General features: G+C 36.5%; 102 protein-coding genes and 18 tRNA genes (1 of these 120 running past the window's edge). 38 read left to right on the top strand and 82 right to left on the bottom strand.

The features are described 5' to 3' along the window. Positions 1-1,148: the 5' portion of a DUF4270 family protein gene (locus DRF61_RS17070; RefSeq protein ID WP_111959198.1), read on the bottom strand. The gene continues 460 nt to the left of window position 1, outside the view; the window shows 1,148 of its 1,608 coding nt (coding positions 1-1,148); its start codon is at positions 1,146-1,148; the stop codon falls past the left edge of the window. A gap of 12 nt (positions 1,149-1,160) precedes the next feature. Further along, a complete protein-coding gene (locus DRF61_RS17065; protein WP_111959196.1) occupies positions 1,161-1,931 on the bottom strand; it encodes a glycogen/starch synthase in 771 nt (256 codons plus the stop codon). Positions 1,932-2,102: 171 nt separating this feature from the next. On the opposite strand from DRF61_RS17065, the gene panC reads away from it, so the two are divergent. Continuing rightward, on the top strand, positions 2,103-2,951 hold the full coding sequence (gene panC, locus DRF61_RS17060; protein ID WP_111959194.1) for a pantoate--beta-alanine ligase: 849 nt from the start codon (positions 2,103-2,105) through the stop codon (positions 2,949-2,951). 185 nt (positions 2,952-3,136) lie between these two features. Here panC and DRF61_RS17055 read toward each other — a convergent pair. From DRF61_RS17055 to DRF61_RS17040, 4 genes are all read right to left on the bottom strand, one after another. Then, a tRNA-Lys gene (locus DRF61_RS17055) sits at positions 3,137-3,209 on the bottom strand. A 177-nt stretch (positions 3,210-3,386) separates the two neighbouring features. Further along, a tRNA-Lys gene (locus tag DRF61_RS17050) sits at positions 3,387-3,459 on the bottom strand. 74 nt (positions 3,460-3,533) lie between these two features. Beyond that, a tRNA-Leu gene (locus DRF61_RS17045) sits at positions 3,534-3,616 on the bottom strand. Between the two features lie 37 nt (positions 3,617-3,653). Continuing rightward, positions 3,654-3,726, bottom strand: a tRNA-Lys gene (locus DRF61_RS17040). Positions 3,727-3,840: 114 nt separating this feature from the next. On the opposite strand from DRF61_RS17040, the gene DRF61_RS17035 reads away from it, so the two are divergent. Then, the gene (locus DRF61_RS17035) at positions 3,841-4,356 is read left to right on the top strand and encodes a shikimate kinase (protein WP_111959192.1); all 516 of its coding nucleotides are present in this window, start codon (positions 3,841-3,843) and stop codon (positions 4,354-4,356) included. Between the two features lie 12 nt (positions 4,357-4,368). On the opposite strand, the gene DRF61_RS17030 is transcribed toward DRF61_RS17035, so the two are convergent. Continuing rightward, on the bottom strand, positions 4,369-4,809 hold the full coding sequence (locus DRF61_RS17030; protein ID WP_111959190.1) for an RNA-binding S4 domain-containing protein: 441 nt from the start codon (positions 4,807-4,809) through the stop codon (positions 4,369-4,371). A gap of 55 nt (positions 4,810-4,864) precedes the next feature. On the opposite strand from DRF61_RS17030, the gene DRF61_RS17025 reads away from it, so the two are divergent. Continuing rightward, positions 4,865-5,608: a hypothetical protein gene (locus DRF61_RS17025; RefSeq protein WP_111959188.1), complete on the top strand. Its 744-nt coding sequence runs from the start codon at positions 4,865-4,867 to the stop codon at positions 5,606-5,608. Positions 5,609-5,680: 72 nt separating this feature from the next. Here DRF61_RS17025 and DRF61_RS17020 read toward each other — a convergent pair whose 3' ends face one another. The 5 genes from DRF61_RS17020 to DRF61_RS17000 form a co-directional block, all read right to left on the bottom strand. Further along, positions 5,681-7,198, bottom strand: coding sequence for an FMN-binding glutamate synthase family protein (locus DRF61_RS17020; RefSeq protein ID WP_111959186.1), 1,518 nt, complete (start codon positions 7,196-7,198; stop codon positions 5,681-5,683). Between the two features lie 52 nt (positions 7,199-7,250). After that, positions 7,251-8,597 carry a tRNA (N(6)-L-threonylcarbamoyladenosine(37)-C(2))-methylthiotransferase MtaB gene (mtaB, locus tag DRF61_RS17015; RefSeq protein ID WP_111959184.1) on the bottom strand — a complete coding sequence of 449 codons (1,347 nt, stop codon included), beginning with the start codon at positions 8,595-8,597 and terminating at the stop codon, positions 7,251-7,253. A gap of 70 nt (positions 8,598-8,667) precedes the next feature. Beyond that, on the bottom strand, positions 8,668-9,255 hold the full coding sequence (locus DRF61_RS17010; protein ID WP_111959182.1) for a DUF1572 family protein: 588 nt from the start codon (positions 9,253-9,255) through the stop codon (positions 8,668-8,670). 96 nt (positions 9,256-9,351) lie between these two features. Then, positions 9,352-11,460: a T9SS type B sorting domain-containing protein gene (locus DRF61_RS17005; RefSeq protein ID WP_111959180.1), complete on the bottom strand. Its 2,109-nt coding sequence runs from the start codon at positions 11,458-11,460 to the stop codon at positions 9,352-9,354. A gap of 168 nt (positions 11,461-11,628) precedes the next feature. Continuing rightward, positions 11,629-12,426, bottom strand: a complete 798-nt coding sequence (locus DRF61_RS17000; RefSeq protein ID WP_111959311.1) for a hypothetical protein — start codon at positions 12,424-12,426, stop codon at positions 11,629-11,631. Between the two features lie 202 nt (positions 12,427-12,628). Here DRF61_RS17000 and glgP point away from each other — a divergent pair, with 202 nt between their 5' ends. Continuing rightward, on the top strand, positions 12,629-14,284 hold the full coding sequence (gene glgP / locus DRF61_RS16995; protein WP_111959178.1) for an alpha-glucan family phosphorylase: 1,656 nt from the start codon (positions 12,629-12,631) through the stop codon (positions 14,282-14,284). 78 nt (positions 14,285-14,362) lie between these two features. Here glgP and DRF61_RS16990 read toward each other — a convergent pair whose 3' ends face one another. Both DRF61_RS16990 and DRF61_RS16985 read right to left on the bottom strand, forming a co-directional pair. Beyond that, complete coding sequence (locus DRF61_RS16990) at positions 14,363-14,548, bottom strand: DUF6496 domain-containing protein (RefSeq protein ID WP_111959176.1); 186 nt, start codon at positions 14,546-14,548, stop codon at positions 14,363-14,365. A 12-nt stretch (positions 14,549-14,560) separates the two neighbouring features. Further along, entirely contained in the window at positions 14,561-15,034 is a 474-nt protein-coding gene (locus DRF61_RS16985; RefSeq protein ID WP_111959174.1) for a hypothetical protein, read from the bottom strand. A gap of 121 nt (positions 15,035-15,155) precedes the next feature. Here DRF61_RS16985 and DRF61_RS16980 point away from each other — a divergent pair, with 121 nt between their 5' ends. Next, positions 15,156-17,285: a S9 family peptidase gene (locus DRF61_RS16980; RefSeq protein WP_111959172.1), complete on the top strand. Its 2,130-nt coding sequence runs from the start codon at positions 15,156-15,158 to the stop codon at positions 17,283-17,285. 82 nt (positions 17,286-17,367) lie between these two features. Here the strand turns inward: DRF61_RS16980 and DRF61_RS16975 are convergent, their stop codons facing one another. Both DRF61_RS16975 and DRF61_RS16970 read right to left on the bottom strand, forming a co-directional pair. Then, entirely contained in the window at positions 17,368-18,495 is a 1,128-nt protein-coding gene (locus tag DRF61_RS16975; RefSeq protein ID WP_111959170.1) for a TlpA family protein disulfide reductase, read from the bottom strand. A gap of 72 nt (positions 18,496-18,567) precedes the next feature. Further along, positions 18,568-18,762 (bottom strand): bacteriocin-like protein, encoded by a 195-nt coding sequence (locus DRF61_RS16970; RefSeq protein ID WP_111959168.1) that lies wholly within the window; start codon positions 18,760-18,762, stop codon positions 18,568-18,570. A gap of 150 nt (positions 18,763-18,912) precedes the next feature. Between DRF61_RS16970 and DRF61_RS16965 the strand changes: the two genes are divergently transcribed. The 7 genes from DRF61_RS16965 to recG all read left to right on the top strand — a co-directional run bounded on the left by DRF61_RS16965 (position 18,913) and on the right by recG (position 28,324). Further along, a complete protein-coding gene (locus DRF61_RS16965) occupies positions 18,913-19,278 on the top strand; it encodes a helix-turn-helix domain-containing protein (RefSeq protein WP_307724889.1) in 366 nt (121 codons plus the stop codon). Between the two features lie 139 nt (positions 19,279-19,417). Further along, a complete protein-coding gene (locus tag DRF61_RS16960; RefSeq protein WP_111959166.1) occupies positions 19,418-21,073 on the top strand; it encodes a peptide MFS transporter in 1,656 nt (551 codons plus the stop codon). Positions 21,074-21,205: 132 nt separating this feature from the next. Beyond that, positions 21,206-22,960 carry a peptide MFS transporter gene (locus DRF61_RS16955; RefSeq protein WP_111959164.1) on the top strand — a complete coding sequence of 585 codons (1,755 nt, stop codon included), beginning with the start codon at positions 21,206-21,208 and terminating at the stop codon, positions 22,958-22,960. A gap of 58 nt (positions 22,961-23,018) precedes the next feature. Further along, positions 23,019-24,014: a PDDEXK nuclease domain-containing protein gene (locus DRF61_RS16950; RefSeq protein ID WP_111959162.1), complete on the top strand. Its 996-nt coding sequence runs from the start codon at positions 23,019-23,021 to the stop codon at positions 24,012-24,014. A gap of 21 nt (positions 24,015-24,035) precedes the next feature. Beyond that, a complete protein-coding gene (locus tag DRF61_RS16945) occupies positions 24,036-25,547 on the top strand; it encodes a peptide MFS transporter (protein ID WP_111959160.1) in 1,512 nt (503 codons plus the stop codon). A gap of 41 nt (positions 25,548-25,588) precedes the next feature. Continuing rightward, the gene (locus DRF61_RS16940; RefSeq protein ID WP_111959158.1) at positions 25,589-26,122 is read left to right on the top strand and encodes a thioredoxin family protein; all 534 of its coding nucleotides are present in this window, start codon (positions 25,589-25,591) and stop codon (positions 26,120-26,122) included. Between the two features lie 117 nt (positions 26,123-26,239). Next, positions 26,240-28,324 (top strand): ATP-dependent DNA helicase RecG, encoded by a 2,085-nt coding sequence (recG, locus tag DRF61_RS16935; RefSeq protein WP_111959156.1) that lies wholly within the window; start codon positions 26,240-26,242, stop codon positions 28,322-28,324. A gap of 594 nt (positions 28,325-28,918) precedes the next feature. Here the strand turns inward: recG and DRF61_RS16930 are convergent. The 4 genes from DRF61_RS16930 to dapA all read right to left on the bottom strand — a co-directional run bounded on the left by DRF61_RS16930 (position 28,919) and on the right by dapA (position 31,759). Next, on the bottom strand, positions 28,919-29,365 hold the full coding sequence (locus DRF61_RS16930; RefSeq protein ID WP_111959154.1) for a response regulator: 447 nt from the start codon (positions 29,363-29,365) through the stop codon (positions 28,919-28,921). Beyond that, complete coding sequence (locus DRF61_RS16925; protein WP_111959152.1) at positions 29,358-29,939, bottom strand: helix-turn-helix domain-containing protein; 582 nt, start codon at positions 29,937-29,939, stop codon at positions 29,358-29,360. The genes DRF61_RS16930 and DRF61_RS16925 overlap by 8 nt, the downstream gene beginning before the upstream one ends. A 293-nt stretch (positions 29,940-30,232) precedes the next feature. Beyond that, entirely contained in the window at positions 30,233-30,736 is a 504-nt protein-coding gene (locus DRF61_RS16920; RefSeq protein WP_111959150.1) for a GNAT family N-acetyltransferase, read from the bottom strand. A gap of 150 nt (positions 30,737-30,886) precedes the next feature. Further along, positions 30,887-31,759 carry a 4-hydroxy-tetrahydrodipicolinate synthase gene (gene dapA / locus DRF61_RS16915; protein ID WP_111959147.1) on the bottom strand — a complete coding sequence of 291 codons (873 nt, stop codon included), beginning with the start codon at positions 31,757-31,759 and terminating at the stop codon, positions 30,887-30,889. 193 nt (positions 31,760-31,952) lie between these two features. On the opposite strand from dapA, the gene DRF61_RS16910 reads away from it, so the two are divergent. From DRF61_RS16910 to recO, 4 genes are read left to right on the top strand one after another with little or no spacing between them, the layout of a single operon-like run. After that, positions 31,953-32,711, top strand: a complete 759-nt coding sequence (locus DRF61_RS16910) for a 5'-nucleotidase C-terminal domain-containing protein (RefSeq protein ID WP_111959307.1) — start codon at positions 31,953-31,955, stop codon at positions 32,709-32,711. Beyond that, positions 32,711-33,661: a bifunctional metallophosphatase/5'-nucleotidase gene (locus tag DRF61_RS16905; protein WP_111959145.1), complete on the top strand. Its 951-nt coding sequence runs from the start codon at positions 32,711-32,713 to the stop codon at positions 33,659-33,661. The genes DRF61_RS16910 and DRF61_RS16905 overlap by 1 nt, the downstream gene beginning before the upstream one ends. Position 33,662: 1 nt before the next feature. After that, positions 33,663-35,921, top strand: a complete 2,259-nt coding sequence (gene porZ / locus DRF61_RS16900; RefSeq protein WP_174772334.1) for a type IX secretion system anionic LPS delivery protein PorZ — start codon at positions 33,663-33,665, stop codon at positions 35,919-35,921. Beyond that, entirely contained in the window at positions 35,921-36,607 is a 687-nt protein-coding gene (recO, locus tag DRF61_RS16895) for a DNA repair protein RecO (protein ID WP_111959143.1), read from the top strand. The genes porZ and recO overlap by 1 nt, the downstream gene beginning before the upstream one ends. A 32-nt stretch (positions 36,608-36,639) precedes the next feature. On the opposite strand, the gene DRF61_RS16890 is transcribed toward recO, so the two are convergent. The 4 genes from DRF61_RS16890 to DRF61_RS16875 all read right to left on the bottom strand — a co-directional run bounded on the left by DRF61_RS16890 (position 36,640) and on the right by DRF61_RS16875 (position 41,468). Continuing rightward, entirely contained in the window at positions 36,640-39,297 is a 2,658-nt protein-coding gene (locus tag DRF61_RS16890; RefSeq protein WP_111959141.1) for an MGH1-like glycoside hydrolase domain-containing protein, read from the bottom strand. Between the two features lie 192 nt (positions 39,298-39,489). Next, positions 39,490-40,299, bottom strand: coding sequence for a glucose 1-dehydrogenase (locus DRF61_RS16885; RefSeq protein WP_111959139.1), 810 nt, complete (start codon positions 40,297-40,299; stop codon positions 39,490-39,492). A 73-nt stretch (positions 40,300-40,372) separates the two neighbouring features. After that, positions 40,373-40,846 carry a GNAT family N-acetyltransferase gene (locus DRF61_RS16880; protein WP_111959137.1) on the bottom strand — a complete coding sequence of 158 codons (474 nt, stop codon included), beginning with the start codon at positions 40,844-40,846 and terminating at the stop codon, positions 40,373-40,375. Between the two features lie 4 nt (positions 40,847-40,850). Next, positions 40,851-41,468 (bottom strand): DUF1684 domain-containing protein, encoded by a 618-nt coding sequence (locus DRF61_RS16875; protein WP_111959135.1) that lies wholly within the window; start codon positions 41,466-41,468, stop codon positions 40,851-40,853. Between the two features lie 138 nt (positions 41,469-41,606). On the opposite strand from DRF61_RS16875, the gene DRF61_RS16870 reads away from it, so the two are divergent. Further along, a complete protein-coding gene (locus DRF61_RS16870) occupies positions 41,607-43,190 on the top strand; it encodes a GMC family oxidoreductase N-terminal domain-containing protein (RefSeq protein WP_111959133.1) in 1,584 nt (527 codons plus the stop codon). 2 nt (positions 43,191-43,192) lie between these two features. Here the strand turns inward: DRF61_RS16870 and DRF61_RS16865 are convergent, their stop codons facing one another. The 3 genes from DRF61_RS16865 to mqo form a co-directional block, all read right to left on the bottom strand. Then, complete coding sequence (locus DRF61_RS16865; protein WP_111959130.1) at positions 43,193-44,059, bottom strand: AadS family aminoglycoside 6-adenylyltransferase; 867 nt, start codon at positions 44,057-44,059, stop codon at positions 43,193-43,195. Positions 44,060-44,067: 8 nt separating this feature from the next. Continuing rightward, on the bottom strand, positions 44,068-44,493 hold the full coding sequence (locus DRF61_RS16860) for a hypothetical protein (RefSeq protein ID WP_223558398.1): 426 nt from the start codon (positions 44,491-44,493) through the stop codon (positions 44,068-44,070). A 67-nt stretch (positions 44,494-44,560) separates the two neighbouring features. Then, entirely contained in the window at positions 44,561-46,066 is a 1,506-nt protein-coding gene (mqo, locus tag DRF61_RS16855) for a malate dehydrogenase (quinone) (RefSeq protein WP_111959126.1), read from the bottom strand. 259 nt (positions 46,067-46,325) lie between these two features. On the opposite strand from mqo, the gene DRF61_RS16850 reads away from it, so the two are divergent. After that, positions 46,326-47,723: an aminopeptidase P family protein gene (locus DRF61_RS16850; protein ID WP_111959124.1), complete on the top strand. Its 1,398-nt coding sequence runs from the start codon at positions 46,326-46,328 to the stop codon at positions 47,721-47,723. Between the two features lie 230 nt (positions 47,724-47,953). Here the strand turns inward: DRF61_RS16850 and DRF61_RS16845 are convergent, their stop codons facing one another. Then, entirely contained in the window at positions 47,954-48,994 is a 1,041-nt protein-coding gene (locus DRF61_RS16845) for an NAD(P)H-dependent glycerol-3-phosphate dehydrogenase (protein ID WP_111959122.1), read from the bottom strand. 226 nt (positions 48,995-49,220) lie between these two features. Here DRF61_RS16845 and DRF61_RS16840 point away from each other — a divergent pair, with 226 nt between their 5' ends. Beyond that, positions 49,221-50,249, top strand: a complete 1,029-nt coding sequence (locus tag DRF61_RS16840) for a M23 family metallopeptidase (RefSeq protein WP_111959120.1) — start codon at positions 49,221-49,223, stop codon at positions 50,247-50,249. 117 nt (positions 50,250-50,366) lie between these two features. On the opposite strand, the gene DRF61_RS16835 is transcribed toward DRF61_RS16840, so the two are convergent. The 5 genes from DRF61_RS16835 to DRF61_RS16815 form a co-directional block, all read right to left on the bottom strand. Beyond that, positions 50,367-51,542 (bottom strand): MBL fold metallo-hydrolase, encoded by a 1,176-nt coding sequence (locus tag DRF61_RS16835; RefSeq protein WP_111959118.1) that lies wholly within the window; start codon positions 51,540-51,542, stop codon positions 50,367-50,369. An 18-nt stretch (positions 51,543-51,560) separates the two neighbouring features. Then, entirely contained in the window at positions 51,561-52,214 is a 654-nt protein-coding gene (locus DRF61_RS16830) for an NAD(P)-dependent oxidoreductase (RefSeq protein WP_111959117.1), read from the bottom strand. 60 nt (positions 52,215-52,274) lie between these two features. Next, a complete protein-coding gene (locus DRF61_RS16825; RefSeq protein ID WP_111959116.1) occupies positions 52,275-52,685 on the bottom strand; it encodes an Rrf2 family transcriptional regulator in 411 nt (136 codons plus the stop codon). Between the two features lie 66 nt (positions 52,686-52,751). Next, positions 52,752-53,702 (bottom strand): hypothetical protein, encoded by a 951-nt coding sequence (locus tag DRF61_RS16820; protein WP_111959115.1) that lies wholly within the window; start codon positions 53,700-53,702, stop codon positions 52,752-52,754. Positions 53,703-53,968: 266 nt separating this feature from the next. Beyond that, the gene (locus DRF61_RS16815) at positions 53,969-54,403 is read right to left on the bottom strand and encodes an FKBP-type peptidyl-prolyl cis-trans isomerase (protein ID WP_111959114.1); all 435 of its coding nucleotides are present in this window, start codon (positions 54,401-54,403) and stop codon (positions 53,969-53,971) included. A gap of 350 nt (positions 54,404-54,753) precedes the next feature. Here DRF61_RS16815 and DRF61_RS16810 point away from each other — a divergent pair, with 350 nt between their 5' ends. Continuing rightward, complete coding sequence (locus DRF61_RS16810; RefSeq protein WP_111959113.1) at positions 54,754-55,758, top strand: catalase family protein; 1,005 nt, start codon at positions 54,754-54,756, stop codon at positions 55,756-55,758. Positions 55,759-55,830: 72 nt separating this feature from the next. Here the strand turns inward: DRF61_RS16810 and DRF61_RS16805 are convergent, their stop codons facing one another. The 10 genes from DRF61_RS16805 to DRF61_RS16760 all read right to left on the bottom strand — a co-directional run bounded on the left by DRF61_RS16805 (position 55,831) and on the right by DRF61_RS16760 (position 65,192). After that, positions 55,831-56,244, bottom strand: coding sequence for a nuclear transport factor 2 family protein (locus DRF61_RS16805; protein ID WP_111959112.1), 414 nt, complete (start codon positions 56,242-56,244; stop codon positions 55,831-55,833). Between the two features lie 4 nt (positions 56,245-56,248). Beyond that, a complete protein-coding gene (locus tag DRF61_RS16800; RefSeq protein ID WP_111959111.1) occupies positions 56,249-56,776 on the bottom strand; it encodes a TetR/AcrR family transcriptional regulator in 528 nt (175 codons plus the stop codon). Positions 56,777-56,944: 168 nt separating this feature from the next. Further along, positions 56,945-57,988 (bottom strand): TerC/Alx family metal homeostasis membrane protein, encoded by a 1,044-nt coding sequence (locus DRF61_RS16795; protein WP_111959110.1) that lies wholly within the window; start codon positions 57,986-57,988, stop codon positions 56,945-56,947. A 163-nt stretch (positions 57,989-58,151) separates the two neighbouring features. Then, positions 58,152-58,760: a TerD family protein gene (locus DRF61_RS16790; RefSeq protein WP_111959109.1), complete on the bottom strand. Its 609-nt coding sequence runs from the start codon at positions 58,758-58,760 to the stop codon at positions 58,152-58,154. Positions 58,761-58,819: 59 nt separating this feature from the next. Beyond that, positions 58,820-59,743, bottom strand: a complete 924-nt coding sequence (locus DRF61_RS16785; protein WP_146897188.1) for a hypothetical protein — start codon at positions 59,741-59,743, stop codon at positions 58,820-58,822. Between the two features lie 39 nt (positions 59,744-59,782). Further along, complete coding sequence (locus DRF61_RS16780) at positions 59,783-60,952, bottom strand: toxic anion resistance protein (RefSeq protein WP_174772335.1); 1,170 nt, start codon at positions 60,950-60,952, stop codon at positions 59,783-59,785. Between the two features lie 2 nt (positions 60,953-60,954). Beyond that, entirely contained in the window at positions 60,955-61,512 is a 558-nt protein-coding gene (locus tag DRF61_RS16775; protein WP_111959107.1) for a TerD family protein, read from the bottom strand. Next, positions 61,502-62,326: a phosphoribosyltransferase family protein gene (locus DRF61_RS16770; RefSeq protein WP_111959106.1), complete on the bottom strand. Its 825-nt coding sequence runs from the start codon at positions 62,324-62,326 to the stop codon at positions 61,502-61,504. The genes DRF61_RS16775 and DRF61_RS16770 overlap by 11 nt, the downstream gene beginning before the upstream one ends. 6 nt (positions 62,327-62,332) lie before the next feature. Beyond that, the gene (locus tag DRF61_RS16765; protein ID WP_111959105.1) at positions 62,333-63,001 is read right to left on the bottom strand and encodes an HAD family hydrolase; all 669 of its coding nucleotides are present in this window, start codon (positions 62,999-63,001) and stop codon (positions 62,333-62,335) included. A 655-nt stretch (positions 63,002-63,656) separates the two neighbouring features. After that, positions 63,657-65,192: a SulP family inorganic anion transporter gene (locus tag DRF61_RS16760; RefSeq protein WP_111959103.1), complete on the bottom strand. Its 1,536-nt coding sequence runs from the start codon at positions 65,190-65,192 to the stop codon at positions 63,657-63,659. Between the two features lie 585 nt (positions 65,193-65,777). Here DRF61_RS16760 and DRF61_RS16755 point away from each other — a divergent pair. The 8 genes from DRF61_RS16755 (at position 65,778) to DRF61_RS16720 (ending at position 70,690) form a co-directional block, all read left to right on the top strand. Then, complete coding sequence (locus DRF61_RS16755; RefSeq protein WP_111959102.1) at positions 65,778-66,209, top strand: transposase; 432 nt, start codon at positions 65,778-65,780, stop codon at positions 66,207-66,209. Next, complete coding sequence (locus DRF61_RS16750; RefSeq protein WP_223558383.1) at positions 66,190-66,570, top strand: helix-turn-helix domain-containing protein; 381 nt, start codon at positions 66,190-66,192, stop codon at positions 66,568-66,570. The genes DRF61_RS16755 and DRF61_RS16750 overlap by 20 nt, the downstream gene beginning before the upstream one ends. Before the next feature lie 209 nt (positions 66,571-66,779). Next, the gene (locus tag DRF61_RS16745; RefSeq protein ID WP_111959101.1) at positions 66,780-67,358 is read left to right on the top strand and encodes a Crp/Fnr family transcriptional regulator; all 579 of its coding nucleotides are present in this window, start codon (positions 66,780-66,782) and stop codon (positions 67,356-67,358) included. 61 nt (positions 67,359-67,419) lie between these two features. Then, positions 67,420-68,199 carry a hypothetical protein gene (locus tag DRF61_RS16740; protein WP_228452709.1) on the top strand — a complete coding sequence of 260 codons (780 nt, stop codon included), beginning with the start codon at positions 67,420-67,422 and terminating at the stop codon, positions 68,197-68,199. A gap of 14 nt (positions 68,200-68,213) precedes the next feature. After that, the gene (locus tag DRF61_RS16735) at positions 68,214-69,002 is read left to right on the top strand and encodes a hypothetical protein (RefSeq protein ID WP_111959297.1); all 789 of its coding nucleotides are present in this window, start codon (positions 68,214-68,216) and stop codon (positions 69,000-69,002) included. Between the two features lie 58 nt (positions 69,003-69,060). Continuing rightward, positions 69,061-69,495 carry a recombinase family protein gene (locus DRF61_RS16730; protein WP_111959100.1) on the top strand — a complete coding sequence of 145 codons (435 nt, stop codon included), beginning with the start codon at positions 69,061-69,063 and terminating at the stop codon, positions 69,493-69,495. Beyond that, a complete protein-coding gene (locus DRF61_RS16725; protein ID WP_307724890.1) occupies positions 69,383-69,784 on the top strand; it encodes a helix-turn-helix domain-containing protein in 402 nt (133 codons plus the stop codon). The genes DRF61_RS16730 and DRF61_RS16725 overlap by 113 nt, the downstream gene beginning before the upstream one ends. A gap of 456 nt (positions 69,785-70,240) precedes the next feature. Further along, positions 70,241-70,690 carry a VOC family protein gene (locus DRF61_RS16720; protein WP_111959098.1) on the top strand — a complete coding sequence of 150 codons (450 nt, stop codon included), beginning with the start codon at positions 70,241-70,243 and terminating at the stop codon, positions 70,688-70,690. A gap of 36 nt (positions 70,691-70,726) precedes the next feature. On the opposite strand, the gene DRF61_RS16715 is transcribed toward DRF61_RS16720, so the two are convergent. From DRF61_RS16715 to DRF61_RS16600, 25 genes are all read right to left on the bottom strand, one after another. Further along, positions 70,727-72,070 carry an SWIM zinc finger family protein gene (locus DRF61_RS16715; RefSeq protein ID WP_111959097.1) on the bottom strand — a complete coding sequence of 448 codons (1,344 nt, stop codon included), beginning with the start codon at positions 72,068-72,070 and terminating at the stop codon, positions 70,727-70,729. 4 nt (positions 72,071-72,074) lie between these two features. Beyond that, complete coding sequence (locus tag DRF61_RS16710) at positions 72,075-74,771, bottom strand: DUF6493 family protein (RefSeq protein ID WP_111959096.1); 2,697 nt, start codon at positions 74,769-74,771, stop codon at positions 72,075-72,077. 578 nt (positions 74,772-75,349) lie between these two features. Further along, entirely contained in the window at positions 75,350-75,721 is a 372-nt protein-coding gene (locus DRF61_RS16705; RefSeq protein WP_111959095.1) for a cyclic-phosphate processing receiver domain-containing protein, read from the bottom strand. Positions 75,722-75,740: 19 nt separating this feature from the next. Then, positions 75,741-76,226, bottom strand: a complete 486-nt coding sequence (locus tag DRF61_RS16700; protein ID WP_111959094.1) for a ribonuclease H-like YkuK family protein — start codon at positions 76,224-76,226, stop codon at positions 75,741-75,743. Between the two features lie 133 nt (positions 76,227-76,359). After that, positions 76,360-76,430 (bottom strand) — tRNA-Trp (locus tag DRF61_RS16695). Between the two features lie 8 nt (positions 76,431-76,438). Beyond that, positions 76,439-76,511: transfer RNA gene (locus tag DRF61_RS16690), tRNA-Gln, on the bottom strand. Between the two features lie 7 nt (positions 76,512-76,518). After that, a tRNA-Phe gene (locus DRF61_RS16685) sits at positions 76,519-76,591 on the bottom strand. 7 nt (positions 76,592-76,598) lie between these two features. Beyond that, a tRNA-Leu gene (locus tag DRF61_RS16680) sits at positions 76,599-76,672 on the bottom strand. 6 nt (positions 76,673-76,678) lie between these two features. Then, positions 76,679-76,752, bottom strand: a tRNA-Leu gene (locus DRF61_RS16675). 330 nt (positions 76,753-77,082) lie between these two features. After that, a tRNA-Glu gene (locus DRF61_RS16670) sits at positions 77,083-77,154 on the bottom strand. 85 nt (positions 77,155-77,239) lie between these two features. Beyond that, positions 77,240-77,323, bottom strand: a tRNA-Tyr gene (locus DRF61_RS16665). Positions 77,324-77,483: 160 nt separating this feature from the next. Continuing rightward, positions 77,484-77,565: transfer RNA gene (locus DRF61_RS22680), tRNA-Cys, on the bottom strand. A gap of 273 nt (positions 77,566-77,838) precedes the next feature. Beyond that, a tRNA-Asn gene (locus DRF61_RS16660) sits at positions 77,839-77,910 on the bottom strand. A gap of 92 nt (positions 77,911-78,002) precedes the next feature. Then, positions 78,003-78,076 (bottom strand) — tRNA-Ile (locus DRF61_RS16655). A gap of 94 nt (positions 78,077-78,170) precedes the next feature. Continuing rightward, a tRNA-Pro gene (locus DRF61_RS22675) sits at positions 78,171-78,242 on the bottom strand. A gap of 140 nt (positions 78,243-78,382) precedes the next feature. Then, positions 78,383-78,460 (bottom strand) — tRNA-Arg (locus tag DRF61_RS16650). A gap of 4 nt (positions 78,461-78,464) precedes the next feature. Then, a tRNA-Lys gene (locus DRF61_RS16645) sits at positions 78,465-78,538 on the bottom strand. A gap of 116 nt (positions 78,539-78,654) precedes the next feature. Continuing rightward, positions 78,655-78,727, bottom strand: a tRNA-His gene (locus DRF61_RS16640). Positions 78,728-79,606: 879 nt separating this feature from the next. Then, on the bottom strand, positions 79,607-80,629 hold the full coding sequence (locus tag DRF61_RS16630) for a soluble NSF attachment family protein (protein ID WP_223558375.1): 1,023 nt from the start codon (positions 80,627-80,629) through the stop codon (positions 79,607-79,609). After that, complete coding sequence (locus DRF61_RS16625) at positions 80,619-82,325, bottom strand: APC family permease (RefSeq protein WP_111959091.1); 1,707 nt, start codon at positions 82,323-82,325, stop codon at positions 80,619-80,621. The genes DRF61_RS16630 and DRF61_RS16625 overlap by 11 nt, the downstream gene beginning before the upstream one ends. Next, complete coding sequence (locus DRF61_RS16620) at positions 82,315-84,696, bottom strand: hypothetical protein (protein WP_111959090.1); 2,382 nt, start codon at positions 84,694-84,696, stop codon at positions 82,315-82,317. The genes DRF61_RS16625 and DRF61_RS16620 overlap by 11 nt, the downstream gene beginning before the upstream one ends. Continuing rightward, positions 84,687-85,430 (bottom strand): hypothetical protein, encoded by a 744-nt coding sequence (locus DRF61_RS16615; protein WP_111959089.1) that lies wholly within the window; start codon positions 85,428-85,430, stop codon positions 84,687-84,689. Before DRF61_RS16615 ends, DRF61_RS16620 begins: the two co-directional genes overlap by 10 nt. After that, a complete protein-coding gene (locus DRF61_RS16610) occupies positions 85,403-86,536 on the bottom strand; it encodes an AAA family ATPase (RefSeq protein ID WP_111959088.1) in 1,134 nt (377 codons plus the stop codon). Before DRF61_RS16610 ends, DRF61_RS16615 begins: the two co-directional genes overlap by 28 nt. Continuing rightward, positions 86,536-87,183 carry a hypothetical protein gene (locus tag DRF61_RS16605; RefSeq protein WP_111959087.1) on the bottom strand — a complete coding sequence of 216 codons (648 nt, stop codon included), beginning with the start codon at positions 87,181-87,183 and terminating at the stop codon, positions 86,536-86,538. The genes DRF61_RS16610 and DRF61_RS16605 overlap by 1 nt, the downstream gene beginning before the upstream one ends. A gap of 199 nt (positions 87,184-87,382) precedes the next feature. After that, entirely contained in the window at positions 87,383-87,772 is a 390-nt protein-coding gene (locus DRF61_RS16600) for a VOC family protein (protein WP_111959086.1), read from the bottom strand. Between the two features lie 306 nt (positions 87,773-88,078). Between DRF61_RS16600 and deoD the strand changes: the two genes are divergently transcribed. Next, the gene (gene deoD / locus DRF61_RS16595; RefSeq protein WP_111959085.1) at positions 88,079-88,789 is read left to right on the top strand and encodes a purine-nucleoside phosphorylase; all 711 of its coding nucleotides are present in this window, start codon (positions 88,079-88,081) and stop codon (positions 88,787-88,789) included. Positions 88,790-88,864: 75 nt separating this feature from the next. Here the strand turns inward: deoD and DRF61_RS16590 are convergent, their stop codons facing one another. From DRF61_RS16590 to DRF61_RS16580, 3 genes are all read right to left on the bottom strand, one after another. After that, entirely contained in the window at positions 88,865-89,650 is a 786-nt protein-coding gene (locus DRF61_RS16590) for a TatD family hydrolase (protein WP_111959084.1), read from the bottom strand. 127 nt (positions 89,651-89,777) lie between these two features. Continuing rightward, a complete protein-coding gene (locus tag DRF61_RS16585; RefSeq protein WP_111959083.1) occupies positions 89,778-90,428 on the bottom strand; it encodes a hypothetical protein in 651 nt (216 codons plus the stop codon). A 56-nt stretch (positions 90,429-90,484) separates the two neighbouring features. Beyond that, complete coding sequence (locus DRF61_RS16580; RefSeq protein ID WP_111959295.1) at positions 90,485-91,531, bottom strand: MBL fold metallo-hydrolase; 1,047 nt, start codon at positions 91,529-91,531, stop codon at positions 90,485-90,487. 305 nt (positions 91,532-91,836) lie between these two features. Between DRF61_RS16580 and DRF61_RS16575 the strand changes: the two genes are divergently transcribed. Then, the gene (locus DRF61_RS16575) at positions 91,837-93,978 is read left to right on the top strand and encodes an outer membrane beta-barrel protein (RefSeq protein ID WP_111959082.1); all 2,142 of its coding nucleotides are present in this window, start codon (positions 91,837-91,839) and stop codon (positions 93,976-93,978) included. Positions 93,979-94,099: 121 nt separating this feature from the next. Here DRF61_RS16575 and map read toward each other — a convergent pair whose 3' ends face one another. Together map and DRF61_RS16565 are read right to left on the bottom strand one after the other, a co-directional pair. After that, positions 94,100-94,864, bottom strand: a complete 765-nt coding sequence (gene map, locus DRF61_RS16570) for a type I methionyl aminopeptidase (protein ID WP_111959080.1) — start codon at positions 94,862-94,864, stop codon at positions 94,100-94,102. Between the two features lie 231 nt (positions 94,865-95,095). Further along, positions 95,096-96,490: an MAC/perforin domain-containing protein gene (locus DRF61_RS16565; RefSeq protein ID WP_111959078.1), complete on the bottom strand. Its 1,395-nt coding sequence runs from the start codon at positions 96,488-96,490 to the stop codon at positions 95,096-95,098. Positions 96,491-96,734: 244 nt separating this feature from the next. On the opposite strand from DRF61_RS16565, the gene DRF61_RS16560 reads away from it, so the two are divergent. From DRF61_RS16560 to DRF61_RS16550, 3 genes are all read left to right on the top strand, one after another. Then, complete coding sequence (locus DRF61_RS16560; RefSeq protein WP_111959076.1) at positions 96,735-98,312, top strand: Na+/H+ antiporter; 1,578 nt, start codon at positions 96,735-96,737, stop codon at positions 98,310-98,312. Between the two features lie 278 nt (positions 98,313-98,590). Further along, positions 98,591-99,880 carry a tyrosine-type recombinase/integrase gene (locus DRF61_RS16555; RefSeq protein WP_146897255.1) on the top strand — a complete coding sequence of 430 codons (1,290 nt, stop codon included), beginning with the start codon at positions 98,591-98,593 and terminating at the stop codon, positions 99,878-99,880. 205 nt (positions 99,881-100,085) lie between these two features. Beyond that, a complete protein-coding gene (locus DRF61_RS16550; RefSeq protein WP_111959072.1) occupies positions 100,086-101,381 on the top strand; it encodes a hypothetical protein in 1,296 nt (431 codons plus the stop codon). Between the two features lie 325 nt (positions 101,382-101,706). On the opposite strand, the gene DRF61_RS16545 is transcribed toward DRF61_RS16550, so the two are convergent. The 6 genes from DRF61_RS16545 to DRF61_RS22670 all read right to left on the bottom strand — a co-directional run bounded on the left by DRF61_RS16545 (position 101,707) and on the right by DRF61_RS22670 (position 106,772). Continuing rightward, on the bottom strand, positions 101,707-102,036 hold the full coding sequence (locus DRF61_RS16545; protein ID WP_111959070.1) for a helix-turn-helix domain-containing protein: 330 nt from the start codon (positions 102,034-102,036) through the stop codon (positions 101,707-101,709). A 91-nt stretch (positions 102,037-102,127) separates the two neighbouring features. Next, the gene (locus DRF61_RS16540) at positions 102,128-102,553 is read right to left on the bottom strand and encodes a transposase (protein WP_111959068.1); all 426 of its coding nucleotides are present in this window, start codon (positions 102,551-102,553) and stop codon (positions 102,128-102,130) included. Between the two features lie 305 nt (positions 102,554-102,858). After that, the gene (locus tag DRF61_RS16535) at positions 102,859-103,542 is read right to left on the bottom strand and encodes a hypothetical protein (protein WP_111959066.1); all 684 of its coding nucleotides are present in this window, start codon (positions 103,540-103,542) and stop codon (positions 102,859-102,861) included. A 12-nt stretch (positions 103,543-103,554) separates the two neighbouring features. After that, positions 103,555-105,420: an autotransporter outer membrane beta-barrel domain-containing protein gene (locus DRF61_RS16530; protein WP_111959064.1), complete on the bottom strand. Its 1,866-nt coding sequence runs from the start codon at positions 105,418-105,420 to the stop codon at positions 103,555-103,557. Between the two features lie 78 nt (positions 105,421-105,498). Further along, positions 105,499-106,107: a hypothetical protein gene (locus DRF61_RS16525; RefSeq protein WP_146897258.1), complete on the bottom strand. Its 609-nt coding sequence runs from the start codon at positions 106,105-106,107 to the stop codon at positions 105,499-105,501. 146 nt (positions 106,108-106,253) lie between these two features. Continuing rightward, a complete protein-coding gene (locus DRF61_RS22670) occupies positions 106,254-106,772 on the bottom strand; it encodes a helix-turn-helix transcriptional regulator (RefSeq protein WP_167409441.1) in 519 nt (172 codons plus the stop codon). A 1,068-nt stretch (positions 106,773-107,840) separates the two neighbouring features. Here DRF61_RS22670 and DRF61_RS16510 point away from each other — a divergent pair. The 4 genes from DRF61_RS16510 to DRF61_RS16495 all read left to right on the top strand — a co-directional run bounded on the left by DRF61_RS16510 (position 107,841) and on the right by DRF61_RS16495 (position 111,688). Continuing rightward, on the top strand, positions 107,841-108,122 hold the full coding sequence (locus DRF61_RS16510) for a helix-turn-helix domain-containing protein (protein WP_111959056.1): 282 nt from the start codon (positions 107,841-107,843) through the stop codon (positions 108,120-108,122). Between the two features lie 156 nt (positions 108,123-108,278). Then, entirely contained in the window at positions 108,279-109,130 is an 852-nt protein-coding gene (locus DRF61_RS16505; protein WP_146897264.1) for a hypothetical protein, read from the top strand. 603 nt (positions 109,131-109,733) lie between these two features. Then, positions 109,734-110,453, top strand: coding sequence for a hypothetical protein (locus tag DRF61_RS16500; protein ID WP_111959052.1), 720 nt, complete (start codon positions 109,734-109,736; stop codon positions 110,451-110,453). Positions 110,454-110,650: 197 nt separating this feature from the next. Next, positions 110,651-111,688: a hypothetical protein gene (locus DRF61_RS16495; RefSeq protein ID WP_111959050.1), complete on the top strand. Its 1,038-nt coding sequence runs from the start codon at positions 110,651-110,653 to the stop codon at positions 111,686-111,688. A 422-nt stretch (positions 111,689-112,110) separates the two neighbouring features. Here the strand turns inward: DRF61_RS16495 and DRF61_RS16490 are convergent, their stop codons facing one another. The 3 genes from DRF61_RS16490 to DRF61_RS16480 all read right to left on the bottom strand — a co-directional run bounded on the left by DRF61_RS16490 (position 112,111) and on the right by DRF61_RS16480 (position 113,934). After that, entirely contained in the window at positions 112,111-112,767 is a 657-nt protein-coding gene (locus DRF61_RS16490) for a hypothetical protein (RefSeq protein ID WP_111959048.1), read from the bottom strand. Next, positions 112,764-113,129, bottom strand: a complete 366-nt coding sequence (locus DRF61_RS16485) for a hypothetical protein (RefSeq protein ID WP_111959046.1) — start codon at positions 113,127-113,129, stop codon at positions 112,764-112,766. The genes DRF61_RS16490 and DRF61_RS16485 overlap by 4 nt, the downstream gene beginning before the upstream one ends. A 550-nt stretch (positions 113,130-113,679) precedes the next feature. Further along, positions 113,680-113,934, bottom strand: coding sequence for a helix-turn-helix domain-containing protein (locus DRF61_RS16480; protein WP_111959044.1), 255 nt, complete (start codon positions 113,932-113,934; stop codon positions 113,680-113,682). 359 nt (positions 113,935-114,293) lie between these two features. On the opposite strand from DRF61_RS16480, the gene DRF61_RS16475 reads away from it, so the two are divergent. Further along, on the top strand, positions 114,294-115,343 hold a 1,050-nt coding region (locus DRF61_RS16475; protein WP_111959291.1), incomplete at its 3' end, for a T9SS C-terminal target domain-containing protein.

Raw genomic sequence — 115,343 nt, 5'->3', positions numbered from 1 at the left:
AGATTTGCAATGGTTGCATCAGGTATCTTTACACCTACAGAAGGTCCTCCCATTCCCTGCATATAAAGTTTGGTATCACCTTCTATTTCATTGATATTTGACGAAGCAGTAGCCCATGCAGAACCGGCTCTATTATATTCATATTGTCCAAAACGAGCGTTACCAACATTTCCTGTAAGAAGAAATTTGAAGTTGGACTGAGGTCTTGTAACAACACCATTATTATTTACTTCGTTGGTGTAATACATTATCAATTCCATGTCATTAGGGCTAAATTGCAAAAGATAGCCGTCCGTCTCAGCCACAGATAACTTTATTCCCTTAAAGTGTCTTGTAAAATTAGCAGCGTCCATCAATTCTGGTTTACCGTTTTTATCAAGAATCATAGTCTGGAAAAAATTCTTATTTAAAGGAATTCTAATTCCAGCGTCAGAAGTAAACAAAGTTGAGTTGTCCGATTTTTTAGTAATAGTCTTAGCAGTTACATTTCCATCAAATACAGTAGAGCCAAGTGCTGTACCGGTGTTCACAACTATGTTAGAACGCTTGAAAGCTGGATCATTACCATCCAAAAATGTTGTAACTTCATCTACATTAATATGTAATAAAGTATGTGTTCCACCTGGACCTAATTTCATTTTACCATATTTGAAAGAATAATCAGTTGGATAAGATTTGATTGTTGTAGAAACAGGTACTGTTTCATTTCCTACCAATAAACTTTCATCTTTAACAGGTCGTGTAACTAAAGAATCGGCCACTGGGGTCGGCTTTAAGACCAAAACTACAGAATCTACTTTTGGAGTGGTACCAAAATTAAAATTATCTGTACTCATTCTCAACTGAGTAAGAAATGATGCTTTCTGCATACCAAACTGTCCTTCAGAGAATGCCCCCAAAACAGCTGCGGAATAAGATGTACTTGTGTTGACCAGACTTACCAGTCTGCCAGCATCACTTCGGATTGTATCATGATTATTAATATTATAAGCAATAAGGTCGTAAGAAGTTACATTACCTTCTGCAGCCCCATCTATAAAAAGCTGCTCACCCAACGAATCCGCCTCCGGTTCGCAATTATAAAGAAGGGCACTCCCGAAAACCGCCATAAGAAGTATGGCAAAGGTCCTTTTAACAGTATGAATCATTAAAAATGTGTTTTAATAAAGTTGGTTTATAGAATCTACGTCCACATATTCGGATTTCGGAGTTGCTGTTTCGTTGAAACCTTTATCAAGGTCTGCATCCAGAAACTCATCTCCTTTTACCACCATGTCAACATAGTTCATACTTTCAATAACAAAGTTTTTGATTGTCGGATTATCTAACGCTTTTAACCCAGAAATATTATCGAATGTCAATTTTTCAGCAATATTCTTATCCAGGTCAGCGTCTTTCTCATTGTATAAAGAAAGAACGATTTTGGCGTCTTTGAAGTAAGTATCAGATTCGTAATAAGTTTTCAGATAAATTGGAACAAAAGAAGACATCCATCCGTTCAAATGGATGACGTCCGGTACCCAGTTTAGTTTTTTGATGGTTTCTATAACACCTCTTGCAAAGAAAATCGCTCTTTCATCGTTATCATCAAAAGGATTTCCTTCGTCATCTACGTAGTATTGCTTTCTTTTGAAGTATTCTTCGTTATCAATAAAGTAAACCTGAAGTCTTTCCCCCGGAAGAGACGCTACTTTAATAATTAAAGGCTGGTCCAGGTCATTGATGATAATATTCATTCCCGAAAGACGGATTACCTCATGAAGTTGGAATTTTCTTTCACTTATTTGTCCAAATCTTGGCATAAAAACTCTTACATCATTGCCTTCATTGTGCATCTTAAGTGCCATTTTGTTTACCAATGCAGCCATATTCGTGTCTTCCTGATATGGATACATCTCTGTAGTAATGTACAGTATTTTTTGATTCGGCATAAATTTCTATCTATATTTTTGTAAAAATGCTTTAATGTGCAAAATTACAAAAAAACATTCAACATTATTTTAATTAACATTTTTTTACGATAATTCCCATTTTCAAATTATTAAAAACTCATATAATTATATGATATTTTTAGTATTTTTGAATTAGCATTAAAATAAACTATGGAAGTTATAAAGAATAAGAAAACCCTTCAGGATTTCATTGAAAGACAGAAAGAAATGGGGAAGAAGATTGGGTTTGCTCCTACGATGGGAGCACTTCACAAAGGTCATCTTTCACTCTATGAGGAAGCCAGAAAAGATAATGATTTGGTAATTTCTTCAGTTTTTGTAAATCCTACCCAATTTAATAATCCGGAAGATCTGGAAAAATATCCAAGAGATATTAACAGAGATATTCTTATCCTGGAAAATTCGGGATTAGTAGATGCAGTTTATATTCCTGAAGTAGCTGATATTTACCCCGAGAAAACAGAAAGCAAGCATTATGATTTTGATGGACTGGAAAATGAAATGGAGGGAAAATCCAGACCCGGACATTTTGATGGAGTGGGAACTGTAGTGGAAGAGCTTTTCAGACAGATTCAGCCGGACAATGCTTATTTCGGGGAAAAAGATTTCCAGCAGCTCGCCATTATCAAAAAAATGGTTGAAAAGAAACATCTTCCCGTGAAAATTACAGGCGTTTCTATTTTCAGAGCAGAAAATGGATTAGCATTAAGTTCGAGAAATCAAAGACTTCACGAAGACCGGAAAGAAGCGGCAAAAATTATTTACCAGACATTAGTTAAAGTAAATGACTGGTTCAGAGTGATTACTATTCCCGAAATAAAAGAAAGAGTAACAGATATCTTTGACCATCAGCAGGGCATGAAGTTAGAGTATTTTTTGATCGCTGATGAAAACACCTTGAAAGAAACTGATTTTTTCTATAAAGACAGAAATTACAGAGCATTCATCGTAGTTGTAGTAGATGGCGTGAGATTAATTGACAATATGCATATGGATTAATATTAAACATTTGTTCAACAAAATACTCAGCATATTTCATTTATAAAACACAAACTCTGATTACTTTATCAGAGTTTTTTCTTTTTATCATGGAATATAAAAAAATCAAAGGCCTCTTGCGGAGACCTTTGAACACCAAATCACAAAATATTAATATGAAAAAAATTTACTTTTCAGTAAACTTGTGACCCGGCTGGGATTCGAACCCAGGACCCATACATTAAAAGTGTATTGCTCTACCAGCTGAGCTACCGAGTCGGTCACTTGCTAACAATCTGCATTAAATGCCATCGTTTTTAAGAGGTGCAAAGATATAATTTTTTTTAATTTCTGCAAACGATTATATAAAAAAAATCAAAGGTCTCTTGCGGAGACCTTTGAAACACCAAATCACAAAATATTAATATGAAAAAAATTTACTTTTCAGTAAACTTGTGACCCGGCTGGGATTCGAACCCAGGACCCATACATTAAAAGTGTATTGCTCTACCAGCTGAGCTACCGAGTCGGCCATAATTAATAATGATAAATATAAAATTAATTTTTAATTATTCACCATTAATTATAAAGTTTTCTTTGCAGTGCCTGCGACTGGACTCGAACCAGCACATCCTTAGGAAACCACCCCCTCAAGATGGCGTGTCTACCAATTTCACCACGCAGGCTATAAAATTACAAAAATCTAGTAATTTTTTTCGCTTGTGACCCGGCTGGGATTCGAACCCAGGACCCATACATTAAAAGTGTATTGCTCTACCAGCTGAGCTACCGAGTCGGTCACTTTGCAACGATTTTACATTTGAATAATGTCCCTCGTTTTCAGTGGTGCAAAGATAGGAGTTTTTTCATTATCTCAAAACTTTTTTGCAAATTTGTTAAAAAAAAATTCATGGTTATTTCACTGATCGGATACATGGGATGTGGCAAATCTCACATTTCCAAAATTTTAAGCGATAAAATAAATTTTAAACTCATTGACCTTGATAAAGAGATTTCCAGAAGAAATAAATTAACCATTCCTGAGATTTTTGAAAAAAAGGGAGAAATTCAGTTTAGAAAGCTGGAAAGAGAGGCATTGGAAGAAATTCTTGCTTCGGAAGAAAACCTGGTTTTAAGTCTGGGAGGGGGAACGCCGGTTTATTATAATAATATGGAAATTATCAACCTCAACTCTAAAAGCATTTTTTTAAGAGCTTCTGTAGGTACTTTATACGAAAGACTTTCCAAACAGAAAGAAAAAAGGCCTTTAATAGCTAACATTGCTGATGAAGATCTGCCTGAGTTCATTGCCAAGCATTTATTTGAAAGAAATGCTTTTTACAGCAAGGCACAGTTTAGCATTAATACGGATTCTAGGGATCCTGAAGATATTGTCCAGGAAATAGTAGAAAAGCTCTATCTCTAGAGCTTTTTTATTTTAATCTTCATTTCCTTCGGGGCCATCTGCTGTTTCTCCAAAGAAATCATCCCAATCTGTAAAGTCTGAGGCTATATCATTTCCTACATATTCATCCATCTCACGTCTGTCTTTTTTAGTAGGTCTTCCTTCACCCTTATTTCTATAGTAATCCTGCGACATTTTGCGGAGCTTTAATAGTTCATACTGCTCTTTGTCCGTCACATCCTGGATATGAAGAGGGACAAGCTTTGCTCCCATTCTGCTTTTGGGGATCTGGGTAACTTTTATTTTATAATCGATTTGATTTTTGCGGATCTTGATAACATCTCCCTCTTTTACCTCTTTAGACGACTTTACGGCAGATGTTCCAATAGAAACTCTGTTCTTTTTAATTTCCTCTGTTGCAATACTTCTCGTCTTATAAAAACGAATGCACCATAAAAATTTATCTATTCTCATAATTTTTTATACTTTTGCCGTTATATTATTTGTAAAGTAATTAAAGTTTTTTGAAATGAAAAAAATATTTTTATATATCCTTGCGGGATCTTTATGTTTTTCTGCATGTAAGAAAGATGATGAAGTTGAAACTTATAAAGAACCGGAAGACATCTCCGTTCAGAACAGTTATGACGATCAGGCTATTAAGAAGTTTATGAGCGAAAATTATCTGGACGCCCAGGGAAATATAAAAGCTTTCAGCACAACAGATACCAGTGATGACAATGAAAAAAAATTAATAGATCTGCCGTATCAAACACTTCCTTCCGGGACCATATACATTGTGAGAGAAGGGGCGCAACCAACAGTTGAGCCACAAACTATCGGAGAATCTGATATTCTTACGCTTATGGTAAGAGCCAATGCTTATTTAGCAGGAAATACTGATGGAAATATTTCTTTCATCTCCAGTTTAACATTGGTAAATACAATTAATGGTAATGGACTTCCAATGATTGATCCGTTGTTCTACTATGCTAAAAAGAGTATCCTAGAAAATGCAACAACGGGGATAGCACAGCAAAGAAGTTATTATGAAATTGAAGGCTTCCGTGAAGCTATTCAGAAATTCAAAGCTTTTAAAAACCTCCCAAGCGGAAATCCATATAATCTTCAAGGTGTTATATTAGTACCGTCAAGAGCTGCCTTCGCAAGAGATCCACATTATCCTTACAGCACGCAATACTCTTTAAGAAATTATTCTATGGTATTTAATTTCCAGGTTTATGGAAGAGCTGACAGACCTGCAGGACAATAATATTAAGATCAATATATTTTACATAAAAAAACCGCCCTCAGATGAAGGCGGTTTTTATTTTTTATATATTTACTAAGATCTCGCTTTTTGTTTCACATTTCCTAAGATATCCGGGAAATATAAATCAGCCAGATGATCAAACTCGTCTCCTCTCATGAACATAGTGGCATCTACTTCTTCATAAGAGCTTCTTCCTGCCGCCGCAATCAGCTCATTACAGGTATGCAGAGTATTTTTATGGAAATGGTATACTCTTTCACTTTTATCAGTAACATCAAGTCCCTTAACTAACATTTTATCCTGAGTGGCAACTCCCGTAGGGCAATTATTATTGTTACATCTTAAGGCCTGTATGCATCCTAACGAGAACATAAATCCTCTTGCATTATTACACATATCCGCACCCATAGCTATTGCTCTGAGGATATCCAAGCTTGTCAGTACTTTTCCACTGGCTATCACTCTTAACTTACTTCTTAAATTATAATTATTAAGGGTTCTGTTAACGAAAATCAGGGCTGGTTCCAGAGGCATTCCCACGCCATCTGAAAATTCCGGAGGTGCAGCTCCTGTTCCTCCTTCTGCCCCATCTATGGTAATAAAATCAGGATAGATTTTTAAAACATTCATCTGTACACAGATATCCTCAAATTCTTTAGTATCTCCAATACAAAGCTTAAAACCTGTTGGCTTACCTCCTGAAAGCTCTCTCAGCTGCTGTACAAACCTCAACAGGCCTGCAGCATCAGAAAATGAGCTGTGGGATGGTGGTGAAATAACGGTCATTCCTGGGGTGACGTGACGGATCTTTGCGATCTCCGGTGTGTTTTTCACACCCGGAAGTACACCTCCGTGTCCTGGCTTTGCCCCTTGGGACAGCTTAATTTCAACCATCTTTACATTTGGGAGAGTGGCGTACTTTTCAAACAGTTCAGGATTAAATTTCCCTTCCTCGTCACGGCAACCAAAATATCCGGTTCCAATTTGCCAGCAAAGATCTCCTCCTTCCAAATGATAGGGAGAAATACCTCCTTCTCCGGTGTTATGATAAAAATTCCCCTTTTTTGCGCCTCTGTTTAAAGAAATCTGTGCCCTGTCGCTTAATGCCCCAAAACTCATTGCTGAAATATTGAACAGGGAAGCATGGTAGGGCTGCGTACACTGCTCTCCTCCTACCCATACTCTTGGGAGCTCTTCCACAGGCGATTTTGCATAAATAGAATGCTTGATTCCTTCATATTTTCGGTGATTAACTTCCAGCTGTGTTCCGAAAGCCACAGTATCACTCAGGTTTTTAGCTCGTCTGTATACTGCAGAACGCTGGTTTCGGGGAAATGGTTTTCCGTCTGTCTCCCTTTCTATGAAATACTGCTGCATTTCGGGTGAAATACTTTCAAAAAAGTATCTGAAGTATCCCAGTACCGGGAAGTTCCTCAAAATAGCGTGTTTCGACTGGTAAGCATTGTAAACACCCAATGCATAAATGGCAGATAACAGGATGGGTATCCAGTAATGCGCTCTGATCAGTAATGCAACGACCCATGTAGCAATTACTAATACAATTCCCCAAGATAAAAACTTATCTCTCATGAATGTAGTTATTTAAAGTTAAAATAAATTTAGTAGAAATTTTGCAAAGAGACTACGCTTTTGCTAAAAAACTTTCGAAGGATGACTGCACAGAAACCGTGCCATCTGACAGGATTTTTTCTAAATTTAGAAATTCAATCTGATTAACGAATGCGGGATCAAAATCTTTCTGGACTCTCACATAGTTTTCAGTGAAGCCATACATTTTACCGTCTTTATTTTCATGTTCCCAAAGAACGGGAAGCGTTTTTCCAAGTTGAGTCTGATAAAATGCCATTTTTTTCTTTTCAGAAAGTATTCTCAGCATTTTATTACGTTTTTTTCTTTCAGGAATAGGCACTACTCCATCCATACCGACTGCTTCCGTATTTTCTCTTTCGGAATAAGTGAATACGTGAAGGTAGGTAATAGGAAGCTCGTTCAGGAAGTTATAAGTTTCCATGAATTTCTCCTCTGTTTCACCAGGAAATCCCACAATAACGTCTACACCGATAGCTGCATCAGGCATTACCTCGCGGATCTTATTGACTCTGTCATTATACAGCTTGGTAAGATAGCGGCGCTTCATTTTTTTCAGTAGATCATCACATCCGGACTGTAACGGGATGTGAAAGTGGGGAACAAAGCTTTTGCTTTTTGAAACCAGATCAATACTTTCGTCTTTCAAAAGGTTCGGTTCTATGGAAGAAATACGGATTCTTTCAATTCCTTCTACTTTATCGAGCTCTGATATCAGGTCCAGGAAAGTATGTTCGTGTCTTTTATTTCCGAACTCACCTTTACCGTAATCACCGATATTAACTCCTGTAAGAACGATTTCTTTGATGTCTCTTTCGGCAATTTCTTTGGCGTTTTTGAGAACATTTTCAATAGTATCTGATCGTGAGATCCCTCTTGCCAGTGGAATGGTACAGTACGTACATTTGTAGTCGCATCCGTCCTGCACTTTGAGAAAGGCTCTTGTCCTGTCCCCTATTGAGTAGCTTCCGATAAAGAAATCAGTTTCCTCAATTTCGCAAGAATGTACAATGCCTTCATTTTCCGATTTTTCCAAATCATCCAGGTAGCTTAAGATATTGAATTTCTCTTTGGCTCCCAAAACAAGATCTACTCCATCGATCTGTGAAATTTCTTCAGGCTTTAACTGCGCATAGCATCCTACAATAACGACCAGCCCTTCCGGATTGGCTTTCATTGCCCGTTTTACATGCAATTTGCATTCACGGTCTGCGTTTTCAGTTACCGAACAGGTATTGATGACATAGACATCTGCTTTATCATCAAAACTTACTTTATCATAACCAGCATCTGCCAATTGACGGGCAATAGTAGATGTTTCCGCAAAATTTAATTTGCAGCCGAGTGTATGAAATGCGGCAGTTCCGTGAAAAGTAGACATTTATTTACTCCTGAATTTTCTGGGTGCAAAGATAGTAATTTTAATAATAATTCTAAATCGATTCAGTCTATTATTTATATTCGTCCCTTACTTCAGGGCTGTTTTGAAAGCATACCGGAGATGAATTGGAAACATCTTTTTGTTTAGAAAACTTATCTTTCATTCCGGCATTAAACTCCTGAGACTTATTTCTTTCAATAGAAAGCGTTTCCCAGTCATTATTTTTTATCATTTTCGCAATGGAAACGATCTGCCCGATATGATAAGGATAATGGGCGAGCTGACGCAAAACTGCATCTAAGACCAAATGTCCTTCTCCCCTGATATAAATAGTAGAATATAAATTTTCATCATTGATCTGGCTCAAAGCATCAAAAAAACATTCCCAGCCCTTTTCCCAGAAATCAATAACCTCCTGTTTGGTTTTAAAGGTATTGATAAATTCTCCATCGCGGTTGCGCCAGGCTTTTTCTCCGTCTTCCGTTAGAAAGTTGGTCCACCTTGAAAGCATATTGCCGGCAATATGTTTAACAATGACTGCAATGGAATTACTTTCATCATTGTACTGCCAGAACATCTGCTCATCAGAAAGCTGACCGAATGATTTATCTCCGAGAGATTTATAATATTGAAAACGTTTTACAAAAAGATCCTTCATTTTTTCTGTTATTGATCAGACTAATTTAAAATTATTTCAACGACAAAACCATCTCTTTCGAAATGGTTTTATCTATATAGTTTATTATTAAAAAGCTTAATCTCTGTTTTTAACTACGATCCATCCTGAATACTTAATTGGTGTGTTCATTTTATCATTTTCATTCCAGCCTACAGAATACCAATAGTTTCCGGTAGGTACCTTCACTCCGCCCCTACTGCTTCCGTCCCATTTATAGCCGGTAGATTTATCGATCTGATAGATCATATTTCCATAGCGGTCGAAAATATTCATTACCAAATTTTTCTTATTGGCTAAGGCAGAATAATCAATAACATCATTGTAACCGTCACCATTTGGTGTAATCACGTTAACAAGATTAGGGACAACAATACTGATATCTATCGGATCACAGTCGTAAGAATCTTTTACAAATATGGTAGCATCTCCTCTTTTAACATTGCTGAATTCATTAGAATCCTGCCAGTTTATATTATCCATGGAATATTTGTAAGGTGCCGTTCCTCCTATCACAAATACCGTAACGGTAGTATTTGAAATTTCTATACTTGAAACAACCGGTTGTTCAGAAGGATATACTTTTACGTTCTGCACCACGGTACAATCTCCTGTTTTAAGTTTTACCCAATAGGTACCTACTCCAACGTTTGTGATCGTCTGCGTAGTTGCTCCTGTGCTCCATTCATAACCATTAAATCCCGGGCCTGCATCCAAAGTTGTTCTGTCTTCCACACAAATAACTTTATCTTTAAGAATGGTGGAATAAACCGGCGGAATAACCACTAGTGTGATTTTAGCTATGTTATAGCAACCCTGCGCATTGAAAACCCGCACATAAACCACACCGCTGGGAGCAATATATGCTGCAGGCGTTAAAATTTCATTGGTCTGATTCACGGCATCTGTTGCAGAGGGATAGTATTTTTTACCTGCCCCAGTCTGAGAGGTTACCGATGCACCTGTAAGGTTAAAAGATGCCGTAGACGGATTACCTTCAATAGCACAGGATCTTAATGTAGTATCATTTACCACAACAACCGGGTAGAATTTCAATGTTATCTGTGCAACAGCAGTACATCCGAAGGATGAAATCACTTTGACAAAAATGATTCCTTCCGCAGAAGTAAATGCTGACGGATTTGTAATTTCATTGATACCTGCATTCAGATCTGAAAGCGTATTGTAATATTTCTTGGTCACGGTTGGATCTGTAATAACATCTGCTGTTGTAAGATCAAATACTGCTGTTCCCGCATTATTATTGTTACATTGTGTGAGTGTTGCATTTTTTGCCGTGATTTTACCGTCCTTAAATTTAAATGTTCCAATCTGTTTACATTTATTGAGCGGACTGTTTGGATTAGTTGGATCCGTATAGCCTATACTGTAATAATAAATAGATGTTGTATTTACAGTAGTAGGAACTGTAATGGCATTATTTCCGGTTAACGCATCATTCTGACTTGTGTGATAGCTTACGCTAAAGTTCGGATTTCCGTTTAGAATTCCTGCAGAAAGTGTAGAAAAATCAAATACAGCAGGATTTACACATATGATTACTTCTTTTGGATCGGCCGGATTAACAGCCGGAATTCCCGGAGGAATGAAAGGATAAGGCTGTAAAGCCGGATCTGTAAATGGGGAAGCCAATGTTGCAGTTCCACCCCATGTTAAAGAAAACGGTGCTGTTGTAGTACTGGTACTGCTCACCCAGTTGTCAATAAACAAATAATAAGTCTGGCCCGGCAAAACATCCAGATATTTACAATAAGGTGTGAGTGAACCTCCGACAGCACTTATAAGGGTGCTTGTCATATTTAAGCCGGTAGCCGGTCCGGGTCCTATAACCGTTGCAGCATTGCATCGTATGGGTGCCCCTAAAGCTCCACAGTTTACATTAGGACCGAAAATGGCCCAGTCATAATCAGCATCCGGGTTATTCGGAACCAGATCGAAGGTAAGTGTTCCTCCTGTAGCAATCGTTATTTTATACCAGATTGAATTGTGTTCACCAGTTCCATCTATACAACTTCCTGAATTAACCAATTCTTTAATATTGCCATATCCAGTGGGACTATAAGTAATGTTGGAATTTCCGCAGACGGCAAGTGCGGTTGAACAGTCTGCCTGCGCAAAAAATACCTGAGAAATACCTAAAAAAATAAGGAGTAAAAGTTTTTTCATAGATATATAGTTTTTAGTGAATGATTTGAAAACCACACGCATATGTTGATTGACAACACATAGATCAAATATACCTATATTTTAATCACAAACAATGGATTTTTAAAAATATTGAATTATTTTAAATAAAAACACATAATAATTATGATATCACGCAATAAATACCAACTATTTTATGCTTGTAATATTTCCGCATAGATTTTCAAGATGGAAAATTTTATGAAACGGACTCTTCACTTCCTTCAAATGCTCTTTGTCCTGAATAAATGTATATCTTGAAGCAATGGAGTTCATATCGGAAACAATCACCAACCAGCATTCATCTACGGACGTATCGTAATAGGGAAATTTTTCATTTTTCTTATCGATAAGCTCAAGGATCTTTTCTGAGCAAAGCTCATCAAAAAGGTTCATGCTGTATTCATGGGTAATAAAAACATTTCTGCGGTGAAAAGATTTCCTCATCCCTTTCACACAGCCTAAAGGTTTGTTCTTTTTAATGCTTCTGTAAATACTGAGAATATTTTCCTCCTGCTGTTCTATATTGTCAAATTTAATATTCGGGTAAAATTCTAAAAAATAAACACCACGATATTTCGCGGTGTCTTCCTGTTCTAATAATATTTCTGCCTGGCGGAACATCTTATTTAAAGTACTTTCCACTTTTTTCATTTCCAGATGATTGATCACTTCGGTCAGTTCTATTCCAATCTTCTTGTCGTTGAGTTTAGCGATAAAGTCCGGACTTTCGCAGGTAAGGTCTTCAAATTTGACATCGGGAAAGTGATGCATAAACGAATTAAGCAATAGAATCTCAGATTTCTTTCTGTATTTTTCTCGGTCATGAAGAAGAGATTCGTCTATTTTACGGTGATACTTTTCCATCGGCTTTTTTTTCAAATGCCGGTTCATATAGTATAGGCTTAGATTCTTTATTAAATCTTCATCAGAAAATGTCTTTTTCATAGGTGATTTTTTATGTGACCAAAGAACACATGCCATATTGGTTTCACCGTTAGAAGTTTTTGATTTTCAAAAATTTACATAATAAAGGTAAGTAAAAAAACTATTCACAGGATACTTTTAAATTAATTTATCAAATAATTAATGTAAAGTTTATTTTCATAATCAATACCTTTAGCGTTCAAATTATAAAACTGTGATTTATATGGATTTTAAAAATTTTAAAATACCTTACAGCATCAATCCACAATATTCTAAAAAAGCCGTCTATTTTTCGATGGAATTCGCCATTGAACAGGTTTTAAAAATATATTCGGGTGGTTTGGGATTCCTTGCAGGATCTCATATGAGAAGTGCATACAACCTGAAACAGGATCTTATAGGGATCGGAATTCTCTGGAAATTTGGTTATTATGATCAGGCCAGAAATCATGACCAGACCCTTCAGCCGGTCTGGACAAGGAAGATGTACAGCTTTCTTGAGGATACCGGAATCAAATTTCAGATCGAGATCCATAGTGCCCCGGTTTGGGTAAAAGTATGGTACCTTGATCCTGAAATTTTCAATACGGCACCCATGTTTTTTCTTTCTACAGATGTGCCGGAAAACGATCACGTTTCTAAAACCATCTGCCACAAATTATACGATGCCAACGAATCTACAAAACTGGCTCAGTATATTTTGCTTGGAAAAGGAGGTGCTCAGTTACTCGACGAAATAAATGCCGAAAGAGAAGTCTATCATTTGAATGAGGCTCATGGACTTCCAGCCGCATTTTACCTGCTGAAAAAGTACAATGGAGATCTGAACCGGGTGAAAGAAAAACTGGTTTTTACCACCCACACTCCTGAAGAAGCAGGAAATGAAAAACATAATCTGAAACTATGTTATGATATGTCTTACTTTTCCGGTTTCAGCATGGAAGAGGTAAAAAGTATCGAAGGAGCAACCGATGATCGTTTCAACCACTCGCTATGTGCTCTGAAAATGGCAAGAATGGCGAACGGCGTCTCTAAGCTGCATGGTGAGGTTTCCAGAGCTATGTGGAGTAAATATCCTGGAATCTGCGAAATTACTTCCATTACCAACGCACAGGAATTTAAATACTGGGCCGATAAGCCTCTTTATAATGCCAAAGATGAAAACGATGCAACTGTTTTTGATTACCGCAAAAAACATTTAAAGAAAAGACTGTTCACCATTGTCGCAGATCAGACCGGAAATCTATTTGATCCTAACATTTTCACTATTGTCTGGGCAAGAAGATTTGCAGGGTATAAACGTGCAGATTTACTGCTTCATGATAAGGAAAGATTCTACAGGTTATTGAATAATCAAAAATATCCGGTACAGATTATCTGGTCAGGGAAACCTTATCCTATGGATTATTCTGCTATTTCTACTTTTAATACTTTGGTAGAGGAAAGTAAAAATCATAAAAATATGGCTGTACTTACAGGCTATGAGCTTTCTTTAAGTAAATCCCTGAAACAGGGCTCAGATCTGTGGCTCAACAATCCGAGGGTACCGAGAGAAGCTTCTGGAACTTCAGGAATGACCGCTGCTATGAACGGATCTGTAAATCTTTCTACCGATGACGGATGGATCCCTGAATTTGCCGAACCGGGAGAAAATTCGTTTGTTGTTCCGAAAGCTGATTATTTAAATATGAGCATTTACGAACAGGATACTTATGATCTGAATAAGCTGTACGAAATTCTTGAAAACGAAATCCTGCCTGCTTATTACGATAATCCGGACCAATGGAGAAAAATTCAGTATAAGGCTATGAATGATGTTCAGCACCAATTTAACAGTGATAGAATGGCAGATGAATATTACAAAGTGCTTTACAAATAGATAAAAGGTAAAAAAGGTTCAATCAACTGATTTATAATAAAATTCCGTGAAAATACTTTCACGGAATTTTTATTGATGTTATTCTTTTTTCTTCTTTGGCACCTTCAAGCCTTTTTCTCTGGCTTCTGAAATTCCTATGGCCACAGCCTGTTTTTTGCTGGTCACCTTTTCTCCTGAAGAGGACTTCAGTTTTCCTTCTTTAAATTCGTGCATGACTTTTCCCACTTTGTCCTGAGCTTTTTCTGAATATTTGGTTTTGCTCATGATAAAAATTTTTTAAGGTTTTGGCAGGGATACCCCTAGTTCATAAACTTCGGCGTGCTTCAAATATTTTGAGCGTTCTCTGGAGGTTACCGATTCAAAGTGATCATTTTTAATCACAATAATCGGATCTTCTGCATTTTCAATTTCAAAATTAGCCAGATATCTTTCGTCCGGTGCATCCTGGCGAATCTTTGCTTTTATTTTCTGTAATTCATCTGCGTATTTCCTGAACCCGGGATCAGATGAATGAATAAATTTATATTCATCACCAGCATAAACATAATAGTGAAGTTTTTTCTCAATAAGGCCGGCTTCATTGGTAATCTGTGGATTATCATTCCCATCTTTAAACCCAACTTCCACCAAAGTTCCGCCTTTTTTGTTGGCACAGTCTTCCGCATCTTTGAAGCTTGAAAAGCCTGTATAAACAATCTGATCGGCTAAAACATAACGGTTCAGTTTTTGGTTGTATGCATTCGTTTCCATAATTATTATTTAATTTGATTGTTATAATAATACATTCAATTTTTTTGCCAAAAGCCGTATTAAAAAAGCTTTTTTATGCATTTAATAAAATTATTATCTTTGAGATCCATTAAAATTAGAAATGAAAAAATTACTCTTAACTCTTACCGTGGCTGTAGCATTCCATAATGTGTCTGCCCAGGAAATCACTTTAGATAAAATATATTCAGGATATTACCGCGGAAAAGGCATTGCCGGTATAGCATCTATGAAGAACGGAGAAAATTATCTGGTCATTGAGCCGACAGGAATTGCCAAATACTCTTACAAAACTTCACAAAAAGAAGGAAATATTGTTGATGGTAAATTTGAAAGCTATGAATTTTCTGATGATGAATCAAAAATTCTTCTTTTAACAGAAAGCCAGCCCATCTACAGACATTCATTTCTTGGAAAGTTTGAGGTAAAAGATCTGAAATCAGGTAAGACAATCAGCCTGAATGACGGTAAAACAGTTCAGGAGCCAAGATTTTCTCCTGATGCCTCTAAAGTAGCATTCATTGCTGAAAATAATTTATTCTATCAGGACCTGAGTTCAGGAAAAATTACCCAGATTACAAATGACGGTAAGAAAAATTCCATTATCAACGGGTTAGCTGACTGGGTATATGAAGAGGAATTCGGGCATGCAAGACAATATGAATGGACAAAGAACTCGGATGCCATTGTATTTGTAAAATCTGATGAAAGCCAGGTTCCGGAGATCTATATTCCGATCTATGGAAAAAAACTTTATCCTGAGGAAATGCGTTACAAATATCCTAAAGCAGGAGAAAAAAACTCTATAGTTTCTGCCCAGCTGTACCGTCTTGATACGGGAAAAACAACGCCAATCAACCTAAGTTCTTTTAAAAACTATTATATCCCCAATGTCATTCAGACGGCAAAGCCTGACGAAATGGTTCTGGTGACTTCTGAAAGAATTCAGAATGCGTCCGATATTTTAAAGGTGAATACCAAAACCGGAGTCGTTCAGAAACTATTCACAGAAACGGATGAGAAATGGATCGATACAGATAGCCCTACTCTGGAATTCCTGGATGATGATTCTTTCCTTTGGGCATCCGAAAGAGACGGTAACCGTCATTTATACTGGTATGACAAGGATGGAAAGCTTAAAAAGCAAATAACAAAGGGAAATTGGGAAGTAACCGATTATTATGGATTCAATCCGAAGTCTAAGGAAATTTATGTTCAGACGACTGAAAAAGGAAGCATCAACAAAGTCGTTTCCAAAGTAAATATTGAAAACGGAAAATCCCAGCTTATTTCTAATGCGGAAGGAAACAATTCTGCCAATTTCAGTAAGAACTACAGTTATTTCATTGAAACATCTTCTACTGCTGCAAGACCTTACACTTTTGTTTTAAAAGACGGAAACGGTAAAACGGTAAAAGAACTTCAGAATAATAACGACCAGCTACAGAAATTAAAGGCCGATAATTTTGCAGATAAAGAATTCATCACCATTCCAAATGGCGCCGGCGACCAGATGAATGCATGGATCATGAAACCTAAAAACTTTGATCCTAATAAAAAATATCCACTGTTTATGTATCAGTATTCCGGACCTGGATCTCAGCAGGTTGCGAATTCATGGGACAATGGCAATGCTTTATGGTTTAATCATTTGGTGCAGAAAGGTTATATCGTTGCCTGTGTAGACGGGCGTGGAACGGGTTATAAAGGAGCTAAGTTCAAGAAGGTTACCTACATGAATATGGGTAAATATGAAATTGAAGATCAGATTACTGCGGCAAAATGGTTCGGAAACCAGTCTTATATTGACAAAACAAGAATCGGAATGTTCGGATGGAGCTACGGAGGTTATATGACCAGTCTGGCAATGACGAAAGGAGCGGATGTTTTCAAAGCCGGAATCGCTGTAGCACCGGTAACCAACTGGAGGTATTATGATTCCGTATACACGGAAAGATTCATGAGAACCCCTCAGGAAAATGCTGACGGATACGATAAAAATTCTCCAACAGAGTATGCCAATCTATTAAAGGGTAAATTCTTACTGATCCACGGAACTGCTGATGATAACGTACATTTCCAGAACTCTATGGAATTCTCTGAAGCTTTAATTCAAAATAAAAAACAGTTTGAATTTATGGCTTACCCTGATAAAAACCACGGAATTTACGGGGGCCAGACAAGACCGCAGCTGTATCAGAAAATGACGGATTTTATTTTGAATAATTTATAATTCCTTTTAAATAAAATTTTCAAAACCTCTCAAATATCCTTTGGGAGGTTTTTATATTCATTAAACATTTTGACGAGATAATTTATCTTAAATTTTCACTTAAATAAAATTCTAATTCTTCAGGGGAAATATCTTTTTTAATGATTGTTCCTGAAGAATCCAAAAGAAAGTTTGTTGGAAATTTATTAATGTTATACTGTTTAGCTCTTACACCATTTTCATCTAAAAAATGAACCCATTTCAGTTCCTTTTCCGTGATAATTTTCTCCCAATTTCCCTTATCTTTAGTTCTGTCAGTAGAAATATTTAAAATTTCGAAACCTTTATCATGATACTCTGAATATATTTCTTTGTATTTTGGAAAATCTTCTATACAGGGTTGACAATAAGAAAACCAAAAATCTACAAGAGTGTATTTCTTACCTAGCTCTGCTAAAACTTTTTTATTGTAAAAAATCAAATCAGGAAATAAACTGCCTAATACTATCTTTTCTGATCTTTTGAATTGATTATTAAATATCAATCCAACAGAAGATTTCTTAATTGAGCTGTTTAGATTATTGAAAATTTGATAGTATTTCTTGTTATATCCCTTAGATTCAAATTTTTGCACCAATTTCCAAAATATAACATAAGAATCCGGTGTTTTTTTTGACAGACTTAATAACAAAGAATCTTCATAGTGATCGAGAGTATTATATAAATTTTGTAAACTGTCTATTGTTATTTTCTCAAGTTTAAATTTTTTCCTCTCATTAATACTAAATTTAATACTATCTAATCTATTCTTTTCAGAAATATAAGACTGCATATAAGCTTCATAATTCATTTTTTCCTTATAAAGATCGTTTTTATTATCAAATATGATTTTATTTTTATCAGAATCAAAATTTATCGTATTTGTTTTTTTAGAAATATAAAAAATATCTGATATTTTAAGTACTTTATTTTTTTCAGTCTTAAATAAAAGCCGAAAAGGTCTAGGAATACCATCATTATAGTTTGGAACTTTGAAGTTGAATATATTATTCTTTATACTAGAAGAATCCCCTGTAAAGCCACCATAATATTTTTCATTAAACGTACTTATGAGTTTTAATGTTTTCTGGTACTGATTTTTAGTGTCCTTTCCAACAATAGTTAATTTATCCTGAGAAAAAAAATTAAGAGAAAAAAGAATACCTATTAATAAAAAAAAATTGCCAATCATTTAGAAATTATTTTAAAATAAAAATACAAAGAAAGGCTGAAACATAACAGCCTTTCTAATTTTTTAATTTGTTTAACAATATCTTAATTCATAACCGGCATCGCAAGACCCAGGACCTCCACACGGACCACAAGCTCCCGTAGATGTATTACAGCATTTGAATGTATCACCAGATCCGCCATCCTCACCAACTCCTACATCATAATGATTTCCTCCACCTTTTAATTCTTTAAGATCTTTTCTTGTTAATTTTTTTAAATTTTTCATAATAGATAATTTAATAATTGTGTGCCATTATTGACATTTTCAAAACTAGAAATAAAAATCAAACCGCCGTGAAATAAAACTGGTATTTTTTTGGTAAATTTCTTGCAAAATAGGTACATGTTTTTGCATATTTGCATAAAACAAGTAAAAATGATGATACAAGAAAAACTTAAAAATCTACGTAAACAAAAAGGTATATCTCAGGAAAAAATGGCTAAAATATTATCTACAGATCCTTCTAACTATTCTCGCAAAGAACGCGGAGAAGTAAGAATTCATGAAGAGGAATGGCAAAAACTAGCTGAAGCTCTTGAAGTTCCCGTTGAAGATATTAAAGAGACTGAAAGTAAGTTTTCTATAAATAATGACAATTCAACTTTTCATGATAATTCTGGAAATTATAATCAATATTTCAACATTTCCAATTCTTTATTGGAAAATCTGCAGGATTACATTTCTCTTTTAAAACATAAAGTCCAAGAATTAGAGGAAGAAATCAAAGTTTTAAAATCTTAATAAAAATATTCTCAAAAGCTCCTTTAAAATAAAATTAAGGTGCTTTAATATTTATTTCATTAATGATTCCTATAGGATATTATTTATTTTATCAATTGAAATTAAAAACTTATTTTTGGGAAATTTGAAAATTGATTATATGAAGACTAAACATCCTAAAGGCTTACCCTTCCTCTTTTTCACAGAAATGTGGGAACGTTTCGGGTATTACTTGATTCTTGGAATCTTTGTTCTTTATGTCATTGAGCCAACCGGGCTAACAGGAGGACTTGGACTTCCGGACAAAACGGCTGATGATATTTTCGGAACATACATCGCCTTGACCTATTTAACACCGTTCCTTGGAGGTTTTTTGGCTGACAGGGTTTTAGGATATATTAAATCTATTTATCTGGGCGGAATTTTGATGGCTGCAGGATATATAGGAATGGGGGTCTTCAAAGAGCTGCCTCTTTTTTATGGCTCTCTGGCATTAATCATCATTGGGAATGGCTTCTTTAAACCCACTATTTCCACACTGTTAGGAAACCTTTATTCTGAGGAACCTTATAAAGCCAATAAAGACTCCGGATATAATATTTTCTATATGGGGATCAATATCGGGGCATTTATCTGTAATATTATTGCAGCTTTTATGCGTAATAAATTCGGATGGGGTGAAGCTTTCATCACTGCGGGAGTAGGAATGCTTGTTGGTCTTGTGATCTTTACCATCGGTAGAAAACACTATATCCATGCCGCACAGATGAAGCCTGTAGAAGAAGGAGATACCAAGCTTTCTGAAATTTTAATTAAGGTTTTTGTCCCTGCCATTGCAGTGGGAGCTATTGGATGGTTCATTCCCGGAAATATCTTCGGTAGCGACAGTACAGACGCCTTTATTTTTGCCTGTATTCCTGTGATCTACTTTTATGCTTCACTATACTTTAAAGCTAAGCCAGAGGAGAAACCATCAATCGGAGCTCTACTTTCAGTGTTTCTAATCAGTATGTTCTTCTGGGCAGTTTTTAAGCAGAATGGTACGGCTTTAACAAGATGGGCCAATTATTATACGGACAGAAGTGTTCCTGCGTCACTGGAAAAACCTCTCGAGGATATTTATATGGTGGAAGGGAAAAGCTATGAAGACAAAGAGGTTCCGGTTTATGACAATCAATTCCAGTCTCAAAAGGACAAGGACGGAAAAGCCATTAAAGAAACCGGGAAGGATATCTATTTTAAAAATATCTCTGCTGAACAGCGTGCCGCCTTGGAAAGAAATCCGGAATCGAAAGTCTATCTATACAATACGGAATTATTCCAGTCTATCAATCCATTCTGGGTAATTGCTTTAACGCCTGTCATTGTAGGGCTCTGGGCTTTATTAAGAAGAAAAGGAAAAGAACCGCTTACTCCTACAAAAATTGTTTTAGGATTATTTATCTCAGGATTATCATGCCTGGTAATGGCTCTCGCCGTTATGGCAGGAGATAATGGGGCTGAAAAAGTTTCACCGTTATGGCTGGTTGCCGGTTATGGAGTAATTACTGTTGGGGAGCTCTGCCTTTCTCCAATGGGACTCTCATTCGTTTCAAAACTTTCACCGGCAAGAATTACTGCATTAATGATGGGAGGTTTCTTCTTAGCCAACTCAGTTGGTAATAAGCTTTCAGGAATCCTGGCAAGTACGTGGTACAGCTACGACAATAAGATGAATTACTTCCTGGTTAACTTTGCTTTGCTAATATTTGCGACACTTTTAGGTCTGTCAATGTTAAAAAGATTGAATAAGATCATGAGGGAAAAAGGACATTAATCCTCATTTATCATAAAGAATATCAAGCTGCAGCATCGTTCTGCAGCTTTTTTATTTAAATATAAAATTAAAACCTTGCCAAAAACTCAAAAAAAACTATATTTGTCAGTCTTAACAAAAATTAACAATAGAATGGATAATATTGAAGCATTAAGTCCGAAACCGGATGAGTTTGTAGAGAATAAGAATTCAAGGCATCCAAAAGGATTGTGGGTTCTTTTCGGAACAGAAATGTGGGAGCGTTTCAACTTTTATGGGATGAGAGCCCTTTTGACGCTCTTCATGGTAAATTCCTTATTAATAAAAGAAGCAGATGCAGCAATTATCTACGGTGGATTTTTAGCTTTATGTTATTTAACACCTCTTTTGGGAGGATTTATTGCAGATAAATATATAGGAAACAGAAATGCCATCTTAATCGGTGGATCTCTGATGGCTATCGGTCAGTTTCTATTATTTATCAGTGCCTCTACTTTCTCTGCCGATCTGGGCAGTTCCAAAATGATTATGTGGCTGGCGTTATTCGTTATCATTTTCGGTAATGGATTCTTCAAGCCGAATATTTCCTCAATGGTGGGAAGTCTTTACCCTAAGCAGGAGAAATCCAAACTGGACTCTGCATTTACCATTTTTTATATGGGGATTAACATCGGAGCATTCCTGGGACAATTTATCTGCCCTTACGTAGGAGATGTGAAAGATGCAGCTACAGGAGTAAGAGATATTTTTGCTTTCAAATGGGGATTCTTAGCCGCTTCAATTGCAATGATTATTGGAACCGTAACATTCTTTATCCTTAAAAATAAATATGTGGTAAATCCGGAAGGGAGACCTATCGGTGGATTGCCAAAGAACAATACAAGTGCAGACTTTGAAGAAGGTGAAACTCAGACCGCTAAATTCTCAGGTTTATCTTTAGGGATCACCGGAGTTATATTTGTGGTTTTATTCTTCGCTTTCCGATATTTACTGGTAGGAGAATTCGGATTTAAAGCCGTAGAGATGGGACAATTGATCAAAGGAATTATTTATCCTTTCATCTATGCGGCCGGTATTTCCCTGGCTTTCCTGATCATGAGTTCTGCAGAAAACAAGATTGAAAGACAGAGAATCTGGGTAATTTATATTGTATCCTTCTTTATCATTTTCTTCTGGGCAGCTTTCGAGCAGGCAGGATCTTCATTAACATTTATTGCTGACAACCAGACAGACAGAAACATTTTCGGATGGAATATGCCTCCTTCAATGGTTCAGATCTTCAACGGTATCTTCGTAGTTCTGTTAGCCGTTCCATTCAGTTTGACATGGGATAAATTAAGAACAAAAGGAAGAGAACCCGTATCTCCGTTCAAGCAAGCAATGGGTCTTGCATTAATTGCTCTTTCTTACTTCATTATTGCACACAACGTAAAAGATCTTGGAAATTCAGGATTATTAGCAATCAAATGGCTAATGCTTCTTTATTTCATCCAGACTTGTGGTGAGCTTTGCTTATCTCCAATCGGTCTTTCATTGGTAGGAAAACTAGCTCCAAAAAGATTTGCATCATTATTATATGGAGTATTCTTTATTTCCAATGCTGCAGGGTATGCATTGGCAGGTTCATTGGGAGCTCTTATCCCTGCTACAGGTGATAAATTCACAAAAGCACAGGAAATAGGCATAAACCTTCAGGACGTTTTAGATAAAAAAGTAACGTTGACTGCTGAACAGACAGCAGCATTTGAGAAAGCTCAGTTACCATTGCACAATCCTACATTTGCAGGATTTGAGATCCACAACCTATTCGAATTCTTTATGGTATTCGTAGTACTTTGTGGTATCGCAGCTGTTATTTTAGGTTTGATCTCTCCAATCTTAAAGAAAATGATGCACGGTGTAAAATAACCGCATCAATAAAATACAACAAAACCTCTGCAAAGTCAGAGGTTTTTTTTATTTTCGTATGATGGAAATTTCCGAAGATTCTTTATTTCAATCCGTAAAGGAAATTATTAGGCAGTCGCGCGAAAAAGTGTTTCGGATCGCGAATTCTACTTTACTGCTCACTTACTGGCAGATCGGAAAACTGATCGTAGAAAATGAACAGCAGGGAAAAGAACGCGCCGAATACGGAAAGAAAACCTTAAAAAATCTTTCTAAAAAACTTTCTCTGGAGTTTGGAAAGGGTTTCGACTATACAAACCTTTCCAATATGCGCAAATTTTACACAGCTTTCCCAATTGTTGACACATTGTCTCTACAATTGAGCTGGTCTCATTACAGATTACTTTTCGGACAGGATGATAAATCAAAAAGAAACTATTATCTTAATGAAGCTGTACAAAATAACTGGAACGTACGGGATTTGAAAAGACAAATCAATTCACTTGCCTACGAAAGAGTTCTGGAACATAAAAAATCCCCGACAGAAAATATCCACAGTGTTTTAAAAGACCCTTACATTTTTGAATTCTTAGGTTTAACACCGGATCAAAAATTTTCTGAAAAAGAAATTGAAACCGCCATCATTGATCATATTCAGAAGTTTCTTCTGGAATTCGGGAAAGGATTTGCTTTTGTAGCAAGACAACAGCATATTTCTACAGATACATCCGATTTTTATATCGACCTTGTTTTTTACAATTATATTCTGAAATGCTTTGTCATTATTGACCTTAAAACCGGAGAACTCTCCCATCAGGACATCGGACAGATTGATATGTATGTACGAATGTATGATGATCTGAAACGCGGAGAAGGTGATAATCCGACGATAGGAATTTTACTGTGTTCAGAAAAAGACGAAACCATTGTAAAATATTCCGTTCTGAATGACAAAAACAATCTCTTTGCGAGCAAATACCTCCTCTACCTTCCAAAAGAAGAAGAATTAAAAGAAATCATAGACCAGGACAGAATCCGTTTTGAACTGGACCAAAACAACAATAAACAACCCTAATTAAAACAATCATATACAATTATGAGCTTAACTCTAGATGAAATACAAAATTTCAAAGGAAAATACCCCAGACAGATCTGGAGCCTGTTTTTCTCTGAAATGTGGGAGCGTTTCTGTTTTTACGGAATGCGCGGAATGCTGGTTTTCTTTATGATCTCCCAGCTTAATTTCCATGAAAAAGAAGCTAACCTTCAATACGGCGCTACCCAGGCATTCGTATATGCCTTTACTTTCGTGGGCGGCCTTTTTGCAGATAAAATCCTCGGATTCAGGAAATCTCTCTTTTGGGGCGGGCTACTGATGATCGTTGGAAGCCTGATTCTGGCAACTGATCCACATAAATTCTTTTTCTTAGGAATTGCATTCACTGTGGTAGGAACAGGTTTCTTCAAACCGAATATTTCATCTATGGTTGGACAGCTTTACAAACCTAATGATTCAAGAGCAGATGCAGGTTTTTCTCTTTTTTACGCGGGAATCAATCTGGGAGCTTTATTGGGTGGTTATTTATGCATCGCTATCGGTAAAGGAGAAATTCTAAGCGGTATTATTTCAGAAGCCATGAGATGGAACGTCGCTTTCGGTCTGGCCTCCGTGGTAATGGTAATAAGCCTTATCAATTTCATTTTCACTCAGAAAAGAATGGGAACAATAGGTCTTCAGCCAGGGCATCCTTTGGCAGAAGTAAAAGCTGCTCCAATCCCAAAATGGAAAGAATATGGAGTTTATATTTTATCTCTTATTTTCGTACCAATTATCATGAAGATGGTTGCCAAAACGGAATATACAGATTATTTTATGTGGACCATCGGGCCTTTGACACTGATCTACCTATTCTATGAAATGTCAAAAGTAACCGCATCAGAGCGTAAAAAACTTTGGGCAGCTTTAGTTTTCATTATTTTCTCGATCCTATTCTGGGGAATCTACGAGCAAAGTGGTGGGTCATTAAGTATTTTTGCAGCTAAAAATCTGAATAAAGACCTTCTTGGATTAGATCCGAACGGTGTAAATAACTCAGGAGGAGCCTTTTTTATTATTTTCCTTGCGCCGCTTATCGGGCTTCTATGGATATGGCTGAATAAAAGAAAAATTGAACCCAATACTATCGTTAAATTTGGATTAGGATTTATTTTTCTGGGAATCGGGTATTATGTTTTATTTGCAACAAGACTTTTTGCGGACCTTCAGGGAATAACATCGCTGAATTTTTTCACGTTGGCATTATTGATCATCACTCTTGGAGAATTATGCCTGTCACCAATAGGATTGTCTATTATGACTAAACTTTCCACCAAAAATCTTCAGGGAATGATGATGGGAATGTGGTTCCTGGCCTCAGCTTACGGACAGTATGTTGCCGGGATTATCGGTGCCGGACTTGCTACAGCAAAAGAGGGATCTACTAACTATGATGCTTTGATCACTTATACTGATGGATATAAACAATTGGGATTATACGCGGTAATTGCCGGTGTGGTATTAATTTTGATATCTCCGTTCGTAAAAAAATTAATGCAGGATGTAAAATAGAATAAGCTATATTATGCTTATTTTTACGTAAATATCAAATTATGAAAAAAATTATAAGCATAATGCTCTTATTTTTAGTAAGTTTCAGCTTTGCTCAGATAAAATGGATGACTATTGAAGAAGCTTTAAAGGCTCAAAAGGAAAATCCAAAAAAAATCCTGATCGATTTTTATGCAGACTGGTGCGGACCATGCAAAATCATGGATAAAAAAACATACGGTCACGAAATTATCGCCAAAATCTTAAATGAGAATTACTATCCGGTAAAATTTAATGCTGAAGAAAAACAATCTATTGATGTTTTCGGAAGAACATTTTCCAATGATAATACTGAACATAAAAAAGGAAGGAATTCTTTGCACGAATTCACCCAATATATGAACGTCGGCGCTGTTCCAAGTACTGTATTTCTGGACGAGAAAGGCGGACCTATCACAATCCTTCAGGGAGAATTGTCGGCCAAAGAACTTGAACCTTATTTGGAATTTATTTCGAAAGATCTCTTCAAAAAGATCCGTACCAGGGAACAGTGGGAAGATTACCAGAAAAAATTTAAATCCAAAATCAAAGATTAAACTATACAGCGGCTTTCAAAAATTGAGAGCCGCTTTTTTTTGATTTTAAGCTCAATATTTTCGGTGAAAAATTTTAATCTTAAGCCTATTTTCCCGAAATTAGGGCTCATTTTTAAAATGACTTTAGATACTTCTATAGAATATGTAAAAGGCATAGGTCCCGAAAGAGCCAAACTCATCAAGAATGTGTTGGGCCTGTCAACCGTTGACGACCTTCTGAACTTCTACCCTATCCGTTATCTGGATAAAAGTAAAGTATTTAAAATTTCTCAACTCGAGGAAAGTAGTATTGAGTTACAGCTTAAAGGAAGAATCACACAGGTACAGGAGATTCAGACCGGGAAGGTAAAAAGACTTTCTGCAAAATTCAATGATGATACCGGAACGATGGATCTGGTATGGTTTCAGTATTCAAAATGGCTGAAAGAACAGATTCCGATCAACCGTGAAGTTTATATTTTCGGAAAGATTAATGTTTTTAATCGTCAGTTCTCCATGCCTCATCCGGAAATTGAAGCCGTGGAAAATAAAGAAAGTGACACCCGTCTGAAACCTATTTATCCAAGTTCTGAAAAGCTCACTAAAAGAGGTTTGAATCAAAGATTTTTCCAGGTTGTCTTAAGGAATATCTGCAAAGAGATCCCCAACCTTATTGAAGAAAATTTCCCTGATTATATGATGAAAGCATTTAAGTTTTTATCAAGGCAGCATACTTTTTTAAATATTCATTTTCCAAAGGATATGAAACATTTTGAAAAAGCTGATAACAGACTGAAGTTTGAAGAGTCCTTCTTTTTTCAATTAGGTTATGCCCTCAAAAAGCTTCATCATAAAACCCATTCACCGGGAAATCCGTTTCCTGTTGTGGGTGACCATTTTAATGGTTTCTATAATCATCATATCCCTTTTGATCTTACCAATGCACAGAAAAGAGTTTTAAAGGAAATCCGGCTGGACATGAAAAGGCCTATTCAGATGAACAGGCTTCTCCAAGGTGATGTGGGATCCGGAAAAACCATGGTTGCATTGCTTACCATGCTGATTGCTATGGATAATGGTTTTCAGAGTTGCATAATGGCTCCTACTGAAATCCTTGCACAGCAGCATTATAATGGAATTAAAGACCTTTTAACAGAAACAGGGATCAATATCCGTCTTCTGACGGGTTCCACCAAAACTTCAGAAAGAAAGATCATTCACGAAGAGCTGGAAGACGGAACATTATCGATATTGGTAGGAACGCACGCGGTTCTGGAAGATAAAGTGAGATTTAAAAACCTTGGGCTGGCTATCATTGATGAGCAGCACAGGTTTGGTGTGGCGCAAAGGGCAAAATTATGGGCAAAAAATAGAATTCCTCCGCATATTCTGGTGATGACGGCAACTCCTATCCCAAGGACCCTGGCAATGAGCTTTTACTCTGACCTGGATGTCTCCGTGATCGATGAAATGCCTATGGGAAGAAAGCCTATCATTACTGCCCACCGACGTGAGAAAGACAGAACGTATGTGTATAATTTCTGCAGAGACGAAATAAAAAAAGGAAGACAAGTTTATTTTGTATATCCGTTAATTGAGGAATCAGAAACTTTGGATTATAAAAATCTGATGGAAGGGCTCGATCATGTGATGAATGCGTTCTCCGATTACAATACCACAATGCTGCACGGTAAAATGAAACCTGCTGAAAAAGATATCGCCATGAATTATTTTGCCTCGGGTAAAGCTGAGATTATGGTAGCTACCACCGTGATTGAGGTAGGGGTTAACGTTCCTAATGCTTCTGTAATGGTGATAGAAAGCTCAGAAAGATTCGGGCTTTCGCAGCTTCACCAGCTTCGGGGGCGTGTTGGGAGAGGAGCAGAGCAGAGCTACTGCATACTTATGACTTCTGATAAATTATCGAAGGAAAGCAGAACCCGCATCAAAACGATGACGGAAACTAATGATGGATTCAAGATTTCTGAAGTGGATATGCAGCTCAGAGGTCCCGGAGATATTCTGGGAACACAGCAGAGTGGCGTTGTAGATTTTAAAAGACTTGATCTTGTGAATGATTCCGCCATTATAAAAACCACAAAAAATACAGTTGATAAAATCCTGGAGGCAGATCCACATCTGATAAATCCAGACAATCTGATCATCAAAAATTATTACCTGAAACACTACAGGGGAAAGAATAAGTGGAGCAAAATTTCATAAAAAAACCGCGAAAAGAAAATCTCTCCGCGGCCCCCTTATAAAACTGTTATTTAGAAGAAATTACTTTTAGTCTGCTTAAAAAATTTATTTTAATAGTAGGAACTAATATCTGATTGGGTTTGAAAATATTTATAGGTATTTAAATTCTCAGCCCTGACTATTAAAATAAATTAAAAAAACAAAATGAATTATTTTTCCAACTTGCTTATTATAAAAACTAACTGTTTCAAGTTGAAGGAGTGGGAATGAAACGAATAAATACCCTTCAACTCTCTTAAGTTTTCATGATTGTACCGTTTTGTTTAAAGATCTTCTATGCTTTATAGCTGGAAATAAACATAATTCATTTTGTTAAACTAACATTGTGACTTATATCTTACTTTCTAAATGAAATAATCTATTTTCTACCATCCATTGCTTTTTTATATAGCTAATTTGTGTTCCAAAGTTTACATTTACAAAATTGATGATATTGCGTGGAATTCTTATTATATTATTTTAATTATTAATTATACAATTTTCACTTTTATGTGAATAGTATGCGCTGAATATTATCACTTATTTAAAAAATAAACATCATAAAACCTTTATCCATCATACTTTCATAATAAAATTATCTTTGTTCAGACCTGAAGAATGATACTGCCAGTTTACGGTAATAATTTCTGTAAGTGATTTTTTAAGACCATCATAAGTCTCAGGCTTTCTCATAAAAATATTGCCTCCGTTAACGAAGATTTCTTCTGTTTCGTTTTCGGAAATCTGGCCGGCGTATACTGCAATTATGATGTTGCTGAATCCATGATTTATTTTAATTTCTCTCAGGCATTCCATACAGCTTTTCCCTGAAATATCATACTTAATGAATATTACTTCAGGAATAATTGCACCATTGCTGCTCAAATATTTCATAAGATCATCTCCGTCCGAGAAAAACTGTGATTTCACCCCTATCTTTAAATCTCTGAAAATATTTTTAAAGAATATAATATTACCCTCATCATCATCTACTGTGATTACATTCAGATATTCTTTATTCATACAGCGTTTTTGAATTTATATTAATACTTTGGTTTTCCCTTCTTTTTATAATGGTTTTATGAAACTGAGAAGGTGTGATGCCGGTTGTATTTTTGAATTGGGTGCTCAAATGAGCCACACTTGAATAATTCAGTTTATGGGCAATCTCTGTCAGGCTCTGCTTATTATCCAGAATCAGCTCCTTGGCATACTCTATTTTCTGAAGGATGATGAAGTTTTCTATTGAGGTGTAGGCAACCTCAGAAAAAAGATTGGAAAGATATCCATAACTGTGGTTCAGTTTTTCAGCAATATAAATAGATGCTTTAACAGGAACAGCGTTTTCAGAGAAAACAAGCTCTACAATCGCATCTTTTATTTTCTGTACTAAAGCCGTTTTCTGGCTTTCAATAATCTCTATGCCGTAATCTTTAAGATTTTTCTTAAAAAGATTATGCTGCTCTTGGGTAATGGGTTCATAGAACTCCACTTCACCAAAGTTCAGCAGGCGGTATTTTAGCCCGTGCTCTTTTAGCTTCTCATCCAACACTTTCTTGCAGAGAGCATTGAAATCAAATTTTACATACATTTTCATCCTGATATAAGTGTGTCAAATTTCGAAGTAAATATAATAATTTATTTCATTTAAAAGTGAAATAGGTTATTAATTTTTAACATAATATATAAAAAAAGAAAAACTCCTGCATATTGAATACAGGAATTAAACACTAAGGATGAAAAAAATATACTGATAAAAAGCTGCAAAAGCTCAAAACCAAGCATATGAATGTATTATTGAAAGTGATTTGGTTCTGTTACAAAGATGGAATAAAAAAAAACATCACTTGTTATAGAATTAAAATTAAATGTTACAGAATTTTAAGTCAATTATTTGTGAAATACATATTCCATTAAATAATCATCCATAAAATAATTATCGCCTATATCCAAAACCACCTCATCATATACTCTATACCCTTGAGATTCATAGAATTTTTTAGCAGAATTTTCTTTATTAACATTTAAAATAATCCTTTCATCTCCGCTTTCAGAAACTCTATCTTTCAAAAAATTCAATGTTTCTTTTCCAAATCCTTTTCCTTTGCTTTCCGGCACCAGATAAATACGGTGAAGTTTTGTAGTTCCCACTTCATAATTATTCTCATAACCGATAAAGCCTTCAAAAGAACTATTACCCTCATCAAAAATCAGGTAATAATGATAATCCGGATTCTGAAGCTGACTGAGAATTTCTTCTTCTGAATACATTTTCTCCAACATATAATCTATTTGTTCCTGAGAAATAATCCCCGTATAAGCACTTTCCCATGATCTTTTGGCCAAATTCCGTATCAACGGAATATCCTTTTCTGTTGCTGCTGTTAATTTCATATTTTTTGATTAAAAAAAGTGAAAAGCCGGAACTTTTCACCTGTTATTTTATTGTTAATGGCCAATGGTGAATTTTGCTTTGCAAGTGAATGGGCAATTTTAAACCGTACATTTAAAAATTCACCATTGACTATTCACTATTCACATCTTTTAAATTTTCGCCATTTCAGCTTTAATTTTCGCGTAAAGACCTTCTGAAGCAGGAACTAAAGGAAGTCTCAGATAGTTTTTAATAATTCCTTTTTCTGTAAGGATTACCTTGATTCCGCAAGGATTTCCTTCTGCAAAAATCAGTCTTGTAATTTCTACCAGCTTATTATGAATATCATAAGCTTCCTTCACTTTTCCATCAAAGGCCAGCTGGACCATGGTAGAAAATTCTTTCGGATACCCCTGCCCTATTACAGAGATTACTCCGTCTCCTCCCGCTAAAGTCACAGGAAGGGTATATTCATCATCTCCGGAAACCAATGAAAATCCTTCAGGTTTCTTTCTCAAAATATCAAAATACTGAAGAATATTGGGTGCCGCTTCTTTGATCATGAATAGATTCGGGAATTCATTGGCCAAACGAATAGTGGTATCAGCCTCAACATTCTGACCTGTTCTTGACGGAACATTGTAAATAATGACATTTTTTCCGGTAGATGCCAGCATTTTATAGTGCTGGTAAAGGCCTTCCTGATTAGGTTTATTGTAATATGGAGATACCGAAAGTACGGCATCAAATGCAGAAAGATCTGCTTCTTCAATCTGTTTCTTTACTTCAAGAGTATTATTTCCGCCAATTCCCAAAACCAGGGGGAGGCGTTTATTATTAACCTTAATGATATGCTCAATTACCTGTTTCTTCTCCTCTTCAGAAAGTGTTGCAGCTTCTGCTGTAGTTCCCAAAACAACCAAATAATTGGTTCCGTTTTCGATATTATACTCAACAAGTTTTGTTAAACTATCGAAATCAACGGATAAATCTTCATTAAAGGGTGTTACCAACGCAACACCTACTCCTTTTAAAATGCTCATCTGTTAGAATTATTTTTTTCAAATTTAATAATTTACGATAAGAATTTATAATAAATAATAATGTTTTATTATACATATAATTATATTTGCATATACTAAAAGATATTATGACATCGCTATGATCGAAGTTGTTTACAAAACACTATAATTAATGGTGATTACATATGATCTTAAAAAAAATAATTTGCAACATATGAAAAATAAATTCTTGTTATTAGGAATTGCTCTGGCCACATTTACTGCCTGCAAAACAGCATCTACACTGCAGTTGGCACAAGTTCAGCCTCAGAAAAACATTTCTATTAATAATGAGCTAAAGAATGATGAGGAGTTTGTAAAAGTTATTGAACCCTATAAGCAAAAACTGGACAAAGAGATGAATCAAAAGATCTCCCACACCAGTATAGATCTTACAAAACAGGGTGATAACAGTAATCTGGGCAATCTTTTGGCCGACTATACCTTTGAAGGTGCCGATGCATGGACGAAAAAGAATCTTAATAAAAGTGTAGATGCTGCCCTGATCAATATCGGCGGAATACGTACTACAATTGGAAAAGGAGATATTCTTCTGAAAAGTGTTTTTGAAGTAATGCCTTTCGAAAATGAAGTGATCATTGTAAAAATGAAAGGATCGGATCTGCAGGGACTTTTTGATTATTATGCAAAAACTCAGGTCAATAATCCTGTTTCTCATTTATATATTGAAACCAATAACGGGCAGCTTACCAAATCCCAGATTAATGGGAAGCCAGTAAATCCTGATCAGGATTATTATATCGCTACTTCAGATTATCTGGCACTTGGCGGAGATAATATGAAATTCTTTTCCAAAGGGGAATCTATTTCTACAGGAATCAGATTAAGGGATCTTTTCATTGAATATTTCAGAAAAACGTCTGAAGTAGTTCCAAATACAGATGTTCGTTTAAATTTTATCGGTAAGAAATAATGGATAGAAAAAGTTTTTTAAAAGTAATAGGTAGCGGATCTTTAGCAGCAGCTTTAGCTCCCAATATGATGATGGCAGAAGAATTGAAATTCAATCCTTTTCAATCTGAAAATAAACTCACCATTCTTCATACCAACGATCAACATAGCAGAATAGAGCCTTTTGACGCAAGCTATACCAAAAATCCCAATCAGGGAGGATTTGCAAGAAGGGCAAGCTTGATACAGCAGATCAGAAGCCAGGAAAGCAATGTTCTTCTTCTGGATTCCGGTGATATTTTTCAGGGCACTCCTTATTTTAATTTCTTTGGGGGCGAACTGGAATTTAAGCTGATGTCTATGATGAAGTATGATGCTTCAACAATGGGAAATCATGATTTTGACAATAGCCTGGACGGTTTCCTGAAAGTTCTTCCTAATGCAAAATTTCCATTTATCTGTTCAAACTATGATTTTAAAAATACAGTTCTGGATGGAAAGACCTCACAGTATAAGATTTTTAATAAAAATGGAATAAAAGTCGGAATTTTCGGAGTAGGTATTCAGCTGGACGGCCTTGTGGGCAAGAAGCAGTATGGTGAAACCGTATATTCAGATCCTGTAGATGTAGCACAACATTATTCCAATTTTCTGAAAAACGAACAAAAATGTGATCTTTTGATCTGCCTTTCTCATATCGGCTATGATTATAAAGATGAACCCAATAAAGTAAGCGACAAAATTCTGGCTGCCAAAACAGAAAATATTGATATTATCCTGGGTGGGCATACCCATACTTTTTTACCTGAACCGCAGACGTTTACCAACAGACAGGGTAAAAATGTTCTGGTAAATCAGGTAGGATGGGCAGGTCTTCTTCTTGGCAGAATAGACTTTTACTTTGATGCAAATAAAAATGTAAAGCATATTTCCTGGAACAACCAGATCATAGACAGCAGCATAACCGTATAATATGAAAAAACTCTCTTTAATCTCTCTTGGTATTTTAGCATCCCTGCAGTTCGTGAATGCGCAGGTGATTTCGTCAAAAAAATGGACGGATCTTTTTTCTTATAACAATGTCTTGGCTATGAAAGAAGACAATGGGAAAATAATTGCCGCTACTGAAAACGGGATATTTTACTATACCATTTCAACCGGAGAGATGACCAAGCTGTCAAAAGCTAACGGACTCCATGACGTTAATATATCCGCCTTCGACTATAACCCACAAACTAAAATAGGTGTAATAGGATATGCAAACGGTTCTATGGATGTGATTACCCCGCAGGAGATCAAATATATTGTTGATATTCCTATCGCAACCGGCTATAACGGAAGCAAAAGAATCAATCATATTTCAATTACAGGGGATCAGGCTGTAGTATCTGTAGGCTATGGAGTTTCTATATTTAACATTAACAAAAAAGAATTCGGAGATTCTGCATTCTTTGTAACCGGTGGTGTATATGAAGCCAGCAACGAAGCAACCCTATTTGGAAACAAAGTATATTCTGTAACCAATACCGGCCTTAAAAGCCACGAAATGAACACTACATTTCCGGTATTCTCTACCTGGTCGACAGAAATTCCCGGATCTTATAAACATATTGACGCTGAATCCTCTCTTATATTTTCATCCGCCACCTCAGCATTTATCTACAATAACGGTACGGGCACTCCGCTTCCGGCAAGTTTCGGAAACATCCAGGATATTGTTATCAATTCAAGCAACATTATAGTAACAGACAGCAGAATATATACATTCGGACTAAACGGAGTATCTTTAGGCGCTGTAAGTATGGGGGAAGATTGCAACACAGCCATAACAGCTAACGGAAAGGTATACGGCGGAACAATACTGTCGGGAATAAAGGAAGAAAGTGGTACTACTTATAAACCATCAGGTCCATATTCAAATTCTTCATACAAGATCAATCTGTATGACAATAATCAAATGCTGGTGTCTTCCGGATCAAGACTGAACAGATACAATCAGCCAGGAGATAATCCTAAAAAACCCGGATTTTATTATTTTAACGGATCAGAGTGGCTTCGATCATCTTTTTTTTCAACAACTTCCGCTCCAATCAATGTACTGGATGCTGTATTCAACCCGGCTAATAACAATGAAGTATTTTTTACGAATTATACAACTACTGCCCAGGGAGTTTATAAAATGAAATATAATGCCAGCAGTAAAGATTTTGATTTTGTGAAGCGCTATGATCTGGGATCTCCGGGTGATTATTCACACCGCCCCGTAGGTTTCGCTACAGACCCGCAAAATAATCTTTTTGTTTCTTTTGGGTTCAACTATGGAAGTCCTTCCATTGGAATCTATGATAGAGGAACTGATGATTTTGTGATAAAAAAATTCGGAATAACAAGTGATGGTGTACAAACTCCTGTCTATTATGAGAATATGCTGTGGATCCCAACCCCGAGAAGCAATAATTTTATAGTTTACGATTATAAAAATGCGACCAATCTTTCTGATGACACTGATTACATATTACAAGATACCAACGGATTCGCAGGAAATGCAAGAGGAACCTTATCAGTAGCTTTTAGTAAATCAGGAGATGCCTGGATAGGTAGTGACAGCGGTTTAAGAATATTAACCAATGCTGCTACAGGAATAAAAAATCCGGATCCGAAAGTGGAACCAATCATCATAGAACAGGGCGGGCTTGGAGAAGAACTTTTCAGAGATGCCCAAATACAGCAGATAGAAGTAGATGCCGGGGATTATAAATGGATTTCTATAGACGGTGGTGGTGTATATTACCTTTCTTCCGACGGACAGCAGACTATAAAACATTTTACAAAAGAAAACTCCCCTCTTCCAACCAATTCCGTTACTGATATAAAGGTAGACAGAAAAACAGGAAAAGTATATTTTGTAACGTTTAACGGTATTGTAGCTTATCAGGGGGATGTAGCAGATGTGACTGCCAACTTCGGGAATGTGGTAGTCTATCCTAATCCTGTAGTCTATTCAAACTTTAAAGGAAAAGTTACTATTAAAGGGCTTGCAGAAAAAACAAATATCAGAATTGCTGATGCGGCAGGAAATGTAATACATTCTGCAGTAGCCAGAGGAGGTTATTATGAATGGGATCTTAACAACATGAAAGGGAACAGGGTAGCTTCAGGTATTTATTTTGTATTGATGACCAATGAAGACGGTTCAGATAAAGCTACTGCAAAAATAGCTGTGGTTAATTAATGAATTCACAAAACGGATTTTTATTATCATTCATAAAATACGGTGAAAATGATGCAGTTCTGCATTGTTTTACAGAAGACGAAGGCTTTCAGACCTATTTCGTAAAGGGGATTTATTCCAAAAGAAATAAAAAGAAAGCTCTGCTTCAGCCTTTGAGTATGCTCAGCTTTACCATTAATCCTGCAAGAGGCAACGGAATTCCTTCAGTCTCAAGATTTGAGTTGGTAAAGAACTATGATATGTATATGGATATCAAAGCCAATACAGTCATATTCTTCATCTCAGACTTTCTGAATCAGGTTTTAAGACACGAAAATAAAAATCCAAATCTATTTTTCAGTATCGATGAATTTGTCAATGAACTGGCCGGCAAAAATTATCAGTGCCATCTTCTTTTCTTAATTACGGTATTGAAAATTCAGGGAGTAGCTCCTTTGATCAATGACGGCCAATATTTAGATCCCGAGACAGGAACATTCTCTGTAACTCCTTCTCATCAGTTGTTTACCGAAGAAATATCAGCCATCTGGAAAACAGCCATCGGCTCAGAAAATCTTTATGCAACAAAGATACACCCCTCATTAAGAAAAGATTTTTTGGATAGTCTTCTGGTCTATTACCATTATCATATTACAGACTTTAAAATACCGACATCGCTGGAGGTTATCCAGCAGATTTTTGAATAGTCTGAGGGTAAGGAATGTTGAACTCCCAGCCATTATCCCTTTGCCTCTTCAGGCATTTCCGTTTCAGATTCTGCTATTTCTTTTTTGGAGAATCTTGGCTGCAAAATCTTTGCAATAAGGCCCGTCCATCCTGTTTGATGGGAAGCTCCTACTCCTCTTCCATTATCCCCATGAAAATATTCGTAGAATAAAATATAGTCTTTAAAATCCGGATCAGTCTGAAATCTTTCATACTGGCCGTTGACCGGACGTTTTCCGTTTTCATCCATTAAAAAAATTTTAGATAGCCTTTTACTTAACTCATCTGCAATCTGGTCCAGGTTGGAATAGTTTCCGCTTCCGGTAGGATATTCCACCAGAAAATCGGGGCTGTAATAGAAGAAAAACCGCTGAAGACTCTCAATAATCAGAAAATTGATTGGAAACCAGATTGGTCCGCGCCAATTGCTGTTTCCCCCAAAAAGACTGCTGTCACTTTCCGCAGGAGTATATTTTACACAATAATCTGCTCCGTTCAAATTCAAGGTATAGGGATTCTGTTCATATTCTTTCGACAATGCCCGCACTCCATACTCGCTTAAAAACTCTTCGGGATTCAGCATTCTTTTGAGCAGCCTTTTTAACCGATGGCCACGCAACAGCGACAGAAGATGTTTGGAATCCTGTCCCTTCACTTCCCATCTTGATACCAGGGAAGCCAGTTCCGGTTTGTTTTCAAGAACCCATTTCATTCTCTTTTTAAAATTGGGCAGATTTTCGATCATTTCATCATCAATTACCTCTACGGCAAACATAGGTATCAGTCCCACGATAGTTCTCAATCTTAAATACATATGATTACCATCGCTGGAAGAAATAGCATCATAGAAAAATTCATCTTCCTGATCCCAAAGACTGAAATCCTCATCCCCCATATTATCCAGTGAATTGGCAATGGAAAGGAAGTGCTCAAAAAACTTCATCGCCATTTCTTCATACACATTGTTATACAGTGCCAGCTCAAGGGCAATTCTCATCATATTCAGGGCAAACATGGCCATCCAGCTTGTTCCGTCCGATTGTTCCAGCTGTTCACCATTCGGAAGCGTCGTGTTTCGGTCAAAAACTCCGATATTATCAAGACCTAAAAAGCCTCCTTCAAAAATATTATTACCATTATTATCTTTTTTGTTGACCCACCATGTAAAATTCATGAGCAGCTTCTGAAATGCACTTTCCAGGAATTCAATATCAGGTTTCCCTTTGATATATTCATCAATTTTAAAAACCCTAAAAACCGCCCAGGCATGAACCGGAGGATTCACATCGCTGAAATTCCATTCATAGGCAGGAAGCTGTCCGTTAGGATGCATATACCATTCAAACAGGAAAAGTTTCAACTGGTACTTTGCAAAATCCGGGTCAATTAACGAAAAACTGATCGTATGAAATGCCAGATCCCATGTCGCATACCACGGATATTCCCACTTATCGGGCATAGAAATGATATGCTCATTATTAAGGTGCTTCCATTCAAAATTTCTGATCTTCTCTCGGGATTTTGGAGGCGGCATTTCTGCAGGATCTCCTTTCAGCCACTTTTCTACATTATAGTGATAAAACATTTTGTTCCAGAGCATTCCGGCAAAAGCCTGCCGTTGGACCAATTTTTCATCTTCTGATTCTATACCTTTCTGAATTTCAGCATAAAACTCATCCGCTTCTTTTTTCCTCACATCAAAAATATCTTCAAAATCAGCAAATGGATCTTTTAAGTCCTTATCCGTCATTCTGAATTCAAAAGTTCTTGTTTCTCCGGCTTGCAGGATTTCATCAAGAAGAAAAGAAGCCTTAGTTCCGGTACTCTGGGGATTTACGGACTGGGAATTTCCATTAATAACAAAATCATTGATTCCATCTTTACAGTATTTTGATTCGTTGGCCGACTGATAAAGTTTTTCGGTATTGGTTTCATTATCACAAAACAGGGTCTTCAGAGACTGCCTGGCATATACATTTTTGATTTCAATATTTTTGTGGTTAACCGAAATATGCCGCGCATCTTCGCTGCCCAGTTGTGGCTTATAGCTATCATAACCCCATTTCCAGGTATTCCTGAACCAAAATGTCGGCAGTATGACAATAGGAGCTTCATTCTGAGATTTGTTGATTATTGTAAGCCTGATCAAAATATCATGCTCACTTTCTTTAGCATATTCAATAAAGAGATCAAAATATTCATTCTGATCAAAGATTCCTGTATCAATCAGTTCATATTCCGGTTCATTCTTATTTCTTTCTGCATTGACTTTTAAAAGATCTTCATAAGGGAAAGCATTCTGAGGATATTTGTACAGCATCTTCATATAAGAATGAGTAGGTGTGGAATCCAGATAGTAAAAATATTCTTTTACATCTTCCCCGTGGTTTCCCTGTCCGTTGGTAAGACCAAAGAAACGCTCTTTCACCATTTTATCTTTTTTATTCCAGAATCCTATAGAAAAAACCAACTGCTGAAGGTCGTCACAGATCCCGCAAATACCCTCTTCACCCCAACGATAGTTTTTGGCTTCTGCAGTATCATGAGTGGTATAATTCCATGCATCCCCAGTTTCGCTGTAATCTTCACGGACTAGTCCCCACTCACGGTTGCTGACATAAGGACCCCATTTCTTCCATAATATTTCTGAAAGTCGTTGTTTTTCGGACATGTGTAGTTTTTTTGTAAAATTTATTGATGAATAGAGATAAAGAATAAAGAGGAAAGACTTAAGACGTGAGACGTCAGATTTTCAAACTATTAAAATAGAAACTTTAATTACTAACAACAAGCAAACTAGCAACCATTTCACTCTCAAACCCTAAAACTCTCATGCTCTCGAACCCCGAAGCCCGCACCACGTCTACCCTCCTGTAGAAAAGCTCTCGAAAGTGGTCATCGCTCCGTCTACAAAAATGCTGGTTCCTGTGATATAATCAGCCAGGTCACTTGCTAAAAAGGCAGCTAAGTTTCCAATATCCTGTGGCTGCCCGATTCTGTTGTAAGGAATAAGATTCAAGAGTGAGTTCAAAGCCTGAGGAGTACTCCAAGCATCTTTATTGATCGGTGTTTGGATAGCACCGGGACAGATAGAATTGACACGGATCTTATCTGCTCCATATTCCTGTGCAAGGGTTTGCATCAGCATTCTTATGGCTCCTTTACTCGCCGCGTAATTGGCATGGCCTGCCCAAGGAATAATTTCATGTACCGAACTTATATGAATGATTTTTCCGCAGGCAATGGAACGGGACGGATCTATACCACGACGCAGAAATTCTTTTATGGCTTCGCGTGCGCAGAGAAACTGTCCGGTAAGATTCACTCCTATCACCGCATTCCACTGGTCGAGGGTCATTTCAGTAAATTTCGAGTCTTTTTGAATTCCGGCATTATTGATCAGAATGTCTACCGTTCCGAATTGTGAAACCGTATCCTGAAACATTTTGATAACCTGATCTTCTTTGGAGACATCACATTGGTAAGTTATTCCGTTTCCGCCTGCATCTGTAATTTCTTTTAAGACAGCCTGTGCCTCATCTGTTGATCTTTCTGAAGAATGATTGACAATAACCGTCGCCCCCGCGGAAGCCAGAGATTTTGCAATTCCTGAACCTATTCCGCTGGAAGCTCCTGTAACGACAGCTACCTGATTATGAAGTGATATTTCCATATTTTATGATTTGATGTTACTCAAAGTTATGGAAACAATTCAGCAGGATGGAATTTTTGAATTTAAAATTTTCTTAAAATTTTTTATACATCAGATACTGGGGACCGCTTCTTCCCATGCTGGTTTTACCGTCGTACAGATAACCTGCTTTCAGGTAGATATGATATGCTGAAACATTTTTCTGATTAACCGCAAGAACAATTTCATCACAATCCGGAAAATTTTCTTTGACAAATCCATCCACTTTCTGCATGGCTTCTTTCCCGATTCCTTTTCCCTGTAAGCCAGGATTTATAGACAAAGATCTTAGTAAAACAGATTTTTCGTTGTCTGTAAGATCCAGCTTATCTTCCCCGAAATCCAGGACAAAAAAACCTGCAGGTTTTTCATTTTCAAAAATGGTAACGGCGAATGCTTTACCATCATTCCTCTCTTTTATCCTATCCAAAGCTTTTTTTACCGTTGAAGTATACTGCTCCTGATTTTCATCCAGAGCATAATCAAGTTCCGTGAAATCGGATTCTTTAAAAAACTCTAATCTGACCATATTCTTAATGATGATAAATATCCTGATACATTACACCGGCTCTGATCTCAACCGGAAGCTTATTTTCCTCAGGAACGATCGGACAGTTGTAATCGTAGGCATTGTACGCACAGTAAGGCTGATAGGATTGATTGAAATCCAGGATAATGGTATTTCCCTTTGGAATCTTCAGATCCATATATTTTCCGCCACCGTAGGTTTCTTTTTCGTTGGTAGCATCCCGGAAGGGTAGAAATAAATAGTCTTTATATTTTTTCTGCTTAATCAGATCAAGGCTTTGATACAAGGTCAGTGTATAGGACTTTCCGTCCAGCTGAAATGTTGCTTTTCCATATTCCTTATAAGATTTCGTTTTACCGGAAGAAGTTGGAAGCTCAAAAGGTCTGGCATTTTTTGTTTTACTAAATTTAGCGGTGACCATATATTTTAAATCTACCGGAAAGAACGGATGCCCTTTAAAATTGGTAAAGTTATCTCCACGCAAAGGCGTTTCCTTTGGGTTAAGATATTCTGCATTGAGATCTTCCTGAAACTTCCTGATTTCCATGATCTCTTTTGAGACCATTTTTTGAGAAAAGATAAAAAGCGGAAACAGCAGGAACAGTAAAATATATTTTTTCATGATTTTTTCAAAAACTATGAGTAAAACTATGAATTTTCCATGGCATGAAAAGTTAAAATTATAATAAAAACATACAATCTGTTTTAAATAATCCGTCCTCCAATTTCTTTAGCATATTTTTTGCCCCCTACAGAGCACATGGACAGAAAGAAATTCATTAAGACAGGCATTCTCGCGGTATCAGGTTTTTATTTCCTTAATTCTAATATGTTTCAGGCCGTAGAGCCCAGAAAAGGAAAACTGGAAAAGGAAACTATAAACGCCCCCATACTTATTATTGGCAGCGGGTACGGAGGTGCTGTTTCTGCCCTTCGGCTCTGTGAAGCCGGAAAAAAGGTCATTATGCTGGAAATGGGCCTCAACTGGGAAAAATCAGGGATTCCATTTTCAAATATGCTGAAACCGGGGAAAAGTGCTGCATGGCTGAAAAAAAAGACCATCGCGCCATTCATGAATATTTTTTCTCTGACTCCTTTTACAGGAACCCTGGACAGAATGGATTTTGAAAATATCAATATCTGGGTTGGCAGAGGCGTTGGTGGCGGCTCTCTTGTCAATGGCGGAATGGCAGTAACTCCGAAGGAAAGTTATTTTAAAGAAGTATTTCCTGATCTGGATGCTGAAAAGTTCTATAATCACTATTTTCCTTTGGTACACAAAGAACTGAAGGTAAATGTTATCGGTGAGCAGTTTTTAAAGGATTGTCCTTATTATAAATTTACGAGAGTGGGTGAAGCAGAAGCCCATAAAGCAGGCTTTAAAACCGTGCGGGTTCCGAATGTCTATGACTTTCAGTATATGGAAAAGGAATACAGAAATGAAGTCCCCCGCTCTGCTTTTAACACGGAAGTAATCTATGGAAATAATCACGGAAAGAACAGTCTGGATAAAACGTATCTTAAAAAAGCCCTGGAAACCGGAAATCTTGAGATCCTGGACCTTCACTGTGTTGAAAATATTAAACTTAATGATGATAAAACCTATACTTTAGAAGTTCAGCAAACCGATACTTCAGGAACTGTAATTTCTGATAAAGTATTCAATTGCAGAAAGTTGATTCTGGCTGCCGGAACAATGGGAACTTTAAAACTGCTGCTACATTCTCATGCAGTTCATGGTTTTCCTATTCACGAACAGGTTGGAAAAAACTGGGGGAATAACGGTAATTTCATGACCGGAAGAAACTGGGTAAAACCACTTTCGGGTGGAACAGGTTCCAAACAATCGACCATTCCTGTGGGTGGTATAGATAACTGGGATGATAAGGAACATCCTTTTTTTACAGAAATCGCTCCGCTTCCGATGGGAATGGATGTGGCAACGGCATTGTATCTGCTGATCAACCGGGTGGATAAAAAGGGAGAGGTTTCTTATGACAACACAAAGAAAAACCTCAGTTTGGACTGGAACCAGAATCATACAGCTAAAATGAGGGAGAATGCTGATTATTTCATAAAAAAGATGAACAGAGCCAATGGCGGAACGAGAAGCCATTTCTTATTTAATAACGGTTTCGGTGCAGATGTGTGCTACCATCCATTGGGCGGCTGTGTTTTGGGTAAAGCTACGAATGAATACGGAAAATTAAAAGATCATGACAATCTTTATGTTCTGGATGGATCTTTGATTCCGGGAACTATTGGTGTCAATCCGTTTGTGACAATCACCGCCATTGCAGAATACTGTATGGAAAACCTGATCACGCAGAATGAATTTGCCTGACATCAGGGCATGGATTTCACCTCAGCAAGGTACTTCCTGATATCATGTTCATGTTTTTGTGGGTATTCAAAATCAAGCTTCTGCGCCAAAGCCGTTCCCAGCTCATGTACAAGATCCGCAGCAGCGTATAGGGCATGCCAGTTATCATTAATATTGCTGCCTGAAAATGTAGCTTCTACCCGAGTCCAGAGTTCCGCAGAAAGATATTTTCTGAAAAGGCGGCCGTGTTTATTGGTCGTTATATTTTTCCAGTCGTGAAAGCTGGCAATATACCACTCGATGAGAGGAACCAGATAATCTGTCCTGATCACATCTTCGGACATGAATTTAGCATAAAACAGATCTCCGCGTTTAAGACATTTTGCCACATAGGTTGTATCCCACCAGAAATCATTCATTAATTGCTGAAATCTTTGTTCTGTAGGCTTCTGGATCATAACAGATTGATAGGTTGGAGACTTCAGGTTTTTAGTAAGGCTGTCTTTATCAACCAGAACTTTATAGCCTACATCCCAATCTTCCGGAAGTTGCTCTTTCTGTACCTCTTTTAAAAACTCTGATCTCTGATAAAGTTTAAAATCAACCTTCACATGATCGGCGTACAATACCATTTTCATGGCATGTTTTCCGTCAAAATAAGTCTCATTTTCCTCAACCATGGAAATAGGCTCACCAAAAAGATAAATCCATTTTTTATCAGCCTCGTATTCCTTCATGTTTTCAAAAACCAGCTCTACATCAAGATCACTTAAATCATCTACAGGTGCATAAGGGTTGACCAGTGAACTGGTTAGCAGTACAACATGGATATCAGGATTGTTTTCTGCCCAAATAATGATCTGTTCCAGTTTTTCTTGGCGTGCTGTCATGTTTTCTGTTAATACGATTCTGATATTTTCACACGGTAAACGTCCAGAGAATTTCTTTTAATAGACTCCACAAAAAAGCCTCCTTCTTCCGGAATAACTTCTTTGAGGTCGAAACTTTTACAGTCTCTCGGCAAACCGGAAAACACTAAAGTAAACCAGAAATCCCGCATAAACGGAACAGCTGTCCAGTTGGGATAGATCGTAATATTCTCAGCATGGATCAGCTTACTTTTATGGTCAGACTGGTTATCAAGAAGATAAGTGGAGTTCCAGATCCTGATCAGATTGCCCAAAAACGGTGATGCAGGAAAACAGCAATGTACAATAACCTGCTTCTCCTCTTCTATTTTGGTTTGAAGAGATTCCAGGAGTTCTTTGGCAATAACGGGCTTTACAATTACTTCTTCCACCTTTATAACAATGTCAATTGTCAATGGTGAATAGTCAATTTTTAGAATTTAGAATTTAGAATTCACAATTGACTATTCATCATTGACTTTTTTAATATTCTAATTCCAGTTTTTCTTTGGTATAATTTCTTACTTTCTCTGTAAGCTCAGGATTTTGGGCTAATTTTTGTCCATACGAAGGAACCATTTCCAATAACTTCTCTTTCCATTCTCCGTTTAATTTTTCAGGGAAACATTTCTCGAGAACATTCAGCATGGCATATACTGCTGTGGAGGCTCCCGGAGAAGCACCAAGCAATGAAGCGATGGTTCCGCTTTTATTTACAACGACTTCGGTTCCGAATTCCAGCTTTCCGCCTTCTTTTTCGTCTTTTTTAATGATCTGTACTCTCTGCCCGGCTACTTTCAGTTCCCAATCTTCTTCTTTGGCATCTTTGATGAATTCTCTCAGGTGCTGCATTCTCTGGGATTTCGTCATCGCCACCTGCTGAATAAGATATTTAGTCAGAGGAAGATTATGCCACCAGGCACCAAATAGTGATCTTAAATTTTTTGTATTAACACTTTCAGGCAAATCCAGATAACTTCCTTCTTTCAGGAATTTTGTAGAAAATCCGGCAAAAGGCCCGAAAAGAAGTGCTTTTTTACCATCAATAATTCTAAGGTCTAAGTGAGGAACAGACATTGGCGGAGCATCTACTGTCGCCTGGGTGTATACTTTTGCATGATGCTTTTCTACCAATTCCTGATTATGACTCACGAGCCATTGGCCGGAAACAGGGAAACCTCCATATCCTTCGCTTTCTTTGATATCCGAGCTGCCCAGCAGCGGAAGCGCATACCCTCCGGCACCAATGAATACAAAATCAGCAACTACTTCCTGTTTATGATTGTGGATTCTGTCTTTCACCTTCATTTCCCACTTCCCGTCTTCTCTTGGATCAACGTCTTTTACTTCGTGGTACAGGAATACCTCAACATTAGAATCTTCCAGCAAATGCCTTCCCATTTTTCTGGTTAATGTTCCGAAGTTAACGTCTGTACCCATATCCATTTTGGTCGCTGCCATTACTTCAGACTGATTTCTTTTGCTCATTACCAAAGGAATCCACTTTTTAAGCTGTTCATGATCTGTAGAATATTCCATCCCGGAAAACAATACAGATCCCGCCATTTTTTCATGACGTTTTCTAAGATATTCAGCATCTTTTTCACCAAATACCAGGCTCATGTGAGGGCAGGAATTGATAAATTCTTTAGGATCTTTAACGTATCCCTGGGTAACAAGGTAAGACCAAAACTGTTTTGACATTTCAAACTGCTCGGCGATACTTTCTGCCTTAGAGATATCAATACTTCCATCCGGCTTTTCAGGAGTATAATTTAGTTCACAAAATGCGGAATGCCCTGTTCCTGCGTTGTTCCACGCTGCTGTACTTTCTTTTGCAAACCTTCCGAGCCTTTCAAATATGGCAATCTCAAGATTTGGATCAAATTCATGAAGCAGCGTTGCTAAAGTGGCGCTCATAATTCCGCCGCCTATCAGTACAACGTCATATTTTGGTTTCGGTGTTCTGCTTGTAAGCGAGTGTGGCATAATTCTAAATTTTACTCAAATTTCGGGAAAAGTTTTATAAATAAGGATGGCTTTAACGATTTTAACACGTTAATTTTTTGCACTTAAACAGTTTTCTAACAGGCAAAAAAATTCTATGGAAACTGTCAATATTGCACTATCGAAATAAGTAATCGGATTATCTCTTTATTATTTATTATAACTTTTATATTTTAGCTTATAATTTGCAAATATCAATTCATGAACGCTTTTTGAGATATTTGTTTTAATATTTAATACCATGTTTGAAAAGAAAGTGTACGTTCAACGACGTTCTGTGTTAAAATCGAAATTAAATTCCGGGATATTGCTCTTTTTAGGTAATGAGGACAGCCCGATGAACTTTAAAGATAATATATATCACTTCAGACAGGACAGTACCTTTCTGTATTATTTTGGAATTAATGAACCTTCACTGGCAGCCATTATCGACCTGGATGAAGATGAAACCATTCTTTTCGGAAATGAAATGAGTATTGATGATATTGTGTGGATGGGCAGGCAAAAAACGTTAGCAGAAAAAAGTGCAGATTCCGGCTTATCAAATATTCTTCCGCTGGATCAGCTCGGCATTTACCTCAAAAAATACCAAGGGGAAAACCGTACCGTTCATTTTTTACCTCCTTACCGTCCGGAAAATAAAATTAAACTCGCAAATTGGTTTGATATTCCTATTGATCAGTTAAAAGAACGTTCGTCACTAAGTTTCATAAAAGCTATTGTTGCACAGCGTTCAATAAAATCGGCTGAAGAAATTACAGAGCTGGATCGTGCAGCATCGATATCAGCTGACATTCATCTAATGGTAATGCAACAGGCAAAACCAGGAATGTATGAGCGTGAACTTGCCGCAAAAATACAAAGCGAAGCATTGGCTTCAGGAGGTAATCTGGCTTATCCTGTCATTCTAACGGTTCAGGGTGAAATCCTGCATAATCACTATTACGGCAATCAACTTAAGGAGGGTCAATTAGTCTTAAACGATTCCGGAGTGGAAACCGCTTTAGGATATGCCGGAGATCTTACCCGTACTTTCCCTGTAGGCAAAACATTCAGTGCAGAGCAAAAGGATGTTTATGATATCGTACTCAGTGCCTATCATCATGCAAAAGGTCTTTTGGCACCTGGTGTCAGGTATCTGGATGTTCATTTGGCTTCGTGCAAAATACTGGCACAGGGCTTAAAAGACATCGGCCTGATGAAGGGTAATATAGAAGATGCTGTACAGACTGGTGCCCACGCTATGTTTTTTCAGTGCGGTACAGGTCATATGATGGGTCTGGATGTTCATGATATGGAAGATTTAGGTGAGCAATACGTAGGATATACTGATGACCTCGTTAAAAACACTACCCAGTTTGGCCTTAAATCTTTAAGGTTGGGTAAAGCACTGGAAGCAGGTTATGTGTTAACCGTTGAACCGGGTATTTACATTATCCCGGAACTTATCGACCGTTGGAAAGCATCTAAGCAATTTGCTGAATACATCAATTATGATAAACTGGAAACATTCAGAAACTTTAGCGGCATCAGGGTGGAAGATGATTTTCTGATTACGGAAAGCGGAAGCAGAATGTTGGGTAAACATTTGGCCTTAACTACTGAAGAAATCGAATCGATCAGACGCGAGGCTTATTAAAAAACAGAATATTTTTGAACCATTAAGATAAGCTTCGCTTTAAGTAGTATTCTTAATGTTTCAAATGTATCGTGTTTGGTTACCCATTTATAGTTATTAAGTTCAGTCTCATTTCCGGCAGCTTGATTTCTAATCTTTATTTCGAAGTCTGACCACAAAAATAAAAACCTTCATTCAATTAAAGCGTAAATGAAGGTTTTTTTTATTTTAAATTGGTGGTTAAACCGGATTTAATTCAGTTTTGCCGTTAATTTTTTAAACTGTTTTTCTGCATTTTTACCTTCATAAAGGATGGCGTAAACCGTATCAATGATTGGCAGTTTCAGATGTTTCTGCTTAGCTGTTTTATAGATGGAATCTGCTGCATAATACCCTTCTGCCACCATGTTCATAGACTGAATTGCTGATTTCACAGTATATCCTTTTCCGATAAGGTTTCCTAAACTCCGGTTTCTTGAGAACAAAGAGTATGCTGTTACCAGCAGGTCACCCAGATAAGCGCTTTCGTTAACATCTCTTGGGGCTTCATATACGGCTTCCAGGAAGATTTCCATTTCACGGATCGCATTGGAAACGAAAACAGCAGTGAAGTTATCTCCATAACCCAATCCGCTTGCTATACCCGCACCAATCGCAAAAATATTTTTAAGGATGGCACTATATTCATTTCCTAAGATATCTTTACTTGAATGTACTTTGATAAAATCTGAACTGAAAATTCCTTCCAGCTTGTCAGCCGTTTCATCCTCCACGGCAGCAACGGTAAGGTAAGAAAGTCTTTCCATAGCAACTTCTTCTGCGTGGCATGGTCCTGCAATAACAGCCTGGTTTCTGAAACCTATTTTAAATTCATCTCTTAAATAGTGGGCTACCACATCATTTACTTTAGGAATAATTCCTTTAATAGCGGAAACAAAGATCTTATCACCATATTCGCAGGTCATTTTATCCATTGTGTCCGACAGGTAAATGGAAGGTGTTGCCAATACGATCACGTCGCAGGCACTCACCAACTCGTTGATATCTGTTGTAAGTTTCAGACTTTTAAGATTAAAATTAACTGCTGTAAGATAGGAAGGGTTGTGCCCGCGGAGTTCAATAGCTCCTTTTACAAATTCACTTCTTACGCACCAGTGTACTGTTTTACAGTTTTCAACAAGCATTTTTACGATAGCGGTTGCAAAACTTCCGCTTCCTACTACTCCTACAGAAATGTCTTTCTTATTCTTTTTTGGATGAGAAGATTCTGAAATTATTTTCTTTTTAGCCATAATTGGAATGTGAACTGCAAATATATTAAAACATAGACGGAACGCAGACTTTGAGGCTATGATAAAAACCACTTTCTGAAAAAATTAACACTTGAACACAATTAAATATCTAATCAGACGTTAAATACAGAAAAAACTAAGTTTTATTTAAAAATATGCCTCAAATAGTATTTTTAATTAAATTTGCACGCTTAAAACCGTTTTGTAATATACTAAGAGAAGAAAAATGAAGAAATTTCTAAACAGCAAGAAGAACGTAAACATTCTCCTCGGAGGACTTTTGCTAGTAGTTTTTGCCCAGGCCATCTTTATCGCCAGGTTATTTTCTGAAAAGGATGACAAGATGTATGAAGTGAACCTTGTCAAAATAAACACTGAAAAAGACAGTGTAGATTATTTAAAAATGAAAACAGATCTCACTTTGGTAGATCAGACTGTAGCTGAACTTAATTCATTCCTGAGGTCCAAAGACATCGCCAACGAAAAAGTGATGATCCTGAGTAAAGACAGTATCTCGAATTCTGTATATCTCGCAAAGCAGGCCAACCGCTACAGCCAATATCTGATGAATCTTCAAAAAAAGCTGATGGAAGTTCCCCTAGGAATGCCTACCGATGGATATATCTCCTCTAATTTCGGCATCAGAAAAAATCCAATTCCTTTTAAAACCGTATTTGCTTCTGTAAAACCTAGTGCCGCAGAATCCAAACCTATGGCTGCTGCCGCACCAAAACCGGAAGTAAAAGCTGAACCCGTTGAGAAAATCATTGAATTAACAGACAGCTACGGAAATAAAAGGGAAGTAAAAGTGATGGTTACCCCAAAAGCTGCTCCGGTTGCGACCACACCACCTCCAGCTGCTGCATCAACAAAAGCTGTTGCCGGCAATACCTCAACGAAAGCCCCAATGGAAAAGAACAATCCACCTGCTGAAGCCGATCAGATGCAGTTTCACAAAGGACTGGACATTGCGGTTGCTTACGGCTCGGATGTGAGAGCTGCTGCTGCAGGAACAGTCATTTTCTCCGGCCAGAAAGGCGGTTATGGCAACTGTGTTATTGTTTCTCACGGAAATGGGCTGGCTACACTTTACGGTCACTTATCCCAGCTGGTTTCAAAAGTAAACGATAAGGTAAAAGTAGGACAGATTATTGCCAAATCCGGGAATTCCGGGCGTTCTACGGGACCCCATCTTCATTATGAAGTACATAAAAACAATACTCCGGTGAATCCGAAACTGTTTATGAACTTATAAAAAAATGGCTGTCTGTCTGACGGCCATTTTTTTGATATTATTCAAGGACTAAAATCTGTGGGAGATTGATTCACACAAAAACTGCCATCATGTGACGGCAGCTTTTTATTAAGTCTATTATTTCAGAATTTTAAGGGTTCCTTTCAGGTGAGTGAACGATCCGTTAGGTTCTGCAATATTGGTATAAATTATATTCTTATTATAATCCTGAACATGGGTAACATTAGAGCCTAATTTAGGTTCGTGCCAGTATACCATAAATACATTCTTTGCTACTTCTACAGCAGTGTACTGTACGGTATCTGTATTGCCGTTCCCAATTCCTGAAACTCCAGTAAAGGACATTTCTTTGTTATCTTTAAAATCCAGAATGAATTTAAGTGTTCCGAAATCAACTTCCACTTTGTTTCCTATCGCCGGATAAGGAGACTTCAGATCCCAATTCATTTCGCCAAAGAAAACTTTTGCTCCCATTCCCAGCTCATCTTTTCCATGAAGATCAGGATATTTTTTAACCATAAAATCTACAACAGCAGAAGACGTTTTGTTTTCAGTGACTGCTTTTTTATAGGTTTCCAGATAGTTTTTAACGAAATCCAGAGATTGTGGAGACAAAGACTGTTTTGCAAAATGAGAAGGAACTACCTGTTCAGGTTTTAATGCTTTCATCGCATCAATTTGTCCGATCCACTGATCAATGGCTTTGATATTCTGGGTGTCTGCCATCCAGATATGGGAATCTACGGAAACAGAAATACCGCCAGCCACTGTTTTTAAAGATGGGATCCACACAAAACTGTGAGCCGGATCTTCGGCAATCTGTTTTATTTCGATCTTATTTCCTTCCAGGTCCGGAATTGCATTGGCAGCTTCCGGAATAATAATTTCTGAGGGAGCATCTTCTTTTAGCTGTGGTTTCCATACGGCCATTTTTTCATCTTTGGATGCGGATATAAGGTAGGCAGTCTGTGCTGTTGAAATGATCTTTGCATTGGGAAATGCTTTTTTAATGACATCTAAACCAAAATAAAAATCGGGATCACTGTGGGAAATAAAAACTGTTTTCAGATTTTTTCCTGTTGCCTTGATTTCTTTCACCAATTGTTCTGCATACTGCTTCTGAAACTGGGCATCAATAAGCACAGCGTCTTTGTCTCCATAAATAATGGTGGATGTAATAGGAAAAATAGCCTTGGGGCCGGGATTATAAACTTTAATCTTTAAATTCCCTGCAAACACGATGGTTACAAATCCCAGCAGTGCCAGCAGTGATAATAATTTCTTTTTTAACATTGTATATTTTTTAATGAATTAATAAGCTGCTGTGAAACGCTCGCGGATATGGTTATTTTGTTCCAGTTCGTCTACCAAAACTGCAGCTACATCTTCTACAGAAAGACGGCTTCTTCCGTTTTCATCAAAAACAGGAGTTTCTAAAGAGGTTCTGTACTTTCCTGTTCTCTCTCCTACATTCACCTGATTCATTTCAATGGCAGGGCTGAAAAAAGTCCAATCCAGTGTACTGTTTTCTTTGATTTTGTTTAAATAATCTCTTGCTGCTGTTGCTCCCGGTTTGTAAGCTTCAGGGAAATCCGGAGTATCTACGATCTGTACGTTGTCCGGAGTGTAAAGGCTCCCCGCTCCCCCAACTACAATAAGTCTTTTTACGCCTGACTGCTCTACTGCTTTTTCAATATTAATGGAACCGTTCAGGAAATCGTTATAAAGATTTGGATTGGTCCAACCTGCATTGAATGCACTGATCACGGCATCACTTCCTTTTAAAGCTTCTGCAAGTTCTTCTGTATTGTTTACGTCAACACTTTTTGCGGTTACATTTTCCTTTGATTCTACTTTAGAGGCATCTCTTACCAAAGCTTCTACAGCATATCCTCTTTCTGCTAATTCATTAACTACTTTTTTTCCTACAAAACCGGTCGCACCGATTACTGATACTTTTTTCATAATATTTTATTTTAAAAATTAAATTGTAATAAAACTTGTTACATTTTAGGTTAAAAAATTTTATTCGAACTGCTCCGAAAATTCTTTCAGGGACTTATCGCCTAAAAACTGGGTAACCAACTGATCCGTTTCTTCAAATAAGCTATTTAAATGGATATTGATCTCTTTACCAACACTGCATGCAGGATTGGGATTCTGATTTTTCTTGCCTAAAACCTCTGTATTTTTTACAGCTCTGTAAATCTCTGAAATACTGGTCTGTTCTGCATTTTTGGCAAGTTGGCTTCCCCCGTCTTTTCCCTGTCTGCTGACAATCAGGCCTGCCTCTCTCAATACGCTGATCTCTTTTCTTACAATCGCCGGATTGATATTGATGCTGCCTGCAATCCATTCAGAAGTGAGCCACTCCTGAGGGCTTTTTGCCAATAAGGTCATAATATGTATTGCCGTAGCAAATCTTGTATTGTTCATTATAATTACAGGACAAAGGTAAACAAATTTTTAAATGTAACAAATTTTATTACAGTTAAATTTTTCTTAAAGGATTAATTTATCCAAATCCAGCAGCAAATAATTGATGTTCTGATTAATGGTTCTTGTTGCAGACTGCATCTGATTGAGCATGGCAGCACGGTTATGAAGATCATCTGCCCTGTAAAAGCCTCCATCACTGAAAATCACAGACTGATCCGCTTCCGCTTTATTGTCATCAAACTGATAATGAAGCCATCTTTCCTTCATATTACCAATTATAGAATGTGCTTCTTTATTGGAAAATTTCTTCTCTGTATACATATACCAGATGAATGGCGGAAAATTCGGGGATTCCAGTTTTTCTCTCCAAATGTCTCTCAACAGGTTTCTCTGATGGATAAATTCTACTTTTTTGCCTTTCGGATTAAGGGTTGCAAGCCCGAAACCTGCTCCCAGAACCCCTCCACTGATGTCAACGGCATTGCTCCAGCCTCCATCACTGATGATTCCTCCGGCCACAGAGGCAGCCGCTCCTGTTACAATAGAAAGCAGAATCAGCTTATTATTTTTGGAATCGTTAAGATTATCCACATAATTTCCTATTTGCGCCACTCTTTCTCCTTCACAGTCAAATTCCGCAGCAACGGCATCCAGTTCTGTAAGGGCAATAGTGATTTTGCTGTTGATCTTGGTTTTAAGCTGCAGTACTTTAACCTGGGAAGCAATGGATGAGTCTTTTTTAAGATCAATAATTTGATGAACCTCATCCAGATTATCCAAGGCATTCAGAATAAGGATACTCTGATCGGAAAACAGGCCCTGTAGCTCTTTATTGGCAGCCAGAATAGAATCCGAATTATAGGATGGGATTCTGTTGCTGTAATTGTATTTGAAAGGTGCTTTACAGTAACTGTCCTTCAGCGTAAGGATATTTTGCTTAATCACCTGATTCTTTTTGGAGACACAGGAAGCTAACAGACTGAATACTGCCAAAAAGTAAAAGAGTTTTTTCATTCAGTTTATATTTTTTGCTTTGGGTAATATTGTTGGGTAACCGTAAAGGCACAAGAGATTAATGGTTTACTTTTTTTTAAGGCGCAAAGATTTTATTTCCGATAGAATTTAAAACTGTATATTCTGTATACCATTTTCCGGGGTTCCCTGAAACCTTAAAAAATTACAACCATCTTTATTTTTTAATAATTGATTAACACGAATATAATACAAATAAAAAAAATTACCTGAAATCAGGTAATTTTTTAAGCTATTTTTAAGCAGGATTATTTTATATCCAACAGTTCCACTTCGAAAACCAGTGTAGAATTCGGTCCTATTTCTTTGCTGATCTGCTGATCCCCATATGCTAAATGCGGAGGAAGGATCAGTCTCCATTTACTTCCAACAGGCATTAACTGAAGAGCTTCTGTCCATCCTTTAATTACCTTATTTAAAGGGAAAGATGCAGGAGTTCCTCTTTTTACGGAGCTGTCGAAAACCTTACCGGAAATAGTCGTTCCGTGGTAATGGCACTTTACTGTGGATTTAGGCCCTGGTTTCGGACCATTTCCTTCGGTAATGATCTCATATTGCAAGCCGCTCGGCAACTGTACAACACTTTCTCTCTTACCATATTCTTCCATATATTCTTTACCGTCATTAAGATTCTTTTCGGCAAGTTCTTTTTTCTTTTTAAATAACATATCTGCTACTCCCATTATTGATATTTTTTACAAAGATAGGGGTTTTGGGGAGAATGGAAGAGGGAAGCTGGAGGATGGAAGTTTTGGAGGTAGATGGGCAGGGATAATAGTTAAGATGTTGCTGGCTTAGAATATAATGAAGAAAAAATTTACATCACTGCTAGTTAATGGGTAAATAAAGAGTTCTTCCATCTTCAAGCTTCCATCTCCCCTCCTTTCTCAAATCACAGAATAACAACAACTTCCGTCTCTAATTCATCCATCTTCTCTCCCAATCGCTCTATCTTCCGGAAAATTCAAACACTTTTAACACTGGGTTAACACAGATTCGGAAACTTGGCGTTATAATTGGATTTAAAAACTAAATGCCACAACCACTAAAATATAATAAGAAGTTTGATGAGCTAAATGAAGAGGAAAAACAACTTCTCGAAATCAATAAAAAGTCGATTGCCGACTTTGTTGAACAGTCCTCTTTTATAAGCGATGTCAACTATGCTACCAGAAACGCTCATGCAAAAACGTATGCAGCAGCTGATGGCACATTCATTATTGATAAAAATATTCCTGAAGAACTTTTTCAGTTTTTTGACGGTGAAAGATTTGACCTGACCATAAGGATTTCGAATGCTAATCTGAAGATAAATACGACTGAAAAAGATATTCCCGCCTATGGATTCGCAGTAAAAGTAAAGGATGAAAACGGTGATCTGATCGCCAATTTTCCACTTGTTAATTTTCCTTTATTTCCTACCAATTCGGTTTCTCATTTTCTGAAACTGTTTACTGCGGTCAACCGGTTGTATATGAAAAAATGGAGAGGTATGTTCTCGCTGGCCGCTCAGGCTGTTAAGATGATTCCTTATTTTTTTACGCTGTCTTTTTTCAAAAACATTATAAAACTTCTGGGCAAAAGGAATGATTTTATTCTCTCTTTTGATTATCATTCTGTGGGCGCCTACCGTCTCGGTGAAAATATGATTAAGATAAAGCTGGTTCCAAAGTCCGTCAATAAAAAATTTGGCAGGAAACTCAAGATGAAAGATGCCTTGAAAAGCTATTTTCAGGATAACAATTATACAGCAGAGGTCTTTATACAGTTTTGCTATGACCTGAAAAGCCAACCAATCAACCGGCTGAATGTCGAATGGAAAAATTCTCCTTACATTAAGATTGGGGAAGTGATCATCAACCAGGGAGCACTGCTTGATCCCCGAGACTGTACCAATGAGCTGCTTTCATTCAACCCATTTGAAAGTAAACCTTTTTTTCAGCCTGTGGGAAAGATACAGAAACTGCGTGATGAGGCGTATAAGGTTTCTTTGCAGACGAGAAGGAAAATTAATAAGCTGCTGAATAAGCATCAATAAATCAGGCCTTTATTTTTAGCTGGATTTGATATTTTCAATAAAAGACTGCTCAGGTGAGCAGTCTTTATACCATTATTTAAATTTCCGGTCTTCTTCCCGGATGCTTACATCATTAATACTTGCATATCTTTTCTGCATAAGGCCATTCCCATCAAATTCCCAGTTTTCATTTCCGTATGCTCTGAACCATTTTCCATCTTGGGTTTGGTATTCATATTCGAAACGGACAGCAATACGGTTGTCTGTATGGGCCCAATATTCTTTTTTAAGCTTATAGTTAAGTTCTTTTTGCCATTTTTTCTGTAGAAAAACAACGATTTCCTCTCTTCCGTTAATGAAAGTATCCCTGTTTCTCCATTCACTGTCAACTGTATAAGCTTTGGATACTTTCTCAGGGTCCTGACTGTTCCAGGCATCTTCTGCCATCTGTATTTTTTCTATTGCCGTTTCAAGGGTGAAGGGCGGAAGCGGGTGTTTCTGTTCCATATTTTTAAGGAATTAAAGTGTTGATTATTTTTTTTGAACTTTCTATGAATTCATTGGATTTAAAAAGCTGGCTTTCTATGAGACTGCTTTCAAACAATAAATAAATATGATCTGAGAGAATATCATCCTTCAAAAGTTTTGTGAAATAATGTCTAAGGTCTGTTTTATGATGCTGGATGACGCTTAAAATTTCAGCATTATTCATAGGTATTTCTGACAGAATATTCAGGAAACTACATCCCTGAAAGTTTTCTTTCTGATTCATATGGATCAGAAAATCGAAAGATCTCAGGACTTTTGATTTCGTGGTCTCTTCCTGTGCGCAAAAATGATTCAATTCATTGAACCAATATTGATGTCGTACATTGAGATATTCTACACACAGGTCATCCTTAGATTTAAAGTACTGGTAGAAACTTGCTTTTGCTACTTTTGCTTCGGAAATAATCTGGTTGATGCCTGTGGAATTATACCCCTGCTTACCAAATAAACCAGAAGCTGTCTGAACAATTCTATCTCTTGGTGATGCCATCTGTTTTAATTTATAGGACAAATGTACAATAAAATTCAATACATACAGACAAGTCTGTCTATTTTTAACACTATTATTTTAATTCTAAAAAACTTGTGACTTTTCATAAAAAAAGCCCTTGAAAATTTAATATCAAGGGCTTCTATTTTTAATGAAAATTCTTAAAATTTATTGATCTTCCAGCTTCTCTTTTTCCTCATCTTCCTTTTCAGGGAACATAATGGATAAAAGAACAGAAAGCAATAATACTCCTCCTACGATTCCCAATGAAACCGGAGATGAAATATGAATCCATGGTGCAATCAGCATTTTTACCCCGATAAATGAAAGGATAATAGCCAGTCCGTAAGAAAGCTTGCTGAACATGTGGATAAAATTTGCCAACAGGAAATATAATGATCTTAATCCTAAGATCGCAAAAATATTGGATGTATACAGGATGAACGGGTCATTGGAAATGGCAAAGATTGCTGGAATAGAATCTACCGCGAAAAGAACATCGGTAAATTCAATAACTCCCACCACTACTAAAAGCGGTGTTGCCATCTTGATTCCGTTTTGGATAGTGAAGAATTTATCACCATCATAGTTATCGGAAACTTTCCAGAAACTTTTGATCAGTCTTGCACCGGCCGTATTGCTGTAATCTTCATCATCTTCACCATCTCCTTCACCCCAGGATTTGATTCCGGCATATACAAGGAAGAGACCGAAAAGGGTCATCACCACATTAATTTTCACCGCTTCTCCGAAAATATTCATTTCAGGAAGATACGTCAGGTTAATAAGTCCTACTCCTGCGAAGATAAATATTGCTCTGAATATCAGTGCTCCAATAATTCCCCAGAAGAGAACTTTGTGGTGAAGGTATTTCGGAACTTTAAAGAACCCGAAAACAAGGATGAATACGAATAAGTTATCCACAGAGAGAGCCTTTTCAATCCAGTAGGCGGCCTGATACTGCGTAAATTTTTCTACGGCCACGGCATGGCTTTCAGGAGATCCGTCTGTATTGAAAACCCAATACACTACTCCGGAAAATATCATGGATAATGAAATCCATACGATAGACCAGATGGTGGCTTCTTTGGACGATACTTCATGGCTTTTTTTGTTGAATACTCCTAAATCCAGGAGCAGCATGATAACGACTGTTATCGCAAATCCCCACACCAAGCCCGGGTGCAATTCTAAAATACTTTGATGTTCCACTTCAGTTTATGTTATTATATGATAAAAGCAATAGATGTACGGCATGCACAAATATTGCTAATTTTTAATTATTTTAATTCAATATGTAAGTTTTGGCTCAAGCCGTAAAACTATTCATTTTTTTTGAATGAGACAAAGCCTATTCTTACTGATTATCTATCGATTATAAATAATTGGCCTGAACAGTCTGAATCGTCTGCTCCAGCTTTCTGTCTGAGGTAGGGTCTCCGATCGCGTTGAACTTCCATTCACCGTTTCTTTTATAGAAAACACCCATGACCATGGCAACATGTCCTTTGAACGAAGCATCGTTGGCAATATCATATTTAGCGAAAACCTCTCTTACGTTGGTAGGAGTTCCTTCATAGATACGGATAGAAGCGAAAGGAATTGTTCCAAAATCCTGCCCCTGATAGCTGTTCAGTACCAGTGCAACATGTTCCACGTTCGGCTCCAGCTGGCTGAAGTCCACTGTGATCACTTCATTATCCAGTCCATCGTCCCCGTTTACGTCTCCGGTAAGGTCGTCCCCGCTATGTCGTACAGAACCGTTTCTAGATTTCAGGTTTCCGAAATAGATTACTTCTGTAAGCGTTTTGTTTGAATCAAATAAGATACAGCTTCCGTCTAAGTCTACTGCTTCTTTTTTAGTTCCGAAAAGTCCTTTTTTCTCAATTGCTCCCCAGTTGATTCCCACACAGGCTTGGGTAAGCTCGGCACCGTTTTCCTTTTTCAGGTTTATTCTTTGACCTTTTTGTAAGTTAATAGCCATTTTTTTATGGTTTAGTATTGTTATTTTATTGTTGGGCGAAATGATAGCTTTCTTTCGCTTTAATTATTATTCAAATTTAGATTAAGCATGGCACGCAGGATATTCGTTTCTTCGTCGAAATCAAATATTTTGCTCATAATATCTATATTTTCCAGGTTTTTGAGATAGTCTTTCAGTACATTTTCCACTTCTGCAGGAAGCATTCGCTTTCTTTCATTGATGGAATTTTCCAACAGCTCGTTTTTATTTTTCAGCTGGTTGATGATCGTTGTCTGGTTCGACTGGTTCTCGGAAATATCTAGTTTTTCCAGATCACCGTCAAACAGGTAAAGTTTTTTTTCATCAATACCAAAAATAAAATAATCATCCGACTGAAATATTCTGAAGAGCTCATATTCATAAGTCCCGATCAGATAACCGCAAACAAAGCGCACCTTGAAATTCTGGATATTCAGTCTTCCCAAAAGTTTCCTTTCTATTGCATAATCTTTATACTGATAGGCCGGAAAAGGCTGGGACTTCAGCTGTTCTTCATCTGCATTAGTCCTGTAGAACTCTTGTCCGTATTTTTTATGGAAATACAGAACCTTGTTCCAATCTGCCGTAAAGATATTTTCGGTAAGATCTTTATAGAGCATTTTCAGATGTTGGGAAAATACGCCGCTGTACATTTTCCGTTCGGTCTGAAAGCTGTCTCCACGCCTTTCTTCAAAACCTTCAATATATTTATTATTGACATCAATTTCGTTAATCACAGCCAGCATATCATTTTCCTTCTGCCTTTTGATCTTAGTGAGAAGTTCTATGAGGCTGTCGGTATACTGCAGGTGAAACAGTTCCAGCTTCTTGTAGTCCAAAGCCTTATTTTCCTGAAATAAATTGTGTATAATATCTGTTTTGATGTAAATAGATATGATATCAATATGTTCAAAAAAATTAGCAAGAAGTTTAAGCTTTGTTAATCTTCTTTTACTCTGAGACATTATGGTTGCTGCATCATCCCCCACCTTGGTATTCTGTTATTAACCTCTGACGTTTGCTTTTAATTCATGTTCCAGTGTCTGAAGATCCTGATCCAGTTTTCTTCTTCCTTCAGCACCTTGCTTTTGGATTTGTTTCACCTCATTCAATGTATTGATCAACATGGAAGTCGTTTCTCTCAATGTTTCTACCGATACGATGGTCTGCTCGTTCGCTCTCGCTACATTCACTGAATTCTGACCCAGACGTTCTGCATTTTTCTTCAGAATCGCTTCCGTAGTGGAAGATACCTTTTGCTGGATCTCGATATTCTGCTGCTGTCTGTACATGGCCACGGCCAGTGAAAGCTGGTTTTTCCAAACCGGAAGTGTTGTAGTAAGAATCGTCTGTGCTTTTTCAGCAATAGAAACGTTGTTATTCTGTACCAGTCTGATCTGCGGAAGTGACTGCATCATAATGATACGCACTACTTTAAGGTCAGCCATTCTTCTGTCTAATCTTGCGATGAAATCTCTCTTATCAGCAATCTGATAATCCTGGTAGCTTTGCGGGTCAGCTTCCATTTGGGCCAATTCCCCTGCGGCTCTTTCCATTCTTACATTTCCCGCGATCACAAGGTCTTCAATTTGCTTGATGGAATTCACATTGCTCTCAAAAATCGTCTGTAAAACAGCGTTGTCTTTGGTAGACGTTATAATTCCTGCGTTTACTTTATGAGCAATCTGTTCGATATTGTTGATGATCTTATCATATTTCGCGAACAGATTTTCTACCTGCGAAACAATTTTTTTCATGAACGGGATCTTGCTGAGGAAACTTTTCACTTTATTCTGTTGAAGTTCATCAACATCTACGTAGTTCAATTCTACCAACAGATCATTGATAAGCACTCCCACTTCTCCTGAGTTGGATCTTCTTACATTTCCTAAAAAGCTGTCACTCTGGTTGGATAAGGTTTTCTGAAGCTCTGCTCCGTAATTCACGATGGAGCTTGGATTGGTCTCATCGATGGAATTGGCAAGAACCTCATACTTTTGGCGTTCTTCTACCTGCAGCTGATTCAGATTTACATTTCCTTCTTTATCCACAAGAACCGCAGGTGCCGTATTTTGTACAGGCTGGCTCGGCGGAGCCATTGGGGTGGGTTCGAATGTTTTAAGAGGTTCAATTGATCCCATTGGATCTATGGGTTGATTGTCCTGGTTGTCCATAATTACTTTTGATAAATTGATACGAATTTGTCAAGGCCGTCTCTCTGACCAGCTCCAACAGCTTCAAATTTCCATTCTCCGTTTCTGTTGTAAATTCTTCCGAATTCCACTGCAGTTTCAATAGAGAAATCCTCGTCTAATTCATATTTCAGGATTTCTTCGTTGGTATCAGTATTGAAAATTCTGATGAAAGAATTTCTTACCTGTCCGAAGTTTTGTTTTCTTGCATCAGCATCGTGGATCGTCACCACTACCGTAATTTCCTGAATTGCTGAATCTATTTTTGTAAGATCTATCTTGATCTGTTCATCATCTCCTGAACCCTCTCCTGTAAGGTTATCTCCTGTATGGATCACAGATTTGTCCGGAGATTCTAAATTATTATAGAAAATAAAGTGATTGTCTGAAACCAGCTTTTTGTCCTCGCCAAGCAAAAATAAAGAAGCATCAAGGTCAAATGCTGTTCCTGTAGAAGTATTATTGATATCCCATCCTAAACCTACAGTGAATTTAGGTGCGTTAATGTTTTCTCTCTGTCCTTTTTGTAAGTTAATAGCCATAATATAGTTCCGTTTGTGTTAAAGTATTAATGTTATTTTCGTATTCTTTTATTAAATGATAATTATTGCTGATGGCCAGCTCAAGCAGCAGGTCCGTCTGCTCTTTTTTTACTTTAGACGTAAGATAGTCAAAATTACTTGAATCCAGGCCTAAAATATATTTTACGATCCTTGTGTTAAATTCAAAACTTGCCTTTCCCATTACTTCTGCGACGTGTTTTACATTTTTCACGGCGTAATAATTGAAATGGTTTTCGATTTTCGGATCAATATCAAAGTTCATCAGTTCCGCATAATAGAGAAACATAAAATCTGCTTCCACATTATACTCATTCAAAATCCTGTTCACTGTATATTCGTGGCTTCCTGTGATTTTTATATCGTCTATAAAAATACAAAGTTTTCCACGTAAAAAGTCCTTATCAATATAATAAGTATCATTCGCAATCAGATTTTTACGGTCTTCAAAATTAAGGTTCCCATAATCCGTAATATAGGTATGGTTACGGTTGATTTTGGAGATAATACTGGATCTCATTCCTTTCTGAAACAGGTACAGATCCAGATGCTTCTTAAAGAAAAAACATAAAAAATTAGAAGCCGTAGGAATGGCCATATACGGACTTGGCAGAACCACAATCTCTTTTTCTGTGTTTAAAAGGTCTGCATGTTCTGCAATAAATCCGTTGAATAATTCTTTAGCAAACTTTTCAGCATACGACTTATCGCCATACTTGAAATAGCTGTATTCCTCGGGTGAGAAACTGAACTCATCCGCCGAATGAATGTGGTGTAAGCTGTATCTTTTATTCATAGTAATTTAGTGTTTAAGTAAATGGGCACTGAAGCCAAAATCTTTTGCGCCCTTATAATCTGCCACGGGATTGTCTCCAATGTGCAGGATACGGTGCATCGGAAGATCTCGGTCTTTAAGATTATTTTTCACTTCCTGGAAAATAAGAGGATTCGGTTTGGAAATATTGATCTCATCGGAATAAATATGGAAGTCTATATACTGATCCAGCTCTTCCTGAATCAGAAACTTTCTCATTGTTCTCCCTTTGATAAATCCTGTATTGCTCAGAATATTAACCGTCTTTCCTTCATTCTTGATCTGATCAAAAAATTCTTTTATGTTTTCGAAAATGATAACAGGCTTATATTCTAAAAACAGGTCTTCACTTTTCAGATAAAAGCCGTTCAGTATTTCTTTATCCAATTGTTTTACATCTACATCCAGCGAACCCAGAATCAGTAAATACATTTCAAAAGTATCAATATTTCCACCTGTAACTTCATTAATTGTATTGCAGAGATCATCATAATATTTTACAGTCTTCGCAACTTCCTCTACAGGTTTGTTAATATCAAAAAACGAGGTGAACAGCTCAACTCTTTTTGTTTTAAATTCAGGGTGAGATTTGATTAAGGTGAGCCACAGGTCAAAAGAAAAATGACAGTGGTTGTGAATGTCGATATCCGTTTTCAATAGTTTTAAGTTAAAAGTTTTATTTAGCTTTCTTGAAAAAGATTTAAAATTGTTTAATCATCAACAAGTGTTTCTTTGGGTATTCTTCCCAAAGATAAAATTTTTCTTAGAAAAGCATGATGTACTTCTCTGTTTTAAGAAATTTTTATGAATTTCACCTGTTTTTCTATTGATTTCAGTTGGGCTTAACAATTTGTTTAAATTCGAAAAAAACCAGCATGAAACTGTCGCACTATTCTTTAGCACTGGATTTCATTGCCAATACATTAGTAACCTAAAAAATGAGGGCTGTAAAATGATTTTACAGTCCTTGTTTGGTTATTGCAGGGTGAAATATGAATGGTCAATTGTGAATTTTTGCGTACTATTTAACCACAAAAGTCACAAAAGATTTTAATTCTAAACACTTTAGATCACTTTAGTTTCAAAAGTTTTACCATCCTGAAAACAAGAAGATCACATAAGTGAAAAATCAAAGATTTTCATAAAACTGTAGTGCACTTTATGCGAATGATATATTCAACTTAAAAAAACTTTTGTGACTTTGTGGTTGATGTTTTGCTTCCCACAGATTTCTCAGTTGAAACAGATTTTTAAATTTCTGAATCTCTAAATCTTTTAATTCTTAAATTTTTAAATCTTTCAGTCTCCCCCCTTATTCCGGCATCACCTTATACGTAGGGTCTTCCTGAATATTGACTTCAATCATGGCCTCCGCATTTTTCAGCATGGCACGGCAATCTTCACTGAGGTGGCGCAGATAGAGCTTTTTGTTTTGCTGACTATATTTTTTAGATAGTTTATCCAAAGCATCAATAGCACTCATATCCACAATGCGGCTTTCTCTGAAATCTACTACAACTTCATCCGGATCATCCATCAGATCAAACTTATCCATGAATGCAGTTACTGAACCAAAAAATAAGGGGCCGTATATTTCATAATGCTTTACTCCATTTTCGTCGATAGATTTCCTTGCCCTGATTCTCTTGGCATTATCCCACGCAAAAACCAATGCAGCAATTATAACGCCTACAAGCACTGCCAGTGCAAGATTGTGAAGGATAATCGTTATCAGGGCTACAGTAATCCCTACAAAAATATCGGACTTCGGCATTTTATTGACGATCCGGATAGAAACCCACTGAAATGTACCTATGGCAACCATCATCATAACTCCCACCAATGCTGCCATTGGTATTCTTTCAATAAACGGAGCTCCGAATAAGATGATAGCAAGGATCATTACCGAACCTATAATCCCGGACAGTCTGGCCCTTGAACCTGCATTGAGATTGACCAATGTCTGTGCTACCATGGCACAGCCTCCCATTCCTCCGAAAAAACCATTGGTAATATTGGCTATTCCCTGTGCTACAGACTCTTTGTTGGCATTTCCTTTTGAATTGGTGATCTCATCTACCATGGATAACGTAAGAAGAGATTCGATAAGACCAACCCCAGCCATCACCAAAGCATAGGGAAAAATGATCTGCAGCGTTTCTAAGGTAAAAGGAATTTGCGGGATATGAAAACTTGGAAGATTTCCACTGATGTGTGCTATATCTGCTACAGTTTTTGTAGGAATATTAAAACCAAAAACCACCGCAAAAACTACGATAATTGCCACCAAAGATGCAGGAACAGCTTTTGTGATCTTAGGAAAGAAGTATACAATAGCAATGGTAAGAGCTGTGAGTCCTGCCATAATATATAAAGGCATTCCCTGAAGCCAGCTGATGGCTCCTGTGCTGTCTGTTATTTTAAACTGTTCTATCTGGGCCATAAAAATAATGACCGCGAGACCATTCAAAAAGCCGTACATTACAGGCTGCGGAATGAGCCTCACAAATTTCCCAAGCTTAAAAACTCCGACAAGTATCTGAAAAATTCCGGCAAGGGCAACGGCGGCAAAAAGGTATTCTATTCCATGAGATTTTATCAGAGCGATCAATACAACAATAGTGGCTCCGGCTCCTCCCGAAACCATTCCGGGGCGGCCTCCTAAAATTGCCGTGATAAGTCCCATCATAAAGGCAGCATAAAGCCCTGTAAGCGGGGACAATCCAGCCAGAATCGCAAAAGAAAGTGATTCAGGGATCATGGTCATGGCCACTGTAAAACCTGCCAGAAGTTCGTTCTTATAATTTATTTTTTTCGAAAAATCGAATAAGCTTATGGTATTTTTCATTGAGCTGCAAAGGTATATACTTGAAAGATGGAATGCAATTACAATGTTTAAACTTTTTGATTGAAATAATTCACATACCCGTATAATTAATATGTTAATTTTATTTAAAATTCATTCTAAAAGAGATTTTTTATGCATTTTTAGGAATTAGGTTCTATTTTTTCTTTAAATTTGAAAACTAACAGGCAGATTATTCACTATCAATTAACATTTTACGGATAGTATGATCTGCCCATACTAAGGTTAATAGTTGAAAATATTACGAAAACTGTATGAAAAAGTTTTAAAGACATATTCCTACAGAACATGATAAAGGCACATGAATCAATGACTAAGAATACAGCAATTGAAAAATTGAGGTATAAAATATTTTTTAAGACATAGAGCCTGAAACAATATCGGCCGGTCATCCCTCTGACTGTCGACTGTACATATATCAAAGTATGGTACTAAGCTTAAATTTCTTTTTTGCTGCCGCTGAGATTTTCTCGACGTACCCGTATTTTAAATGTGCTGTCATTCGCCGGAATGTAATATATTTTCTATTTTCTTTAATTCATGAATTAAAAAAATAGTACTCAATAAATGTTATATAAAGAAATTCATATAGGAAAGTTTATCAAGGAGATGGTTGATGAAAATGAGGTATCTATGGAAAGGATCTGCAATTTTCTCAATAAGGATGATAAATTTATTGAAAATGTATACCAAAGCAAATCCATAGATACGGATTTACTTTTGAGATGGAGCAAGCTACTGGAATATGACTTTTTCAGACTCTACAGCTCGCATCTTATCCTTTATGCACCTCCATCTGCAGTAAATAAGAATCAAAAGAAATCTGATAAGATTCCTTATTTCAGGAAGAATATTTATACTCAGGAGATCAAAGATTTTATTCTGAAAAGGATTCTATCCGGCGAGATGACCTACGGTGAGGTCATCAAAGAATATTCTATCCCCAAAAGCACGCTTCACAGATGGCTTCAGAAAAATAATGATAATAATAACGGATAAACAGAAATTCTTTATGCGTCCCAATTACAAAAAGATATATTATGATATGCTGAGGCTGGAGCATCCGGAAAAGCTGAAAGATCCAAAGATCAAAGAGCTCTTAGGAAAGCTGAATACCACAGAAGATGTGTTAAATTTCAACGAAAAGATTTTTGAGCAGTCGAAAGAAAGCCAGATCAACAATCAGAAGCTTAGAACTTATGATAAGGAAACCATGTTCAAGCTTTTACAGTATCAGAATAAGCATGGTTTTTCTACCAGCTATATGTCACGAAAATATAAGATCAGCAGAACAACGATCATGAACTGGAAGAAAGCTTTCGAAGAAGAAATAGAACAAGTAATTAATGCCGGCGAATAATTCGCCGGCATTTTTGTAAAAGATTAGAAAAACTTTCTTCTTTTAGCCTGAAATCAATGTAACTTTATTAAAGGTTTATGTGCATTATAAAATTTTTTTAAAGGCTACAGAATATTTAAACTAATTAAACATTTTAAGCATTTGTTAAATTAGTTTCACATGCCGGATTTAAATAATTACATAGTTTAGTAACTGATTAATTTTATAAAATGATGGATGGACTAAAAAAGCTTCTTAAATCATATAAGCTCTCCGATCAACTAGTTGAACATATTTTGTCATGTGGAACTATGATAGAAGTTAAAAGCCTTGATTCTCTTGTGGCTTTAGACTCCATATCAGAAAATATGTTTTATGTAAAAAAAGGAGGTCTCATTTCACAGTATTTCGATGAAAAATCAGAAAGAGAAAGAACAACAAATTTTTATCTCCCTGATTTTCAACCTTTTTTTGTTGTTTCAGAATGCTATTTCGAAGGATTACCATCTATGTGCCAGATTAAAGCATTTACCAAATCAGAGGTTATTTGTTATAATAAGGAAGATATAATGAAATTAATAGAAGTAAGTAATCAGTATAGGAGCTTTTATTATAAAAATATAATAGAAGCACTTGTAAGTAAAGAGAAGTTGACATCAAAACTTATTACATTAAACTCAAATATACTTTATTCTACTTTAATAAAAGAATATCCTGAAATCATAAAAAAAGTTCCCTCTAAGTATATTGCTGAATTTATGGGCGTTACTCCACAATGGTTAAGTAAAATAAAAAAAACTGATTTCTGAAACTAATTTCATCAATTGTATTTTATGCTCAGATTACCTTTGTTCTGTTTAAAAAAATACAATGATGAAAAAAATTCTTCTCCCCCTAGGAGTTGTTCTGTGGGCTTCTTTAATGAATGCTCAAGTAGGTGTAAATACTCAAAACCCCCAAGGTGCATTCCATGTAGATGGAAATAAAGATAATAACATTTCTGGCACTCCTTCGGCAGCACAACAGTCAAATGACTTTGTCGTTACTTCTAGTGGAAATGTCGGGATTGGGATTACAAGTCCAGGTAGAAAACTAGATATCAAATCAACTACAACTCCTGCATTAAGAATTGAGGATGGTACACAACAGACAGGCTATGTTCTTATGTCGGATGCAAATGGAAACGGACAATGGAAAGCTCTGACACAAAGCATCGTAGGGAGTTTCCCTGCTACCGGATATACTGGTCCCGTTGAACAGTATACTAATATCTGGACTAATATATCAATTACTCTTCCTCCTGGTAAATGGTTGATATTGACCAATATTTTATTAAAAGCAAACCCGTCACCAACAAATGGGAATGGTGCCTGGGTAAGGCTTCAGTGGAGCAGTACACCTAATGCGGCAAATACAACAAATATAACAGGATCTTTAAACTCAGGAATCTATGTGGCTCCTTATGGATTGGCTTCAGGATCCAGTATTATTAATAATACTTCTACGAGTAACGCCACCTATTATCTTAATCTGGCCGGAACAAATGTGTTTAGCAATGGAAGCGGAGGACCTGTATATTCAGGGACTTGGGACAATCTTGGAGCTTCAATATGGGGAGAAAATTCTATTATAGCCTATCCTGCTAATTAAAAAATAAAATGATTATGAATTATAAATGGTTTATTTTAATATCGGGATTTACATTTGTTTCTTTATCCGGACAGGTAGGAATAAATACACAATTTCCGCAAGGCACATTTCATGTAGATGGAAACTCGGATAACGCTGCAAATCAGACTACTTCTATGCAAAATAATGATTTTTTGATAAAATCCGATGGAAAAGTAGGGATGGGTACGGATGATCCAACCGCCAAATTGCATATAAAATCTGAAAATATTGGAAATGCATTCAGGTTAGCAGATGGAACAGAAGGAGATGGTAAATTATTAAGTACAATTAACCTAAATGGCGATGTAATATGGAAAAACAGAACTCTAACAAAAACTGTTTTAGAAGATGGAAATGGTTTTTCCGGTCCGGTAAACACTAATCTTGCTTATGTTTCAAGAAAAGTAACTTTGGAGCCAGGCAAATGGATTATTAAAACCAACTTGGTATTGTCTGTTAAAGGCACAAGTTCTGAATATACAGATGGAAGTGTTAACAAAGGATTTTATGCCCGTTTTTGCTGGGCGGATTATAATGGCACAAGCTATTCGTCATCTACAGATGCCTTGTCAGGAAATATAATAAGCGGATTATTTGTTTTGCGCTATGGAGTGGCAACTGGTTTAACCATAATAAATAATTCTTCTGCCATATCAAAAACTTATTACCTTACTACTTTAGTGCCAACATTCTGGGGCGGATTTGACCAAACTTTATCATGGTATAATATAGGGGCTGGGCTATGGAATGAAACTTCAATTATTGTTCTTCCAGCTAATTAATAATCTGGGCTTTTACTTTACTAACGTTGAATAGGAGTATTCATAAATAAAATAGATAATGGATTTCAAACATATTCATATTGGGTCTTTGTTGAAACAGTATGTTGAATTATGCAAGGTGGAAAATTCCCGAATTTGTAATTTTTTCAAATGTTCAGAATTGGATATTGATCAAATGTATACATCAGAAAGCCTTGAGTCAAATTTATTATTAAAATGGTGTAAGCTATTGAAGTATGATTTTTTCCGATTATATTCTCATCATCTTACCTTGTATTCTCCACCGAGCAAAATAGTAGAAACTGTGGAAAAAAAGAATTTCCCTCATTTTCGAAAAAATATGTATACCAGAGAAATTATAGATTTTATTATAAAACAAATTGATACTGGAAAAAAAACAAAAAATCAGGTTATGGAAGAATACAAAATTCCCAAGACCACTTTATATAAATGGATTAATAAATACAAAACTAATGCATCATCCGGATTATAAAAAAATCTACTTGGATATTTTAAATGCAGAATATCCAGATAAGATTTCTCGTTGTAGAAATATTTTACAAAAAGATGAACTATCTTCCATGGATGTCATTTCGCTTAATGAGATCATTTTTGGAGTAAAAAGCCAGAGCCACCAAAAACACAAATCGTATGACAAATCTGCAATTTTAGAAATATTAATTTATCAAAAAAAACACAAATATAATAATAGTCAATTGGCAGAATATTTTAATCTTAGCAGAAATACAGTTGCGAAATGGAGAAAGATGTTTTTAGTTTGATGAAAAGAGGTGACTTCACCTCTTTTATTTATATTGTCAAAATATCTAGATGATTTATAGTATGTTCATTGATAAGTATATCAACGCAAGTATTACTATAGATAATGGATAACTTGCTCCAAGAAAATTGGCTTTAAAGAGTTCAGATTTATCTCTCGAAACTTTTGTTAGTGCTTCACTTTTAAGACCTCTAGTTCAGATAATTTTTTTAACCAATTTTACATTGCACTTGGTACAGAGGATGGAAATTTATACTTGAAAATTTAAGTTTTGGCTGAAACCAATAGTTATGATTACGTTTTGTAAGCGGGTTAAAGCCCACTCCTATTGAATTTTAATAATAAGTTCTTTTTTCTTTAAATAAAATTTTTCTATTACTCAATTCAAATAAAGGAATCACAGAACTTATATTGTTGGAGACGCATTGCCTAGCTTTGTGGGTATAAAAATAAAATCATGATCAAAGGATTATATGAAACCCACATTCAGGTAAGCAATTTAGAGAAATCTATCAAATTTTATACTGAGGTATTGGGATTGAAACTGGCACATAGGGATGAAACACGTCCCATTGCATTTTTGTGGATCGGTGAAGGTAAAGAATTCATGTTGGGATTGTGGGAACAGAAGGAAAACCTTCAGATAAGACATTTTGCTTTTTCAAGCAGCAAGGAGGACATCTTAAATCATTCTGCAAATTTTCTGAAGAAAAAAGAACTGAAGCCTTATAATTTTCTAAAAGACGGCAAAGATGAGCCTATGGTCTTTGCATGGATGCCAGCACTTGCCATCTATTTTAATGATCCGGACGGTAATCAGCTTGAATTTATTTCAGTCCTTGAAGGCGAAGGGAGACCGGAATTGGGCGTACTTTCCTATGAAGAATGGATGAAGATCCATGAATAAAAAGGACAGACTTATTTTCAGAAGCTGTCCTTTTAGTTAGTCATATATTAATTTCTTTACGGCCAGAACGTGTTTACATGGTCCTCTTTCGCCTTGGTATTTGCTGAACCATTCGCAAGTACACCGTTCTTTATCATGATCTATGATCACCGTGTGATGTACGTCGGTGCCTTCTACTCTGGCTTCGGTTCTGGCTGCAATTTTATTTAAAATCTCTACCTTTCCTTCTGCAATAAGCTTTTCTGCATTTTTCATCCGTGGATTTAAACCTGCAATTCTATTGAGCTTAAATGGCAGCCTTCGATAGAAAAATCCCTTATCATCCAGATCATAACCCAAAAGTCCCATAGCAGCCAATCTTCCTGTAAGATTTTCTGTTTTTTTCAGACTTATATTTTCTTCTAAGGCAAATGCCGAAGGGTTAAAAGACTGATTGGCATAAGCGTATTTATCCAGTGCATTGATCCATTCATCAGAAATATTATCGATCAGGCTGTCCAGTATTGCTCCTTCCCCAGAAAATCCTCGCCAGGTTTCTCTTGACAATGAAAAGCTGAACTTTATATTTCCCATATAAAGCTGCCATGTAGTAGATTGCATGTCAACATGTGGAAATACCTGCATCTGGTCAATATAAGGAAGAAGAGGTTCCAGCAGGCGCAGCCTGTGAAGTCCGCCAATACAAATCGAATCGGCTGATTTTACCGGCGAAAACATGGGTTTATTTCCTCTGATGATTAGGTAGTAATCTGATTTTACAGATCCTTTCGGTATTCCTCTGAAGAGCTGCTGGGTCTGGATTTTATTAAAGCAATGAAGCTTTTCCGATTCGGACAGATAAATCTGAACAGTACTCAATCCTTTGATCCATTTTACAGGCAACGGAACCTTCCGTTCGATCACTTTTTCCTCTTCTTTGTAAAGTCCGACTTCTTTTTCTCCCACGGAAAGCATTATTTTTTCATTGGGACGTATACTTCCTAAAGCAGTAATCATCGACTGGTTAAAATCTACATTGGTAGTTCCATTTTCCAGAAATTCACCATGCAGACCATCCGGCAGTACATCTACTCTGGCGTAAACACCGGCACAGTGTGAAAATCCTTCAAAACGCAGCCTGCTGTTTCCGGCAGTAACAATAGGGTCTTTAAGCAAAGCCATATGAAACGGCGACAGGTTAAAGCTTGATTTCACAATATTAGAAAGTGTGATAAGGCATCTTGCCAATATAAACGGCTGGCTGACATCTCCCCAAAAAAAGCAGGGAGCATCTGTATTTTTCTGAATTTCGCTATACTTGGACAGGAATAATTCTTCGGATACATCTTTTTTTATCAGAGACGAGGGTCTATGATAGTTGTAAATGAGCATATCTTCCATTAATTTATTTTTTTAGAAGAAGATTGCAGGTTTTTTTCAGACTGGAATTATCTTTCCAGCTATTCAGTTTTTCTTTTAAGTTTTTATCAGGCTCTGATTGATTCAAAGCCAAAACCTCGTTGTAAATATCCAATATTTTTTTAAGATTGGTAACCGGGGTCTCCATCTGCAGCAAAATATGAGTGAGAAGCTGTTCCAGCGCGAGATTGTGATCTTTACTGACGTTAAGCATCTGGTGTTGTACAAGATCTGCAAATCTCTTTACAGGAGCCCATTCCAGTTTTTCATGAAGCCCGACAACCTGTCCCAAACGGGCATTATCCATTACTTTATGGGAAACATGTTCCAGCCAGATTTCAGCAGCAGTTCCGCGGATTACTTTGTCTCCGTCCAGGAAAACAGTTCCCAGAAACAGGTACCCCATTGAGTCCAGAGGCTTTTTCATCTGATGCAGTGCCTGTGCCGTACTCAGAACAAGTCCTCTTTCGTAAACTTCTGCGATCCCTGAATAAAACAGACAGTTTTTAATGATTCTGGCAAAAACATTTCCAGGCGTATTGGGAAAGCTCCATATAAAGGACGGGGTCTCAGAAATATCTTTCTGTTCTGAAATAAAGTATTCTAAGAAAAGCTGATGTTCTCTTTTTTTTAAGTGATATTTAGGAACGTTGATATTAAGCTCGACAGGATAATAGGAATTCTTTTTGCTGTCTATGGTTTTCCATTTATAATTACCGGTAAGGAATTCTTTAGGAATATCATCATACCCGAAGTCTTTGAATTGTTCAAAAACTTTTTCCGGAGAGCGTGTAATTCCTGCAGTCATCCACCATGATGGATGTTCAATTTTTCCTTTCGGAGCAGAGTCTTTGTTAAAGAAGAAAAGCAGAAGCTCTTTATATTCTCCTTTTAATTTCTCTTCAGCCTGCTGTAAGGCATCTGAGGTTTTTTCCAGTGAACAGCGCTGCAATGCAAGCTGTACATCCAAATCATGGGGCTTTATATTTTTATTCTGATAAATTTCAAATCTTTCTACCAATGCTTCGGGGCTTATCCAGCATGGTTCATGGGTTACTGTAGACAGCAGAGGAGTTTGATCTCCTGATGTAATCTTATCAAAAATATGTATTGCAATATGTTTGAACGGCTCCATGGCCAATCCTCCGGCATAGATATCTTTGATGGGTCTCAGCTTTTTATGATAGGAAGAATAAGCCTCTCTTGTGGCTTCGTCTTCACGAGTTTTTTTATATATTTTTTCCAAGCTTTTAAGCTGAAATGGAAATTTTTCTAATAATGAAAGTCCGTAATTAATAATCAGATTGCACAGTAATACATTAAAATGGTGTACTTCCCATCTGGCAATAGTTTTACATGCTTTTTGAAATACGGGTTCAAACAGTTTTACAGAATTTGCATCAGCTTCATCAGCAAAACGTACAAGTCCTGCCAGGGAAATATCGTAATAATGCGTTCCGGGATTTTCTATGGCTTGTGGAAGAAGAAACATGAGGTCTTCAAAGCTTTCGGGTTCCTTAACTTTGCACTCTTTATTGATAAGTTCCAGCGTTTCTGCTTCAACAGCATCCAGCTCCAGCTTCCTGTTTTCTATGTATTGAACCAGCCCCGGCCTTACATTAGCTAAAATATTATCTTCGTAATGAGACAGAGCTTCTTTTATTCCTTCTGATACAGGGATATATTTAATTATAATTTTTGCTGCTTTGGTCTGTATACTTTCGTCTTTGTTTACAAATGCTGCACTTAAGGCTGTTGCCAGGTTTTGTGTATCAGTTTTCTTTTTCTGAAAGATTTTTTCAGTGACTGCCAGGCTGGCTGCCACAACTGTTTTAACTTCTGAACTTAACAGATTAGGAAGAAAATATGAAAATTCACCGGTTCTGAATGCCGGATACTGAACTATTTTTTTTAATTGAGCAAGTATAGTATTAACCGCTTTGGACTGTACGGAAGCCAGCCCTGCCATCAGTTCGTCCTGCAGAATGATCAGCTCCTCATCAGAAGGTTTCAGAATATTGAATGCATCCATGAACCATCCTGTCACATTTTTATTAAAATTCCTGTTTGCGGCCAGAAGGCATTCTCTGAGGAATCTTTTTCGTTCAATTTTATTTTCAGCAATCAGTTTTTGAACCAATGGAAGCCATTCTCTTTTAAAAGGCAATGATTTTGAAGGAAATTCGCACAGGTACCAGAAATGGATTCCCAGTGTTTCCGGAAATTTTTCCAGATCATATGGATGAAGGCTTAAATGGTACCCAAGAAGTTCGGGTCTGGGCTGTACATAGCCTTTTTCTGCCCAGCCTAAAATATCATGGTAATTAAATGCTGTAAACTCTGCATCTATGGAGTCATTAATAAAATCCGAAAACCAATGCGGACATCCCCACTCCAATATTTTTTCGGTTTGCTCTTTATCTCTGAAAAGACTCCAGTAATTTTTCCCGTAATGCTTCTGATCCATACAGACAAAAGATGCGATATCAATAATAGAATGCTGATCTGCAGAACCGGCAGTGTGATAGGAGTTTTTCGTCATTACAATCTTGCTGATCTCCCGGTCCAGTTTTTTTATGGTCGGGACCAGCGCTTTCTTTTCTTCTTCTGTAAGCTGTTTCAGAAGTGGAATAATCTCATGTACTCTTTCCTCATTAAGGATCTCATAAAGTCTTTCTTTCATTTGTTTTTTAATTTGATAATAATTTTTTTCAGGTTATTTTTTGTTTTTTGCATTCGTTTAGCCGTCCGGCTACAGCCTGGTCATATAATTCATCATAAGATCTTTGGTACTGTGGCAAGCATAGAAATGTTGTTATGCCCCAATTTTTATTTAAGAATTTCTTTAGAATTACTGAAGTTCTTTTTTTCTTTTGAGGTTCACTTTATAAGAAAAGGAATAATTTTCCTGATTTTATAGTGTAAATAAATCGCCTTTCGTTCATCTTCAATAAGTATAATTCCAAACTTAGGGACTAAAATAATAAAAAATGTCTGACAGACATGAAATTAACCTTTTAAAGTGATTTTTTTTAACAAAAAATTATGTTTTCAATGACAGTTTAAGGGGCATTTCTGAATAAAAGTTAAAAAATTTCTTTTTAATTTTCCAGGCTTTTTATATTTGATGATGTAAAATAAATAATATTCCGAATATTTTTTTTATACAAAAAAACTCCCTTAAAAAAGGGAGTCATCAGATTTCAATTTTTAATATTGTGAAATGGTGATCAGCTGTAAAAAATATATTTGGTTTCTTTTTTAATAGTTTTTAAAGTTTTCCAAAAGGCTTAATATATTCTTCTTTCCTACCGGATTCATTGAGTGGCAGTAGAATTTGGGTAAGTCTAAATAGTTATCCATACAATATTCTATCAGCCATTTGGCACAATCGTAACCTATTTTTTCAGCATATTCATCAGAATTAGGCTTCAGATAGTGTATATCTGCAAGGTCATGGTCCAAAGAAATCATTTCCGGAAGTCCTTTTTTCAAAATTCTGTTGACAAACTGCTCGTAATTGCGAACGATATGCCAGTCTTTTCTAAGGAAAATATCCTGTTTGGTATAATGATACGCCTCAATGGGATATCTGATATCATCCAGAAATAATAATCTTTTGGTCATTTCCATGATTGTGTATTTTATTTTTTTAAACCATCATATCAGCACAATTGGAGCTTGCAAATGCGTGGGGTTTTGCTTTAAACACATATCCCATTCCCAGAATATAGCCCATAGCATCTTTCAATGCAGTATTTGACTTGAAATCCGGATCGGTATTAATGTCTACGTGTACCTCCATTTCCACACCATAAGCATCCAGAACGGCACAGATAGCGTAAGCAATTTCTACGGATCTGTTGACCTCGTTCAGCATTCGTTCTTTGATACTGATCTTCTGTATTTGTCTTTCTTTTCTGATAAAGGTAAACGCTCCTTTTCCCTCACGTACAAATACTACTGCCGTAGCATAGCTGATCGCTTCGCCGTAAACATGGGAATCTGAGCCCACACATACTTTCAGGCGGTGACCGTTTGCCTGTTCGCGGATAATGGCTTCTTCTACCAGCTGGGTGATAGGTTTCTGGAAAAAATTTCCTTTCATATTCTGCCATACTTCTTGTTGCGTTTCCATTTTTTTACATGTTTTAAATTTGTTTTGTTTATATATTAATTTGTGAATTGTGAATTGTGAACTGTTAATTCGCTTTGCTGTCAATTTTAATATTCACTTGAGCAGCAAATTCACATTGCCCCTTCACTTTTTGCACTCCGAACAGGACTCGAACCTATACCATCAGTTTTGGAGACTGAGATGCTGCCATTACACCATCAGAGTAGTTTTTGTTGATTCATCAGGACTTGAACCTGAACAACAAGAGTCAAAGTCTTGTGTGCTGACCCATTACACTATGAATCATTTTTTGTGGATCAAAACCGAATTGAACGGTTCCCTTTTGCTTTTCAGACAAACGTGCAGACCTTCTACACCACTGATCCTTTTTTGTGCCTCTCCCCAGATTCGAACCGGGACTTTACGGGGTTTAAAGCCGTTTTCTCTGCCTATTGGAATAGAGAGGCATTTTGTACGGGAAGAGGGACTCGAACCCCCAAAACCTTGAGCCTAAATCAAGTGTGTCTACCATTTCCACCATTCCCGCGGGTTTTATGAATAACGAGTAATCTGTAATATTTGTGAATTGTCAATGGTCAGCTGTCAATTTTTTCATGGTTTTTAATTCACATTTGATGTATTCACAATTGACTATTCATTACCAGTCAAATTACTTATTGCTATTATTCATTACTTATAATTAAGGTCAGAGAAAGCCTGTCTTTAAAACTATGCCTGTTAGTGTTTGTAAGATCTTCTGCGCTGGACAAACTTTTCTCTTTCCTGTTTTTCTGTGAATGATCAGCCAATTTATTTTCTCGATCTGAACTTTCATGGTATTAATAATTCATAACTGACTTTTGACCATTCACGTCTGTACTCCATAAGGGAATCGAACCCTTATCGTCCGGTAGAAAGCCGGATGCACTTACCGCTATGCTAATGGAGCGTTTTAACCAACCGACCAGGAATCGAACCTGAACAACAAGAGTACTTTTCCTGCATGCTGCCGTTACATTATCAGCGGTTTTTTGTGGAAGTAGCAGGATTTGAACCTGCTCAGCAATGAAGCAACAGATTTACAGTCTGCCCCGGCTCTCCAACTCCGGCGTGCCTCCATGATAAAGAGTAATAGGCAATTAGTAATGAGCAATTTCTAATTTCTAATCCTCTTGTGAAGAAAACAAAAGCCTGTCTGTATTTTTAGTTTGATATAAGAACTTCTTCGCTCGACAAACTTTTACTTTTCTCCGGAACTAATCTCATTTTAGTTATTTGAGATGGTTATGGGATTCAAACCCACTCAGCTTATGCAACGGTTTTGCAGACCGTCCCGACTCTTCCACTTCGGCGAACCATCAGATGTGACAACAAATGATCAATGATAGTTAATAGTGAATAGTTAATAGTGAATAGTGAATAGTGAATAGTGAATAGTGAATAGTGAATAGTGAATTTACACCCTTCTAACTTCTAACTTCTATTTTCTAATTTCTAACTTCTAATTTCTCTCATCTAACTTCTAATAAAAAAGAAAAAGGCTGTCGATATTTTCCATATTTGGCGTAAAGATCTTCTGCTCTTGACATACCTTTTTTCTCTTCTTTTGAAACAATTAACATTGAGTTATCTGCGATCCCGGAAAGATTCAAACTTTCAACTTCCGGTTTAACAGACCGGCGCTCTACCATTGAGCTACGAAATCTTTTTTGATGTGAATGGTGAATTGTCAATCCGCTACTGTCAATTTTTAAATTCACTTGCGAAGCAAATTCGCCATTCACTTATCATCTTTTGTAATTTCGGAAGGACTCGAACCTTCAGCCTCCGGTGTATCAGACCGACGCTCTAACCAATTGAGCTACGAAATCTTTTTTGATGTGAATGGTGAATTGTCAATCCGCTACTGTCAATTTTTAAATTCACTTGCGAAGCAAACTCACAATTTACCATTCACTTTTTTAGTCTGGAAAGCAAGATTCGAACTTGCGACCTCCCGCGTCCAAGACGGGTAAACAACCACCGTTATCTTTCCAGTTTTCAGGTTCCGTTTCCATTTTTTCCGGGAGACAGCCGGAATAAAACGTTTCATAAACCTTGCGGTCTATGCGGGAATCGAATCCGCAGTGCCCAAGAGACAGTCGGGCAGGTTAGCCTTTACCTCAATAGACCTTTTGTGACCTCGACAGGATTTGAACCTGTACCCTACGGTTTAGAAAACCGATACTCTATCCAATTAATTGAGTTACGAGACCATTGTAATCCCAGAAAGACTTGAACTTTCAACCCCCGGTTTAAAAGACCGGTGCTCTAACCCATTGAGCTATGAGATTGTTTTTTAATGTGAATGGTGAATTGTCAATTTGCTTTGCGTGTCAATTTAAATTCACAATTAACTATTGACCATTTCACATTTAACAAGATTCATCATTAACCATTCACATGTGTTGGGTATCTTCGGGGATCGAACCCTGTTCTCCGGTTCCACAGACCGGCGCTTTACCAGATAAGCTAAAGAAACCATAAAAAAAGCACCTCTTTTCGGGAGGTGCTGTATATATTCTGACGTAAGAGATCATTAGCTGACCCACGTATATAAGCACCTTTTAATTATAAATTCACTATCGAGAATGATACATGCATATCCTTTCGGCTCCTGTCCGTGTAATCTCGAATATTGATTAGATATGTTATGTAATTGTTTCATTATATTCCTGTTATTTAAAAAGTTTTTGAATCCTGAAAACCTGCTGCTTTCAATTTTCGGTTGCAAAGTAAGTATGAAATTTTTTAACTCACAAATTTATTTTTCAATTAAATATTTGACAATCAATTAGTTGCGTGTTATTTTTAGCATAAAGAATAACCGTCCGCAATATCCTGCGGATCTCTTAAATACCTAAATGACTGTCTCTCATCGGGTTACTTATCACTCTTATTTATTGTATTAAATGTTCATTGTTAATTAAAAATTTTTTGTTTTTATGGTTATTTTTTTTCATTCTAAATAATTTATGGCCTAAAACACAAGAAACGCCTCGAGTTATCGAGGCGTTTCTGCGGTATTTTGTTTAAATTTTTACGGGTTTATTGTAAATAATTTTCAAAGCAAGCACATTTCGCCTCATTCCATATCATCCATTCGTATCCGAATAATCCTTTTATTGAAGGGCTATCGCATAGATTTACATTGATATGTGCTCTTTGTATTGTCATAATTTTTCTGGCGCAAAGATATGAAAAATTGTTTTTCAGCAAGGAAATTACTCCTTCTGTCCGCTGGAAGGAGGGATAAAACCGAGTTGGCTTCGAGGACCTCAGCCACCTCAATTTTGCCGGCAGAACATAATTTTGTTTAAATTTTTAATCTTTAAATTATTAAAATCTTTAATGCTACAATCTTAATTCCTCAACATTTTGTTCCTTCCTGTTTTAAACCTCGAAATATCCTTCAATATCACACTGTCATCAGGATTGAAATATTTGAGCTCGTTAATGATCTCTGAACGGGTACCTACTTTTTCTGCAATAATTTCATAGGCGATAGTTCGGGTTACATCCTGCAATTTGGTATCTTTTTTAAATTCATGCTTCATGGCTTCAAGGTAAATCATCTTTTTGTAGGAAGGTGTTTTCTGATAAAGATTCTGAATTTCAGTTTCGAGTTTTTTGATGTCATAAACATTGGCAAAATAATTATTAAGGCAATTGAATGCATCTTTATCTTCATTCCAACCCTTCAATAGCACTTTTTGAGCTTCTTCAGGCAGCTCCATTTTCTTGCTGTATATCAAAGAAGCTTTTACCATCTGGCTGTTGGCCGTATAGTCGTCTGCCACCATCTGATAGTAGCTGTGGGCATTATTAAGATCATTCAGTTCTTTGTAAAGATCTCCTACTTTCTCTTTCTGTTGCATTTCTTTATACAGATCGATAGCTTTTTTGTACTGCTTTGCTTTTTCGTAACAGGATGCCGCTTCTGACTTATTGTTTAGTTTTTTTAGATAGACTGCGGCCGCCTCATTGTAAAAGCCCCCATTTTCCAGTGTTTTTGCACCCCTAAAATTATCCTGAAGAAGATTCATATATACTTTTGCTGCCTTTTTATAGTCCTTTTCAGCGATATATTTTTCGGCAAGTTCTTCGTATTTATTTCTGATCCTATCAAATAAGGAGGTTTCCAGGTAAAAATTCCCGCCTCCGGAACCTCTTCGTCCAGAGTTTTGTTGGTTTTGTTCTTTATCTTTTAGAGCAGTGATCACAATCATGATTATAAAAGCTATGACCAGGAAAATCACCAACGTTCCCACCACACTCCAAAAACTTTCGTGAAATAACTGTGCTGCAATACCAATGATCTTAAACACCGCCAGGATCATAAATGCAATCAGGAATTTGTCTATAAATTTCTGCTTATTCATCATCTTCAGGGTTTAAAATGGTTTTATCTTCGTTAAACAGGCGGTAAAGAAGAAGGATGACACAGATCACCAGAATCCATACAAACCAGTTGTACCCAAACATCTTTATCAAGGGATAGAATAGATAAACCAGCATGGAAACAAGAACAGCAGACAGAATCAGCTTTACCCATAAAGGCACATTATCTCCGCCAAGGTTCAGCGACTTCCTTCTGAAGATGAAAGAATAGATTCCTACAGCTCCAAACATGAAAATCACAAGATACAGGATATCTGAAACTTTTGTTTTTTCAGGTAAACTGCTGTCCCCGGACTCAAGCTGCCCTATTTTTGAATCTTTAACAGGAGTAGGTGGAAGATCCATTATATCAAGTGTTCCGTACAGTTTTCCAAGAGAATCCGCTACGAGTGCCTGTTTTTTCTTTAAAACAAATTTTACCACTTCGCCATTAACCGGCTTTCCCTTACTGTATTGTTTGAGGGAATCTGAAATGCTGCGTTTCATAGTGGCTTCCTGCTGAACCAGATGTTTCGTTATTTTTTTTGAATAAATAATTTTCAGGGAGTCCCTGCTGCTCTGTTCTCTGGCATTGAGCTTTTCAATATCATTTCCAACCTCTCCAAGGTTTCTGCCACCTGATTTTTTATACTGCTCCCTTTCGTTTTTGTCTTTTGACATGGCAGCACCAGCCGCAACATATTCACTGGAAAGCTTTTTTCTTGTTTTTCCGTAAATAGAGTCAATTTTCATGTCAATATCCGTCACACCTGACTGATAAGCGATCATATCTGCCTGTGCTTTTTCAGCTCCGTTCATGATCTTACCGGATGAAACCAGAAAATCCTCTTTCACGGTTCTGTCTTTATCTGAAGGCATAAAAATTCTGAAGATTATAGCCATCACGACAACGCCCCAGAATATCCAGCGGAAATTCCGGCTTCCTGTTGTTTCTTTTTTACCGCCCGAATCTCCGAACAGAGCACTCAGCCAGCTGTCTCCGAAAGTGAATTTTCCAAAGCCGTCACCACGGGAAGTCCCCATAATATCTAAAGGCACGCCCAGTTCTACAGCTCGGTCAGGATACTTTTCTATATATTTTAAATATTTTTCAATTTCTTTTTTATTTCCTGCCATCACTTTTTTGAGATCAAAAGGCAGGTTTTTCATCCACTCTTCTTCATTTCTTGGCTGCTGAAGGGCTGCCAGAACTTTTTCATCATCCATCTCAACAGCAAAGCTTTCGATATATTGAGGGGTTTTCACCCCATTGGATGGTTTTCTCACCCTGCCTTCTGTTATTTCAGGTTCCTTCAACACAGAGAGCCAGTCTATTTCTTCTGAGAGCTTCACTAGACCAAAGTCGGGATGCATAACGACATACCGTGAACCGACAGACTGCCAGTCTTCCGGATTGATCCTTGGATAAAATATGGTATTTTCAGGAATAAAAAGTCTGTCATCTACACACTGGAAATAAGCATTTCTCCCGATTTCCTGTGGAGCTTCATCATAAAATATAAGCAGGCATCCGTATAAAACATTAGGCTGATCTGCCGGAATAGCATAGGATTTTACTTTATTGAGATCTATTCCCAATACTTCCATTTCATAAAGCCATACGCGAGGCGACGGGTCTTTGATCAAAAGCCCTTTTTTAGGATAGTTGTTTTTCGGAAAAGGTTTTATTCTAAGCTCCATAATCCAGGATCTGATCAATAAACGCTGTTAAATATTGAGCATACATTTCTTCCATAGTCTTCACTTTCAGCAGGGTCTGTTTCGGAAGGTAATATTCCGAACCTCCATACTCTGTATTGGTTGCTAAGGCCAAAAATCCATACTCCGTGGAAGGAATATAAAATGTAGGAATACCGGTATTGCTGCTTTTAAAAGTAAGCATTCCGCGGGAATCCGTAATGATCTCGCTGCCATCCTGAAATGTAAACTTATTTTTGTTCTGCTCTGCAGGGATTTTAACCGTAAATCTGTTTTTATAAAGGTTTAATGAGTTGTCATACAGCCTGCACAGTTCATTTCCGGAAATGACAAGATTATTATTCTCATTGATTCCTATTTTATTGAAGTTACTGATTATTTTCATGCCGCTTCGATTCAGTTTGGCAACTTCTGTTTCTGCTTTTGCTATATTTTTATCTATTTCACTATCATCGTTAAATATGGATTCCACAGAGATATTTCCTTCTAAACCAATCTTATAACAGGAAGAATTCATAGGCTGATGAAGGTAAAAGTTCCTTCCGAAATAGATCAGATGGTATGAACTGGGGATATTGAGCCCGGTAACATTCTGTTCGGAATATTCTTTTGTGTTGAGATTCAGTTTTGAAATAAGTTTTTTATCCGGCTGATACTGACATAAAATAAAATGCTGCTGTTTGTTTTTAGCGAGAGCAAACTCGCCTCTTGGTTTCACAGAAATATCTTCTATTAAAACTTCGCATCCATGATAGATTTTGTAGTAATCATAGGAATTCCGGTCGTAGTAATTATCAGAAAGATAAGTTTTCAACAGCTGTTTTTTTGAACTTAAAATATAAAATTCGCCTTCATAAAGAAACTGGGCAATTTTATTGGATGGAGTCGGAAACAGGATCGGATAGTTCTGCGGCAGATCTGTTTTTTTACCGTTAACATTATGAACCTTTTGCTTGCGCTGTGGCAGATTGGCCCATAATTCCTGAAGCGGAAGCTTTATCTTCTGAATATGTTTGCGCGCTCCTTTATGATGTTTATAAAAATTCAGTTCGCCATCTGAAGATGTTGTGATCAGGAATTTCAGCCTGTCCCTGTTTTCGTGGATCACTTTCCTTGTCTTTTCATCAGCAAGGTTTTCCTGGTGAGTAATGAAGAAAACTTCAAGCTCTTTTTCTGTATGCTCTTCATTAAAAAATTTCCCAAGTGCTTCTGAAACATCCAGAATGGGGCTGACCAGATTCAGGGCTTCGATAACATCTTCCGGTTTATCAAGAGAAACCGGTATACCTGCCTGCCCCAAGGCAAAAACCTTACACTCCGAATGGGCTTTCGGATGCCTGATCACCGCAATAGCCGATGCAAAAGCCAATACTTTAGGTGTTCCCCAGTTTTTCAGGGAAGTATCAATTAAAATAATACGTTCAAAAATATTTTCTTCCGGTGGAATTTCTCTCTGGATATACAGAGCTTCGTTATTGGCCACACGGTTCATGAAAACCTCATCATCATTGGCAAATTCAGAAAGAAGCATTCTGTGGAGGTCACCTTTATTGGCCATATCTGAGATCCCTCCAATGGGCTGCTCCCCGGGAGAAAGGTGACGCATAGGAATTCTCAGTCCGCTCCAAATCCTTTTGATCAGGCTTCCTACCTGAAATGTTTTGGGCTCCTCGATTAATTGTTGAATAAAATCTTTATCGGTTTCTACAGTTGTCTCTTCCTCTACGACTTCGTCATCCAGTTCAGGTTCATCTATGTGATCCCGCATGGCATCAACAATAGACTGGGTTGTCGGAAATTTTTCATTCAGGAGATTGAGTGTACTCAAGTCCCTGTTAATGGCTGACGGTCCGGCATACTTTTTCCCTGCACTGGCTGCCAGCATATGGGGTCTTTTGTAGTAGGTGGTCAGAATCATTTCTGCCTTTCCGGGAGCTGTCCTGTTGTGGGAATCCTGGAAAATTGTCTGGAGTAGTACAATTCTGTTTTGTCCCTGTTTATAGATTTTATTTAATGATTTCAACTTTTCAAGGAACTCAATACTCTTTTCAGCAGTAAAATCAAAATTTCCAATGCTGTGAAAATTGGCTGTATGATTCAAAGGGCCTGCAAAATCGGTATAACCGTCCTGCATCGCATACAAAACCATCAACAAGGCTCCAAACGGAGGCCATCCCTGTGGCTGAAGTTCTTTCAGGATCTCCATGACGTAAGGCCTGTAGGCTATAGCCCCAACACCGGGAATGGAGATGAGGTTATAATCATGGTATCCGGAATCTCCGGCGATATCCTCGTCGGTTACCCACTCCCAAAAGTAGTTTTCGTATGACTGGAAATATTCGGTTAAATCCATTCTTTCGTTTTTTCAGTAAGACGGAATGAACTTACGGACAATGGGCGGAAGTTTTCTTTTTTAAGGGAAAGATAAGTACCGTCTTCATTCCATAATAACCATTTGTCTGACTCTTTATTATATTGCTGCTGTAAAAGAGAACTCAAATTTTTAAATTCAAAGTCAAAACCTGCAGGCAGAAGGTGGCTATCTCTGGTCCAATATGTTTTTCCGGGCAAACTCAGCAACGGTGTTCCCAGGAACAATGCTTTATCATCAATAACTGTCCATTCAAGCTTTTCCAGCTTAAATTTCGGCAGTAAAGGAATACTTTCTTTTATTTCCTCAATTATACTTAATAAAGCCATGACAGCATGTTCTTCATTACCCGGTTTTAATCTCACCTCCACTTTTTCACCGATTCCGAAATAATTATTGTTCGAAGCCGGAAAAGTAAGGCGTAAAGCTTTATCTATAGGTGACCAAAGTAAGGCCGTTCTCATTTTTTTACTTGGTACCAGTGCCTCTTTTTTGAACAAAAGTCCATCGCGCAATTCGTACAATATGAAATTAGGCAGCTGCTGGATATCTGAGGAGATAGCCTGTTCCTCAGTGAAGCCTTTCAGCCAAACCGTCTCGTCATCTATTGCAATCTGTACATTTTTCCAGTCCCGGATAGCACCCAGAAAATCTTCATCGGCCCGGGGAATTTCTGCCCAAAATTCTTTTACACCGTTTGAAGGATCTTCTGCCATAAGCTTTCAATTTCTTGCTGGATATATTGCTTCTGCTCCGGATTTCTGATCCAGTCGCAACGGGTCTGCAGGTATCTCAATTTATCTTTGATCACGTTCTGTTCTTCAAAACTCAACGTTCCGCTGTTCCATTTTTCCACGAGGATTTTTACGTCCTTCATCACTTCCTCCGGATTAGGAGTTTTGTTCTGCATCGCCTGTGGATGGGATTTCGGGTTATTGTCTTTTTCAATGGTTCTGTTGATTATGCCTTCCAGAATCTCAATCTGTTCTTCTGTATCCCAGATATGCTTCAGTACCCAAAGATCGGAGAGCACAGCTTCATTTCTTCCACAGATCAGGGCGCTTGCCGCGATCAAGTTCTGAAGTTTTACGGCTCTACGGTCGGAAATGGTAATTCCTGTATTTCTCAGGCTGATAATTGTATTTAAATAAACTTCGTAGATGGGCCTCAGATCTATGGTTTTGCACAGATTCTGAAGTTCTCTGATTTCATCTGCCTGAATTTCAGGAATATTGGCCTCTGTTTGGTTTTCCAGCTTTCTTCCGGCCAGAAGTACCTGCTGAAGCAGTTCAGGATTTACGTAATCAACATTAATTCTAACCAGAAAACGGTCAAATAATGCATTCAGAGATTCATCTTCCGGAAGAACATTACTGGCCCCAACGAACATCAGGGCCGGCAGATGTTTTGTTTCTTTTCCTCTTTTAAATATTTTTTCATTCAAAGCGGTCAGCAGTGAATTCAGGATTGCAGAATTGGCATTGAAGATTTCATCGAGAAAAACCAATGAAGCTTCGGGCATCATGCCTTCGGTATTGGTGAGAAGTTCTCCTTCTTTTAATTTACGGATATCAAAAGGTCCGAAAATTTCGTTCGGTTCTGTAAATCTGGTTAATAAATATTCAAAGTTTTTTCCATCTTTTACTGTTTTCGACAGTGTTCTTACGATAGCGGATTTTGCGGTACCCGGAGGTCCGTACAGAAATGCATTTTCTTTGGCCAGAAGGCATATTCCCAAAAGGTCTACAACATCATTTTTTCCTACGAAAGTATCTTTTACGTAGTTGAGAACGGTATTAAGTTTTGTAATATTTTGTATCATTAATTTTCTTTGGTTATTATTTTTAATTCTCTCCAGTACGTATCTTTATACAGCCCAAAATCAGCCAACAGGAGTTGATTAATATATGGGATTTCTGCAAGAGCATAGGCTTTCTTCTCAACAATCCTTTCGAGATATAATTTCCTGTAGATTTTGTCTTTCAGCTCTTTTTCCCAATTGACTTTTTCCAGATCAAGATGATATCCAATTCCGGAATAATGAAACTGTGTAAGAATATCTTCCAGAATTTTAACCAAAGGATCATGAGGATCAGCAGTTTGCATTAAAGTTATGATCTGGGGAAGAAATCTTAGTGACAGATCTGCAGACAAAATAGAGGAAGTATCGGGTGTTATTTTCAGTTTTGGGATCAGCTTATCCAGATCTTTTGCCGTGTTTTCACGGATGAGGTAGAGCTGTGCACTGTAATACAGGACTTTCGCGGCCCAAACTGCAACTTCTTTATGGCAATGGATTTCTGTAGATAAAAATTCCAGTCTTTCTTTTTCAAATTCTGTTTCAAAATAATCACCGGCTTCCTGTTCTTCTTTTTTCGAAATTTCATGCAAATTTGAAAAAACGGTAATGCAGCCGCTTTTCCGAAGCAGAAAAATAGTATCTAAAAATGGTGATTTGGTTTCCGTCATCTAACAAAAATAAAACTATTTTGCAGAGAATAAAATTTTTTATGTGAGTGATTGGCAGCTAAATAATCTTTATGATAAATAATTCACAAAATGCCTATTAATTATGACTTAGATATTTGATGTTGTATTTTTACTCTCGCAGATTTAGCAGGTGGCTCTGATATTTTGCTCCTGTGAAGACCTCTTTTCAGATTACAAATCAATCTGTTATTTCTATAATATTATTTTCAGGATCCAGAATAACACTTTCATAATAGCCGTCGCCTGTTGTACGTGGCTCTCCGGCTATAGTGTAACCGTCTTTTCTTAAAATTTCTGTCAGTTCATCCACTTTTTCTTTGCTGCCTGTCGAGAACGCCAAATGAATGATCCCATATTGCTGGACATCATAAGAATTGTTGCTTTCCTGAATATCCGGTCTGGTCATGATCTCGAGACGGCAGCCATTGTCAAAGCTTAAAAAATAAGACTGAAACTGTTTTAGAGAATTGTGATATTTTTCATTGGAAACGGCTCCAAAATATTTCTGATAGAATTCTCTGATCTTTTCCAGATCTTTTACCCAAAAAGCAACATGCTCAATTTTCATTATGATTATCTTTTACTTTGCTAAAGTAAGGAGGAGATTCCTCAAATACTTCTTCTGTATTATTCTTTTTTGAAACTGTATTGGCAATACTAAATATTAAGCTTCTGATTAAGCCTCATAGGTTTTGGAAATCTATGAGGTTTGTTCGGAAAAGCTTTTTCCTTTTTTAACCACCCCGTCAGATCTTCGATCTGCCACCCCTCCGGAGGAGGGGAATTTGTACTTAGAAAACTTAGGGTATTGAAATACAAACGTTGAAATGTTACAATCTAAAAGTTGTTATCTTTGTCGCTTCAAAATAACATTATGAGTATTCACATCAGTGCAAAAAAAGGAGAAATTGCCAAAGTAGTATTGCAGCCGGGGGATCCGCTTCGTGCACAATATATTGCTGAAAATTATTTGGAAAATGCTAAGCTGGTCAGCAAAACAAGAGGAATCTTTTATTATACCGGTCTTTATAAAGGTAAGGAAATCACTGTAGGCGCCAGCGGAATGGGCTTTCCGAGCATCGGGATCTATTCTTTTGAATTATTTACGGAATATGAAGTAGATACCATCATCAGGATCGGAACATGTGGAGCCTATACAACAGACCTTAAGCTTTTTGATATTTTAAATATTGAAAATGCAGCGAGTGAAAGTACGTATGCAAAATATGCCTGGGAAATTGAAGATGAGATACTTCCTCATCAGGGAAATATCTTCGGAACGATCAATGAAACCGCTCAGGAGCTTTCTTTAGCAACCAAAGCGATCAATGTACACAGCAGCGATATTTTCTACAGAAAAGACCCAAATGTTCCTGCTATTGCTACTAAGTACAACTGTCCGGCCGTAGAAATGGAAGCTTTCGGATTATTCGCGAATGCCCAACATTTAGGAAAAAATGCAGCTACGATTCTTACGGTAACCGATATTATTCCTACCCACGAAAAGATTTCTGCTGATGAGAGAGAAAAAGCCCTTAAACCAATGATGGAGCTGGCTCTGGAATCAGCGATAAAAAGTCTTTAATAGAAAAGAAGTTAAGCTGCTGTTTCGCAGTTTCGCCATAAAAAAAGAGCTTTACCTGATGAGTAGAGCTCTTTTTTATAGTTTGAAAAAATTTCTGGCGGTTTCCGTAGTTTCATGTGCGACTTCTGAAATACTTATCTTCTTTAGGTGTGCGATTGTCTGTGCTACATATGGCAGGAAGGAAGGTTCATTCCGGCGGTTCTGCATTCTCGGCATATTTTTCGGCAGCATGAACGGGGCATCAGTTTCTATCATCATGCGATCTATCGGTGTATATTTTATTACTTCTTCCAGCTGTTTAAATCTTTTGCCATCACTTATAGCTCCGGTAAATCCCAGATAAAATCCTTTATCCAGATAGATTTTAGCTTCCTCCAGCGTTCCTGTGAAACAATGGACAACAGCTTCCGGCAAGTTGGTAAGGTATTCATCTGTAATTTCATTAAATCTTTTAAAAGCTGATCTTTCATGAAGGAAAAGAGGCTTACGAACCTCAACGGCCAATTCCAGCTGGGCTCTGTAGCATTTTTCCTGAATAGGTCTTGGAGAAAAATCCCGGTCAAAATCCAGTCCGCACTCTCCTACCGATACCACATGATTCAATTTCAAAAGGTTCCGAAGTTCCCGGATACTCTCCTGGTTAAAGGATTTGGCATCGTGGGGATGAATTCCTGCTGTAGAAAATAAAATCCCGGGATATTCTTCTGCGATTTCAGCAGATTCTTTGCTTCCGCGTACGCTAGTCCCGGTGAGGATCATTTGTTCCACTCCATTATCCAGGGCGCGGTTAACAATTTCTTCGTGTTCATTATAGAACTGTTTATTGGTCAGGTTAATGCCAATATCAATGTATGTATTCATTTGTTTTTGTTTTGTATAAAGGACAGATAAGATTGATTTGTATTGATAAATTTTTGATCTGAAACTTTATCAATACAAAATTATCTGCACAGTACGCAATCTTTTTACGCAAGTAAAGTTTTATACGCTATTCATTGATAAATTTTTCCAGGAAACCGATTAACTGTTTTCCTCCGTGGCTCCATCGGATCCCGTGACCTTCTTTTTCCCTGGCTTCAAAAACAAGTTCATGTTTGTAATGATAGAAAACATTCCACCAGGTTCTGTTGTCCAGAATATAGCTGATCTTTTCCATGACTTTTTCCTGTTTCTGCAGATTATTCCCTTTGATCTCGCCCCAAAACTCATCATCCATTCTTCCGATATGTTTTTCCCAGGCTCTCTGCGCAATGGTAATTTCGCTGTTAAAAGGTTTCCGGCAGGCTTCAAGCAAAGTATCTTTCAAAGGTGGAACAGCATTTTCATCACGAACGCTGGCAGAAGTCAGGCGCTGTCCCAAAATATTCAGCCAGTGTTCAAAAGGTATTTTTTCAAGATGAGCTGCTTTTACCTCATCTGTATCCTTGTTTTGAAATATATTGATAAAAAGCTCAAAACTTTCTTTTCTGTCTGTTTTAATTTCTTCATTAAAATATGGCTGCTCCCATTCCAGACTCTTGTTCTGAAATTTCACGATATTATTTTCCATAGTTTGTAGATGCTCTCTGGCAAGAACAGCCCGATATTTTTCTTTCCAGGGATCTGAAATTAATGAAATACAGGATTTAAACATATCCATTTACAGATATTTTATAAGATTGATAACAGAATAAAGATTTTCTACAAAGCTCTGAATTACATCAATTCCTTCCACCATTTTTTCCAGGTTATTTCTCCCAGCTGATCGAGATCTGTTTTTTCTCCAATCATAGGAAGTGTCACAGGGATACTGTTTTCTTCTGCATATTTTGAAACAAGTTCCAATGGCTCAAACCAGGGATGCTGAGCTAATTTAAATTTAGAATTATGGACAGGAATAAAGTTTTTAGCTTTCAACTCCTGTACTTCTTTGATAATCTGCTCCGGAAGGCTGTGAATGTAAGGCCATTTTTCATTGTATTGGCCGCATTCCATAACCGCAAGATCAAACGGTCCGTACTTCTCCCCGATCTCTTTAAAGTGATCTCCGTAACCGCTGTCACCGCCTAAGAACAATTTTTTAGATGGAGTCTGTAAAACAAAGGAAGTCCACAGTGAGATATTCCGGTTCAGGAGTCTTCCCGAGAAATGTCTTGCAGGAGTCAGTGTAATGGTGAAGCCACCTTCCAGATAAATGCTGTCCCACCAGTTTTTCTCAATAATTTTTTCTGAATCCCAGCCCCAGTACTCGAAATGCTGCCCTGTCCCCAGTCCGCATATCACCTGACCTACTTTGTCTTTAAGCGTCTGAACAGTGGAATAATCCAGGTGATCCCAATGATCATGGGAAATCAGGAGAAAGTCTATATCCGGCATATCTTCCGGTTTGTAATGATCTGATCCGGGGAAGGCCTTTAGGGAACCCGGCATTGGTGAAGCGTTGCCACTGAAGACAGGATCTACAAGGAATTTTTTGCCATCGATCTGGATAAAGTAAGAGCTGTGCCCGAACCATACGAGAACATTTTCTTCCGGTTTAAGGTTTTTCAGATCTGTGATCACAAAGGGAAGAGATGATTTCGGGCTTGTATTCTCAACTTTGCATAGGGCCTGCAGGAGTAATTTGGTCATGCTTTCTCCTTCCAGTAATGCAGGTGTGGGAAGTATATTCTGAAATTTTCCGTTGGTATAGTTGGTCAGCGTACTGAAATAGGTTTTTCTTTTTTCGTTGGGAAACTGCCCCATTTGTTTCTTTAAATTCATTATCACTGTTTTTATGCTCTGAATCCTGATCATTAAGATGTATCAGATGAATAAATATAAGAATAGATTTCTTATTTATATGAATCAACGAATAAAGGGAGCGTTTTACTTTATATGATCTAATATCTTCTGCACATAGTTCTGTAACTTTTGATATGAAACAGTAAATGGATCAGCCCCAACACTTCTTATGGAGTATAATTTTCAATAAAAACAACAGTATCGGTGAATTTTTTATTTATTTCCCCAATGTGATGTAACAAATGTCCTGCAATAACTGTCTTATTGGTGAAATATCACTTTGAATGAAAATAATTATATCTTCAGCTGCATTATTAATCGGTTCTTTAACATTTGCACAAGTAAAAAATGACACCATCAAGGAGAAGGAAAACCAGATTGAAGGGGTTACATTAACGGCCAGAAAACCTACTGTAGAATCCAAGGTGGACAGAACGGTGTTTAATGTGTCCAACAGCTCTATCCTTGCAGGAAATACAACCTGGGATGTCCTTAGAATGACCCCTTTGGTGAGCATTGACAATAACGATGCCATAAAAGCGGAGGGCGAATCGGTGACGGTTTACATCAACGATAGAAAATCTGTTTTTACTGGGAAGGAATTAAAGGAATATCTGAAAACCATTCCTGCAGATAATCTGATGAAAATTGAGGTGATCACAAGCCCGTCATCCCGTTATGAAACAGCCGGATCGGTCATCAATATTGTACTGAAAAAGAGAGATGATGAAGGAATGAAGGGCAGCGTAACCTTCAATAACAGGCAGAATACTAAAAATTCTCAGTATACGAATCTTAATCTTAATTACCACAAGAAAAATTTCACGCAGACTCTTGTCGGAAGTTACAGCGACAATACCTGGGCACAAAAGAGCCTATACATCAACTCTTTATACAAGGATAATGATGTTACCCAAACCAACAATGAAAACATAAGCAGAAATAAAAGTCCTTCCCTTTCCTCAACCTCTGAATATGAACTGAATGATAAAAATAATATAGGACTTATCCTTGAATATTATCAAAGCAAAAGTTCCACAACCTCGGATTCTGACTTCATACGGTCGAAAAATGATGTGCTGTTTGATTCTTATCATCAGGAGCAGGATGCAACAGGGCGCTACCGAACGCTGGGAACAAATCTTTTTTATAAGTATTATGATAAAGAGAAAAACAGGATATTGGATGTCAATTTAGGGTCCAATTACAATTCTCAGGAAAATACAAATTGGTTTTTAAAAACATCCAATATAACACCGGCTGTGAGCTTGTTAGGCCTGGATTCTCATGAACAGACCCGAAACTATTATCTAAAAGTAGATTATACGCAACCGCTTGGAAAGGGCGGAAGCTTTGAAGTGGGTGGAAAAATGGATTTCAATAACAATGTGATCCCCAATAATGTATCCGGAAACAATGCAGATAATCTCCCTTCGAACGATGTTTTCCACTATGAGGATAATATCAATTCCCTGTATGTGAACTACAGCAAAACTTTTTTCGAGAAGCTGGAAACAAGAGTGGGAGTCCGTTATGAACATATCGATTATAAAATGAGACAGGATGTAGCCGGTACGGAAAGAAAAGATTCTTACAGTACTCTTCTTCCCAATCTATTGGTGAAATATTCTTTTTCGGATAAATATGATCTGAGTCTTACTTATAACCGTAATCTCTGGCGTCCGTGGTATTCGGAATTTAATCCTTTTCTTGTCCCTACCAATGACGGAACGTACTCACGTGGAAATATGGACCTGGAGCCTAACCCCAGTCACAGGCTCTATATGAAATTCGGGATCCTGAAAAAGTATTTTCTTTCGGCCAGATATATGTACACTGACAGGGATTACTGGACATCTATTGCAGAGGAAAATGGAAGAACGGTTAGCCTGCCTGCCAATTTCAACGGAAAGGTGCAGAAGTATTATCTGTTTGCGAATACCAACCAGACTTTCCTGAAAAATAAAATGAATGTGAATGTAGGAGTTGGATGGTATTATATCGACAATCATGATTTCAACGAAGTCAATGATCTGAAGGGTAAAAATTATATAAGCTATCTGGGTGCTTCAGCTAATCTGTCGTACACCAACCTGTTTGACAAAAACATTAACCTAAGTGCATGGGTAGAGCTTTCCAACCAGAACAACGGAAATTCCTATGCGAATAAAACGAATATTTTCCACAATATCTCTGCCACCAAAATATTCCCTAAAACGCAGATGGAAGTAAGCCTTCAGCTGATGAATATTTTCAGCAGACCGAATTTTGATTCCACCACCTTCAGCCAGGTCGGAACCACCAGAAGTTCTACCAGATCCGACTGGTATGGATTTTCACTTACTTTTGTGAAACGTTTCGGAAATCAGAAAGTAAAGGGAAATACGAAGACGGATGTAGAGAAAAACAGCGGCGGCGGAAAATAAAAATAAAAAATAAGTGCCGGCAGAGACTGTTTGCAAACGAAATAAACAAGCAAAAATAATAGCTAAAAAAGACACTTGCATTGATGTAAGTGTCTTTTTATTCTATATGAAGAGTAAATTCTTAGTTCAGGATTTCATTCATTTGTGTTAAAATAATGGGTTTTCCATCCGTAACCACAATGGTATGTTCGTGCTGTGCCATATACCCTCCTTTGTTCCCTACCATGGTCCAACCGTCATTGAGCTCTACAGCAAGGTTTGAAGATGTTGAAATAAATGTCTCTATGGCCACCACAGAGTTCTTTTTGAACCGTCTGGAATCGAAACGGTTTTTATAATTAAACAGCTCATCAGGCTGCTCGTGTAAGCTTTTCCCAACACCATGCCCGGCAAGATTCTTAATCACTTTAAAACCTCTTTTCTTAGCTTCAGTTTCCATGAGAAATCCAATATCAGCTATTTTCACACCTCCTTTTATAGAATTGATGGCTTTTTGTAAAATATCTTTGGAAGCATCTACCAGTTTTTGGTGGGAATTAATATCTTTTCCAATAACAAAAGAACCTCCGTTATCTGCCCAATATCCGTTAAGTTCTGCTGAAACATCAATATTAATCAGATCTCCTTCTTTTAAAATCCGTTGATCAGTCGGAATACCATGACAAAATTCATTATCCACACTGATACAGGTCCAACCAGGAAAACCATACGTTAAATAAGGAGCTGATTTTGCACCAAAATCTGAAAGGATCTTCGCCCCGTATTCATCAATTTCTTTTGTCGTCATACCGGGTTGGGCATAATTAATCATTTCTTTTAAGGTATAGGCTACAGCTTCACTCACTTTCTGCATTCCTGCCAATTCATGTTCATTCGTTATTGACATTGTTGTTTCTTTTGGTTATATGGATTTTTTTTCACGAGTTTAATACCGTTTGAAAACGACAAAGTTAAGGATTTGAAATATTATTTACCTCGCCTATAAGTTCATAATTTCCACCACAGAACCAAAACAAATATTCATAATAAAAACTTATTGAAATTGAAACCCAATAAAAAACCGTCTCAACTTTCATGTGAGACGGCTTCCTGTAAAGATATCAACAAATATATTTAATTAATAGGCATAAAAAGGAATGCCCTCTGCTACATAATTAATTGGAGTTCCGGGATAAGTAGAATAATAGTGATCTCTTTCACTTCCGCTATAGAACTGATAAATAGGTTTTTTTGAACTGTCCATTGTTGCATAAAATGCAATTCCTTCATAGGTATATTGGTTAGGCGTTCCAGAATGAGTAGAATAATAGTGGTCTCTTTCACTTCCACTGTAGAACTGATAAACCGGAACGGTATTCGGAGCTTTATAAGTATATGCTTTAAACTGCTCGCCTTCAGCCTGATAATTATAAGGTGTCCCAGGAGAAGTTGCTAGGTAATGATCTCTGTCGCCAGGACTATAAAAACCGTAGACCGGAACAGGAATATAATCTAAGAAAACTTTATTATCAATCAAATATTGATTGACATATGCCTGAAGCTGAGCTTTTTTAACCGGATCTTTTACTAAATCATAAATAAATACCAGTCCATTATTTCCAAAATCTACCAAAACAGCATTATTTACAGTAGAACTGTTTTGCCAGTTGGCGATATTGATTTTAGGATTGGATTGGTCCAGGTTCAATTCACCGATCAGGCCTTTTGAAGGATCTCCCCCTCTTGTTCTATATGATAATTTTCTGGAGAAGTTTTTGTGTGATTCCGCTGTATTTACATCGTTCTCTACATTGACATCAAAAATACCTTTCATTCCGACTTTCACACCGATTCTGGCTGCACGGTCACGGGATTCATTAGTTGTTTCAGATTGGAATATAACATCCATTTTAGCACCCGTATAAATGTCTACCGTTACGTGTGTACCATAATCCTGGACAATTTGCTGAGGTGTTTTTGTCTGTAAATCCTGCGTAAATTCAGGAGTCAGGTAGTCTCCCAACATATCTGTTGTTGCATTGAATCTCAATCTTCTTTGCTTGATTAAAAGATTGTAACTTCCATAAATATATTTTGCATCAAACTTATTGGTGTTAGTCACTGCAGAATTAAAGCCCACTGAAAGTGTTTTCTTAAATAATGGGATACCAGCCGTTACATCTACTTTGGTCGACACCATTTTAGAATAGGTTTCGGCATTTTCACCATACTCTTCAACATACTCTTGTGAAAGTGTATTTTCAGCAACCAATCTGGGACCTTGCTCAGCCTTGAATCTGTCAATATCAATTACTTTAAAACCTGCTGCACTCGCATTTGCATATTCACCCGCGGCATTATAACCATGTCCCAGAACATCATACTGCCCGTCACCTGCAAATTTTCCGGCGGCTATACGACTCTCTTTTCCAAGGTTCTCAGATGTCACTTCAGTGTTCAACTCTTCCGAAGAACATGAAGCCATGAAAAGCAACAGCAATGTGCTGAAGCAAAGTAAAATTTGTTTTTTCATAGTTATTAAAATTTTCAACAAAAGTAATATTCAACACATGGTGAAAAAAGTAAAACAATATGATATATATCACTAATTAGGGATTTTAATAACTCATGAGAAGAGCCCATGTAAATGATAGATAGAAACAGTCTAAATTTAATCGGTACCATTTCTATATCTCCAACATTTAGAGTGTGTTTAAATTTTAAGCAGGTTCTAAATGTTTTTAAAAATTTGATATATATTTATCTAAAATTTATACATGTTAGAAAATTTCGAATTCTATCTTTTTTTGGTTCTGCTTATCACCATGCTTATTATGCTGGCGAAAAAAATTAAGGTCGCCTATCCTGTTTTGCTTGTGTTGGCGGGGCTTTTAATAAGTTTTATTCCGGGCGTACCACCCATAAAAATAGAACCGGAATTAATATTTATCATTTTTTTACCGCCCTTATTGTATGAAGCAGCCTGGTCAACTTCATGGAAAGAACTTTGGCGGTGGCGGAGAATTATTTTCAGCTTTGCTTTTGTCGTTGTGTTTTTCACCGCGTTATCGGTTGCCGTCTTCGCCAATTATTTTATTCCGGGATTTTCTTTAGCTCTAGGCTTTTTATTGGGCGGAATTGTTTCTCCACCCGATGCAGTAAGTGCCGGTGCGATTTTAAAGTTTGTAAAAGTACCCAAAAGACTAGCTTCCATTCTAGAGGGCGAAAGTTTACTGAATGATGCTTCTTCTTTAATTATTTTCCGCTTTGCAATGATTGCCGCAGCAACCGGACAGTTTGTATGGCATGAAGCAGCAGGAAGTTTTGTTTGGATGTGCATTGGCGGTGTAGGAATAGGACTTATCATCGCATATATTTTTCTGAAAATGCACAAGATTTTCCCCACCGATTCAAACACTGATATTTTACTGACTTTTATTGCGCCCTTTTCGATGTATCTGGCAGCAGAGCAGCTTCACGCCTCCGGAGTTCTGGCGGTGGTAAGTGGCGGCTTATTCCTCTCTTACCGCAGTCACGATTTTTTGAGCAGTGCCTCCAGAATACGCACCGTAACAGTTTGGGAAAGTTTTTGTTTTTTGCTGAATGGAATTGTTTTCATGCTCATCGGCTTAGATCTGCCCGAGATTGTTTCCGGTTTAGGTGACACCGATATTTATACGGCAATTGGTTATGGAGTTGCGGTTACCGCAGTTCTGGTTATTGTAAGAATTTTTGCCGGCTATGCAGCGGTGGTTACGACCTTAATTATGAGAAATTTCATCACCGTTGCAGATGCACAATCTCCTGGCTGGAAAACGCCCATGATCATTGGCTGGACGGGAATGAGAGGTGTAGTTTCTTTAGCAGCAGCACTTTCAATTCCCCTGACTTTAGATGACGGGGCGCCCTTTCCACAAAGAAATCTGATTCTTTTCATCACATTTGTCGTGATTCTTTTAACATTGCTTGTTCAGGGACTCACACTTCCTTTTTTATTAAAAAAATTCCCACCTATAGACCGTGATTTTGTGAGAAGTGAAAAGGAAATCGATTATGAAATTCAGAACAGCCTTGCTCAAGTGGCCGTTGATAAAATCCGTAGTGATTATGCTCACAAAATAGAAAGCTTCCCGGCATTAAAAGATCAATTACAGAAATACGAAAAACAACTGAGCAGTTCAGAAATCATCATTAATTACAATGAATACCGGAATATTTATATTGATATTCTCGAAACTCAAAGAATCTGGCTTATTAATAAAAACCGCGAAGAACTTTTGTTGGATGAAGAAATCATCAGAAAACATCTTCGTTTACTTGATCTTCAGGAGGAAAGATTGAATATGAAAAGTTAGAATATAATAAAAACCGCAATACTTTTATTAGAGTATTGCGGTTTATTATTGTGGTCCCACCTGAACCAGAACAATAGAATACACAATAATTGACATTCACAGCAAATATCATAAAATATACCTTAAATACTATAAATAAACATTTTAAAAGGATTTACAAATATTGTATATAATTTTAATAAATTGAATTGAATTTCAAAACGGTTGGGAAATGGTTGGGAATTTTTCCCAACCGCTTATTTTTTTATTTATCTTTGTTAGATTCAAAATGCAAAATTATGGCAACCGTAAAATTCAGACTAAAGGCTAAGACTGATAATTCTCAAATTTTTTTACGCTTCAGTATCTCCCGGAATCAGGTTTTTGAAACCAGAACAGGCCTAACTGCTAACTTCAAAGATTGGAGCGTTGAAAAATCTCAGATCAAACAAACGAAGGCTGAAAACAAAATTATCGCCATCCAATTAAATGACCTTTCAAACTTTATTCAGAAAGAACATAATTCTGATTTTAGCAAAGGAGTGATTTTCTCTACAAACTGGCTTAAAAAGAAAATTGACTTATTCTTTGGACGGAATTCCAATCCCGAAAACGACGATTTATTTTCGATTTATCTTAATAACTATATTGAATTACGGAAGATGGATAGCAATATTAAAAATGCTACCATCCAAAAATTCATTCAACTACAAACAAAAATTAAAGCTTTTGAAGTTAAAAGGAAGAGCGAATTTTTAATTACTGAATTTGATAAAAAATTAATGCTAGAGTTTAGAGTTTTTATGCTTACCGACTGTAAAGTGATGGAATCTACTGCAAACAGGACTTTAAGGTGTTTAAAAACCGTTTTATTGGATGCACAGAACAACGCTAAAAATATAAACCGGCTTATCAACAACTTTACTATTGAGAATGTTCCGTCAATAAAAGTATTTTTAAATTTTGATGAAATTGAAAAAATCAAAAATGCCAAAGTAATAGGAAAAGATTTAATTACGGCTAAACACTGGCTTATTATTGGATGCTATACAGGGCAAAGAGTTTCTGATCTTTTAAGAATGAATTCAGGAATGGTCTTCACTAAAATTGATAATGAAGGAAATAAGTTTCCTATTCTGGAACTTACACAAATAAAAACAGGCAATGAGGTTTCAATTCCCCTACATGATGAGGTTTTAAAAATTTTAGAAATTTATAATGGAAACTTCCCTCCTACTTTTGGAAAAGCTAAAGACAGTAATTTTGTATTGTTTAACAGATATATTAAAAAAGTTTGCGAGGTTGCCGGAATAAGTAACATTGTTAAAGGAAAGGTTTTCAATGAAGATTTAAAACGAAATGAAATTGTAGAAACTGAGAAATATAAATTAGTTTCCTCTCACATATGCAGACGTAGTTTCGCCACTAATTTTTATGGAGACAAAAGATTTACAACCCCTCAAATTATGTCCATAACAGGACATAAAACGGAAAGAATGTTTTTATCTTATATCGGAAAAACCTCATCAGATCATGCTTTGCAAACGGCAAAAACATTTAGAGAAATCGCACAACAAAAAATATCTTAATTCCAAAACCAGCAGAATTAATTATCTGACAATAAAAAGAGAGTAACAATAGATTACTCTCTTTTTTGTTCAAATATTTTAACAGCGGCGACCATTAACTCTAATTTTATTTTTCCGGGTTCCGAAAACTGATCTACAAATAAAATTATCATGCGACAATCTTTGTCGCATTTACCTTTTAATTTAGCTTTCCAAATCACAGGTTATGGAAACGATAATTTATGAAAGTTTAAGAGATTTCAAAGAAAACTATTTTATAGACTTTTCAATTCAGAACGAATATAATATGCTACAGTATCTTTCTATGCTTAAAAGAAAGTATAATAGCTATATTGATAATTGCAGGGCCAAATATGATAAAAACGACACTACCACATTTAAAATTATTGATACCCTTGATGATCTTGAAGGTTATATGCCCTACCACAGCCATTATATCCTAAAAAATAACCTACTGGATGATTTCAATCTTTCAGGATATAGGGAAGAGGATTTTATACAGTCCCCTGAACTTTTAGCAAGCTGCATTGAATTAAACCACTGCACTAAACAGCAGAAACAATCATTACACGAAAAAATAAGTCTTTTATTCTCATTAAAAAGAGAAGAAAATATAAGGGATTCCGAGTTTTACAAAAAAACAGCTGGGCTTTATGATATTATTGCCTTTATTACCCAGCAGATTGAGATTGAAAAAAATATTTTGCTCAGGCTCCGGGATACGCCTAAAACAACCTACACCGATAAAAAAAATATCAATGTAGATGTTTGGGATTTCTTTCATCATATCAGATATAATGAGGTCGGGTATTTTGAAAGAAGCAAAGCATTAAAAGACATTACAGAAAACTATCACCTTGATTTATTAAAATCATTATTGAAAGACCTGGAATTCTATCTCTTTATTGAAACAGGTGAAAAACAGGCTGAATTTACCCGTGAGGACATAAAGCAGGCCATCAAAGAGCGTGAAGCCAAAAACCTGCCTATACCCTATGTAAATAAAATCCTTGAGCATTTATTAACAGACAGGCAAAAAGAAATACATGAAGCCCATGAAAAGGCGTACGGAGAAAAAGAATACTTACAAGTAGATATTGAAAGTTTACTATTTCCTTATGAATTCTTTTCCCTGTATGAGTTTCAGCGTATGATCATCAGAAAGATTAGAGAAATATCTCCGCAGGGAGTTGAAAGCGATATTGATATTTCAGAATTCAAAATTAGTAAGACAAAAAATATCGCTTTGCTACACCATACCGGAATACTGGATTTCCTGCGGTCCCAATATCCTAACATTACAGATAACCAGTTAGCAAAATTCTTTGAACTCTTAACCAAAGAACCTATTACAGCACGGAATCAAAGCAGCCAGTTTACAAAAGATAAAAATTCATTAAAATACCCTATCAAAAACATTCAGGATAAAGAAGAGCTGGACCTCATCCTCACCCGTTTCGGAATGAAAGCTGTTATCTTACAACTGTGTTCGGAAAAATGAATGGCTGGGCTTTCTAACCAGAAAGAAATACAGTTTTGTGCTTTCAACATAATGTTACAAGGTGAAAATGCTGTACACCATATCTATCATAAGATTAAAGATGAACCATATTTAAAGGTTGAAGGCATTACTAAAAATGCGGAATACTTTTGGATTTTGTCTTTACTTTGAAAATCTGATGATTAAGATAAGCGTAAACCCATTTATTATATATTGGAAAACCAATAAGAAGCATATTCTAAATTTAAAATCATTTCAAAACCAGGTAAATCCATTATGAATGGTCATTAAAATGTGTCTAGAACAGAAACATTACCTTCATACATCATACTAAAAACGTTTTCTTCCATTTAGCAACCGTATTCCTGCTTAATTTAAAATGCATCGCCAGTTTGGTATTGTTTAATCGGTTCTTTTTCTGAAAATCCAAAATTTTAAGAATATCAGATTTGCTGTAGGAATGTTGTTTCTGGTTGAATGTCAAATTCTGTTCGTTAGTTCCGAATATCATTTTGTTGATCTCAATTATCTCCATAACAGAGAATTTTTCTTTGTTTAAAATAGAAACATACTCATCGTTTTTATCCGGAAACTTTTGTTCTATAATATCTATAAATATCTGTTTATAATCTGGTGTATTGAGTTTATTTTCCATACTATATTGTTAAAAAAATCGTCTGAGCATGTTTTATAAAAGATTCATCTTTAAAAAAGAATCAGGTTATTGATAAAATTATAACCAGATGTTAATATTTACTGATCCACTTATAAAGCGTTGTTTTTGGTATCTTATATTTTTCTATTATTTGTGCCCGGGTCATTTTTCCTGTACTAATTTGCTCTAAAATAAAATCTATGATCTCTTTGGTATAGATATTTTTGCGGAAACGATGTAGATTGTTTGATTTGCTCTTCGGGCTCTCAGACTGATTGTTACGAGCCGGAGGTGAATAAAGAATCAAATGCTGACTGTACAGCCGGAAAAAATCATATTCCAATAATTTACTCCATCTCAGCAGAACATCTGTAGGGAGGCTTTCCTGTCGACACATTTCTATCACTTCGTTTTCAGAACATTTGAAAAAATTACAAATACGGAACATTTCTATTTCCTGATGTTCAATAGCTTGTTTGATCAAGCTTCCTAGATGAATATTCTTATAATTGTCCATTAATATTTCTTCTTTTTCATCATAGAGTCTTAAGTAAAAGGAACTCCATTATTTTTAAGTTAACAGAGCATTTACCAAACCCCATTATTTATTTTTATGTCATTCTATACAAAACCGGTCTTGGATCAGATTTGTTTGTTATTGGCTATATCCTTTCAAAATAAATGTCAGGCGGTGAACTGCAACTATCTGGTTATCAGGAATAGAATAAAAGTTACAGAAACGCAGAAATAGATTAATTAAAGTCTCCGCGCTCTGTAACAAAGGGCTGGTCAGGCTTCCGGCTTTATCAATAAAATCATTCTTTATGGTAAACTATCCAGGTAATTCTGGTCTATAACTCCGGTTGGTGGCAATTCTGCTCCAGCTCTCCATAAGTGCCATTGCCCGGCACCGTTGATGCTCTTATTCCCTCCGTTAAAAACCCATAAAAGCTTTTTACTGGGTTTTGTGGTCGGAAAAACTACATTATCGGTTTCTGCAAAACCTATTGTTCCTATATATGGAGATTTTATAGCTTTATGAGGGGGATTAGTTCTTGTACCAATCGAAGGCATAACCAGTGTTTTCTTGTCATTCTCCAAAACAAGAATTCCTTTTTGGCTGGTTGTTTGTGCCCCGATGATGACTCCTGCATTTTGTGTGGATTCTGCTGCGGTATTGGCGGTAGGCAAAGTAACTGCTGCCGGTAATGTTGGAGTAAGCGGTAAAAGCCCTGTGCTGTTTTGTGTGGTTGGTAACATATAAACTTTTATCTGCTTATCCGCACGGCTGACGTAAAGTGTTCCCGGAACTCTCACTACATTGTTGGATGATGCGGTTTCCGTTGCAGAATTGATTATAGGAAGTACAATTCCCATATTTTCTGAGGAAAAGGACAAGATGGCATTGCTGTTTGCCGGTACTGAGCCCGCATTATCACCGATGATGACCTGGGATTTTACTGAAAGACTCACAGTAACCAATATTGATGCTATTATTTTTTTCATAACTATTAAGTTTTAAGGGGTTCCCAATTGTGCTTTTATACTTTCCAGGACGTCATAGATAGACTTGTCACAGCCTTTGGCAAGGCAGTCCCATTTGTTACCATCAAAGAGCATCAGACATTTTCTTTCAGTGTCATAAGCCACAGCTCCTTTCAATGATGCATCTGTTCCGAGTGTTTTAGCAGGGTTCTTTACTCTGGTGACTACCAATGGTTTTGTATTTGAATCTAAGACCATGATACCATTATTAATATCATTGCCATCCATATCTTTTTGAGGCCAGCTTTTTGATTGGGATTTGAAAGTGGATATGCCTATTTTTGAGATTTTTGCCATAGCAGCATCACTGTCGTCTATTTTGAAACAGCCCACACTTCCTGTATAACAATCGATTGTAAAATCGCCTGCATTAACATCTGCGATGTCTGCTTTGGTTGTACCGAAGGTATTTCCTGTACCTGCGACTATTTTCAGTTGCAGATTGTTTCCGATATAAGCTACTGCATTGGGCAGTTGAAATTTATTATTGTCAATAACTCCTGTTATATTAGAAGCATTAGTAGCTCTTATCTCCGCGTAAATATCCTGATCTCCGCCACTGTTACGGTTACCATAAAATACATTATTGGAAATATTTCCTATATTATTTCCGCGGGTTTGGATAGTTGCCTGACGGTTTGTGCCTGTACCTGCAAGAGCTGAATTATAAGCAAATATATTCCCGGTAATGTCAACCGCTCCCGTTGCTGCCGTACTCGCTGTTGCTGCTGCAAGGGAAATTGCGCTACCCCCATTAGTTGATGTATTGACCTTATTCTCAAAAAAGAAATTATTCTTGATATAATTGGTGGTGATCATACTTCCAACATCAATGGAACCTTCAATGGCTATAGCTCCCCCGGCACCTACAGTTGTATTACTGGTGTAGTTTTGTATAAAATAATTGCTATCGATTTGGAATCCTCTTGATGCTGTCAGGAATATTGCTCCACCATAATTCGTTCCTCTTACACCGAGGAAAACATTGTTTTTAGCAACAAGATTTCCGGCTGTTGTAAAATAAACTCCTCCGGTTGTAGAGTTGGCCGTTCCGCATGAAAATATATTCCCGATAATATAAAAGCGTGCCTGGCTTGTAGCTGTATTCCCGGCAGTTGTCGCATAAAATCCTGTTCCATCGGTTGAGTTACCTTCTCCAATTAAATTATTGCTGAAGAGAACTTTAATATTTCCATTAACTACAGAATAAGCAATAACACCTGTGCTTCCCATTGTATTACGGTAAAACTTGTTGTTGTGTATCCATTGGGTAACCGGCGTAGTTGTAGAAGTGAATGTATCGGTTCTTATAAAACCGGCAGTCGCTGTTGCATCGTGAATCGTACAGTCTTCAATTTTCAGCTGATAATTTCCATTTACACCAGCGGAGAAAAAATTACCGGCACTTCCGGTTCCTGTGTTAGTATAATAAATTCCTTTTATAGTCAATTTATTTACATTAAAAGTGGCAGATGTGGTTCCAATGGCAAATAGTCCGTCATTAGCAGGTTTGATAATTCTGGAAATATACATTTCCGGGTTGTACCCTGTGAGGTCTGTACCTGTGGCATCAGCTGGAAACCCACCCTGAAAAAGAACATCATTACCTGTATAGGAATAAGTGGTTGTTCCTAAATTATAATCACCTTCAGCTACATAAATATGAACATTATTCAATGTTTGGGCAAGAACAGGTATGGCTCCTAAAGGGCTATCCCAGGAACTACCACTGCCGGTTCCTCCTGATTTCACATAATAATTGGTCTGTGAAAATACAGAAACGGGTAAAAAAGTAAGCAGGCAAATCATAGCAAGCTTACCGTATAAAGGTTTATGCATAAGTTTGTGTTTAAATTTGATTGTGTTTTTGAATCACCCACTTCAGGAGCTATCAAGCTACATAGGGTAAATAACATTTTAAGTGTGTTTATTTAATGGCGGCCCACGTTCACCATGCACCTGCCAGTAGTTTTCTGTCAAGGGATAAAACACATAAGTGTAAGTGGTTTTCTTTTCTTTTGAAAAAAAGCATGCTATTATATTTCGAAGCGGACCGCCTGCATAGATATTTTTATAAACATAAACACCGGGGATGCTAAATAAACATCGCTTAGAAATACTGACCATAAATGAGCTGGTCTCTTGCGGAATAATATGAAATGTAAAGCGAGGACTAATTTGTTTAGAAACTATTTTTTCTTTTCCCCTTACCCTCTTCTTTGAATTCCGGGCTATCAATCTTTCCTTTTTTGTGATCCGGGTTGAGCGAATATGTTTTTTCTCTCCACTAAACCCACCTACGATGGTAGTCTTGTCCGCTACAAATACTTTACCAGATTTAATTACTTCTTCTCCGGTATAGAATTGAGTATGCTCGCCAATTGTTAATTGTACATTATCTGAAATATAAACCTGTGCAGTAAGGGAAACCGGGAAGAAACAGCAGATAAGCCCGACCAGTGTTAATACACTGTCCGTAAAAAGAAAAATAATTTTCTTGACTTTTCTGCCCCCTTTTCTCATCATTTTGCTTTTTAGATCCACAGACTGAACTTGTGGTATCAGTCTTAAATATGCAAAAAGACATAAAATCAAAAAAAAAAGCAGAAAATTCTGACCTCGAAAACACTCGCGGGGAAAATTGGGGGTTTCAAAACGGCACTAAAAATAAGCTATAATACTATAAACCAGGCTTTTGAATCCTCATCAGTATTGATATTCAATTTCTTTCTTAGCCTGTATATTTTTCCTTCTACAGACTTGATTGAAGAATTGGTATAGATTGCAATTTGTTTAGCTGTAAAACCCAACTTGAGCATAGCGCACATTTTAAGGTCGGAACCTGTAAGAGGATTTTCGCTGATCTTTTGAACTTTATCAAAAAAACCGGGAAAAAATACTTCAAATTTTTCAAGAAAGACGGTATCGTTCAATTGTATTGAGTCCACAAGATCTTTTAAAGTTTCTTCAGAAAATACATCCTTATTTAATAGCCTTTTTAACCGGACAACTTCCTGATTCAAATTATCTATCTGCATATTCTTATGCAGGTCCCTGTTTAAAATAAAATAATAGGTTTTTATTTTCCTGTAAAAAAAGAAAGAATTAAGGGCCAGGCTTAGCAAAAGAAAGCTGATATTCATTAACAATAATGCACGTCTGAAATTGATGTATTTGCTGGCATTATTCACCAATTTAAAACCAGTGCTTGCCGATACGTATAGCTGTAAAAGAATAAAGAATAGTAAGAATATAATAAAGAATCTATCCTTTTTCCATGAAAAAAAAAATTGTAATGCTGGGATTAAGGAGAAATAAAAAAGGAATACTCCGCTTTCAACTCCACATAAAGAAGAATAATAAGTGATCACAAAGGTTAGGAGCATAAAGAAAAAGGAAATAAAATATTTATTCATCCTGATATTTACGGGAATAAATAGGCAAAGAAAAAATACGCACGAAATAGCAAAAAGCAGAATATTGGTTGGCAGATCTCTTATAAAGATAAGACTATAGATGTCGTGCAATAGAAATATAAGGCATAATAGAAAAATGTATTGATTCAAAATAATAATAGAATCATTATCGGCTGTGCTCGAAGTTTCTTTATCAGTTCCTAAATAAGAAACAGTATTAGATATGAAGTAAATCAAATTTTTCATCCCAAGGTACTTTTAAAGTTTAATAGCAAAGCTTTGTGGATAAATAGCCGTTATAAGATTCAACATTATTCATCGGACCTTTACATAAAAACGTGGGCTAAATTCCATTTGCATGTTACGGAAGCCCGACCAAAGGCAGCAACACAAAGCAAAGGAATGCCCACGAGAATTGCAGGCATCTCTACTTTACTTCCTGTGTTACTTAAAAAAAATTGGTCGTATTTCCGTAACAGGATCTAAAGCGAAACGCTATTTTTTTATTGTTTTTCTAATTCAAAAACTTATTTCAAAGTACAAATATAACAATTTGGAATATTTCAACTCAGTTATAAATTGGGAAACAAAAAATGATTGTAAGAGCCTTTAAAAATTTTTATGAATATAAACTACCTCTTTTCTTCTGAAGCAAAAAAAGAAAAACTGATTAAAAATGTAAAAGAAATTTCAATTCAATCGTTAAAAAATATTTTAATTCGAGTAAGCATGCTACTTATCTCATTACTGTACTAACGTAAATAAAACATAGTTCGGAAAAATAATTTTGTTCCGAATTTTTTCCGAATTCACCTTTGTTGCATAATATTTAAAACAGTTATTATGACAACGATTCAATTTATCGGAACCACACCGGATGATCTGATCCGGGAAATAAAAAAAGAAATCATTCCTGAACTTAGAGAACAACTAAAAGAGGAATTCCAGCCCAAAGAGCCTACCAGCTACCTTACCCGCAATGAAGTATGTGAAATGCTTCATATTGATTTATCGACCCTTCACCGATGGAGAAAGGAAGGAACCCTGATTGCCTATGGGCTGGGAAACCGAATCTACTTCAAGAGAAACGAAATTGATGAGTTCATTAACCGTAACAAGCTGTAATTAAGTCCTGTTGTGACCTTAGAATTTCAAAGTATCATGCTGGATTTCCTTAAATTCCGAACGTTTTACCAGAAAGTAATAAACAATCTGGTTAATAATACAGACTTTGAGCAGTTAAGGAGTAAGGGAAATCATACTACTATATACCAACATACAATGCAGAATATTAAACTGGAATGCCGCAGATCTAAAAACACAGCTGGAAATGAATTCATTTTTGTAGATATACTCATCACTCCGCACTACTATTTCAATGGGAATAAACATAACGGGAATGACTTCAACCCCGAAGACTGCAAAGAAGTTTTGACAGAAATATTTTCTATTCTGAAAATTGAGCCATCAGAATTTATAGAGATGCAACTAATTAATTTGGAATACGGTGTTAATATTATCCCGGAAATGAATATGAAAAACCTCATCGAAGGAATCATATATTACAAGAAAACACCTTTTATTTTTAGCAGCAGTATCAGGACCTATAAGATAACCAATGCCACTCCCTATAAACAGATTAAAGCCTATGATAAGGGTATCCAGTTTGTAAACTATCCACAGTACGGTATACAAAGAAATACATTCCGTTTTGAGGTTAGAAGCAAGCAGAGAAAAAATATCCGTAAGCTGGGAATCTACTCACTCTGTGACTTATTCTGTGATGAAGTTTACAAGAAGATGGGAGAAAGTTTATTAAGTGAGTGGGAAAATGTCCTTATCATCAATTTAGAGCCTGATTTAACAGGGTTAAAACCTTCTGAGGTAAAATATATAACCGAAGCAGGCACAATTGAATATTGGATAACAAAATTGCAAAATCCCTATCGAAACTGCTATGCAAGAGAAGTCAAAAAATACTATCATAAATCACAAAATAAAAACAATCTGCATCATCAATTAAAGGTGCTGATTTTAGACAAAATTTTTGATTTGCTAAGTGGTGCAAATTCCACACAGGGAATACCAATGAAATCAGGACTTTTCAAAAATGAAAAAATCCGCTCAGACTGATAAATTTGGAATTTGCACCTTTTGGTAAAATAACTCTAATAAAATGAGATCATAAATAATACAATAATTTATAAAATAGAAAGAAAAAAAGAAGCTCAAAAAACATAGAATTACGATTATGATATTCTTAATATAAACTTTGTTTTGTTTAAAGAATATTTAAAATGAATTGAAATACTAATTAAATCACGGACAGCAAAATATAAGGCTTAAAAAAGAGGTCAACTTTTAAAATTTGGGTAAAAAAAACTTTCCGGAAAATTTTGATAGTCAAATTTGAACCGCAAACTGAGCCACAAAGTGAACCACAAAAAAGGTCTCCTGAATACTGAGGAATCATGCATCTTTGAAATAAAAGGTTGTTAAGATTTGTTAAGGTTCAAAATGTGAAATTTCATGTACAAATCTCAGAACTCCATATTTAAAACCTGTCAAAACTTGACATCGGAACTTCATAAAGCTTAACATTCAAAACCCTATAAAACCTGAAATTGGAAATTCCAAAAGCAATCGAAAAGCAACCCTAAAACGGCTAAAAAAGAGCCCTGAATTTTGAACTCCGTTTTTCCGTGATTACGGATTATAATTTAAAATTACAATACAATGAAAAGAGAAAGAAAACAACCCCCGCAAAATAATAAAGGTTTACAGAAGTTGACAGAATCTGAAATTAAAATAAACTCGGTTCTGGCACTTAAAAAAATTACCCATGCTGATATAAAAGATTTTACCAATGAGGAAAGAGATAGATTTTCTGAAATTATTCAAAACCGTTTCAATCCGCTACGAGGTGAAGAAAGAGAAGTCTTTTATGAAAAGATTGAGGCTATAATGATAGATGATACTAAAAATCAAATCTGGGAATCCAATCATCTTAATATCATGTGGGCTATCTCTAACCTCATCAAAGAGAATAACAGAATGCCTACAAAAGCAGAAATAGCCAGTAAAACCGAGCTGAGCAGACAAACTATTCATAAACACCTGAAAGACTATAAAAACAGCCCCTATCATGTAGAATATATGGAGCAGTTTCAGATTATGCAGTTTAAATTAATGACAGCGATTCTTCAGTATGGTATGAGTGGTGACATGAAAGCGGCAAAATTATATCTGGAATGCATTGGGACTTTAAAAAAAGGTCTATCGGGAAACAATAACGATGGTACTAATAACAATACCCTGATACAGAATCAAAATAATTTTATTCAGATTGGAGGAACGATACTAAACCAGGAAATCATAAAACAAATGAGTCCAGAACAGCTCTGTACTATTGAAGGAATTCTGAAAACAATTGACATTCCCGAAACTAAAGAATAGTATATATCACGACTCGTTTTCTTATATTTTTCAAAATCGTGTTTAGAATAGTTAAAACAATATATTTAAAATCTTTGCTTTCCTGCTTCTGAAAAAAAATATTATATTTGATATAAGAGAAATGTAGAATTTTCTCATCTATGATGTTAGCCTCCCCATTAATATGCAGGAGGTTTTTTAATGGCAACCGGAAGCGTATGGATTACCCTGTTTATTATACCCTTAAATCCTTCAAGGATAATTTTAAAGACTATTTCTATAAAAATGTAAAAGATATTACCTACACAGACTATCTTACTTATTACCGGAACAGCTACGAAACATTAGTTTCAGAAGTTCCCTACCAAGAAATTATTTTATCTAAAGAGCATGATTTAATATCCCGGCTTCTGGATGAAGAACGCTATAGTGATGAGCAGGAGCTTTTATCATTACTTCCACATGATGAGAAGAATTTTTTAGATTATGAAAGCTTTATTAATGAGCTGTTCAGCCCGAATTTTGAATTAAAGGTATTTAGCTTATATGACCATGAAACAGCCTTAGAAATAACAAAAGCACTGAGAGAGGATGATGGCAAACGACTTACTGATTTGATAGGAAACTATGAGGAAGAATTTGAGACGGAGCTTATAAAGGGCTTGGAAAATCAAAGTAGAGAGTTTTATTTTAAGTACTTAGACAATAATGAGAATGACAGCAATTACGAAAAATATGATGCTGAACATGAATTAATAAACGAAAAAATAGAAGATGAACAGGAAAAAAGATGGGGCGAAATTTCTAAAAACGATTCCAAAAGATGGGATTGGGCTTCTAAATTATTTTATAAAGACCAGCTTATACACCTTGTAGAAGAAACCTGCAAACAGGAACTTATCAACATAAGGGACTTTACAGAACATGAGCTGGAACTGGAGTTTGAAAGAAAAAAACAACATATTGATCTTAATAAAAAAGAAGAAGCAGAACCTCTTACCCGATCACAGATACAGAGAATAGGGCTGCTTGTACAATCAGGAATTATTGATTTTCTTAGAAAAGAATACCCAACCATAACGAATAATCAACTGGCAGGATTCTTTGAAGAAATCTCGCGAGAAACCCTGAAACAAAAATCAACCAATACTCATTTTACCCAAGAGAAAAACAGTTCTAAATACCCGATCCAGAATAAGCAGGATCAGGAAGATCTAAACATGATCTTATCCAAGTATGGAATGAGAAAGCTGTAGCATGGTAATAAATCGACTTTGAAATTAGGAAACAGATCATCAAAAGCCTATAGGGGGAGGTCATTTTTATAGCTTCCAAAGGTGATTTTTTTTCACCCTGCTATCTGATCTACTTAAACTATTAGTCTCTTACCCACTATAATATATAATGGGCGTTTTAAAACGCATCCCTTATATATTATATAACTGCCTTTTATTTTAAACAAATCTGGCAAAAACACTTGTACAGCTATATAGAAATGATATTATATGCGTCTCTCCAATTTCTGACTTATTTACTATTAAAGGAATAAGAAAATGGGAAAGGTCTTAAACTTGCATTATTCCGCTTGCTGTCAAAAATATTATATTTGACATGAAACTTTTATTCTTATTTATCCTCTCCAAATATGATAAAAGACTTTAGTTTATTTAATTATAATCTATTTCCGTTGTCTGTTTTCTCTATTCTGCCTTCTAATATCTTCAACTTTCCAAAGATTGTAATTAAATTTATACATCCATTTGAAAGCGATTTTTAGTTCTTCAATTATTTTTTGCAGGTCAAAACCTTCAGGTAATTTCCATGTGATAGAAAATCTCCCTAATGATTGATGTTCCCTACTATATGAATCAAGATTCATTAAAGAAATGTAAGAATGCATTAGATTAAAAATATTGCTTTTAAACTTAGCGTTAAATTCCGGTGTGATTTCTTTATTGTAGTCAGGGCTATAACCAGCTATAAATTTTATATCATACTTATTACAAATGGTAAAAAAATCAGCCATAAAAGAATCATTTAAGTTTTTTACATTTTCCCAATTATTTATATAACTATCAAAAGTTATTTCCCAGTATAAACGATTTAAAGATAAATTAAAACTACTATTGAATTTATTAGATCTTGCTGATGTCTGTATAGCAAGATATGGGAAATAGGAAAACTCAAATTCATCTTTAATACCACTTTCTTTAATAATTTCACCCCATAAGTTAAATGAAGAGTCGATGAATGCATTGGTATTTTCTTCGGTTTTTTCGCCGTCAATGAGTTCATCAATTAATTTACTATATTTTTCCAGTTCTTCCGCTTTCATACTTCCCTACCTATTTCTTTATAGTATAATTCTAAATTTCTTTCCATTCTAAAACCTAGAATTATATCATCATACAGGTTTTTATCAATCTTTTTTTTCAAAAAGGCATCTTCATTATTTACCTTAACTCGCCAAAAGTCCGCTTGAAAAAACCTGCCTTTAACTTTTCCATAATAAGGAATATTAAAAACCAGAAATTTATTTTCCCCTATCCTTTTATAAAATAAAGGCATGTCGTCAGCAAAATTGAGATTCTTACCAATTGTTTCTGTGAAACCTTCATTCTTCATAAAAAGGTAAAATTTATCTCTTCTGATCTCTTGTTCTTCCTCCAAGACTTTTTGAAAATATTCTTTATTCATATTTATTATTTCTACTAATATAAAAATAAAAGTCTATTAAATATTATAGAAAAAAAGGCTTGTTTTAAAATTCATAGCCGTTAAAATGATATATAAGTGGCTATAAGAATTATATTAGGAAAGATTATCCTATGAACATTAAACTGGATACTTTACATTAAATCGATTTTTAAATTTGGAAATGCATTGTGAAAAGCATAAAGGTGAAATCTTTATACAGTTCTCAAACAGTAAATTACCTTCAATCTATTAATTAATATACCTAAACTGTTATTCTGTCACTCATTACATATAAGGACTATTTAGATACAAAACTTACAATTTACACACCTACTTATCCCTACAAGCCTATTTATGAATAAAATGCAATTATATTTATTTGAAATTTAAGATAGTTTTATTGAATGCTTTTAGATTACAAAAAAGAATAGTCCTGAACTGGTATTGCTCCTTGGCAAAAAATATTCTTATAGATTACACCAGATAGTAATAAAATTTTTACTAAAATTAAACTTACTTAGTAATTTAGGCCTCACTTATCATTTCCCGCCTAAAGTTTTATTTCTTCCACCAAATCAGCCAATGAAATGTCTAGGGCAGAAGCTATAAGAGCAATTGTGAAAACATTTGAGGTTACTTTCCCTTTTTCTATTTTATAGAGATATTGTCTGTCCTTCCCTATCAATTCAGCTAGTTCAGTCTGAGAAAGTTTCTTTTTCTCACGGAACTTTCTAATCTGATTGCCGACATCAACAGGAATTCTGGCTTTTAATTCAGTAATTTTATTTTCGTCTATTATTTTCACTTATACAAAGTGAAATATAAAGTACTGCATTTTTGTAACCTTATATTACTACAATTTATATATTTGTAGGAAAATAATATTACTTATGGTAATCCACAATAATTATTGGGGACTCATTTTTATTTTTGTCATTACAAATTAATTAATTATGCATTTATATAATACGACACACTTTGTCGTCTCATGATTATATTTTTGTTACAGTAAGAAGAATAGAATAATAACATTTAAACCACACTTATGATGAGATATTATTTATCCGGTTAAATAACCGACCGTAAAATCACTAATTAAAATATACGGTTTTCCCCATACTGAGATTAAAATATAATTTTAAATTTGCGCATAAAATAACAAATATGAAAAAACTCTACATGAGTGCATTTACGATGTGCACAATTCTGGGTCTGGCAGCTCAGGAGGTTGTCTGGCAAAAAGACATCAAATCCTCTACGCAGGATTTTCTAAGCCAGGTTACTACAACAATAGATCAACAGTATCTGATCACGGGAAGCTCAATTCAAGCCAGCCCTTCAATAAGCTCAGGGACCTCAAACCAGAAACAAAACAACGGCTACGATTTTCATGCAATAAAACTGAACCAACAAGGAGAAGAAGTTTGGGAAAAATATTTCTCAGGAAACAATCATGACTATCTATCAGCAACCGTTACTACGCAAGACGGCGGGTTTTTGCTCTCTGGTACCTCATATTCTGGAAAAAATAAAGATAAGAAAGATGAATCAAAAGGAGGTTCAGATATTTGGCTCATACGTCTCAATGAATTCGGAGACGAACTCTGGCAGAAAACTTTAGGATCAGCATCCGATGAAGAAGCAAGATCTGTTATTCAAACAACAGACTTAGGATTCTTCTTAGCAGGAAATGTTCAAAACTCAGCTAAAGGTTATGGTTCCAAAGATATTTTAATTGTAAAACTCGATAAAGATGGAAAAGAGCTCTCTCAGTCTATTTTAGGAGGAAAAGGATTAGATGAAGTGGAGAAAATGATCCCTACCAAAGACGGAGGTGCTTTATTAGGGATCTATTCAAGAAGCAACATTGGCGGATCAAAGAAAACTGAAAATTTTGGCGAAGGAGATTACTGGGTGATCAAGCTGGATAAAATGGGGAAAACTGAATGGGAAAAGAATTTTGGTGGCAAAGCAGATGACCATTTAAGAACGCTCGCCTTAACTTCGTCAGGCTATTTAATTGGCGGCGAATCCAGATCTGAAAGATCAGGAAACAAAACAGCAGGAATCGAAGAAGGAACCGATCTGTGGCTGATCTCCTTAAACGAAAGAGGTGAAGAGCTTTGGCAGAAATCCTACAATTTTGGAAACCGGGATATTCTAATGGGAACGAGTGTAATCCAGAGTCAAGATCGGGGAGCCAAGAACCAAGAT

Origin of the sequence: Chryseobacterium lathyri (assembly GCF_003290185.1) — a bacterium.
Taxonomy (GTDB): domain Bacteria; phylum Bacteroidota; class Bacteroidia; order Flavobacteriales; family Weeksellaceae; genus Chryseobacterium; species Chryseobacterium lathyri.
Note: the sequence above shows the minus strand (reverse complement) of the source record. Positions and strands in the feature narration are given on the sequence as shown.

Excerpts from the sequence above, each read along its gene's own strand:
- DRF61_RS17065 (WP_111959196.1), bottom strand. The coding sequence starts at position 1,931 with ATGCCGAATCAAAAAATACTGTACATTACTACAGAGATGTATCCATAT.
- panC (WP_111959194.1), top strand. The coding sequence starts at position 2,103 with ATGGAAGTTATAAAGAATAAGAAAACCCTTCAGGATTTCATTGAAAGA.
- DRF61_RS17035 (WP_111959192.1), top strand. The coding sequence starts at position 3,841 with ATGGTTATTTCACTGATCGGATACATGGGATGTGGCAAATCTCACATT.
- DRF61_RS17030 (WP_111959190.1), bottom strand. The coding sequence starts at position 4,809 with ATGAGAATAGATAAATTTTTATGGTGCATTCGTTTTTATAAGACGAGA.
- DRF61_RS17025 (WP_111959188.1), top strand. The coding sequence starts at position 4,865 with ATGAAAAAAATATTTTTATATATCCTTGCGGGATCTTTATGTTTTTCT.
- DRF61_RS17020 (WP_111959186.1), bottom strand. The coding sequence starts at position 7,198 with ATGAGAGATAAGTTTTTATCTTGGGGAATTGTATTAGTAATTGCTACA.
- mtaB (WP_111959184.1), bottom strand. The coding sequence starts at position 8,597 with ATGTCTACTTTTCACGGAACTGCCGCATTTCATACACTCGGCTGCAAA.
- DRF61_RS17010 (WP_111959182.1), bottom strand. The coding sequence starts at position 9,255 with ATGAAGGATCTTTTTGTAAAACGTTTTCAATATTATAAATCTCTCGGA.
- DRF61_RS17005 (WP_111959180.1), bottom strand. The coding sequence starts at position 11,460 with ATGAAAAAACTTTTACTCCTTATTTTTTTAGGTATTTCTCAGGTATTT.
- DRF61_RS17000 (WP_111959311.1), bottom strand. The coding sequence starts at position 12,426 with ATGAAAAAGACATTTTCTGATGAAGATTTAATAAAGAATCTAAGCCTA.
- glgP (WP_111959178.1), top strand. The coding sequence starts at position 12,629 with ATGGATTTTAAAAATTTTAAAATACCTTACAGCATCAATCCACAATAT.
- DRF61_RS16990 (WP_111959176.1), bottom strand. The coding sequence starts at position 14,548 with ATGAGCAAAACCAAATATTCAGAAAAAGCTCAGGACAAAGTGGGAAAA.
- DRF61_RS16985 (WP_111959174.1), bottom strand. The coding sequence starts at position 15,034 with ATGGAAACGAATGCATACAACCAAAAACTGAACCGTTATGTTTTAGCC.
- DRF61_RS16980 (WP_111959172.1), top strand. The coding sequence starts at position 15,156 with ATGAAAAAATTACTCTTAACTCTTACCGTGGCTGTAGCATTCCATAAT.
- DRF61_RS16975 (WP_111959170.1), bottom strand. The coding sequence starts at position 18,495 with ATGATTGGCAATTTTTTTTTATTAATAGGTATTCTTTTTTCTCTTAAT.
- DRF61_RS16970 (WP_111959168.1), bottom strand. The coding sequence starts at position 18,762 with ATGAAAAATTTAAAAAAATTAACAAGAAAAGATCTTAAAGAATTAAAA.
- DRF61_RS16965 (WP_307724889.1), top strand. The coding sequence starts at position 18,913 with ATGATGATACAAGAAAAACTTAAAAATCTACGTAAACAAAAAGGTATA.
- DRF61_RS16960 (WP_111959166.1), top strand. The coding sequence starts at position 19,418 with ATGAAGACTAAACATCCTAAAGGCTTACCCTTCCTCTTTTTCACAGAA.
- DRF61_RS16955 (WP_111959164.1), top strand. The coding sequence starts at position 21,206 with ATGGATAATATTGAAGCATTAAGTCCGAAACCGGATGAGTTTGTAGAG.
- DRF61_RS16950 (WP_111959162.1), top strand. The coding sequence starts at position 23,019 with ATGATGGAAATTTCCGAAGATTCTTTATTTCAATCCGTAAAGGAAATT.
- DRF61_RS16945 (WP_111959160.1), top strand. The coding sequence starts at position 24,036 with ATGAGCTTAACTCTAGATGAAATACAAAATTTCAAAGGAAAATACCCC.
- DRF61_RS16940 (WP_111959158.1), top strand. The coding sequence starts at position 25,589 with ATGAAAAAAATTATAAGCATAATGCTCTTATTTTTAGTAAGTTTCAGC.
- recG (WP_111959156.1), top strand. The coding sequence starts at position 26,240 with ATGACTTTAGATACTTCTATAGAATATGTAAAAGGCATAGGTCCCGAA.
- DRF61_RS16930 (WP_111959154.1), bottom strand. The coding sequence starts at position 29,365 with ATGAATAAAGAATATCTGAATGTAATCACAGTAGATGATGATGAGGGT.
- DRF61_RS16925 (WP_111959152.1), bottom strand. The coding sequence starts at position 29,939 with ATGAAAATGTATGTAAAATTTGATTTCAATGCTCTCTGCAAGAAAGTG.
- DRF61_RS16920 (WP_111959150.1), bottom strand. The coding sequence starts at position 30,736 with ATGAAATTAACAGCAGCAACAGAAAAGGATATTCCGTTGATACGGAAT.
- dapA (WP_111959147.1), bottom strand. The coding sequence starts at position 31,759 with ATGAGCATTTTAAAAGGAGTAGGTGTTGCGTTGGTAACACCCTTTAAT.
- DRF61_RS16910 (WP_111959307.1), top strand. The coding sequence starts at position 31,953 with ATGAAAAATAAATTCTTGTTATTAGGAATTGCTCTGGCCACATTTACT.
- DRF61_RS16905 (WP_111959145.1), top strand. The coding sequence starts at position 32,711 with ATGGATAGAAAAAGTTTTTTAAAAGTAATAGGTAGCGGATCTTTAGCA.
- porZ (WP_174772334.1), top strand. The coding sequence starts at position 33,663 with ATGAAAAAACTCTCTTTAATCTCTCTTGGTATTTTAGCATCCCTGCAG.
- recO (WP_111959143.1), top strand. The coding sequence starts at position 35,921 with ATGAATTCACAAAACGGATTTTTATTATCATTCATAAAATACGGTGAA.
- DRF61_RS16890 (WP_111959141.1), bottom strand. The coding sequence starts at position 39,297 with ATGTCCGAAAAACAACGACTTTCAGAAATATTATGGAAGAAATGGGGT.
- DRF61_RS16885 (WP_111959139.1), bottom strand. The coding sequence starts at position 40,299 with ATGGAAATATCACTTCATAATCAGGTAGCTGTCGTTACAGGAGCTTCC.
- DRF61_RS16880 (WP_111959137.1), bottom strand. The coding sequence starts at position 40,846 with ATGGTCAGATTAGAGTTTTTTAAAGAATCCGATTTCACGGAACTTGAT.
- DRF61_RS16875 (WP_111959135.1), bottom strand. The coding sequence starts at position 41,468 with ATGAAAAAATATATTTTACTGTTCCTGCTGTTTCCGCTTTTTATCTTT.
- DRF61_RS16870 (WP_111959133.1), top strand. The coding sequence starts at position 41,607 with ATGGACAGAAAGAAATTCATTAAGACAGGCATTCTCGCGGTATCAGGT.
- DRF61_RS16865 (WP_111959130.1), bottom strand. The coding sequence starts at position 44,059 with ATGACAGCACGCCAAGAAAAACTGGAACAGATCATTATTTGGGCAGAA.
- mqo (WP_111959126.1), bottom strand. The coding sequence starts at position 46,066 with ATGCCACACTCGCTTACAAGCAGAACACCGAAACCAAAATATGACGTT.
- DRF61_RS16850 (WP_111959124.1), top strand. The coding sequence starts at position 46,326 with ATGTTTGAAAAGAAAGTGTACGTTCAACGACGTTCTGTGTTAAAATCG.
- DRF61_RS16845 (WP_111959122.1), bottom strand. The coding sequence starts at position 48,994 with ATGGCTAAAAAGAAAATAATTTCAGAATCTTCTCATCCAAAAAAGAAT.
- DRF61_RS16840 (WP_111959120.1), top strand. The coding sequence starts at position 49,221 with ATGAAGAAATTTCTAAACAGCAAGAAGAACGTAAACATTCTCCTCGGA.
- DRF61_RS16835 (WP_111959118.1), bottom strand. The coding sequence starts at position 51,542 with ATGTTAAAAAAGAAATTATTATCACTGCTGGCACTGCTGGGATTTGTA.
- DRF61_RS16830 (WP_111959117.1), bottom strand. The coding sequence starts at position 52,214 with ATGAAAAAAGTATCAGTAATCGGTGCGACCGGTTTTGTAGGAAAAAAA.
- DRF61_RS16825 (WP_111959116.1), bottom strand. The coding sequence starts at position 52,685 with ATGAACAATACAAGATTTGCTACGGCAATACATATTATGACCTTATTG.
- DRF61_RS16820 (WP_111959115.1), bottom strand. The coding sequence starts at position 53,702 with ATGAAAAAACTCTTTTACTTTTTGGCAGTATTCAGTCTGTTAGCTTCC.
- DRF61_RS16815 (WP_111959114.1), bottom strand. The coding sequence starts at position 54,403 with ATGGGAGTAGCAGATATGTTATTTAAAAAGAAAAAAGAACTTGCCGAA.
- DRF61_RS16810 (WP_111959113.1), top strand. The coding sequence starts at position 54,754 with ATGCCACAACCACTAAAATATAATAAGAAGTTTGATGAGCTAAATGAA.
- DRF61_RS16805 (WP_111959112.1), bottom strand. The coding sequence starts at position 56,244 with ATGGAACAGAAACACCCGCTTCCGCCCTTCACCCTTGAAACGGCAATA.
- DRF61_RS16800 (WP_111959111.1), bottom strand. The coding sequence starts at position 56,776 with ATGGCATCACCAAGAGATAGAATTGTTCAGACAGCTTCTGGTTTATTT.
- DRF61_RS16790 (WP_111959109.1), bottom strand. The coding sequence starts at position 58,760 with ATGGCTATTAACTTACAAAAAGGTCAAAGAATAAACCTGAAAAAGGAA.
- DRF61_RS16785 (WP_146897188.1), bottom strand. The coding sequence starts at position 59,743 with ATGTCTCAGAGTAAAAGAAGATTAACAAAGCTTAAACTTCTTGCTAAT.
- DRF61_RS16780 (WP_174772335.1), bottom strand. The coding sequence starts at position 60,952 with ATGGACAACCAGGACAATCAACCCATAGATCCAATGGGATCAATTGAA.
- DRF61_RS16775 (WP_111959107.1), bottom strand. The coding sequence starts at position 61,512 with ATGGCTATTAACTTACAAAAAGGACAGAGAGAAAACATTAACGCACCT.
- DRF61_RS16770 (WP_111959106.1), bottom strand. The coding sequence starts at position 62,326 with ATGAATAAAAGATACAGCTTACACCACATTCATTCGGCGGATGAGTTC.
- DRF61_RS16760 (WP_111959103.1), bottom strand. The coding sequence starts at position 65,192 with ATGAAAAATACCATAAGCTTATTCGATTTTTCGAAAAAAATAAATTAT.
- DRF61_RS16755 (WP_111959102.1), top strand. The coding sequence starts at position 65,778 with ATGTTATATAAAGAAATTCATATAGGAAAGTTTATCAAGGAGATGGTT.
- DRF61_RS16750 (WP_223558383.1), top strand. The coding sequence starts at position 66,190 with ATGATAATAATAACGGATAAACAGAAATTCTTTATGCGTCCCAATTAC.
- DRF61_RS16745 (WP_111959101.1), top strand. The coding sequence starts at position 66,780 with ATGATGGATGGACTAAAAAAGCTTCTTAAATCATATAAGCTCTCCGAT.
- DRF61_RS16740 (WP_228452709.1), top strand. The coding sequence starts at position 67,420 with ATGATGAAAAAAATTCTTCTCCCCCTAGGAGTTGTTCTGTGGGCTTCT.
- DRF61_RS16735 (WP_111959297.1), top strand. The coding sequence starts at position 68,214 with ATGAATTATAAATGGTTTATTTTAATATCGGGATTTACATTTGTTTCT.
- DRF61_RS16730 (WP_111959100.1), top strand. The coding sequence starts at position 69,061 with ATGGATTTCAAACATATTCATATTGGGTCTTTGTTGAAACAGTATGTT.
- DRF61_RS16720 (WP_111959098.1), top strand. The coding sequence starts at position 70,241 with ATGATCAAAGGATTATATGAAACCCACATTCAGGTAAGCAATTTAGAG.
- DRF61_RS16715 (WP_111959097.1), bottom strand. The coding sequence starts at position 72,070 with ATGGAAGATATGCTCATTTACAACTATCATAGACCCTCGTCTCTGATA.
- DRF61_RS16710 (WP_111959096.1), bottom strand. The coding sequence starts at position 74,771 with ATGAAAGAAAGACTTTATGAGATCCTTAATGAGGAAAGAGTACATGAG.
- DRF61_RS16705 (WP_111959095.1), bottom strand. The coding sequence starts at position 75,721 with ATGGAAATGACCAAAAGATTATTATTTCTGGATGATATCAGATATCCC.
- DRF61_RS16700 (WP_111959094.1), bottom strand. The coding sequence starts at position 76,226 with ATGGAAACGCAACAAGAAGTATGGCAGAATATGAAAGGAAATTTTTTC.
- DRF61_RS16630 (WP_223558375.1), bottom strand. The coding sequence starts at position 80,629 with ATGATGAATAAGCAGAAATTTATAGACAAATTCCTGATTGCATTTATG.
- DRF61_RS16625 (WP_111959091.1), bottom strand. The coding sequence starts at position 82,325 with ATGGAGCTTAGAATAAAACCTTTTCCGAAAAACAACTATCCTAAAAAA.
- DRF61_RS16620 (WP_111959090.1), bottom strand. The coding sequence starts at position 84,696 with ATGGATTTAACCGAATATTTCCAGTCATACGAAAACTACTTTTGGGAG.
- DRF61_RS16615 (WP_111959089.1), bottom strand. The coding sequence starts at position 85,430 with ATGGCAGAAGATCCTTCAAACGGTGTAAAAGAATTTTGGGCAGAAATT.
- DRF61_RS16610 (WP_111959088.1), bottom strand. The coding sequence starts at position 86,536 with ATGATACAAAATATTACAAAACTTAATACCGTTCTCAACTACGTAAAA.
- DRF61_RS16605 (WP_111959087.1), bottom strand. The coding sequence starts at position 87,183 with ATGACGGAAACCAAATCACCATTTTTAGATACTATTTTTCTGCTTCGG.
- DRF61_RS16600 (WP_111959086.1), bottom strand. The coding sequence starts at position 87,772 with ATGAAAATTGAGCATGTTGCTTTTTGGGTAAAAGATCTGGAAAAGATC.
- deoD (WP_111959085.1), top strand. The coding sequence starts at position 88,079 with ATGAGTATTCACATCAGTGCAAAAAAAGGAGAAATTGCCAAAGTAGTA.
- DRF61_RS16590 (WP_111959084.1), bottom strand. The coding sequence starts at position 89,650 with ATGAATACATACATTGATATTGGCATTAACCTGACCAATAAACAGTTC.
- DRF61_RS16585 (WP_111959083.1), bottom strand. The coding sequence starts at position 90,428 with ATGGATATGTTTAAATCCTGTATTTCATTAATTTCAGATCCCTGGAAA.
- DRF61_RS16580 (WP_111959295.1), bottom strand. The coding sequence starts at position 91,531 with ATGAATTTAAAGAAACAAATGGGGCAGTTTCCCAACGAAAAAAGAAAA.
- DRF61_RS16575 (WP_111959082.1), top strand. The coding sequence starts at position 91,837 with ATGAAAATAATTATATCTTCAGCTGCATTATTAATCGGTTCTTTAACA.
- map (WP_111959080.1), bottom strand. The coding sequence starts at position 94,864 with ATGTCAATAACGAATGAACATGAATTGGCAGGAATGCAGAAAGTGAGT.
- DRF61_RS16565 (WP_111959078.1), bottom strand. The coding sequence starts at position 96,490 with ATGAAAAAACAAATTTTACTTTGCTTCAGCACATTGCTGTTGCTTTTC.
- DRF61_RS16560 (WP_111959076.1), top strand. The coding sequence starts at position 96,735 with ATGTTAGAAAATTTCGAATTCTATCTTTTTTTGGTTCTGCTTATCACC.
- DRF61_RS16555 (WP_146897255.1), top strand. The coding sequence starts at position 98,591 with ATGGCAACCGTAAAATTCAGACTAAAGGCTAAGACTGATAATTCTCAA.
- DRF61_RS16550 (WP_111959072.1), top strand. The coding sequence starts at position 100,086 with ATGGAAACGATAATTTATGAAAGTTTAAGAGATTTCAAAGAAAACTAT.
- DRF61_RS16545 (WP_111959070.1), bottom strand. The coding sequence starts at position 102,036 with ATGGAAAATAAACTCAATACACCAGATTATAAACAGATATTTATAGAT.
- DRF61_RS16540 (WP_111959068.1), bottom strand. The coding sequence starts at position 102,553 with ATGGACAATTATAAGAATATTCATCTAGGAAGCTTGATCAAACAAGCT.
- DRF61_RS16535 (WP_111959066.1), bottom strand. The coding sequence starts at position 103,542 with ATGAAAAAAATAATAGCATCAATATTGGTTACTGTGAGTCTTTCAGTA.
- DRF61_RS16530 (WP_111959064.1), bottom strand. The coding sequence starts at position 105,420 with ATGCATAAACCTTTATACGGTAAGCTTGCTATGATTTGCCTGCTTACT.
- DRF61_RS16525 (WP_146897258.1), bottom strand. The coding sequence starts at position 106,107 with ATGATGAGAAAAGGGGGCAGAAAAGTCAAGAAAATTATTTTTCTTTTT.
- DRF61_RS16510 (WP_111959056.1), top strand. The coding sequence starts at position 107,841 with ATGACAACGATTCAATTTATCGGAACCACACCGGATGATCTGATCCGG.
- DRF61_RS16505 (WP_146897264.1), top strand. The coding sequence starts at position 108,279 with ATGCAGAATATTAAACTGGAATGCCGCAGATCTAAAAACACAGCTGGA.
- DRF61_RS16500 (WP_111959052.1), top strand. The coding sequence starts at position 109,734 with ATGAAAAGAGAAAGAAAACAACCCCCGCAAAATAATAAAGGTTTACAG.
- DRF61_RS16495 (WP_111959050.1), top strand. The coding sequence starts at position 110,651 with ATGGATTACCCTGTTTATTATACCCTTAAATCCTTCAAGGATAATTTT.
- DRF61_RS16490 (WP_111959048.1), bottom strand. The coding sequence starts at position 112,767 with ATGAAAGCGGAAGAACTGGAAAAATATAGTAAATTAATTGATGAACTC.
- DRF61_RS16485 (WP_111959046.1), bottom strand. The coding sequence starts at position 113,129 with ATGAATAAAGAATATTTTCAAAAAGTCTTGGAGGAAGAACAAGAGATC.